The 113,904-nt window shown below is 71.4% G+C and carries 109 protein-coding genes, 2 tRNA genes and 1 pseudogene (2 of these 112 running past the window's edge); 53 read left to right on the top strand and 59 right to left on the bottom strand.

Translation table 11 applies throughout. The features are described 5' to 3' along the window. A protein-coding gene (locus AC3ET3_RS06415) for a hypothetical protein (protein ID WP_435611788.1) crosses the window boundary here: on the top strand, positions 1-127 show its 3' portion. Its footprint begins 653 nt before the window's first position; the window shows 127 of its 780 coding nt (coding positions 654-780); its start codon lies beyond the left edge, outside the window; its stop codon occupies positions 125-127. A 199-nt stretch (positions 128-326) separates the two neighbouring features. On the opposite strand, the gene AC3ET3_RS06410 is transcribed toward AC3ET3_RS06415, so the two are convergent. Together AC3ET3_RS06410 and AC3ET3_RS06405 are read right to left on the bottom strand one after the other, a co-directional pair. Then, positions 327-920, bottom strand: coding sequence for a hypothetical protein (locus AC3ET3_RS06410; protein ID WP_435611787.1), 594 nt, complete (start codon positions 918-920; stop codon positions 327-329). Continuing rightward, complete coding sequence (locus tag AC3ET3_RS06405; protein ID WP_435611786.1) at positions 917-1,309, bottom strand: hypothetical protein; 393 nt, start codon at positions 1,307-1,309, stop codon at positions 917-919. Before AC3ET3_RS06405 ends, AC3ET3_RS06410 begins: the two co-directional genes overlap by 4 nt. Positions 1,310-1,422: 113 nt before the next feature. Here AC3ET3_RS06405 and AC3ET3_RS06400 point away from each other — a divergent pair, with 113 nt between their 5' ends. From AC3ET3_RS06400 to AC3ET3_RS06390, 3 genes are all read left to right on the top strand, one after another. After that, complete coding sequence (locus AC3ET3_RS06400; protein WP_435611821.1) at positions 1,423-2,655, top strand: PBSX family phage terminase large subunit; 1,233 nt, start codon at positions 1,423-1,425, stop codon at positions 2,653-2,655. A gap of 71 nt (positions 2,656-2,726) precedes the next feature. Further along, positions 2,727-3,158 carry an HNH endonuclease signature motif containing protein gene (locus AC3ET3_RS06395; RefSeq protein ID WP_435611785.1) on the top strand — a complete coding sequence of 144 codons (432 nt, stop codon included), beginning with the start codon at positions 2,727-2,729 and terminating at the stop codon, positions 3,156-3,158. Beyond that, positions 3,145-4,626 (top strand): phage portal protein, encoded by a 1,482-nt coding sequence (locus tag AC3ET3_RS06390; protein WP_435611784.1) that lies wholly within the window; start codon positions 3,145-3,147, stop codon positions 4,624-4,626. The genes AC3ET3_RS06395 and AC3ET3_RS06390 overlap by 14 nt, the downstream gene beginning before the upstream one ends. Before the next feature lie 10 nt (positions 4,627-4,636). Here AC3ET3_RS06390 and AC3ET3_RS06385 read toward each other — a convergent pair whose 3' ends face one another. Further along, positions 4,637-5,023 (bottom strand): hypothetical protein, encoded by a 387-nt coding sequence (locus AC3ET3_RS06385; RefSeq protein WP_435611783.1) that lies wholly within the window; start codon positions 5,021-5,023, stop codon positions 4,637-4,639. 17 nt (positions 5,024-5,040) lie between these two features. Then, entirely contained in the window at positions 5,041-5,436 is a 396-nt protein-coding gene (locus tag AC3ET3_RS06380; RefSeq protein ID WP_435611782.1) for a hypothetical protein, read from the bottom strand. 221 nt (positions 5,437-5,657) lie between these two features. Between AC3ET3_RS06380 and AC3ET3_RS06375 the strand changes: the two genes are divergently transcribed. Beyond that, complete coding sequence (locus AC3ET3_RS06375; RefSeq protein ID WP_435611781.1) at positions 5,658-7,922, top strand: phage minor capsid protein; 2,265 nt, start codon at positions 5,658-5,660, stop codon at positions 7,920-7,922. 136 nt (positions 7,923-8,058) lie between these two features. Here the strand turns inward: AC3ET3_RS06375 and AC3ET3_RS06370 are convergent, their stop codons facing one another. Further along, positions 8,059-8,505 (bottom strand): restriction endonuclease, encoded by a 447-nt coding sequence (locus tag AC3ET3_RS06370; protein ID WP_435611780.1) that lies wholly within the window; start codon positions 8,503-8,505, stop codon positions 8,059-8,061. A gap of 47 nt (positions 8,506-8,552) precedes the next feature. On the opposite strand from AC3ET3_RS06370, the gene AC3ET3_RS06365 reads away from it, so the two are divergent. The 18 genes from AC3ET3_RS06365 to AC3ET3_RS06280 all read left to right on the top strand — a co-directional run bounded on the left by AC3ET3_RS06365 (position 8,553) and on the right by AC3ET3_RS06280 (position 22,868). Next, a complete protein-coding gene (locus tag AC3ET3_RS06365; RefSeq protein ID WP_435611779.1) occupies positions 8,553-9,251 on the top strand; it encodes a hypothetical protein in 699 nt (232 codons plus the stop codon). Between the two features lie 18 nt (positions 9,252-9,269). Continuing rightward, on the top strand, positions 9,270-10,280 hold the full coding sequence (locus AC3ET3_RS06360; RefSeq protein WP_435611778.1) for a major capsid protein: 1,011 nt from the start codon (positions 9,270-9,272) through the stop codon (positions 10,278-10,280). Positions 10,281-10,291: 11 nt separating this feature from the next. After that, positions 10,292-10,537, top strand: coding sequence for a hypothetical protein (locus tag AC3ET3_RS06355; RefSeq protein ID WP_360455566.1), 246 nt, complete (start codon positions 10,292-10,294; stop codon positions 10,535-10,537). A gap of 2 nt (positions 10,538-10,539) precedes the next feature. Beyond that, a complete protein-coding gene (locus AC3ET3_RS06350) occupies positions 10,540-10,938 on the top strand; it encodes a head-tail connector protein (RefSeq protein WP_381148980.1) in 399 nt (132 codons plus the stop codon). Next, a complete protein-coding gene (locus tag AC3ET3_RS06345) occupies positions 10,932-11,252 on the top strand; it encodes a hypothetical protein (protein WP_435611777.1) in 321 nt (106 codons plus the stop codon). Before AC3ET3_RS06350 ends, AC3ET3_RS06345 begins: the two co-directional genes overlap by 7 nt. Beyond that, the gene (locus AC3ET3_RS06340) at positions 11,249-11,596 is read left to right on the top strand and encodes a hypothetical protein (RefSeq protein ID WP_380833322.1); all 348 of its coding nucleotides are present in this window, start codon (positions 11,249-11,251) and stop codon (positions 11,594-11,596) included. Before AC3ET3_RS06345 ends, AC3ET3_RS06340 begins: the two co-directional genes overlap by 4 nt. Next, the gene (locus tag AC3ET3_RS06335) at positions 11,593-12,024 is read left to right on the top strand and encodes a minor capsid protein (RefSeq protein WP_380833323.1); all 432 of its coding nucleotides are present in this window, start codon (positions 11,593-11,595) and stop codon (positions 12,022-12,024) included. Before AC3ET3_RS06340 ends, AC3ET3_RS06335 begins: the two co-directional genes overlap by 4 nt. Positions 12,025-12,033: 9 nt before the next feature. Next, the gene (locus AC3ET3_RS06330; protein WP_360455548.1) at positions 12,034-12,567 is read left to right on the top strand and encodes a phage tail tube protein; all 534 of its coding nucleotides are present in this window, start codon (positions 12,034-12,036) and stop codon (positions 12,565-12,567) included. Beyond that, positions 12,567-13,052 carry a DUF7426 family protein gene (locus AC3ET3_RS06325; RefSeq protein WP_380833325.1) on the top strand — a complete coding sequence of 162 codons (486 nt, stop codon included), beginning with the start codon at positions 12,567-12,569 and terminating at the stop codon, positions 13,050-13,052. Before AC3ET3_RS06330 ends, AC3ET3_RS06325 begins: the two co-directional genes overlap by 1 nt. A gap of 224 nt (positions 13,053-13,276) precedes the next feature. Next, complete coding sequence (locus AC3ET3_RS06320) at positions 13,277-15,694, top strand: phage tail tape measure protein (RefSeq protein ID WP_435611776.1); 2,418 nt, start codon at positions 13,277-13,279, stop codon at positions 15,692-15,694. A gap of 4 nt (positions 15,695-15,698) precedes the next feature. After that, on the top strand, positions 15,699-16,604 hold the full coding sequence (locus AC3ET3_RS06315; protein ID WP_435611775.1) for a phage distal tail protein: 906 nt from the start codon (positions 15,699-15,701) through the stop codon (positions 16,602-16,604). 14 nt (positions 16,605-16,618) lie between these two features. Then, complete coding sequence (locus AC3ET3_RS06310) at positions 16,619-17,602, top strand: hypothetical protein (RefSeq protein ID WP_435611774.1); 984 nt, start codon at positions 16,619-16,621, stop codon at positions 17,600-17,602. Between the two features lie 15 nt (positions 17,603-17,617). Next, positions 17,618-18,721, top strand: coding sequence for a hypothetical protein (locus AC3ET3_RS06305; RefSeq protein ID WP_488191821.1), 1,104 nt, complete (start codon positions 17,618-17,620; stop codon positions 18,719-18,721). Further along, positions 18,721-19,575: a hypothetical protein gene (locus tag AC3ET3_RS06300; protein WP_435611772.1), complete on the top strand. Its 855-nt coding sequence runs from the start codon at positions 18,721-18,723 to the stop codon at positions 19,573-19,575. Before AC3ET3_RS06305 ends, AC3ET3_RS06300 begins: the two co-directional genes overlap by 1 nt. Positions 19,576-19,618: 43 nt before the next feature. After that, a complete protein-coding gene (locus AC3ET3_RS06295) occupies positions 19,619-21,319 on the top strand; it encodes a hypothetical protein (RefSeq protein WP_435611771.1) in 1,701 nt (566 codons plus the stop codon). 67 nt (positions 21,320-21,386) lie between these two features. Further along, complete coding sequence (locus tag AC3ET3_RS06290) at positions 21,387-22,277, top strand: peptidoglycan-binding protein (protein ID WP_435611770.1); 891 nt, start codon at positions 21,387-21,389, stop codon at positions 22,275-22,277. Between the two features lie 76 nt (positions 22,278-22,353). Next, on the top strand, positions 22,354-22,617 hold the full coding sequence (locus AC3ET3_RS06285; protein ID WP_435611769.1) for a hypothetical protein: 264 nt from the start codon (positions 22,354-22,356) through the stop codon (positions 22,615-22,617). Further along, positions 22,614-22,868 (top strand): hypothetical protein, encoded by a 255-nt coding sequence (locus AC3ET3_RS06280; protein WP_388517410.1) that lies wholly within the window; start codon positions 22,614-22,616, stop codon positions 22,866-22,868. The genes AC3ET3_RS06285 and AC3ET3_RS06280 overlap by 4 nt, the downstream gene beginning before the upstream one ends. Positions 22,869-22,998: 130 nt before the next feature. On the opposite strand, the gene AC3ET3_RS06275 is transcribed toward AC3ET3_RS06280, so the two are convergent. Together AC3ET3_RS06275 and AC3ET3_RS06270 are read right to left on the bottom strand one after the other, a co-directional pair. Beyond that, the gene (locus tag AC3ET3_RS06275) at positions 22,999-23,322 is read right to left on the bottom strand and encodes a hypothetical protein (protein ID WP_435611768.1); all 324 of its coding nucleotides are present in this window, start codon (positions 23,320-23,322) and stop codon (positions 22,999-23,001) included. Further along, positions 23,319-23,774: an ATP-binding protein gene (locus AC3ET3_RS06270; protein ID WP_435611767.1), complete on the bottom strand. Its 456-nt coding sequence runs from the start codon at positions 23,772-23,774 to the stop codon at positions 23,319-23,321. The genes AC3ET3_RS06275 and AC3ET3_RS06270 overlap by 4 nt, the downstream gene beginning before the upstream one ends. Before the next feature lie 240 nt (positions 23,775-24,014). Between AC3ET3_RS06270 and AC3ET3_RS06265 the strand changes: the two genes are divergently transcribed. The 7 genes from AC3ET3_RS06265 (at position 24,015) to AC3ET3_RS06235 (ending at position 29,224) form a co-directional block, all read left to right on the top strand. Beyond that, positions 24,015-24,869 carry a helix-turn-helix domain-containing protein gene (locus AC3ET3_RS06265; protein WP_435611766.1) on the top strand — a complete coding sequence of 285 codons (855 nt, stop codon included), beginning with the start codon at positions 24,015-24,017 and terminating at the stop codon, positions 24,867-24,869. A gap of 9 nt (positions 24,870-24,878) precedes the next feature. Beyond that, a complete protein-coding gene (locus AC3ET3_RS06260) occupies positions 24,879-25,085 on the top strand; it encodes a DUF397 domain-containing protein (RefSeq protein WP_435611765.1) in 207 nt (68 codons plus the stop codon). 305 nt (positions 25,086-25,390) lie between these two features. Next, complete coding sequence (locus AC3ET3_RS06255) at positions 25,391-25,831, top strand: hypothetical protein (RefSeq protein ID WP_435611764.1); 441 nt, start codon at positions 25,391-25,393, stop codon at positions 25,829-25,831. Between the two features lie 4 nt (positions 25,832-25,835). Continuing rightward, positions 25,836-26,675: a DNA glycosylase family protein gene (locus tag AC3ET3_RS06250; RefSeq protein WP_435611763.1), complete on the top strand. Its 840-nt coding sequence runs from the start codon at positions 25,836-25,838 to the stop codon at positions 26,673-26,675. After that, positions 26,638-28,131, top strand: a complete 1,494-nt coding sequence (locus tag AC3ET3_RS06245; protein WP_435611762.1) for a B12-binding domain-containing radical SAM protein — start codon at positions 26,638-26,640, stop codon at positions 28,129-28,131. The genes AC3ET3_RS06250 and AC3ET3_RS06245 overlap by 38 nt, the downstream gene beginning before the upstream one ends. Further along, positions 28,128-28,784, top strand: a complete 657-nt coding sequence (gene tmk / locus AC3ET3_RS06240) for a dTMP kinase (protein WP_435611761.1) — start codon at positions 28,128-28,130, stop codon at positions 28,782-28,784. The genes AC3ET3_RS06245 and tmk (AC3ET3_RS06240) overlap by 4 nt, the downstream gene beginning before the upstream one ends. After that, positions 28,781-29,224 carry an NUDIX hydrolase gene (locus tag AC3ET3_RS06235; RefSeq protein WP_173264604.1) on the top strand — a complete coding sequence of 148 codons (444 nt, stop codon included), beginning with the start codon at positions 28,781-28,783 and terminating at the stop codon, positions 29,222-29,224. The genes tmk (AC3ET3_RS06240) and AC3ET3_RS06235 overlap by 4 nt, the downstream gene beginning before the upstream one ends. Positions 29,225-29,290: 66 nt before the next feature. On the opposite strand, the gene AC3ET3_RS06230 is transcribed toward AC3ET3_RS06235, so the two are convergent. Continuing rightward, complete coding sequence (locus AC3ET3_RS06230) at positions 29,291-29,530, bottom strand: integrase (RefSeq protein ID WP_435610790.1); 240 nt, start codon at positions 29,528-29,530, stop codon at positions 29,291-29,293. Positions 29,531-29,645: 115 nt separating this feature from the next. Between AC3ET3_RS06230 and AC3ET3_RS06225 the strand changes: the two genes are divergently transcribed. Both AC3ET3_RS06225 and AC3ET3_RS06220 read left to right on the top strand, forming a co-directional pair. Continuing rightward, positions 29,646-30,362: a hypothetical protein gene (locus tag AC3ET3_RS06225; RefSeq protein WP_435611760.1), complete on the top strand. Its 717-nt coding sequence runs from the start codon at positions 29,646-29,648 to the stop codon at positions 30,360-30,362. Further along, complete coding sequence (locus AC3ET3_RS06220; protein WP_435611759.1) at positions 30,363-31,985, top strand: tyrosine-type recombinase/integrase; 1,623 nt, start codon at positions 30,363-30,365, stop codon at positions 31,983-31,985. 40 nt (positions 31,986-32,025) lie between these two features. Here AC3ET3_RS06220 and AC3ET3_RS06215 read toward each other — a convergent pair. From AC3ET3_RS06215 to bldG, 11 genes are all read right to left on the bottom strand, one after another. Then, positions 32,026-32,102, bottom strand: a tRNA-Thr gene (locus tag AC3ET3_RS06215). A gap of 110 nt (positions 32,103-32,212) precedes the next feature. After that, on the bottom strand, positions 32,213-33,838 hold the full coding sequence (locus AC3ET3_RS06210) for an alpha/beta hydrolase (RefSeq protein ID WP_435611758.1): 1,626 nt from the start codon (positions 33,836-33,838) through the stop codon (positions 32,213-32,215). Positions 33,839-33,936: 98 nt separating this feature from the next. Then, a complete protein-coding gene (locus AC3ET3_RS06205) occupies positions 33,937-35,172 on the bottom strand; it encodes a DNA polymerase III subunit delta' (RefSeq protein WP_435611757.1) in 1,236 nt (411 codons plus the stop codon). 379 nt (positions 35,173-35,551) lie between these two features. After that, the gene (tmk, locus tag AC3ET3_RS06200) at positions 35,552-38,899 is read right to left on the bottom strand and encodes a dTMP kinase (protein WP_435611756.1); all 3,348 of its coding nucleotides are present in this window, start codon (positions 38,897-38,899) and stop codon (positions 35,552-35,554) included. 128 nt (positions 38,900-39,027) lie between these two features. Next, on the bottom strand, positions 39,028-41,958 hold the full coding sequence (gene topA / locus AC3ET3_RS06195; protein ID WP_435611755.1) for a type I DNA topoisomerase: 2,931 nt from the start codon (positions 41,956-41,958) through the stop codon (positions 39,028-39,030). 263 nt (positions 41,959-42,221) lie between these two features. Continuing rightward, the gene (locus tag AC3ET3_RS06190) at positions 42,222-42,419 is read right to left on the bottom strand and encodes a hypothetical protein (protein ID WP_432135188.1); all 198 of its coding nucleotides are present in this window, start codon (positions 42,417-42,419) and stop codon (positions 42,222-42,224) included. Between the two features lie 961 nt (positions 42,420-43,380). Next, entirely contained in the window at positions 43,381-44,901 is a 1,521-nt protein-coding gene (locus AC3ET3_RS06185) for a DUF7059 domain-containing protein (protein WP_432135187.1), read from the bottom strand. Positions 44,902-44,965: 64 nt separating this feature from the next. Beyond that, the gene (locus AC3ET3_RS06180; RefSeq protein ID WP_432135186.1) at positions 44,966-45,577 is read right to left on the bottom strand and encodes a small secreted protein; all 612 of its coding nucleotides are present in this window, start codon (positions 45,575-45,577) and stop codon (positions 44,966-44,968) included. A 194-nt stretch (positions 45,578-45,771) separates the two neighbouring features. Further along, a complete protein-coding gene (locus AC3ET3_RS06175; RefSeq protein ID WP_432135185.1) occupies positions 45,772-48,180 on the bottom strand; it encodes a sodium-translocating pyrophosphatase in 2,409 nt (802 codons plus the stop codon). Between the two features lie 288 nt (positions 48,181-48,468). Continuing rightward, a complete protein-coding gene (locus AC3ET3_RS06170) occupies positions 48,469-48,897 on the bottom strand; it encodes an ATP-binding protein (RefSeq protein ID WP_432135184.1) in 429 nt (142 codons plus the stop codon). A 119-nt stretch (positions 48,898-49,016) separates the two neighbouring features. Further along, the gene (gene bldG, locus AC3ET3_RS06165; protein ID WP_009189842.1) at positions 49,017-49,358 is read right to left on the bottom strand and encodes an anti-sigma factor antagonist BldG; all 342 of its coding nucleotides are present in this window, start codon (positions 49,356-49,358) and stop codon (positions 49,017-49,019) included. Between the two features lie 81 nt (positions 49,359-49,439). Here bldG and AC3ET3_RS06160 point away from each other — a divergent pair, with 81 nt between their 5' ends. Further along, positions 49,440-52,091, top strand: coding sequence for a DEAD/DEAH box helicase (locus AC3ET3_RS06160; protein WP_435611754.1), 2,652 nt, complete (start codon positions 49,440-49,442; stop codon positions 52,089-52,091). On the opposite strand, the gene AC3ET3_RS06155 is transcribed toward AC3ET3_RS06160, so the two are convergent. The 7 genes from AC3ET3_RS06155 to ssd all read right to left on the bottom strand — a co-directional run bounded on the left by AC3ET3_RS06155 (position 51,982) and on the right by ssd (position 57,448). Then, positions 51,982-52,356, bottom strand: a complete 375-nt coding sequence (locus tag AC3ET3_RS06155; RefSeq protein WP_432135234.1) for an Rv3654c family TadE-like protein — start codon at positions 52,354-52,356, stop codon at positions 51,982-51,984. The genes AC3ET3_RS06160 and AC3ET3_RS06155 overlap by 110 nt on opposite strands. A 347-nt stretch (positions 52,357-52,703) precedes the next feature. Beyond that, entirely contained in the window at positions 52,704-53,093 is a 390-nt protein-coding gene (locus tag AC3ET3_RS06150) for a TadE family type IV pilus minor pilin (RefSeq protein ID WP_435611753.1), read from the bottom strand. Further along, on the bottom strand, positions 53,080-53,307 hold the full coding sequence (locus AC3ET3_RS06145; RefSeq protein ID WP_432155954.1) for a DUF4244 domain-containing protein: 228 nt from the start codon (positions 53,305-53,307) through the stop codon (positions 53,080-53,082). The genes AC3ET3_RS06150 and AC3ET3_RS06145 overlap by 14 nt, the downstream gene beginning before the upstream one ends. A 116-nt stretch (positions 53,308-53,423) precedes the next feature. Next, positions 53,424-54,218, bottom strand: coding sequence for a type II secretion system F family protein (locus tag AC3ET3_RS06140; RefSeq protein WP_435611752.1), 795 nt, complete (start codon positions 54,216-54,218; stop codon positions 53,424-53,426). A gap of 29 nt (positions 54,219-54,247) precedes the next feature. Beyond that, a complete protein-coding gene (locus tag AC3ET3_RS06135; RefSeq protein WP_432135179.1) occupies positions 54,248-55,120 on the bottom strand; it encodes a type II secretion system F family protein in 873 nt (290 codons plus the stop codon). A gap of 49 nt (positions 55,121-55,169) precedes the next feature. Further along, positions 55,170-56,348: a TadA family conjugal transfer-associated ATPase gene (locus AC3ET3_RS06130; protein WP_432155951.1), complete on the bottom strand. Its 1,179-nt coding sequence runs from the start codon at positions 56,346-56,348 to the stop codon at positions 55,170-55,172. Continuing rightward, complete coding sequence (gene ssd / locus AC3ET3_RS06125) at positions 56,345-57,448, bottom strand: septum site-determining protein Ssd (RefSeq protein ID WP_432135134.1); 1,104 nt, start codon at positions 57,446-57,448, stop codon at positions 56,345-56,347. The genes AC3ET3_RS06130 and ssd overlap by 4 nt, the downstream gene beginning before the upstream one ends. A 591-nt stretch (positions 57,449-58,039) precedes the next feature. Here ssd and AC3ET3_RS06120 point away from each other — a divergent pair. Next, positions 58,040-58,891 carry an HAD family hydrolase gene (locus AC3ET3_RS06120; RefSeq protein ID WP_432135133.1) on the top strand — a complete coding sequence of 284 codons (852 nt, stop codon included), beginning with the start codon at positions 58,040-58,042 and terminating at the stop codon, positions 58,889-58,891. A 357-nt stretch (positions 58,892-59,248) separates the two neighbouring features. On the opposite strand, the gene AC3ET3_RS06115 is transcribed toward AC3ET3_RS06120, so the two are convergent. After that, entirely contained in the window at positions 59,249-60,073 is an 825-nt protein-coding gene (locus tag AC3ET3_RS06115; protein ID WP_432155949.1) for a Fic family protein, read from the bottom strand. Positions 60,074-60,174: 101 nt separating this feature from the next. On the opposite strand from AC3ET3_RS06115, the gene AC3ET3_RS06110 reads away from it, so the two are divergent. Then, entirely contained in the window at positions 60,175-61,155 is a 981-nt protein-coding gene (locus tag AC3ET3_RS06110) for an ATP-binding protein (RefSeq protein ID WP_435611751.1), read from the top strand. A 240-nt stretch (positions 61,156-61,395) separates the two neighbouring features. On the opposite strand, the gene AC3ET3_RS06105 is transcribed toward AC3ET3_RS06110, so the two are convergent. Next, positions 61,396-62,766, bottom strand: coding sequence for a polysaccharide deacetylase family protein (locus AC3ET3_RS06105; protein ID WP_432135130.1), 1,371 nt, complete (start codon positions 62,764-62,766; stop codon positions 61,396-61,398). A gap of 293 nt (positions 62,767-63,059) precedes the next feature. On the opposite strand from AC3ET3_RS06105, the gene AC3ET3_RS06100 reads away from it, so the two are divergent. From AC3ET3_RS06100 to AC3ET3_RS06075, 6 genes are all read left to right on the top strand, one after another. Beyond that, entirely contained in the window at positions 63,060-65,945 is a 2,886-nt protein-coding gene (locus tag AC3ET3_RS06100) for a SulP family inorganic anion transporter (protein WP_435611750.1), read from the top strand. Between the two features lie 337 nt (positions 65,946-66,282). Continuing rightward, entirely contained in the window at positions 66,283-68,238 is a 1,956-nt protein-coding gene (acs, locus tag AC3ET3_RS06095) for an acetate--CoA ligase (protein ID WP_432135128.1), read from the top strand. A 183-nt stretch (positions 68,239-68,421) separates the two neighbouring features. Beyond that, positions 68,422-69,867, top strand: a complete 1,446-nt coding sequence (gene nhaA, locus AC3ET3_RS06090; protein ID WP_435611749.1) for a Na+/H+ antiporter NhaA — start codon at positions 68,422-68,424, stop codon at positions 69,865-69,867. A gap of 98 nt (positions 69,868-69,965) precedes the next feature. After that, entirely contained in the window at positions 69,966-70,454 is a 489-nt protein-coding gene (locus AC3ET3_RS06085) for a phage holin family protein (RefSeq protein ID WP_432135126.1), read from the top strand. Continuing rightward, complete coding sequence (locus tag AC3ET3_RS06080) at positions 70,451-71,404, top strand: alpha/beta fold hydrolase (protein ID WP_432135125.1); 954 nt, start codon at positions 70,451-70,453, stop codon at positions 71,402-71,404. Before AC3ET3_RS06085 ends, AC3ET3_RS06080 begins: the two co-directional genes overlap by 4 nt. Positions 71,405-71,575: 171 nt before the next feature. After that, positions 71,576-71,755: a hypothetical protein gene (locus AC3ET3_RS06075; RefSeq protein WP_432135124.1), complete on the top strand. Its 180-nt coding sequence runs from the start codon at positions 71,576-71,578 to the stop codon at positions 71,753-71,755. An 11-nt stretch (positions 71,756-71,766) separates the two neighbouring features. Here AC3ET3_RS06075 and AC3ET3_RS06070 read toward each other — a convergent pair whose 3' ends face one another. The 3 genes from AC3ET3_RS06070 to nth form a co-directional block, all read right to left on the bottom strand. Beyond that, positions 71,767-72,966: a MarP family serine protease gene (locus AC3ET3_RS06070; protein ID WP_432135123.1), complete on the bottom strand. Its 1,200-nt coding sequence runs from the start codon at positions 72,964-72,966 to the stop codon at positions 71,767-71,769. A gap of 119 nt (positions 72,967-73,085) precedes the next feature. After that, the gene (locus AC3ET3_RS06065) at positions 73,086-73,775 is read right to left on the bottom strand and encodes an NUDIX hydrolase (protein WP_435611748.1); all 690 of its coding nucleotides are present in this window, start codon (positions 73,773-73,775) and stop codon (positions 73,086-73,088) included. 52 nt (positions 73,776-73,827) lie between these two features. Beyond that, a complete protein-coding gene (nth, locus tag AC3ET3_RS06060; protein WP_432135121.1) occupies positions 73,828-74,781 on the bottom strand; it encodes an endonuclease III in 954 nt (317 codons plus the stop codon). 277 nt (positions 74,782-75,058) lie between these two features. Here nth and AC3ET3_RS06055 point away from each other — a divergent pair, with 277 nt between their 5' ends. Next, positions 75,059-75,733, top strand: a complete 675-nt coding sequence (locus AC3ET3_RS06055) for a Crp/Fnr family transcriptional regulator (protein WP_432135120.1) — start codon at positions 75,059-75,061, stop codon at positions 75,731-75,733. A gap of 30 nt (positions 75,734-75,763) precedes the next feature. On the opposite strand, the gene AC3ET3_RS06050 is transcribed toward AC3ET3_RS06055, so the two are convergent. The 5 genes from AC3ET3_RS06050 to sp36 all read right to left on the bottom strand — a co-directional run bounded on the left by AC3ET3_RS06050 (position 75,764) and on the right by sp36 (position 79,282). Then, entirely contained in the window at positions 75,764-76,765 is a 1,002-nt protein-coding gene (locus AC3ET3_RS06050) for a DMT family transporter (protein ID WP_435611747.1), read from the bottom strand. A gap of 66 nt (positions 76,766-76,831) precedes the next feature. Continuing rightward, positions 76,832-77,665: an MBL fold metallo-hydrolase gene (locus AC3ET3_RS06045; RefSeq protein ID WP_435611746.1), complete on the bottom strand. Its 834-nt coding sequence runs from the start codon at positions 77,663-77,665 to the stop codon at positions 76,832-76,834. Further along, positions 77,662-78,603, bottom strand: coding sequence for an NUDIX hydrolase (locus tag AC3ET3_RS06040; RefSeq protein ID WP_432135117.1), 942 nt, complete (start codon positions 78,601-78,603; stop codon positions 77,662-77,664). The genes AC3ET3_RS06045 and AC3ET3_RS06040 overlap by 4 nt, the downstream gene beginning before the upstream one ends. A gap of 56 nt (positions 78,604-78,659) precedes the next feature. Further along, positions 78,660-79,124 (bottom strand): RidA family protein, encoded by a 465-nt coding sequence (locus tag AC3ET3_RS06035; protein WP_432135116.1) that lies wholly within the window; start codon positions 79,122-79,124, stop codon positions 78,660-78,662. After that, positions 79,121-79,282 carry a Sp36 family protein gene (gene sp36 / locus AC3ET3_RS06030; protein WP_003975360.1) on the bottom strand — a complete coding sequence of 54 codons (162 nt, stop codon included), beginning with the start codon at positions 79,280-79,282 and terminating at the stop codon, positions 79,121-79,123. Before sp36 ends, AC3ET3_RS06035 begins: the two co-directional genes overlap by 4 nt. Before the next feature lie 140 nt (positions 79,283-79,422). Here sp36 and bagA point away from each other — a divergent pair, with 140 nt between their 5' ends. Together bagA and bagB are read left to right on the top strand one after the other, a co-directional pair. Next, positions 79,423-80,400, top strand: coding sequence for an ATPase BagA (bagA, locus tag AC3ET3_RS06025; protein WP_432135115.1), 978 nt, complete (start codon positions 79,423-79,425; stop codon positions 80,398-80,400). After that, positions 80,397-81,746 (top strand): ATPase BagB, encoded by a 1,350-nt coding sequence (gene bagB / locus AC3ET3_RS06020; protein ID WP_432135114.1) that lies wholly within the window; start codon positions 80,397-80,399, stop codon positions 81,744-81,746. The genes bagA and bagB overlap by 4 nt, the downstream gene beginning before the upstream one ends. A gap of 310 nt (positions 81,747-82,056) precedes the next feature. On the opposite strand, the gene wblA is transcribed toward bagB, so the two are convergent. Then, positions 82,057-82,395 carry a transcriptional regulator WblA gene (gene wblA, locus AC3ET3_RS06015; RefSeq protein ID WP_067240880.1) on the bottom strand — a complete coding sequence of 113 codons (339 nt, stop codon included), beginning with the start codon at positions 82,393-82,395 and terminating at the stop codon, positions 82,057-82,059. 429 nt (positions 82,396-82,824) lie between these two features. On the opposite strand from wblA, the gene AC3ET3_RS06010 reads away from it, so the two are divergent. Continuing rightward, positions 82,825-85,122, top strand: coding sequence for a transglycosylase domain-containing protein (locus AC3ET3_RS06010; RefSeq protein ID WP_432135113.1), 2,298 nt, complete (start codon positions 82,825-82,827; stop codon positions 85,120-85,122). Between the two features lie 329 nt (positions 85,123-85,451). On the opposite strand, the gene AC3ET3_RS06005 is transcribed toward AC3ET3_RS06010, so the two are convergent. Next, positions 85,452-85,916: a GatB/YqeY domain-containing protein gene (locus tag AC3ET3_RS06005; RefSeq protein ID WP_432135112.1), complete on the bottom strand. Its 465-nt coding sequence runs from the start codon at positions 85,914-85,916 to the stop codon at positions 85,452-85,454. A gap of 277 nt (positions 85,917-86,193) precedes the next feature. Between AC3ET3_RS06005 and AC3ET3_RS06000 the strand changes: the two genes are divergently transcribed. From AC3ET3_RS06000 to AC3ET3_RS05990, 3 genes and pseudogenes are all read left to right on the top strand, one after another. After that, positions 86,194-87,120: a metallophosphoesterase gene (locus AC3ET3_RS06000; protein WP_432135111.1), complete on the top strand. Its 927-nt coding sequence runs from the start codon at positions 86,194-86,196 to the stop codon at positions 87,118-87,120. Between the two features lie 131 nt (positions 87,121-87,251). After that, positions 87,252-88,044 (top strand): annotated as a pseudogene (locus tag AC3ET3_RS05995) (Pr6Pr family membrane protein). Between the two features lie 33 nt (positions 88,045-88,077). Beyond that, positions 88,078-88,151: transfer RNA gene (locus AC3ET3_RS05990), tRNA-Pro, on the top strand. Between the two features lie 77 nt (positions 88,152-88,228). On the opposite strand, the gene AC3ET3_RS05985 is transcribed toward AC3ET3_RS05990, so the two are convergent. From AC3ET3_RS05985 to AC3ET3_RS05960, 6 genes are all read right to left on the bottom strand, one after another. After that, the gene (locus AC3ET3_RS05985) at positions 88,229-88,693 is read right to left on the bottom strand and encodes a hypothetical protein (RefSeq protein ID WP_432135110.1); all 465 of its coding nucleotides are present in this window, start codon (positions 88,691-88,693) and stop codon (positions 88,229-88,231) included. 393 nt (positions 88,694-89,086) lie between these two features. Beyond that, on the bottom strand, positions 89,087-89,386 hold the full coding sequence (locus AC3ET3_RS05980) for an SHOCT domain-containing protein (protein ID WP_432135109.1): 300 nt from the start codon (positions 89,384-89,386) through the stop codon (positions 89,087-89,089). A gap of 93 nt (positions 89,387-89,479) precedes the next feature. Then, the gene (locus AC3ET3_RS05975) at positions 89,480-89,893 is read right to left on the bottom strand and encodes a DUF6325 family protein (RefSeq protein WP_432135233.1); all 414 of its coding nucleotides are present in this window, start codon (positions 89,891-89,893) and stop codon (positions 89,480-89,482) included. 282 nt (positions 89,894-90,175) lie between these two features. After that, entirely contained in the window at positions 90,176-91,177 is a 1,002-nt protein-coding gene (locus AC3ET3_RS05970) for a TIGR00341 family protein (RefSeq protein ID WP_432135108.1), read from the bottom strand. Positions 91,178-91,253: 76 nt separating this feature from the next. Beyond that, on the bottom strand, positions 91,254-91,661 hold the full coding sequence (locus AC3ET3_RS05965) for an SHOCT domain-containing protein (RefSeq protein WP_432135107.1): 408 nt from the start codon (positions 91,659-91,661) through the stop codon (positions 91,254-91,256). Between the two features lie 75 nt (positions 91,662-91,736). Further along, positions 91,737-94,091, bottom strand: coding sequence for a sulfatase-like hydrolase/transferase (locus AC3ET3_RS05960; RefSeq protein WP_435611745.1), 2,355 nt, complete (start codon positions 94,089-94,091; stop codon positions 91,737-91,739). A 497-nt stretch (positions 94,092-94,588) separates the two neighbouring features. Here AC3ET3_RS05960 and AC3ET3_RS05955 point away from each other — a divergent pair, with 497 nt between their 5' ends. From AC3ET3_RS05955 to AC3ET3_RS05945, 3 genes are all read left to right on the top strand, one after another. Continuing rightward, positions 94,589-94,999 (top strand): DUF7144 family membrane protein, encoded by a 411-nt coding sequence (locus AC3ET3_RS05955; RefSeq protein ID WP_432135105.1) that lies wholly within the window; start codon positions 94,589-94,591, stop codon positions 94,997-94,999. A gap of 51 nt (positions 95,000-95,050) precedes the next feature. Continuing rightward, positions 95,051-95,494 (top strand): DUF2550 family protein, encoded by a 444-nt coding sequence (locus AC3ET3_RS05950; RefSeq protein WP_435611744.1) that lies wholly within the window; start codon positions 95,051-95,053, stop codon positions 95,492-95,494. A 141-nt stretch (positions 95,495-95,635) separates the two neighbouring features. After that, positions 95,636-96,997 carry an anaerobic sulfatase maturase gene (locus tag AC3ET3_RS05945; protein ID WP_432135103.1) on the top strand — a complete coding sequence of 454 codons (1,362 nt, stop codon included), beginning with the start codon at positions 95,636-95,638 and terminating at the stop codon, positions 96,995-96,997. A gap of 54 nt (positions 96,998-97,051) precedes the next feature. Here AC3ET3_RS05945 and AC3ET3_RS05940 read toward each other — a convergent pair whose 3' ends face one another. The 4 genes from AC3ET3_RS05940 to AC3ET3_RS05925 form a co-directional block, all read right to left on the bottom strand. Continuing rightward, positions 97,052-97,249 carry a hypothetical protein gene (locus tag AC3ET3_RS05940; RefSeq protein ID WP_432135102.1) on the bottom strand — a complete coding sequence of 66 codons (198 nt, stop codon included), beginning with the start codon at positions 97,247-97,249 and terminating at the stop codon, positions 97,052-97,054. 105 nt (positions 97,250-97,354) lie between these two features. Further along, positions 97,355-98,587: a PP2C family protein-serine/threonine phosphatase gene (locus AC3ET3_RS05935; RefSeq protein WP_432155942.1), complete on the bottom strand. Its 1,233-nt coding sequence runs from the start codon at positions 98,585-98,587 to the stop codon at positions 97,355-97,357. Between the two features lie 175 nt (positions 98,588-98,762). Next, a complete protein-coding gene (locus AC3ET3_RS05930) occupies positions 98,763-100,112 on the bottom strand; it encodes a chloride channel protein (protein WP_432135100.1) in 1,350 nt (449 codons plus the stop codon). A gap of 274 nt (positions 100,113-100,386) precedes the next feature. Continuing rightward, positions 100,387-101,004, bottom strand: coding sequence for a potassium channel family protein (locus AC3ET3_RS05925; RefSeq protein ID WP_435611743.1), 618 nt, complete (start codon positions 101,002-101,004; stop codon positions 100,387-100,389). Between the two features lie 207 nt (positions 101,005-101,211). Between AC3ET3_RS05925 and AC3ET3_RS05920 the strand changes: the two genes are divergently transcribed. Beyond that, a complete protein-coding gene (locus AC3ET3_RS05920) occupies positions 101,212-101,598 on the top strand; it encodes an ArsR/SmtB family transcription factor (RefSeq protein WP_432135098.1) in 387 nt (128 codons plus the stop codon). A gap of 69 nt (positions 101,599-101,667) precedes the next feature. On the opposite strand, the gene AC3ET3_RS05915 is transcribed toward AC3ET3_RS05920, so the two are convergent. From AC3ET3_RS05915 to AC3ET3_RS05905, 3 genes are all read right to left on the bottom strand, one after another. Further along, positions 101,668-102,372 carry a TIGR03943 family putative permease subunit gene (locus AC3ET3_RS05915; RefSeq protein ID WP_432135097.1) on the bottom strand — a complete coding sequence of 235 codons (705 nt, stop codon included), beginning with the start codon at positions 102,370-102,372 and terminating at the stop codon, positions 101,668-101,670. After that, the gene (locus AC3ET3_RS05910) at positions 102,369-103,406 is read right to left on the bottom strand and encodes a permease (protein ID WP_432135096.1); all 1,038 of its coding nucleotides are present in this window, start codon (positions 103,404-103,406) and stop codon (positions 102,369-102,371) included. Before AC3ET3_RS05910 ends, AC3ET3_RS05915 begins: the two co-directional genes overlap by 4 nt. Before the next feature lie 100 nt (positions 103,407-103,506). Next, on the bottom strand, positions 103,507-105,339 hold the full coding sequence (locus tag AC3ET3_RS05905) for a S9 family peptidase (RefSeq protein ID WP_435611742.1): 1,833 nt from the start codon (positions 105,337-105,339) through the stop codon (positions 103,507-103,509). Between the two features lie 129 nt (positions 105,340-105,468). Here AC3ET3_RS05905 and AC3ET3_RS05900 point away from each other — a divergent pair, with 129 nt between their 5' ends. Beyond that, complete coding sequence (locus tag AC3ET3_RS05900; RefSeq protein ID WP_432135094.1) at positions 105,469-106,461, top strand: SURF1 family protein; 993 nt, start codon at positions 105,469-105,471, stop codon at positions 106,459-106,461. Here AC3ET3_RS05900 and AC3ET3_RS05895 read toward each other — a convergent pair. The 8 genes from AC3ET3_RS05895 to AC3ET3_RS05860 all read right to left on the bottom strand — a co-directional run. Further along, positions 106,431-107,507: a hypothetical protein gene (locus tag AC3ET3_RS05895; RefSeq protein ID WP_435611741.1), complete on the bottom strand. Its 1,077-nt coding sequence runs from the start codon at positions 107,505-107,507 to the stop codon at positions 106,431-106,433. The two genes, AC3ET3_RS05900 and AC3ET3_RS05895, sit on opposite strands and share 31 nt — an antisense overlap. Positions 107,508-107,620: 113 nt before the next feature. Next, positions 107,621-108,196 (bottom strand): SigE family RNA polymerase sigma factor, encoded by a 576-nt coding sequence (locus AC3ET3_RS05890; protein WP_432135232.1) that lies wholly within the window; start codon positions 108,194-108,196, stop codon positions 107,621-107,623. Between the two features lie 407 nt (positions 108,197-108,603). Then, positions 108,604-109,653 (bottom strand): aspartate-semialdehyde dehydrogenase, encoded by a 1,050-nt coding sequence (locus AC3ET3_RS05885; protein WP_432135092.1) that lies wholly within the window; start codon positions 109,651-109,653, stop codon positions 108,604-108,606. A 37-nt stretch (positions 109,654-109,690) separates the two neighbouring features. Continuing rightward, positions 109,691-110,968, bottom strand: coding sequence for an aspartate kinase (locus AC3ET3_RS05880; protein WP_432135091.1), 1,278 nt, complete (start codon positions 110,966-110,968; stop codon positions 109,691-109,693). 141 nt (positions 110,969-111,109) lie between these two features. Next, positions 111,110-111,703, bottom strand: coding sequence for a Uma2 family endonuclease (locus tag AC3ET3_RS05875; RefSeq protein WP_435611740.1), 594 nt, complete (start codon positions 111,701-111,703; stop codon positions 111,110-111,112). A gap of 50 nt (positions 111,704-111,753) precedes the next feature. Continuing rightward, a complete protein-coding gene (locus AC3ET3_RS05870) occupies positions 111,754-112,902 on the bottom strand; it encodes a hypothetical protein (protein ID WP_435611739.1) in 1,149 nt (382 codons plus the stop codon). 317 nt (positions 112,903-113,219) lie between these two features. Next, on the bottom strand, positions 113,220-113,405 hold the full coding sequence (locus AC3ET3_RS05865; RefSeq protein ID WP_435611738.1) for a DUF397 domain-containing protein: 186 nt from the start codon (positions 113,403-113,405) through the stop codon (positions 113,220-113,222). Next, positions 113,402-113,904, bottom strand: partial view of a helix-turn-helix domain-containing protein gene (locus AC3ET3_RS05860; RefSeq protein WP_435611820.1) — the 3' portion only. 277 nt of this gene lie beyond the right edge of the window; the window shows 503 of its 780 coding nt (coding positions 278-780); its start codon lies off the right edge, out of view; its stop codon occupies positions 113,402-113,404. Before AC3ET3_RS05860 ends, AC3ET3_RS05865 begins: the two co-directional genes overlap by 4 nt.

The raw sequence follows: 113,904 nt of genomic DNA, 5'->3' as shown, positions 1-113,904 counted from the left end.
CGCGGGCGGGCGAGGCTGCTCGGCGCCCGTCCCGCTCGACGGCAGGGAGCGCGCGCGGGTGTGGGAGTGGGACGACCTCCCCGAACTGATCGCCGCGCTCGGCGTGGACATCCCTCGCGCCGCGTAGCCCCCGGACAGGTTGGGCGTCAGCGGACCCGCCAAAGTCCAGCAGGGGCGCCCCCTCGCCGGGGCGCCCCCTCTTGACAGATTCGATCGATCTCGCCGACGCCAGCGCCGCTACTGGCATTGGCGCTACAGGGTTGCGTCGTTATCGATCCGTGACCTATAGTCGGTGGCGCCTTCGGCGTGCCCGGAAACTCGGACCGCTACGGGGCGAGGCGATCAACCCCGCCGACCGTGCGGAGCAACTCAGTGATGTCCAACTGAAGTTGGTTGTAACGATCCTCGTCGGCCTGATTGTCAACGAAGCCTTGCATACTGCCGCTCATCTCCAGCCCCAGCGCTTCCACTTCGTCGTAGTCAGCCAAGAGCGCTGCCTGCCACACCTCGGTTTCGTTCACGGGGTGGAAGCGCTCATCCTTCATGGGGACCATCGATAGTTCCTCTGCCGCGCGCACATCCAACGCCCCGAAGATGGTCACCAGATGACGGTGGACTCTCACCCTTTGTTTGGGGGACAGGTTCCATGCGTGCGTGACCATGTCACAGAGAATCCGCGCCCTTTCTTGCGGGCGAAGGAAATCACCCGGGTACGACTTCTGAGCCTTGTAGTGATGCCACTGAAACGCCAGGTGAGCCCGCAACTTGACGACTTCACCACGCAACGCCAGCAGGGCCGCAGCCCGATCCTTACCGATCTCTTGCCGATGACTCACATACGGCGCCAAGAAGTAGGCAGCGGCGGCGCCAGCCAGGGCACCGGTTCCGATCTTGATAACAAGATCCCAAAAAGTGCTCACCCGATCAGTATGCCTGCGAAGTTGCGCGCCCGTGAGTACTGCCGAGGAGGTGAGCCGTCCTGCCGGAGCCGATCCGTGACCGCGACCGAGCGGCAGTTCGCCGCCTGCACGCCGAGGGAAAGTCCCGTAACCAGATCGCCCGTGAGCTCGGCCGCGGCGCCGCCACGGTCTCTAAGATCGCCGCCGCCGAGGGGCTCGCGTTCTCCGGCGGGGCGCGGGTCGCCGCCGCGACCGAGGCGCGCACGGCGGACGCCGCCGCCCGCCGCGAGCAGCTCGCCGACGACGCCCTCGACGGCGCCCTCGCGCAGGTCGAGCGGGTCGGCGTCGCCGACTCTGCCCGCGACGCCCGCGACTACGCCACCGCCGCCCGCGCGCTCACCGAAGTGCACGCCAAGGTCGCCGAGCTCGCCCGCAGCACCAAGACCAGCAGCGCCGGCGGAATGCTCGACCGCCTCGCCGACGCCCTGCTCGGCCCGCAGGACGGTGCACCGGACGGGAGGTGATTCCCTCGGCGGGACACCTCTCCGACAAGCAACTGCGCTCGATCCGCGAGGCCACGGCCCGTATCAACTTGTGGCACGGGTCGGTGCGCTCCGGAAAGACGATCTCCAGCCTGTTGCGCTTCCTGCTCGCCGTGCGGCGGGCGCCCGCCTCGGGGCTCATCCTGATCGTGGGACGGTCGCTCGCCACGATCGAGCGGAACGTGATCGAGCCGCTTCAAGACCCCGAGTTGTTCTCGGACACCGCGGCCGAGGTCCACCACACCCGCGGCGCCACAACAGCCGTGATCCTCGGCCGAGTTGTCCACCTGATCGGCGCGAGTGACTCGCGGTCCGAGGGCCGGCTGCGAGGACTGACCGCATCCGTCGCATACGCCGACGAGGTCACGCTGCTGCCGGAAGCGTTCTTCACGCAGCTACTCGCCCGACTGAGCGTCGCCCGCGCGATCCTGATCGGCACCACCAACCCCGACGGCCCGCGGCACTGGCTCAAAGCGAAGTACCTCGACCGGCAGCACGAGCTCGACCTCGCTTCCTGGCACTTCAAACTCGCCGACAATCCCGCCCTGTCACCGGCCTACGTCAAGGCACTGTCCGCGGAGTACACCGGACTGTGGCGGCGCCGGATGATCCTCGGCGAGTGGGTCGTCGCCGAGGGCGCGATCTACGACATGTACGACGAGCAGCGGCACGTCGTCGACGAACTGCCCGAGATCCATCGCTATTGGGTCGGCGTGGACTACGGCACGAGCAACCCGTTCTCGGCGATCCTGCTCGGCCTCGGCACCGACGGCCGGCTGTACGCGGTGAGTGAGTGGCGACACGACGCCCGAGCCACCCGCCGGCAGATGACCGACGCGCAGTACAGCCGCGCCGTCCGCGCGTGGATCGCCGAGCAGGGCGTGCGGCCCGAGTGGACGTTCATCGACCCGAGCGCGGCGAGCTACTCCACGCAGCTATGGGCCGACGGGTACCCGAACGTCGCCCGTGCCAATAACAGCGTGCTCGACGGCATCCGCAGCGTGGCGAACGCCCTCGACGCCGGCGCGCTCCTGGTGCACCGCTCGTGTGAGGGACTGCTCGCCGAGTTCCCCACGTACGTATGGGACGACGCCGCCGCGGCCCGCGGCGAGGACCGCCCCGTAAAGCAGGACGATCACTCGCTCGACGCGCTGCGGTACGCGGTGCACAGCACCGTGCACGAGTGGCGCGGACTGCTGACGACCGCCGCCTGATCACTCCCCCATCACCCCGCCCGGGGCGCCTCGCCGCGCCCCGGGCCCGAGCACACCGAGGGGGTGATCGCGTGCCCCCTTCCCTGACCGACCGGTTCCTCGACAAGGTCGCCCCCGGCCCGCTCGGGTGCTGGGACTGGACGGCTCACGTCAAGCCCAACGGGTACGGGCAGTTCAAGGTCGCCGGCCGCCCGCAGTACGCGCACCGTGTCGCCTATGAGCTCGTGCGGGGGCCGATTCCCCGCGGGCTCGTGATCGACCACCTGTGCCGCCGGCGCCACTGCGTCAACCCTGATCACCTCGAAGTGGTCACCACCCGGACCAACATCCGGCGAGGGATCAGCCCCGCCGCGCGTCGGGCGCGTCAGACGCACTGCGCCCGCGGGCACCGGTTCAACCGCGCGAACACCTACCGCGCCCCGAACGGCACCCGGCACTGCCGGCCGTGCGCGGCGCGGCGGGCCCGAGACCGACGGCGGGGGGTGAGCTGTGCCCCTGCCTGACAACGGCACGCCGTGGCCGCCGCCGGCCCTCGCTCGGCACTACGCCGAGGTGCGGGTCGATGATGCTTGGTACTCCGGCGACCGCGACAAGCTCGCCACCGTCTACCGCGACGCCCCGCGGCGCCGCGACGGCCGGCGCCGCTTGTGGGGACGCGACCGGGCCGAGCAGCCCTGGGCCCCCGATCACCGGCTGCACATCCCCTTGCCCGGCGACATCGCCACCGCGAGCGCCGATCTGCTGTTCAGCGAGCCGCCCGAGTTCACCGTCGAGGACACCGCTACGCAAGACCGGCTCGACGAGCTCGCCGCGGCCGACGGCATCGCGAACACCCTGCTTGAAGCGGCCGAGGTCGCCGCCGCGCTCGGCGGCGTGTACCTGCGCGTCACGTGGGATCGCTCGCTCGCCGGCCGGCCGCTGCTCACGACCGTGCACCCCGACGCCGCCGTGCCCGAATGGCGCTGGGGGCACCTCGCCGCCGTGACGTTCTGGCGCGAGCTCGCCGCAGACTCGGTCACGGTGTGGCGCCACCTCGAACGGCACTCCCCGGGCCGGATCGAGCACGGGCTCTATCAGGGGTCGGCCGAGAGCCTCGGCGTGCGGGTGCCGCTCACCGAGCACCCCGAGGTCGCCGCCCTCGCCGACTCGCTCGGCCCGGACGGCGACGCGATCGAGACCGGTATCGACCTGCTGACTGCCGCCTACTGCCCCAACATCCGGCCCCACCGCAAGCACCGCGGCTCGCCGTTCGGGCGCAGCGACTACAGCGCTCCCCTGTACGACTTGTTCGACGCGCTCGATACGACATGGACGTCATGGATTCGCGACCTGCGGCTCGCCCGCGCACGGCTGCTCGTCCCCGACGGGTACCTGCGCGACCACGGGCCCGGACGCGGCGCGAGCTTTGACGACGACCGGGAAATCTGGACCCTTCTCAACATCCCGCCGACCGAGCAGGGCGGCGCCGGAATCACCCTGAACCAATTCGAGATCCGAGTCGACGAGCACGAGCGCACCTCGACCGCGATCACCCGGCAAGCCGTGATGAGCGCCGGATATTCCGCGGCGACGTTCGGGCTCGGCGACCAGGGCGCCGCGCTCACAGCGACCGAGATCAAGGCGCGCGAGCGAAAGAGCATGATCACCCGGGGGAAGAAAGTCAGGTACTGGTCGCCGCCCGTCGCCGACATGCTGTACGTGCTGCTGCTCCTCGACCGGGCATTGTTCACGCCGCGGATCGTGCCCGAGCGGCCCCGTGTCTCCTTCGGCGACTCGATCACCGAGGACGCATCCTCGCTCGCGCAGACCTTGACGCTCCTCCAGCAGGCGCAAGCGGTCTCGGCCGAAACGCGCGTGCGGATGCTGCACCCCGAATGGGACGCAACCGCAGTGCAGGCCGAGGTCGACCGCATCCTGACCGAGACAGGCGCCGCGGTACCTGACCCCATGCAGGCCGGAGCCATGCCCTAGCTGGACCTCGTCAGTCCGCCTCGCCCAACTGAAATACCTTACGCCAGTCACCTGTACGTTGCTTTTCGTAGAGCTCCTCCCAGTCCATCCTCAACGCCTCATCAGGAACATGATGATCGAGCGTAGCGGAATTTCGGATTACCTCCCTTCGAAATCGCTGTGCCGCTTCCAGGTACATGTCGGACACCGGAGGCTTGAAGGGCCACCAGCACATAACAGAGAGGGCGAACTCAACATCAATGGGGTACATCGCCCGACCCAGAAGGGCCGCCCTCCGGTTCCCTAGATGCACCCCTGCCTCAAGCACCTGAGGGACGAAGCGAGCTTCCATTTCATGGCCCAGCACACCCTCAAATGCCTTGATCGCTTCGACGGGAAGACCACTAGAAATGTCCACGATCCACTTCCTTCACACTAGACAAGCATGGATGTCGTGACGGCCGAAACCCCCCACAGTAGCCGATAACCGGCCACGAGCAGGAAGAACAACTGAGCGCCATAAAGAATCCCGACGTCTTTCCTTCGCGCAACGTCTTCCTTTGGCCCACGAATTGCGGCAGCGAAAAGCACATAGACGCCCGAGAACAGGGATAGAAAAAGCCAAAATGCAGCCATGAAGAAGTCTGCAATGGCGTTATCCGGGAGGGCAAACGCACCACTCCCCGCACTCAACTGGACCGCCAACACCGAGACAGGAAGGAGAATCCCCACAACAGTAAGGCCGCCACCCGCCGCACCACGCAAGGAATCTGCATATTGGGCTAGATCGCGAGTCCTCTTTGGAGATTTGGATTTCACTACCACGTACACCTGAAAACCCAGGAGGATAGCAAGCACAGCGACATCAACCCAAGACCATGGACGGTCGAAGGCAGCCCTCCAAATAGATTCCCCCCCAGGATCATTTCGCGTAAGCAACAGAGTTCACCTCCCGTCCACGCAGGCATCAAATCACTTCAGCCCTGATTGCCTTCCAGGACACGCAGAGGCTCCACCGACTGGGGGATGAATACTTGCCCGCTTCGCCATGGATGGCAGAGGATCTATCGCACCGAATTACCACGCTGTACGCGGACGCCGAGCAGCGACTGCTCGGCGTCGTCGCCCGGCAACTTGCCGACGGGTACGACGCCCCCGGGTGGGCCGTGGCCAAGCTGCGGGACATCCAGCCGCTACGCCGCGCAGCGCAGGGCGTCGTCGACGCGCTCGGTACCTCCCTCGACCTTGAGGTGTTCTCGGCCGTGACCGAGGCGTACGACCTCGGCGCACGGGCCGGCCTCGCCGAGCTCGGCGCCCTGTCGGATGACGACGCCCGGCGGATCGCCGACACCACCCCCAACACCCGGGCCGTTGACCGGCTCGCCGCAGAAACCGTCGAACTCGTCACCGAGACACACCGCGGGATTCTGCGCGGCGTCGAGGACGGTTACCGGCAGATCATCAGCGAAGTGTCGGCGACACCGATCCTCGGCATCGACACCCGCCGGCAGGCCACGCAGCGCGCGCTCGAACGGTTCGCCGACCGGGGCTTGCGGACGTTCGTCGACAAGGGCGGGCGTGCATGGCAGATGACGAGCTATGCCGAGATGGCCGTGCGGACCGCCGTCGGGCGGGCCGCGGTCGAGGCGCACGGCGACAAGCTGCGCGCCGCCGGCGTCGGTCTGGTCATCGTCTCCAACGCCCCGCACGAGTGCCCCCTCTGCGCGCCGTTCGAGGGTGAGGTGCTCAGCCTCGACGGACCGGGCGGCGCCCGGACGATCGAGGCCAAGCACGCCATCGAGGACGGGCGCACCGTGCGGGTGCACGTCGCCGGCTCTCTCGACGAAGCACGTCGGCGGGGGTTGCAGCATCCCAACTGCCGCCACTCGACGAGCGCTTACCTGCCCGGGGTCACCCGGGCCCCGGTCGAGCACTCCGAGGACCCGAACGGGTACGAAGCCTCACAGCGGCAGCGTGCGATCGAGCGCGCTATCAGGAAGTGGAAGAACCGCGCCGCCGTCGCCACCACACCCGAGGCCAAGCGCGCGGCCGAGGCGCGGGTGCGGCAGTGGCAGGGCCGGATGCGCGAGCACCTCGCCGCGCATCCCGAGCTCATCCGTCGCCGCGAGCGCGAGCAGCTCGGCGCGGGCAACCTGCCGCCGACGGGGGGCACCGCCGGCCGCCCGGGGACGCCGAGCGGCCCCGGGTCGGACACGTTCGAGGCCGCGCGGGTACGGGCCGGCGACGAGCGCACCCTGCCCGAGCTCACCGACGAGCAGCTCGGCGCCGCGATACGGCCCGGAGTGCTCGACGAGCGCAACCTCGGCCGTATCGGGGCCGAGGCCGACCGGCGCGACGAGCAGGCCCTGCTCGACCGCATCCGCCCCGGCGGGCGCATGGTCGACAGCCTCGCCGAGTTCAGCGACGACGAGCTCGCTCGCGTCGCGCTGCTGCTCGACGACGACGGGCTGCTGCGCGACATGGCCGAGGCCGACCGGCGCGACATCGACGCCGCCATGCCCGGCGTGCGCGGCGACCTTGTCGGCATGTCCGAGCAGGCCCTCGCCACCCGCGCACGGCACGTGCCCGAGGACCGGCCGGCGATCGGCGCCGAGATCCACCGTCGCCGCCTGCTCGACGCGCTGTTTCCCGGCGGGCGCCTCGCCGGCGACCTGGCCGAGCTCGGCGACGAGCTGCTCGTGTGGGGCATCCGCTACGCGCGCCCCGAGGACGCCGAGCGGATCGCGGCCGAGATCGACCGCCGGCACCCGCCCGCCCCGCCGCCGCCCGCGGCGGGCGCGACGGTCGCCGACACGCTCGCCGCTCGCGAGGCCCTCGACGACGCCATGCACCCGATCCGCCTCGACGACCCGCCGCCGGCCGATCCCGACGACTGGGGGCCCCACGGCGCAGACATCGAGCGCGGCCCGGATGGCACAGAGCACATGTCCGCCACCGAGCGTTGGGTGTTCGAGCGCGAGCTCGAAGCACGGGCCGCGCGCGACGCCTACAGCCGCGACGAGATACGCGAGATGTACGAGGAACACATCTACGTGCAGTGGCTCGCCGCGGAGGACTACAGCAACGGCTATTTGCTCAACCGGAAGGCGCGAGCCGCCGGCGTCGACCCGCGAACGTTGTTCAAGGGCCCGGCACATGTGGCGTACGCCCGCGCGAGCGAGGAACTGATCAGGTTTTGGGAAGAGGTCTCCCCCCGGGTCACCCTTGCCGAGTTCACCGAGCAGGTAACCGGCGTGCGGACCGGGGCCGGCGAGACCGCCCGGAGCGCTCGCGAGAACCAGCGCCGCAAGTTTTAGGGGGTGATCCGTTGGGATTCCGCGAGGCCGCGCTGCGCGCCCGCCGGGACGGCGCCGACGCCGCACGAGCAGGACGGCCGCCGACCGACGCCCCCCGGTACAACGACCCGCGGCTGACTGTCGCTTGGGTCCGCGGCTACGCCGTAGGTTCCCAAAACTCGCCGTCGAGGATCTCTTCGTAGTGCCGCTCCCTCGCCGCAGGGCGAAGGTATCCGTAAGCGTTGATTCTCGGATGGGTGGTGCTCTCCATCCGGCGAACTGCGCCATCGGTGTAGCCGCTGGACGAGAACAACACTCCCTTGTCTGCTGCGACGTCCAGCAACTTGCCGAGGAACGCCTCGACCTCGGCGACCCCGACGGGGCGCCCGTGGTCCTTGCACTCGACCACGATCAGGATTTCCTCGCCGGCGACTTTGCCACGCGCCAAGACATCAATCTGGCGCAGCTTCCCGCTGCGCCCTCGCAACCGTTGGTCATGCTCGACGGTCGCGAGCGGATCGCTCCGGCGGACGACCTCGGCGACGAGCAACTCGAACTCTCGCCATGAGGCTTCTGAACTCCCACGCGCAGCCAACTCAGTCACAAACCCCGACCGTACTTTGCCCCGCTGACACTTTGGAGGGCGTATCCATGCCCGAGCACATCCCCGACACCGCTCTGCCGGTCCACCCGCGCACGGGTGAGGCCGCCCTCGGCTTCCGCCGCGACGGTCGCCCGATCTGGCCCATCAAGGGCGGCTCGGGCGAGGGCGGCGACCCTGCCGGCCTGCCTGCCCCGCCGGTCGGCGACCCGAACCCTGCACCGCCCGCCCCGCCGGCCCCGGACCCCGTCGGCGAGCAGCAGCTCGCCGACGCGACCGCGCGCGCCGAGCAGGCCGCGGCCGAGCGCGACGAGCTGCGCGCCGCACTGGACGCCGTGACGCGCGCGCTCAACCCCAACGGTGGCGAGGCCGAGCAGGACCCCGCCGCCCTGGCCGCCGCGGTCGCCGAGCGCGACCGGCTGCTCTCCGAGAACGGGTCCGCGCTCCGCTCGGCCCGCGTCGAGCTCGCCGTCGCCCGCGTCGCCGCCGACCAGGGCGCCCGCGGCGACCGCCTGCTCAACTCCCGCTCGTTCCTCGCCTCGGTCGCCGAGCTCGACCCCGCCGACAAGGGGTTCGGCGACGCGCTCACCGCGGCGATCACAGCCGCAGTCGAGGCCGACCCCGAGCTCTACCGCGCCACGCCGGCCGGACCACCGCGCGGGGGCGGCGAGTTCAACGGCCCGCCCGTCGGCGACCGCCGCGCTACCTCCCTGCACGACGCCGTCGCCGCCCGGATGAGCGGCGCCTGAACCACCTAGGAGAATCCTTTGCCTACCTCTCTTACCGAGGCACGGAACAACGCGCAGGACGACGTCGACGTGCAGGTGATCGACGAGTTCCGCAAGTCGAGTGACATCCTCGACCGCCTCACGTTCGACAACGTCGTAAGCCCGACCGGCGGCGACACCCTCACCTACGGATACCGCCGGCTGATCACGCAGCGCTCGGCCGACTTCCGCCCGCTGAACACCGAGTACACGCCCGCCGAAGTCAGCACGCAGCGGTACACCGTCGATCTCGTGCCGCTCGGCGGGTCCTTCCAGATCGACCGGGTGATCGCCCGTATCGGCCCCTCGGCCTCGGGCGCCGTCACCCTAAACATGCAGCAGCTCATCAAGGCGAGCCGTGCGAAGTTCGCCGATGCCGTGATCAACGGCGACAAGGCAGTCGAGACGAACGGGTTCGACGGTCTGTCGAAGATCCTCACGGGGTCGAGCACCGAGTATCTGCCGCTGAACAACGGCGTCGCCGAGGGATACGTCGACTGGACGGCGATCAACGACAAGGCGAGCGCGCTCGCCGCGCAGCGCCACGTCGACGACTGGCTCGCCACCATGGATGACGCCCCGGATGTCATCTACGGCAACCGCAAGACCCTGTCTCTGTTCAAGACCATCGCGGCGTGGACCGACCAGCTCGACAAGGGCACGGACGCTTTCGGGCGCCCGGTCAACGCGTACAACGGGATTCAGCTCGTCGACCTCAAGAGCAGGGCCGGCTCGAACACGGACGTGATCGAGCTCGTGACCCGCGACCCGGACGGCGCCGGCGCCGGCGGGAACGTCTCGGGCCTCGGCGACCTGTACGCCGTGCGCTACGGGCTCGACGGGTTCCACGGGGCCTCGGTCGGGGGCGGCTCGCCGCTCGTGAACACGTGGCTTCCCGAGTTCGACCGGTCCGGCGCCGTCAAGGTCGGCGAGGTCGAGATGGGTCCGGTCGCCCCGGTCCTCAAGGCCACCCGCGCGGCTGCTGTGTTCCGCAACATCAAGAGCGCGTGAGGGGGCCGGACATGACCACCATGCGCATTACCGCCCCGGTCGACGACTTCACCGGCGAGGGCCCCGGCGGCGTGCCGTTCGTCGACGGCACGGCCACCACCAGTGACCCGGCAGTGATCGGGTACTGCCAGGGGGCCGGATACGACGTGCAGCCCCTCGACCACGATCCGCCGGACGACGAGCAGCCCACCGGACCGGACGGCCCGCCGAACGACAAGTCGGCGGGCCGTTCTGCTGCCCGAGCCAAGAGGGGGTGATCGTGGCCCGACAGCCGTACACCACACCCGAGCAGCTCGCCGCATGGCTCGGGACCGCGGCACCCCCGGACGCCGAGCGGCTGATCGCGCGGGCCGGCGAGGACATCGACAGTGCGCTACTGACCGCGATCTACCCAGTCGACGACGACGGCGACCCGCTCGACCCCGAGATCGCCGCCGCGCTCGGCTCGGCGACGTGCGCGCAGGTCGAGTATTGGCTCGCCGCCGGCGACGACGGCACGGGCGCCGCGGGCAAGTGGGACTCAGTCTCGATCGGACCCGTCAGCCTGTCCGGTCGCGCCGCCTCGGCCGCGGGCGCGTCCGGCGTCGAGCTCGCTCCCCGCGCGGCTCGCACGCTGCGCCGCGCCGGCCTCGAACCGGGCCGGGTGATGGCATGGTGACCCGCGTCCCGCCCTCCCTGCTCCGCCACCGGATCGGCGTCGAGCCCTACCTCGGCGACGGCGCGTACCGACCGACGTACGGGCCGCCCGCCGAGCACTCCGCACTCGTCGGCGAGGCCGTGCGCATGGTGCGCGCCCCCGACGGCCGCGAGGTCACCAGTACCGCGCAGATCATCGCCGCCCCCGATCTGGACTGTCCGCCGGGGTCGCGCGTGACGCTGCCGCGCGGCCGGATCACGACCGCGATCAGTACGGCAGTGCATACCGCCCCGGGCCTCCCGGTGCCTGCGTCAACGGAGGTGATGTGTGAATGAGCCGCACCCGTCTGCGCTGGAACGGCGACGCCGCCACGGGCGCGATCCGCGAGGCCGCGGCCCGGGGTCTGCTGCTCGGCGCCGAGCACGTGCTCGCCGCGAGCAGGCAGCGCGTGCCGATCAACGAGGGCACCCTCGAACGCTCCGGCGCGACCTCGGTCGACGAGTCAACCATGACGGCCGCCGTCAGCTATGACACGCCGTACGCCCGCCGCGTGCACGAGGACTTGAACGCCCGGCACGCGCCCGGACGGACCGCGAAGTACCTCGAAAGCGTTCTGCCCGAGACCTCGGCCGAGGTGCAGGCCCTGATCGCCGCGCAGATCCGGCGCGCGCTGCGATGACCTACACCGTCGACCTGCTCGACGGTCTCGCCCGCCTGCTGCACGACGCCGGCCTCGGCACCTACCGCACCGACGGCCCGTACGTGGCGGGCGAGACCGCGATCACGGTTTCCGCGCTTCCCCCCGCTCCCGACCGGTGCATCTGCCTGTCCGCATATCCGGTCGCCGACTCCCCGGTGCTGACCGACACGACCACCGGGATTCAGGTGCGCACCCGCGCGGGCGCCGACCCGCGCGAGGTCGACGCCCTCGACGACCAGGTGCACGAGCTGCTGCACGCGTCCGGACCGCACCGGTTCGGTGCCGTCCCCGTGCAGCTCGTCTATCGCGTCTCGGCCGCCCCGATCGGCGCCGACTCCTCGGGCCGCTGGGAGCGGACCGCCAACTACTACGCCCGCGCGCACCGCGCGCACCCCAACCTCGAATAGGAGGCGCCGTTGAGTACGCCGACGCCCCCGGCCGAGACCGTGACCGCGCTCGCCCGCAGGTACCGCCTTGAGCTGGACATGGGCACCGCGCCCGAAACCCCGGTGTGGACGCTGGTCCCCGGGGTCACCGAGTTCACTCCGAAGATCGACCCGACGCAGCAGGAGGTGACCACCTACGACGCCGAGGGGTGGAGCGAGCAGGCCGTGACCATGCTCGCGTGGTCGATCGAGACCACCATCGCGCACCGCGCGCACCCGACGACCGGCGTGTTCAACGCCGCGCAGGAAGCGCTCAGGAAGGCCGCGCGGTCCTTCGGGGCGGCGTCGTACGTGCGGGTCCGCTACTACGACCGGACCGGCGCCGCAGACGCGCAGGAAGGCACGGCACTGGTGACGTGGGAGCCCGACGGGGGCGGCCCGGATGCGGTCGACACGATCAAGGTCACGCTTACCGGGTCCGGCCCGTTGACCGAGATCGCGAATCCGGTCGCCGGCGCCGGCCTGCTCTCCGTCGAGGCCAAGACGCTCGGGGGTGATGCGTAGTGGCGTTCGAGGCCCTCGACGAGCTGCTCGACGAACGGCTCGAACTCCCCATCGGCGGGCGCCTGTACACCGTCGACGCCCCGTCGGCCGAGATCGGTCTGCGCACGCAGGCCCTGATCAACGCCGCCGCCGTCGCGGCCGATGGCGGACGCGCCGACGAGCAGGTGCTCGGCGACGCCGCCGAGCGCGACCTCTACCGCGAGGTGCTCGGCGCTGCCCACGATCAGATGGTCGCCGACGGCGTGAAGTGGCCCGCGCTCAAGCACGCAGCGATCACCGCCATGGTGTGGATCGCGCAGGACAAGACGGCCGCCGAGCGCTATTGGAACGCGGCCGGCGACCCTTCTCGTCTGGCCCCGAACCGGGCGGCCCGCCGGAACCGATCGGGTGCGGCGAGCTCGACCCCGTCTCGGGGCTCTACGAGTGGTACGAGTACCCGCCCGGCGCGGCCCCGAGGAAACAGCAAGGGCCGCAAGCGTCGCTGACGTGGGCGCAGATCCTCGCCGAGTGGCCGCTCGTCGAGGCCGATCTGCACGAGGTCTACGGCATCGACCTAGGCACCCCGGGCCTGCTGCGCGCCCGGTCGTGGCGATGGCTGCGGGTGCGCGTGCTTGCCCTGCTCTCCGCCGAGTCCCGCCTCGCGCGGGTCCTCACTCCTCCGCCTGACCCCTCCCCGTCGGGGGGCCGAACCGCTGGGAGGTGAGGCCCCATGGCGCTCATGGTGGGCGAGCTCGCCGCCACGGTAACGATCGACGACTCGGGCGCCGTATCCGGGATGAACCGCGCCCGCGCTGCGGTGCAGTCGGGCGGCGACCGGATCGCCGCCGACGCCGAACGCAGCGGCGACCGCGCGGGCGAGGGGCTCGGCGACGGTCTCGCCGACGGCGCGGCCGACGGCGCCGACCGGGCGTCGTCCGGCATCGAGACCGCCATGAAGGGGATCGCCGCCGCCGCGATCGGCGCGGCGATCGGCGGCGCGCTCATGGCCGGGATCGACAAGGCCCTCGACCAAAGCAAGATCCCCGGGACGTTGCAGGCGCAGCTCGGCGCGACCGGCCCGGTCGCCAAGACCTACGGCCAGGCCGCGGGCGATCTGTACGCGGGGGCGATCGTCGACTCGGTCGAGGACGGCGCCGAGATCATCAAGGGCATCGCCCGAAACGGTCTGCTGCCGCCCGAGGCGACCCGAGGCCAGGTCAAGACGCTTGCGACGCAAGTCGCGAGCGCTGCCTCGGTTATGGGCGAGGACGTGTCCAAGGTGTCTCGTGCCGTGGGCACGATGATGAAAAACGGGCTCGCCAAGAACGCGCAGGAAGCGCTCGACGTGCTCGTGCGCGGCTCGCAGAACGGCGTCGACGTCGCCGAGGATCTCCTCGACACGTTCGCCGAGTATCCGACGGAATTCCGGCAGCTTGGCCTCGATGCTCAGACGTCCATGGGGCTTTTGCAGCAGGGGCTCAAGGGTGGCGCGCGGGACGCCGACTCGGTCGCCGACAGCTTGAAGGAATTCACCCTTCAAGCGCAGGGGATGAGCGACGCGACGGCGACCGCCTTTACGGACCTCGGATTTTCTGCCGACAAGATGCAGAAGGTTTTTCAAGAGGGCGGGCCGGAAGCGGCAAAGGCTCTCGATCAAGTTCTCGACAAACTGCGCGGTGTCAAGGACCCCGCAAAGCAGAGCGAGATCGCGCTCGGTCTCTTCGGAACCAAGTCCGAGGACATGCAGCGCGCGCTCTACTCGCTCGATCCGTCCAGCGCGGTAAAGGCACTCGGCGACGTCAAGGGCGCCACCGACGCCGCCGGCGACGCCATGCACGACAATGCGGCGACCAAACTCGAAGCGTTCAAGCGCGGCATAGAGCAAAAGCTCGTCGGCGTGCTCGGGACTTATCTCGTTCCGGCGCTTGAGACCGCCGCCGACTGGATCGGCGACGGAGGGCTCGGCGGCGCGCTGCGCGCGTCCGTCGGGTGGATCTCCGAGCACTCGACGGCGCTCTCGATCGCCGCCGGCGTGATCACGGTCCTGATGCTGCCGACGCTCGTCGCGCTCGCCACGACCGCAGCGACGACGACCGTCGCGGTTGTGACCGGATGGGCCACGCAGACCGCCGCCGGCGTCACCGCAGCAGCCCGGTTCGTGCTGCTCAACGCGACGATGCTCGCGGGTTGGGTGGCGCAGGGCGCGGGGGCCGCCGCGGCTGCTGTGCGGGTGGTCGCGTCGTGGGTGCTGATGGGGACGCAGTCCCTGATACAGGGCGCCCGGATGGCTGCGGCATGGCTGCTCGCCATGGGCCCGATCGCGCTCGTGATCGCTGCCGTGGTCGGCATCGTCGCCCTGATCGTGGCCAACTGGGACACGATCGTTTCCGCCACAAAGGCCGCGTGGGATTGGGTCTGGGGAAAGCTGCAATGGGTCGGGCAGAAGATCCTCGACTTCTTCCTCAACTGGACTTTGGTCGGCCTGATCATCAAGCATTGGGACTCGATCAAGTCGGGCACGGTCCGCATTTGGAACGCCACGGTCGATTGGGTCAAGGGCATTCCGGGCCGGATCGTTGACTTCTTCCTCAACTGGACTTTGGTCGGTCTCATCATCAAGCATTGGGACTCGATCAAGTCGGGCACCGTCCGCAAAGCCGGGGAAATGCTTTCGTGGGTGCGCGGGCTCCCGGGGATGATCGCCGGTTACTTCGGCAACTTCGGCTCGATGCTCTACGACAAGGGCCGCGATCTGATCACGGGCCTGTGGAACGGCATCAAGGGCATGGGCTCTTGGCTGCGTTCGACCCTGATGTCATGGGCCAAGAATCTGATTCCGGGCCCGATCGCAAAGGCGCTGGGAATTCATTCCCCGTCGCGTCTCATGCGCGACAAGATCGGCAAGTTCATTCCTGCGGGAATCGTCGAGGGCATCAAGGCGGGCGCACCGGCCGTCGACCGAACGATGCGCAATCTCGTCTCGGTTCCCGCCGCGCCGCAGTTCGCCACGGCCGGGGCACCCGCCAACGGCGGTGCGGCGTCGGGCGGTTGGGGCGCGACCGTGCACATCGAGAACTGGCACGCCGGCGAGGCGACCGCCGATCAAACGGCGGTCGCGCTCGCATGGCACGCCAAGGGCAGGGGGTGACCGGATGGCCCCCGGTGATCTGGTCACCCTCCCCGGGCACGTACAAGTCGGCGAGCTGCTGCTCGGGCCCCGGACCGCCTACGGGTGGCAGTCCCTGACCGGGTGGGAGGACACGCCCGGATACGACTCGGGCACGGTCAACCGGTCCGACGCGCACGGCGCCTACCTCGGCCGGCTGCTCGCGCAGCCGCGCACGATCACTCTCGACGGCGTCGTGATCCGCACCGAGCCCGGTCACATGGGGGGCGCCGTGCGTGCTCTGTCCGCAGCGACCGCGCTACGGGACGACGAGCAGCCGCTCGTGATCCGCCTCGACGACTCCCCGCCGCTGCTGTCTTGGGTCCGGTGCATCCGCCGTGCCGTGCCGGTCGGCACGGGCGGGTACGCGGTCGGCGTCGTCACGGGGGCCGCGATGCAGTTCGAGGCCACCGACCCGCGCCGGTACGGCGTCGTCGAGCAGCAGGCCACCGCGCACCTTCCCGCGCCCGAGGCCGGTCTCGACTGGCACCTCGCCCCCGGGCCCGAACACCTCGCCTACCCGATGATGTTCGGCACCCCGGGCAGCACCGGGGCCCTGCTCGCGCTCAACACGGGCGACGCGCCGAGCCATCCGGTCGTGACGGTCCGGGGGCCGGTCTCCCTGCCGTCCGTGACCAACCTCGCGACCGGCGAGGCGATCGAGTACGACATCGACCTCGCCGCCGACGACGAGCTGCTCGTCGACACCCGCGAGGGCACGGTCACGCTCAACGGCACCGCCTCGCGTCTGTATACGGCCACCGCCCGCAGTGCTCCCGAGCAGCTATTCGCCCTCGCTCCGGGCGCGTCCTCGCTCGTCTTCCGAGCCGCGCCCGGCTCCACCGATCCCCGCGCCTCGGTCTCGCTCCGGTGGCGCTCCGCCTACTGGTAAGGAGGTACCCCGACGTGACCGTGCGCGCCGGATGGCTGCTGCCCAACGGCCAGACCAGAGAAGACACCCGACTCGTGCCGCTCGGCGCCATGGCGCCCGAGTCCGAGACCCTCACGCGCGACGGCGTGATCGCCGGCGGCGACCCGCTCGCCGCGACCGGCACGGGCGCCATGCAGGTACAGATCGGCGTCGGCCGCGCCGTGGTGCAGGGCACTGCCGCGCAGGGTGCGTATCCGGTGGCCGTGGCCTCCCCCGAGACGCTCACGATCGGCGACGGACACGCGCAGTACACCCGCATCGACTCGGTCATTCTCAAGATCCGCGACGGGTTGTACGACACGAGCGAGCAGACCGAGGTCACCGTCGAGGTGCTGCAAGGCGAGGCGACGGCGACGCCGACGGCGCCGACCCTGATCACGCCCGCGCTGCGGCTGTGGGATGTCACCGTTCCGGCGGGTACCTCGGCCGGTACCGGGGGCATCGCATGGCAGAGCGCGCTCGCCGACCGCCGCCGCTACACCTCGGCGTACGGGGGCATCATCCCGCGCGGGTGGGGCCTGTCCTTCCCCGGCGGGTACCCGGGCCAGTACCGCGACAACGGGACCGGCCTCGACCGGTGGGACGGCGCGGCGTGGCAGACCCTCGACCCCGTGATCGGGTGGACGACGCCGGCCCTCGCCTCGGGCTACACCAACGGGGGCAACTATCAGGGCACGATCAGGTACCGCCGGATCATGCTCGGCGGGATTCCCCACATGCAGTGGCGCGGCGGCGTGTCCTGGACGACGAAGGGGGTTCCGCCGAACAGCGGGAAGCCGCTCGCGTCCCCGCTCCCCTCGGCCCTGCGGCCCGCGCTGCACACCTCGGCGTCGATCGCCGCCGGCGGCGTCCCGATCAAGGTCGACTGTCAGACCGACGGAACTCTGCACTTCATCGGCAACTCGGACTTGACCACATGGGCGGCCCTGTCGGGCCTGATCTACCCGCTCGACGCATGAGGGGGTGCCGCACTGATCGCCCCCACGTACCGAGTCATCCTGTGTGACCTGCGCACCGATCAGGTGCTCGACGTCCTGCCGGTGACCGACGTCCAGTTCGACGACTACATCGGCAAGACGGGCTCGGCCTCGGCCACCGTCCCTCTGCCGAACCGAGCCGTCGCCGCCCGTGCGCGCGCCGCCATCGAACCCGGGCGTACGGCCCTGTGGATCGAGCGCGGCCCCGAAATCTGGTGGGGCGGCGTGTTGTGGACCGCGAACCTGACCAGCAACGAACGGGGGTTTCTCGGCCTACAGATACAGGCCGGCGGGTGGGCGTCGTACCTCGATCACCGCGCGATCCTGCACACGCAGGAGGCCGTACAGGTCGACCAGTACGACATCGTGCGGGGACTGCTCGACTACGCCGCGAGCCTGCCCGGCGGCGACATCGGGATCGAGTACGACGCCGAGCAGCTCTCGGGCGTCAAGCGTGACCGCACATACCGCCGCTATGACGTGCCGCGCATCCGCGAGGTAATCGACCAACTCGCCGCCGTCGAGCACGGGTTCGAGTGGAGGATCGCGAGCTTTCGCGATCCGGGCAGCGGCCGGCGCGTCAAGCGGCTGCAACTCGGTTCCCCGGTCATCCGGACCGGGGCGAGCGACGTCGTCCTCGACCACCCGGGCCCCGTCATGTCCTACGCGTGGCCCATCGACGCGACCGTGCGGGCGAACGCGTGGCAAGCCCGGGGCGCGTCCGACAACAAGAACCAGACCAAGGAATCTCTACCCCTGATGTCCGAGCTACTCGACGACGACGAGCAGCTCGGCATCGGATGGCCGCGGCTGGACGGAACCTCGGACTACTCCACCGTGACCGAGCAGGCCACCCTCGACGCGCACGCACGCGCCGACCTGGCCGCCGCGCTGCACCCGCAGACGATCCCCGAGGTAACCGTCGCGCTCGACCGCACGCCCCTGTCGCCCTCGCTGCTCGGCGCCACCATCCGTGTGCGCATCCGTGATCTGTGGTGGGCCGAGGGGCTCGACCGCCGGTACCGGGTGGTCGGCCTCGCGATCTCCCCGCCGCTGCGCGGCCGACCCGAAACAGCGAAACTCAGTCTGGAGGCCGCCTAGTGGCAGCGATCCCGCTCGACATCCTCGACCGCATCCGCGCGCTTGAGCGCGAGGTGCGCACCCTCACGGGCCGCGCGAACATCCGCCCCGCACTCGACGAGATCACCGCCGGCCCGGTCCGGATCGGCGAGGGCGGCTCACTGGAGGTGTCCGCCCCGGACGGCACCGGGATTTTCGGTGTCGGTGCTCTGTGGGATGGCGCCTACGGCGTCAAGATCCAGCGCAGCGACGGAAGCCTCGCGTTCAACGTGGGCGGCTCGGGCGAGGGCTCCAACATGATCCGGCAGTTCTCCCGCGAGGGCGACGTGATCCTGATGGATGACTACTACTGCCGCCGCTTCCTCGGCCGCCCCTGGATGCCCGTTCCCCTGTACCCGACCAAGCAGCAGGGCACCGAGGGAACCACTTTCCAGCCCGGATGGGTGGGAGGTGCCCCCGCTCACAACGCCGTCATGGAACTGCATATGTCCAGCATCGCCAGTGCCGGCGGGGGACAGGTGCGCGTGTCCATGATCCACCCCACCGACGGCACGATCGAGATGACCGCGTACGACGTCCCGGCCAACACATGGACGAGCAAAACCCACACGTGGCCACTGCACGGCGTCGGCCACCTCGACTACGTCGGGTGGATCATCGAGCACCGCGTCAAGGTCAGCGGCGCAGGTATCGAAACGCGCGTGTTCAGCAGTTTCACCCGGAACACGTTCACGGCCGACGAAGCGCCGGACCCGCCGGCGAGCGCCACCGCCGCGGCGACGGCGGATCTCGGCGTACCGCTGCTCTCCGAACCGCCCGCCCCCAAGACCGACCCCGGGGCGCCCGCACCGGGGATGCGCACCATCGACGACTAGGGAGGGCCCCGCACTGCTGCCCCCGTCCATACCCACTGTGACCGTGCGCGGTCGCTTCCTCGCCCCGAACGGCGTCCCGCTGTCCGGGGCGATCGTGTTCCGCGCGCCCGCACAACTCACCTTCCCGCAAGCCGACGTGATCCTCGGCGGCCCCGTGACCGTGCAGCTCGACGCGCAGGGCGCGGTCGAGGTCAACCTGCCGGCCACCGACGCGCCCGACATGGACCCGTCCGGATGGGCGTACGTCGTGACCGAGCAGCTCTCGGGTATCCCCGTGGGCCGCTCGTACAACATCGTGCTACCGGCCGCGTACCCCGACGTCGACCTCGCCGACATCGCCCCGACCGACCCCTCGAAACCGAACTACGTCGGCGTGCCCGGACCGCAGGGCCCCGACGGCACCCCGGGCAGCAGGATCTACAGCGGCACCGCCGCGCCCGACCCCGCCCTCGGCGTCGACGGCGACCTCTACGTGCGGTACGAGTCGGGCGAGTTCCTCGGCGTCACCTCGACGACCGTCTCGACGTGGCAGAAGACCGCCGGCACGTGGACGCAGCTCGGCGGCGACGTGCGCGGCGCCGCTTGGTACGTCAACAACGGCTCGACGTCGAGCGCCAGCACGCGACCGGGCGACATGCTGCTGCGCACCGATACCGGCGACATCTGGCAGCGCGGCCCGTCCGGGTGGGGCGCCTCGATCGGCAATCTCAAGGGCCCCCAGGGTGCCCCGGGCGCCAAGGGCGACCAGGGCGACACCGGCCCCGCCGGGGCGCCCGGTGCCCCGGGCGTCGTCCAGTCCGTCAACGGCAAGAGCGCCGCCGACATTGTGCTCGGCGCCGCCGACGTCGGCGCCCTCGCCACCACGGCCGCCGGCACCGCCGGGGGCGTCGCGCAGCTCGACGCGACCGGCAAGGTTCCGGCCGAGCAGCTTCCCGACACCTCGGGCGCCGGCGCGGTCGAGTCCGTCAACGGGCAGACCGGCATCGTCGTCCTGGCCGCGGCCGACGTCGGCGCCGCGGCGACCAGTCACACGCACACCGCCGCGCAAGTCGGCGCCATCGCGACCAGCGCGCGGGGCGCGGCGTCCGGCGTCGCCTCGCTCGACTCGTCCGGCCGACTCCCGGTCGAACAGCTCCCGTCCACCACCACGCGGAACGTATGGACGCCGAACGCGCTCGGGTTTCAGGCATGGTCGGGCGACCCCGCGCACGTCACAAACCCCACCACGACCAAGGCCGCCGTACTCAAGCGGATCTATCTGAGCGGCATCTACATTTCCGAGCCGACCCCGGTCAACGCCGTCGCGATCTTCGCGCGCGGGTGGGCGGGCAGCAGCGCGGTACCGGCCGCGCGGTTCTATGCCGGGATCTACAACGAGTCGGGGGCGCGGGTGGCGACCTCGGGGCAGGTGTCGAGCCTGCCCTCGGCCGGACAGATCACCGGCACCGCCCCGGGCGCCAAGAACAACCACATCGGCGCCGTGCCCGTGCCCCTGTCCGGCACGGTCACCCTGCAACCGGGCCGCTACTGGAGCGCGTTCCTGCTCTCCGCCGGCAGCGCGACCGACTTCTATTACATGCACATACAGAACGAGTCGCCGTCCGCACCGGCCAACTTCTTCTTGGGCAGCGCGTTTCAGCGCGCATGGTGCCTCGACGCGCAGACGTCGCTACCGAGCACCGTCAACCAGAGCTCGGGCGAGGTAGGACTCGATCCCGCGATCATGGCGCTCGCTCTCGTCTGACCAACCCACCGACCGCACGCCCCGGCACCCCGCCGAGGGCGTTTTTTCATGTCTGGAGACACCCACCATGGCAACCCCGTTCACGCCCGATCGGCTCGTCGCGATCCTGCGCGCCGAGGGCGTACGCGTCGTCGAGGTCGACTCGTGGCGCACCCACAACCGCAACCACAAGGGCTCGTTTGGGCCGATCAACGGTGTGATGATCCACCACACCGTGAGCGAGGGCACCGAGCACTCTGTGCGGCTCTGCTACGACGGATACGCCTCGCTCCCGGGGCCGCTGTGCCATGGCGTGATCGCGAAGGATGGCACGGTCTACCTGATCAGCGCGGGACGTGCGAACCACGCCGGGGGCGGCGACCCGGGCGTGCTCGCCGCAGTGGTCGCCGAGCGGTCGCTGCCGGCGACGCACCGACACGAGGGCTCGGCCGGCGCGGCCGACGGAAACGCGCACTTCTACGGGTTCGAGTGCGTCAACCTCGGCGACGGCCGCGACCCGTGGCCCGACGAGCAGCTCGACGCGATCGAGCGCGTCTCGGCCGCGATCTGCCGCGCCTACGGCTGGACCGGCGCGAGCGTCATCGGGCACAAGGAGTGGAGCGACTGGAAGTCGGACCCGCGCGGGTTCTCCATGACCACCATGCGCGAGCGCATCGACCGCCGCCTCGCCACCAAGCCCGAGCAGCCCAAGCCCAAGCCGCCGACGCAAAGGTTCGAGCCGTACCCGGGCGTCGCGTTCTTCAAGCGGCACCCGCACTCGCCGATCATCACCGCCATGGGCCGGCGGCTCGTCGCCGAGGGCTGCTCGGCCTACCGCCGAGGCCCGGGGCCGCAGTGGACCGAGGTCGACCGCCAGAGCTACGCACGGTGGCAGCGACACCTCGGCTACCGAGGCGACGACGCCGACGGGTGGCCCGGCCGCGCGTCCTGGGACGCGCTCAAGGTCCCCAAGGTCTGACCCGCCCCGCACCACACGGGCCGCCCGCACCACGGCGGGCGGCCCGTTCCCCCATCACGAACAGAGAGGTACACCCATGACCGACGCCTCGCGTCGCACCCTCCGCACCATCGTGCAGACCGCCCTCGCCCTGGCCGCAGGTCTGCCCCTGATCATCGACGCCGCCGGCATCCCGCAGACCGCCGCCGGCGTCGGCCTGGCCCTCGCCATCGCGGGTGCCATCACGCGCGTGATGGCACTCCCGGTCGTCGACAACCTGCTGCCGCAGTGGCTGCGCGCCGCCCCGCACCCCGACGACGAGCTGCTCGCCCTCGACCGCGACCACGGCGGGCGCCAGTGACCGACCCGACCCCGGGCGACGTCGCGCTCGAACTTGAGCGGCTGCGCGGCGTCGTCGAGGCAGGGTTCGCCCGCACCGACGGCTCGCTCGCCCTGCTCGTGCAGCGCAGCGACCAGACCGACAACCGCCTCGCCGACCACGAACAGCGACTCGACGCCCTCGAAAAGACCCGGTGGCCCCTCCCGAGCGTCCTCGCTCTGGTCGCCGTCATCGGCCTCGCTCTCACCCTGTGGCAGACCGCCACTCACTGAACGCTCACGCCCCCCGCACCCGGGTCTGTCCGGTTGCGGGGGGCGCCTTTGTCGTTGTGAGGGCAGGCGAATGGGCCCTCGACGGTGCACTCGTCGAGGGCCCACTGCTCGGGGTCACCGTGCGCGCGACCTATCCGGTCGCGGGCACGGGAGGTGCGCCCCTTCCACCGCCGCCCGCTCCCGCGTGGGAGACATGGGTTTTCGAGCGGGCGGCGTGGCGTGCGTGCCTCGCGCGGGCAGGCGCTCGGCCCTTGCTGGGTCCGACCACGACCCGCACGGGGATCGGGTCGCGCCAGCAGTAGCAGGTGTAGGTCTGTCCCTCGGTGTCGGGCGGCGGCGTCTCGGCGTGGAGGGGGCCGGGAATCGAGGCGTAGATCGCCACGAGTACGAGCACACCGAGGCTCGCGAAGATGATCACTAGGCCGAGCAAGGCTCGGTCGGCATAGGTGGTCACGCTGCACACCTCGCCGTCGAGTCGTCACTGAGCAGAAACCACACGGTCTTTGATGACTCGTCGGACACCGCCGACCACATGTCGGCGTAGGCGGATACGAGCCCGAGGCCGCGCCCGGTCGGCGAGAGCGAGCTCGGGTCTGCCCACGTGGGCCGTACCTGCGGTTTACGTCCCGGGGCGCCGTCGTGCACGCAGACGGTTACGCCCTCGGTCGAGAGTGACACCTCTACCGTCATCAGGGGCGAGGCAGTGTGCAGGTACGCGTTCGTGGCCACCTCGGACGTGCAGAGTTCGGCACGCTCGGCGAGGTGCCCGCGCCCGCCGAAACGCAGCAGGTCGGCGACCCAGTGCCGGGCGAGAGCGGGCGTGCTCGGCAATCGGGGCGCGGTGAACCTGTAGCTCGCGTTCTGCTCGGGCGGTTGTGCGGGAGGTGCTAAGGCTGCGGTCGTCATTTCGTCGTCTCCCAACGCTGTCTGAGCTCGCGCTCGCCATGCGTGGCTTGGCCGTCCCCGGGGCGCGCAAAAGCGTGCGCAACGGCTGCACTTCGGGCTTACTGGCGTGGCACGGTGCTGCCAGGACTGTAGGGGGCATACATGCCCCGGGGCAAGGGTGCCCCCCACTCCCGGTGACGAGAGGTGGACCCAAGGCACGGTTACGCGGCAGACTCAGGTCAACGACAGGGGAAGGAACCAATGCCACCGAGGGACAACCCGACCGCGCGGCAGCAACGACTCGGCGTCGAGCTGCGGAAGCTGCGCGAACGAGCGGGGAGAACGGCGCGTGAGGCTGCCGGCCTTCTGTCGACCGATCAGGCAAAGATGAGCCACATCGAGGCGGGCCGGATCGGGGTGAGCGTCGAACGCATTCGACGCTTGGCCACGTTCTACCAATGCGACAACGAACCCCTTATCGAGGCTCTTTGCGCAATAGCCCTCGAACACAGGGGGCAATATTGGTTCGACGATTTCCGGGGCAAGCTAGACCCCGCGTGGCTGAATATTGCAGAGCTGGAACACCACGCCGATTCAATGCGGTCGATGCAGAGCATCACGTTCCCCGGACCATTCCAGACGGAGAACTACGCCCGCGCGCTGTTCTCGGGCGTCACGCCGCGACTCCCCGGGGATGAGGTAGAGGCGCGCGTCGAGCACCGCTTGAAGCGCTTCACCATCTTCGAGCGAGAGGTTCCACCCCAGTACACAGCCATCATCCATGAGGCTGCGCTACGGATGAGGTTCGGTGGCCGTAAGGTTGTTCGCGAACAACTCGAATACCTCATCGAGATTTCCAAGCTTCCCACCGTGTCCATTCGCGTGATCCCCTTCACGAGCGAGGACTTTATCGAGGTGACGCAACCGGTCCTGTATGCAAGCGGCCCGGTACCCGAATTGGACACCGTGCAGATCGACAGTGCTTTCGGCGGGCGTTTCTTGGACGCCGAGGCCGAATTGAAGAAATATCGGACGCTGCTCGACATCGCCGAGCACGCTTCACTCGACCCCGAGGGGTCGAGGCAGCTAATCCACCACATCGCAAGGGAACTGTGAGAAAAGGGAATGAGCGCATCACCCATTAAGTGGCAGAAGTCGTCTTTCTCGGGGGGCGGCGGCGAGAACTGCGTCGAGCTCGCGGTCGCCGAGGGCGGCGTGATCAAGGTGCGCGAGAGTGACGATCCGAGCGTCGTCGTCACCACAAGCCGCGACAAGCTCGCCGCCTTCATCGCCGGCGTCAAGGCGGGCGAGTTCGACCACATGCTCAGCTAGCGCTCGGCGTCCGCGTAGCAACGGTGCCCCCCGTTCCATCTGGGACGGGGGGCACCGGCATATGCCAATCCCCAGCCGTGACAAGTATGCCCCGTTGCACACTTGCCGCTCTCTCTTCCGTGGCAGTACGGTCACTCTGCGACGCAGCGATGCCCCAATCGCAGCAACGCCGCACCCATACATGCCGAAAGCTCCCTATTCGCACGCCTGTTAGGGAGAACCCCCGAGGGTCCACCCTGGCCGGCGCACTTACGCCTCACTGCCGGACAGGGGCAACCATGTAACCGCGTCCGGAGGGTGAGGGAATGAGCGCGCCAGCCGGTGTGATCACCGTCAACGGGGCAAGGTTGTCCAGCCATCCCCAGCAGGCCGAGGCACTCGTCGAACACGGGTTTCTGTTCGAGGTGCTGCGGTACGACTCGCCGTACGCGTGCAGGGCCTCGCCACTCGATCAGCCGCGCGTGTTTCCGACGCCGCGTGCCGCCATACGCGCGTTGCGCGTTCAGGTGCGCACGGCTCACATGCTCGGGATGACGCCGCGCGAGGTCGAACGGGCGGTCGAGTGGGCCGAGTCGGGATGGCTGCACGCCCTCGCTCTGCTCAACTCGGGCACGCGCTGCGGGTTCACCGTGGTAGTGGGAAGTGGGGCGGTCGTCGAGTGGACGATTACCCCCGTGCGCTTCCTCGAACTGCGCACGCACGCCGTCATCGCGCCCCCTAACCCGCGCCCCCTCGACCGGAATTGAGCCCATGAGCACGAAGATCATCACTGAACACCCCGCATGGCAGACGACCGCCAAGGAGGAACGCGCCCGTCTCGTCGAGCACGGGGGCGCCGCATGGCTCGCCGTCTGGAACCACCGGAGCGAACACCTCGCCCTGTGGCCCGTTACTGGCGACCCCGCCGCCGAGCAGCCGCCCGTCGCCTACACATCACCGATCGAGCTACCCGCCGCCCCCGAGCAAGCCGCGCCACTGCTCGACGCGTTGGTACGCCTCGGCACGGTCGCTCGTCTCACCAACACGTCGTTGTGGGATGCGATCGTGACCGCCGTTCTCCGCCAGGTCGTGACTGCAAAGCAGGCCGCGCGCAAGCACCGGGCCTTCTACACCGCCTACGGGCGCACCTTCAACACGGTGGCCGGCGAGTTCGCGACCGTGCCCACTCCCGAGACCGTGCTCGGGATCGACGACGACGGATTCGCCGCCGTCGGGGCGAAGTTCAACCGCAACGCGCTGCGCGCCGCCGCCGAGGCGTACCTCGACCGGGGCGAGCACTGGGCCACTCTCGACCCCGAAAGCCTGATCAAAGAGCTCGTCGAGGTGCGCCGAATCGGGCCATGGACCGCAGCAGCCGCCGCGGCCGACTTCACCGGCGACTTTTCGATCTACCCGCACGGCGACCTCGCCGTGCGCACGTGGGCCCGCAAAGCGGCCCCCGCACTCGATTTCCCGAGCTCTGACAGTGAGTTCGAGGCCCTGTGGCGCCGATGGGCGCCCGCACGCACGCAACTGCACGCCCTGACCCTTTTCACTCTCACGTGGGGGAGCAATGACCTTAACGGCCACGGAGGACCGAGCAGCCTCTGACCTGATCGCCGGCGCCGACCCGAACCGGGTGCTCGACGCCTTGTTCGTGAATGCGCCGCTCCGCGACTACGCCCTGCGGCCCCGAACGAACGACTACACCCTGCCCGTGCTCGGGATGGCGTACATCGCCACCTACGCGCAGCAGGCCGGTTTCAACGTGGGTGTGCTGGACGCCGAGGCGCAGGGGCTCGGCGTCGACGAAACCGCGCACCTGATCAACGGCGTCCGGCCCCGTTGGGTGGGGATGAACCTGCTCGCCCCCACGTACGAGATGTCGGCCCGGATCGCCGCCGGGCTCGACCCCGGTATCTCGCTCATGGTCGGTGGGCACCACGCCCGCGCGATGCCCGCCCGCATCCTCGACGATCCGCGTATGGGCAACCTGCGCGCCCTGGTGATCGGCGAGGGCGAGCCACGAGTCGCCGCGCTACTGGCAGACGAGCGCCGCCGCGCCGAGTTGCCCGGGGTGATGTGGCGCGACCGGCTGCTCGGCACGCACGCCGCCGGCATCGCCCGCGACAGGGCCGCCGACTGGCTGAGCCCGGACATCGACGCGCTACCGCTCGTGAACCGCGCGTTCCTGCCGCAAGATCCGTACATCGCCGACGACGGCCGGACCGAGGCGAACATCGTCGGATCGCGCGGGTGCCCGTACGACTGCGGGTTCTGCGGTGCCGCTGTATCGGCGAACCCCGACGTCAAGATCCGCCCCCGGTCGCCCGAGGGCATCGTCGACGAGCTCGACCACCTGCACGAGACCTACGGCACCACCGCGTACCGGTTCGTCGACGATCTGTTCCTCGGTGCGAAGCGGGTGATCGTGCCGCAGATGGAAGCGTTCACCCGACACCGGATCGGCGACCGGTACGTGTGGGACGCCACCGGACGGATCAACGTGTTCGACCGCCTCGACGACGCCATGCTCGACACACTCAAGGCGAACGGACTACGCGAGGTCGCCCTCGGCATCGAGTCGGGCAGCGACCGCGTGCTCGCCGGCATGGACAAGCGGATTACCGCCAAGATGACCGAGCAGGTCGCCGCCCGGCTGCTCGCGCGCGGCATCGGCGTGAAGGGCTATTTCATCCTCGGGTACCCCGGGGAGCAGCAGGAAGACCTCGACGCCACGGTGCGCCACATCCACAACCTGTGGGCCATCGCCGACCGGTACGGAGCGGGCCGCTTTCGGGCGAGCGTGTTCGAGTTCCGGCCCTACCCCGGTACGCCGATCTGGAAGACGCTCACCGACGCCGGACACGAGCCCGACACACTGCTCGCGTACTCCGACGTCGACCTGACCGCCGACGGTGCCGACGAGTCGATGCGCGCCCGCGACGAGTTCAATTTTTCGGTCGGCGTCCAGTTCGGGACCGTCCCTCTCCCGAAGCTCCGCGCGACGCTCGCCGAGCTCACCCGCGAGCAGCACGACCGCAACCGTCTGGGGGTCGCCGCGTGACCGTCCACCCCGGCGTGTTCGTCACGGTCGACGGCCCGAGCGCGGTCGGGAAGTCGACCACGGTCGCCGAGCTCGGCCGCCTGCTCGTCGACCGCAGAAGACGTGTCCACACGACGACGGAGCCCTCGACGAGCGAGCTCGGCGAGTTCACCCGGGCCAAGGCGAACCACATTCACGGCCGCGCCCTCGCCTGTCTCGTCGCCGCGAACCGGTATGAGCACATCGAGGTCGAGCTCGATCCGCTGCTCAAGGCCGGCGAGACCGTGATCTGTGACCGCTACCTCGCGTCGAGTCTCGTTCTCCAGCAGCTCGACGGCGTACCCGAGCCGTTCGTGCTCGCCTTGAACCGGCACATCCTGCTGCCCGACCTGGCCGTGATCCTCACTGCGGACCCGGCAAGCATCGCGGCCCGTCTCGCTGAGCGCGGGAAGCGCCACCGCTTCCATGACGACCCCGACGGGCCCGCCCGCGAGGTCGCGCTCTACCGCGAGGCCGCACAGACTTTGATGACCCTCGGCGTCGAGGTGCTCGTGCTCGACTCGACCGACGCCACCCCTACGGATGTAGCGAAGCGAATCGCCGACGCGCTGCCCCCATCCGGGGGTAGCGTCGACAACCCCACCGACCCCGACGACCGCACGGTGAACTCATGAACGCAGCACTCGCAACCCCCGTGATCGACACGCACGTGATTCTGCGTGATGGCGACAAGGTGCTGTTGTCGCAGCGCGGGGGGCCGTACGGCTACGGCCGGTGGCACGCCCCCTCGGGCAAGCTCGACGCCGGCGAGCCGCTCACCTCGGGTGCCGCGCGCGAACTGCTCGAAGAGACCGGCGTCGAGGTCGACCCCGAGCACCTGCGGCTCGTGCACGTCGTGCACCACAAGCAGGACGCCGACACCGAGCGAATCGGTCTGTTCTTCCTGGCCACCACGTGGACGGGCGAGCCGGTGAACCGAGAGCCCGAAAAGTGCCTCGACCTGCGATGGTGGTCCGTGCACGAGCTGCCCGAGGACATCATCGAGTACCCCGCCGCCGGGCTGCTCGGCTATCTCAAGGACGCCGAGCCGCTCACCGAGCACGGTTGGTCGTAGACCACGGTCAACCCCATGTCTCCGCCCGTCGCGCCCTCAAGGCCCGGCGGGCGGGGGCTTTCCTGCCTAGGCTCCCCCGTCGGCCGGTGCGTCCGCCTCGACGCCGAGGTGCCGGTGCAGGTCATAGCGCGACACCTTGTACGCCCGCCCATGGCGCAGGACCCGCACGGGGTACCGGCCGGTCCGGGCGAGGTGATACCCGGTCGTGCGGCCGAGGTGCAGCGCACGGTTTGCCGTCTCCAGCGGGACGGCGACGGGTAGGTGCATCAGCTCGTCGTGTGTCATCCCCTGCTCTGTAGTCGTCATGGTCTACCCCCTGTGACATCGGTGTGCACTGCGGACCGATGGTGTCGAGCAGTGCCAGACCAGAAACGTACGATTCCGACTGGACCTTTGCAAGCAACATAGCTAGCTTTGCAATATGCACAGTCACCAGACAGCGGGCGACATCGTCGCCGCACAGATCCGCCGGCACCGCGAACGCCTCGGCATGAACCGAAACGACCTCGCCGCCGAGTGCGCCCGCCTCGGGCGCCCCGACATCACGTACGCCGTGATCGTCAGCATCGAGACCGGCCGATCAGGCGCCGAGGGCAAGAAACGCCGTCCGGTGACCGTCGACGACCTGCTCGTGCTCGGCCTCGCCCTCGCCACTCCCCCTCTGCTCTTGCTGCTCCCCCTCGGGAGCGAAGAGACCGTGCCCACCGTCCCGGCCGCCGATCCGCGCGACCCCTACACGGTGTGGCAGTGGATGACCGGCGAGACGACACCGACACTCGACGGACCCCTCGACGGGCGGTACGTCACCGACTCCCGGCGGATCGCCGGAACGGGCCAGACATGGGCCGCAGCGTGGGCTACAGCGGCGTATCCGGCCTCGCTGTACCCCGAGTTCGAGCGACGCCTCGCGATCGTCCGCAGGGCCTATCTCCGCACCGAGGCCAACCAAGCGAGGGGAGGTGATCCCGACGCCGAGACCGACTTTGTGCACCGCCTCGAAGAACTCGCACGCCACATCGACGACATGGTGCGCGCAGGGCTCAAGGTCCCCGCCCTACCGCACCACCTGATCGAGGACATGCGGGGGCTCGACATGCTCGACGCCCCCAACTCAGTCACACCCGAGGAGAACGACTAGATGAACGGAACGATCACCAAGCGCTGCGGATGCCGCGACCCGCAGACCGACAAGCAGCTCGGCGCAGCGTGCAAGAAGCTGACCCAGCGAACACACGGCGTGTGGAGCCTGGTTCAGGAACTGCCGCCCCGCGAGGACGGCACCCGGCGCCGCTTCCGGCGCAGCGGGTACAAGACCAAGACGGACGCGCAGACCGACATCACCGCGCTTGCCGCGCTGCTCGACATCGCCGACAAGAAGTCGGACCCCGACGGCCGCCGCCGCCTCGCCGACCTGCTCGAAACCGTGTCCGCGAGCGGCGAGGACATCCCCGATTACGACGAGACGAAGCGCCGTTTCGCGACCGGGCAGTCTCTGACTCAGCACATGACGGTCGCCGAGTGGCTCGACGTGTGGCTCGCCGGAAAGAAGGCACTCCGCAAGAGCGGAGAAACCCGGTACGAGGTCGACATCAGGTGCCACCTGAAACCCCGGATCGGGCACATCCGCCTCGACCGCCTCACGGTGCAGCACCTCGACGAGATGTTCGCCGGCATCGCCGAGACCAACGCCGACATTCACGAAGCGAACGTGCAGCGCCGCGCCGCGCTCGACGAGCTGAAAACGATCCCGTGGAAGGGGATCGAGAACCGAGGCCGAAGGAAGTTCCTCAAGGACGCCATAGACGCGATGCCGCCGTTCCGCCGCATCACCGGACCGTCGACTCAGAAGCACGTCCGCGACACGCTGCGGGCCGCGCTGAACACCGCCATCGCGCGCGGGGCGATCACCTTCAACCCCGCCTCATACGTCGAGCTCACTCCGGCCAAGCGGCCCAAAGCGATGGTCTGGACGCCCGAGCGGGTCGAGGCATGGGTGCGGACCGGCGAGCGGCCCTCGGCGGTCATGGTGTGGACCCCGGAGCAGGCCGGGCAGTTCCTCGACTACCTCGCCGAGACGAAACACCGACTGCTGCCGCTGTTCCACCTGATCACGTTCCGGGGTCTGCGCCGCGGCGAGGCGTGCGGCGTCCGGTGGGCCGACTACTCGGCACCGAGTCGCACGATGACGGTTGCCACTCAACTCGTACAGGATGGATGGGAGGTCATAGAGAGCCTGCCCAAGACCGACAGCGGCGAGCGCGTGTTCTCGATCGACGAGTACACCGCCGAGGTGCTCGACGCGCACCGGACCAAGCAGGCCGCCGAGCGTTGCCAGTGGGGGCGCGCGTGGATCGAGTCGGGCCGGATGTTCACCCAAGAGGACGGCGACCGGATTCACCCCGGGTGGCTGACCGATCAGTTCGAGCGGCTCGTCGACCTCTCCGGACTGCCGCCGATCCGGCTGCACGACCTGCGGCACGTCGCCGCCTCGCTCATGCTCGCCGCCGGCGTCGACGTCAAGATCGTGTCCGAGACCCTCGGTCACAGTGACAGCCGGATCACGCGAGACATCTATCAGTCGGTCATGCCCAAGGCCGCCGCCGAGGCCGCCGAGGCAACCGCCGCCATGGTCCCGCGCGGTAGCGCTCGCCTGCCCCAGCAGCGGGCGGTCGAGCAGGCGAACGAGCAGGATGGCCTCACGTCGGCCTCACATGAGGGCGCGAAGATCATCGCGTTCCGACCCCGCGCGGCCAGTGCATAAGAAAAAGCCCTGGTCACGGGCTAGGTGACCAGGACTTCTCTGGAGCCGCCTTCGGGATTCGAACCCGAGACCTACGCATTACGAGTGCGTTGCTCTGGCCATCTGAGCTAAGGCGGCGCGCCGTGCGCACCATGGTGCGATCAGCAACGTCGGTAAGTCTACACAGTTTCCCGGAGTGGTCCGACCACCCCCGGACGGAGGACTTCCGGGGGGCGGCCGGGCCCGGGTCAGCGGCAGCGTTTGCCGTCGGCCGGGGGCGTGCCGCGCAGCAGGTAGGTGTTGATCGCGGTGTCGATGCAGGCGCTGCCCCGGCCGTAGGCAGTGTGGCCGTCGCCCTCGTAGGTGAGGAGGCGGCCGGAGGAGAGCTGGCCGGCCAGGGACTGGGCCCAGCGGTACGGGGTCGCCGGGTCGCGGGTGGTGCCGACCACCAGGATGGGGGCTGCGCCCTTCGCCTCGATGCGGTGCGGCTCACCGGTCGCGGCGACCGGCCAGTACGCGCAGTTCAGGGCGGACCAGGCCAGGCCGCCGCCGAAGACCGGGGACGCCTTGGTGAAGGCCGGTAGGGCTCGGCGCACCTCGTCCGGGGTCTCGAAGGCCGGGGGGAGGTCGAGGCAGTTCACGGCCGCGTTGGCGGACATCAGGTTGGCGTAGTCGCCGCCGGCGTCCCGCTCGTAGTAGCTGTCCGAGAGCATCAGCAGGCCGGCGCCGTCGTTCTCGTCCATCGCCGACGTCAGCGCCTCGCGCAGCTGCTCCCACGCGCTCTCGTCGTACATCGCCGCGATCACACCGGTCGTCGCCAGGGACTCGCCGAGGGTGCGGCCGTCGGGGTCGCCGGTGGGAATGGGCCGGGCGTCCAGGCGGTCGAAGAAGGCGCGCAGGTTCCGGCCGACCTGGTCTGGTGTCGTGCCCTGGCCGCCGAGCGGGCAGTCGGGCTGTCGTACGCAGTCCCGCGCGAACGACCGGAACGCCGTCTCGAAGCCCTGCGTCTGGTCGAGGTTCAGCCGGCGCGCGGGCAGCGACGGGTCCATCGCGCCGTCCAGCACCAGGCGGCCCACGCGGTCCGGGAACAGACCGGCGTACGTCGCCCCGAGGAACGTCCCGTACGACGCGCCCACGTAGTGCAGCTTCTCGTCGCCCAGCACCGCCCGCAGGAGGTCCATGTCGCGGGCCGCCTCCACCGTGGACACATGGCGCAGCAGCTTCGGCGCGTCGGCGCCGCAGCCCTCCGCGAACTCCTTGTACGCCTCGACCAGCCGCGTCGTCTCCCGGTCGTCGTCGGGCGTGACGTCGGTCTGCGTGTACGTGTCCATCTCACGCCCGTCCAGGCACTCCACGGGCTCGCTGCGGGCCACGCCCCGTGGGTCCACTGCGACCATGTCGTAGCGGGCGCGGACCTCGGCCGGGTAGCCGATGCCGGCGTACTGCTGGAGGTACCCGATGGCGGAGCCGCCGGGCCCGCCGGGGTTGACGAGCAGGGAGCCGATGCGCCTGCCCGGGCCGGTCGCCTTCCTGCGGGCCACGGCGAGCCGTACGTCGCCCGCGCCCGGCTTCTTGTAGTCCAGCGGCGCCTTCAGCGTGGCGCACTCGAAGCCGGGCACTCCGCAGCCGCGCCAGCCGAGCCGCTGGGTGTAGTACGGCGAGAGGGCCGAGGGGGTGGCCTCCGGCAGGGGAGCCAGCGCGGCGTGGGCCGCCTGCGCCGCGGTGGACGCGTCGGACGGCCCCGAGCCGGCCGAGCCGCCCGCCGAGCCGGCGGAACAGGCGGAGGCGAGCAGGGCGGCCACGGCCAGGAAGGTGAGGCCTGGGCGGGGAAGGCCGACGAGGGCTTTGCGGTGGGGGGAACGCCTGGCATGCATCGAACGAGCGTAACGCTGTGCGGTCAGGTGGATGCGGTGCGTGCGGTAACCGCCACGGACGAGTGAACGCCGGGGCGGTCAGCCCGGACCGGCCGCTCTCAGCCGGATCTCAGTGCCATCGTCATCGCCTCCACGGCCAGCAGCGGTGCCACATTGCGGTCGAGGGCCCCGCGGCACGCGGCGACCGCCTCGATGCGGCGCAGAGTGGCCTCGGGGGTGCCCTCGCGGGCCAGCCGCTGCAGGGCGTCCTCGGCGTCCTCGTTGGCCAGGGCGATCCGCGAGCCGAGCTGGAGGGCGAGGACATCGCGGTAGAAGGCGGTGAGGTCGGTGAGCGCGAGGTCGAGGCTGTCGCGCTGGGTGCGGGTACGGCGCCGCTTCTGCTTGTCCTCCAGGTCCTTCATCACGCCAGCCGTGCCGCGCGGCATCCGTCCGCCCTGCGCCGCGCCCAGCGCCGCCTTCAGCTCCTCGGTCTCCTTGGCGTCGACCTCCTCTGCGAGCACCTTGGCGTCCTCGGCGGCTGCGTCGACTAGTTCCTGCGCCGCCCTCAGCGCGCCGCCGATGTCCGACACCCGTAGCGGCAGCTTCAGTACGGCGGCCCGGCGCTCTCGCGCGGCCGGGTCGGTGGCCAGGCGGCGGGCGCGGTCGACATGGCCCTGCGTGGCCCGGGCGGCGGCCGAGGCGACGTCCGGTTCGACGCCCTCGCGCCGGACCAGCATGTCGGCGACGGCGGCGACGGACGGCGTGCGCAGGTTCAGGTGGCGGCAGCGGGAGCGGATGGTGGGCAGGACGTCCTCCAGGGACGGTGCGCACAGCAGCCAGACCGTCCGGGGGGCGGGCTCCTCGACCGCCTTGAGGACCGCGTTGGCCGACTTCTCGTTCAGCCGCTCGGCGTCCTCGACGAGGATGATCTGCCAGCGGCCGTTCGCCGGTGAGGTGTAGGACTTGCGGACGGTGTCGCGCATGTCCTCGGCGAGGATCTGGGTGCCGACGGCGGCGACGGTGGTGACGTCGGCGTGGGTGCCGACGAGGGCCGTGTGGCAGCCGTCGCAGAAGCCGCAGCCCGGGGCTCCGCCGAGCGCGCGGTCGGGGCTGACGCACTGCAGGGCGGCTGCGAAGGCCCGTGCGGCCTGGGTGCGGCCGGCGCCCGGGGGGCCGGTGAACAGCCATGCGTGGGTCATCTTCGACGCCGAAGCGGCCGGCTCCGGAGCGGCCGTCCTCGGAGCGGGGGTGTCGGGTGAGGCGGCCGCGGTGACGAGCGTGTCGGCGTCGCGGGCGGCCGCGGCCAGTTGCTCGGACAGCTTCTCCTGTCCGACGAGGTCGTCCCACACGGTCATGGGTCAGGCCGCCCTTTCGTCACGTTTCGTGTTGCCGGTTCCATTGTGCGGGTCGGCACTGACAGCGGGGCGTGACGGACGTCCGCCGGCCCCGGGCGACATCCGCCGGCCCCAGCGGCATCCGCCGGCCCCAGCGGCATCCGCCGGCCCCAGGCGACGTCCGTCCTGGGGCGTCCGCCGAGGCCGGGCGACACCCGGCACCGGGGCACATCCGCCGCCGGGCGCGAGTACGGCACCGGTGCGCCTCCTGACCCGTCGCCCGCGCAGCTCCCCGCACCCCTGCCGCGCCCGCGCAGCCTCGGCGGGTGCGGCGGCGGGCGCCGCATCGGCAGCGGAGGGGACCTTCAGCGGCGAGGGGAGACCCCAACGGCAGCGGCCGTCAGCGGCGACGGCCCCAACCCCGGTCGTCGCCTCCGTCGCCGTTCCCGTGGTCGTGGCCGTTGCCGTAACCGTCGTCCTCGCCGCGTGGGCCGAGCAGTTCGTCCGCCAGGGAGGGCAGGTCGTCGAGGGGAGTCTCCTCGGCCCAGTCCGGGCGGGCGCGCCGGCGGGGTGTGCCGTCCTCGTCGAGCTGGGGCAGCTCACGGGTGCGGTCGTCGGTGCCGGAGGCGGCCTCCTCGCGGAAGAAGCCCGAGGGGACCCGGTCCGCGGGTGAGTCGCCGCGCACCGGCGGCAGGACGGCCGTCTCGTCGGCGTCGCGGACGGGAGGCAGCACCGCCGTCTCGTCGGCGTCACGGACCGGCGGAAGCACCGCCGTCTCGTCGGCGGCCCCCGTCGGCGGCGACGGCGGCTGCGGCAGTTCGGCGGTCACCTCGGCGTCGGCATCGGACGCCGACCGCGACGGGGTCGACGACCGCGACCCGCGCGTCGACGCCCCTTCCGCCTCCGAGCCCACCGAATCCGTGCCGGCACCGTCCTCGTCCAGGCGATCCTTGTCCTGGCGATCCCTGTCCAAGCGGTCCTGGCCCGAGGGCTCCTGGTCCGCCGGATCCTTGTCCATCCGCACCTTGGGCAGGGTGACGGTCTCCTCCGCGGGCCGCTCCGGCTTGACCACGGGCGTCGGCACGGTCGCCGCGTCCGGCCGGACCGCCGGACCGGTCGGGACCTTCGGGCCCGCCTGGGCGGCCGCGGCCGCCGCTTCGGCCGCCCGCCGGGCCTCCTCGGCCCGCAGCAGCGCCTCCTCGGCCTTGCGCTGCTTCTCCAGCCGCAGCGCCTCGGCCTCGGCGCGCAGCCGGGCCTCCTCCTCGGCCTGCCTGCGCCGCCGTTCCTCCTCCGCCTTGCGGCGGGCCTCCTCCTCGGCGCGGGCCTTCTCCTCGGCAAGGAGCCGGGCGCGCTCCTCCTCGGCGCGACGGCGTGCCTCCTCGGCGCGCTGACGGGCCTCCTCGGCCTGACGCTCCGCCTCGCGCCGCTGTGCCTCCTCCAGCTCGCGCCGCTTGCGCTCCTCCTCCTCGGCGCGCAGCTTGGCGAGCTGCTCCTGGCGCTCACGCTCCAGGCGCTCCTCCTCGGCCTTGCGCCGGGCCTCTTCCTCGGCCTTGCGGCGTGCTTCCTCCTCGGCCTTGCGGCGAGCCTCCTCGCGGGCTTTCACCTCGGCCTCGGAGAGCGGCAGCATGCGGTCCAGCCGGTGCCGGATCACGGTCGTCACCGCCTCCGGCTCCTGACCGGCGTCCACCACCAGGTAGCGGCCGGGGTCGCCGGCGGCCAGCGTCAGGAACCCGGACCGCACGCGCGCGTGGAACTCCGCGGGCTCCGACTCCAGCCGGTCAGGCGCCTCGGTGAACCGCTCGCGGGCGGTCTCGGGGGCCACGTCCAGCAGCACCGTCAGGTGCGGCACCAGCCCGTCGGTCGCCCAGCGGGAGATCCGTGCGATCTCGACCGGTGAGAGATCGCGTCCCGCTCCCTGGTACGCCACCGAGGAGTCGATGTACCGGTCGGAGATCACCACGGCACCGCGCTCCAGGGCGGGCCGTACGACGGTGTCGACGTGCTCGGCGCGGTCCGCCGCGTACAGCAGGGCCTCGGCCCGGTGGGACAGCCCGGCCGACGACACGTCGAGAAGGATCGAGCGCAGCCGCTTGCCGACGGGCGTGGCCCCCGGCTCGCGGGTGAGGACGACCTCGTGGCCCTTGGCCCGGATCCACTCGGCGAGCGCCTCGGCCTGGGTGGACTTGCCTGCGCCGTCACCGCCTTCCAGGGCGATGAAGAAGCCGCTCGTCGCGGGCGCCTGCGCGGGGTCGTCACCGCGGAGCACCGCGTCCCGCAGATCCTTGCCCAGCGGCACCCCGGAGCGGTCGTCGATCTTGGCGAGCACCAGTACGGCCACCGGCAGCAGCAGCGCGCCGACCAGCATCAGGGTGAACGCGGCACCGCCGTGGGCGAAGACGAACTTGCCGTTCTCCAGCCGGTGCGGCCCGATCAGCGCGGCCACCAGCGGGGCGATCACCGCGCCGAGCGCCACCACGACCCGGACGACGGCGTGCAGGTGCTCGGTGGTGCGCGCCCGGCGGTGGTCCTCGATCTCCTGGTCGAGCAGGGCGTGCCCGGTGTTGGCGGAGACCCCCGCGCCGACACCCGCCAGGGCGACGATCAGCAGCACGGTGGCGACGTCCGGGACCAGCCCGGCGGCGAGCAGCGCGACTCCGGTGAAGGCGATCGCCAGGGCGAGCAGGCGGCGCCGGGACAGGGCGGGCAGCAGGGCGGGGGCCGTGCGGATGCCGACGACGACGCCGCCGGTCAGGCCGAGCACCAGCAGCCCGTAGAGCACGGGGCCGCCACCGAGGTCGGCGGCGTGCAGCACGGCCACACCGACGGCGGCGGAGATCGCCCCGGCGACGGCGGCGCAGGCGAGCACCAGCAGCGGGACGGCGCCGGTGCGGCCGCGGTCGACGCCCGCGGCGGTCCGTGGCCTGCGCAGGCCCTCCAGCGGGGACCGAGCGCGCGGGGTGCGCGCGTCGGGCAGTTCCAGCAGGACCACGACGGACAGGGAGGCGGCGAACAGTCCGGCCGCCACGTACGAGGAGAGCGCCGCCTGGTGCTGGGCGAACCAGTCGATGCCCGCGCCCAGCAGGTTGTTGAGCAGCCCGGCGGTGACCAGTGCGGCGGCGCCGAGCGGGATCGCCAGGAAGGTGGTGCGCAACGCCAGGCGGCGCAGGGCGTCCAGGTGGTCGGGCAGCGGTCGTACGGCCGCGCCCTCGGGCGGCGGACCGGGCAGCAGGGCGGGGGCGGCGCTCTCCCGCGCTATCGTCCACAGCCGTTCGGCGAACCCGGTCACGAACACGGTGACCAGGAGCAGCAGCAGGGCGTTGTCCGGCGTCCAGTCGATCCACAGGGGGGCGACGATCAGCAGGGCGGCCCGCACTCCGTCGGCGCCGACCATGGTCCAGCGCCGGTCGAGGGGACCGTCCTTGGCGGTGAGCGTGGTCAGCGGTCCGAGGAGGACCGCGCCGAAGAGCAGGGTGGCCAGGACGCGCACCGCGAAGACGATCGCCACTGCGAACGCCACGCCCCGATAGCCGCCCCCGAGGGAGCCTTCGGCGACGGCCGCCTGGAGGGCGAGCAGGACGAACACCAGCAGTGCGAGGGTGTCGCCCACACCTCCCACCAGTTGGGCGCTCCACAGCCGTTTCAACTGCGGCTGGCGCAGCAGCGCGCGGACGGCACGCTCGCGTGAGTCGGCGACCAGGGTCTCGTCCGGTACCGGAGTAGGGGCCGTTGGCTGCTCGGCTGGGGTCATGCGTTCAGCCTATCGGCAGCGACTGACACGCCGCCGCGTCCGTCCCGGACACAGGGGCGCCCCGGCACCGGTGCGGCGCCGGGGCGTTCGCTGTGCGAACCGGCGGGCCGAGTGGACCCGCCGTGTACTCACTCCACCGACGAACCCGACGAACTCGATGAACCTGACGAACCCGACGGCGTCGCGGACGCCGCCGACTTCGCGGCCGTCTTCTTGGCCACGGTCGTCTTGGTGGCGGTCTTCTTCGCCGCGGTCGTCTTCTTCGCGGTCGTCGTCTTGGCGGCGGTCTTCTTCGCGGCCGTCTTCTTGGCCGGGGCGGCCTTCTTGGCGGTCGTCTTCTTCGCGGCGGTCTTCTTCGCCGTCTTCTTGGCCGGTCCCTTGGCCCGCTTCTCGGCGAGCAGCTCGAACCCGCGCTCCGGGGTGATCTCCTCGACGCTGTCGCCGGAGCGCAGGGTCGCGTTGGTCTCCCCGTCGGTGACGTACGGGCCGAACCGGCCGTCCTTGACGACGACCGGCTTCCCGCTGACCGGGTCCTCGCCGAGTTCCTTCAGCGGCGGCTTGGCGGCCGCGCGGCCACGCTGCTTGGGCTGGGCGTAGATCGCCTGCGCCTCCTCCAGCGTGATCGTGAAGATCTGGTCCTCGGCCTGCAGGGACCGGGAGTCGGTGCCCTTCTTCAGATACGGCCCGTAGCGGCCGTTCTGCGCGGTGATCTCCTGGCCGTCCGCGTCGGTGCCGACGACGCGGGGCAGCGACATCAGGCGCAGCGCGTCGTCGAGGGTCACCGTGTCCAGGGACATCGACTTGAACAGGGAGGCGGTGCGCGGCTTGACGGCGTTCTTGCCGGTCTTCGGGGTGCCTTCGGGGAGCACCTCGGTGACGTACGGCCCGTAGCGGCCGGCCTTGGCGACGATCTGGTGGCCGGTCGCCGGGTCGGTGCCCAGCTCGAAGTCGCCGCTGGGCTTGGCCAGCAGCTCCTCCGCCAGCTCGACGGACAGCTCGTCGGGGGCGAGGTCCTCGGGGATGTCGGCGCGCTGGTGGTTCTCCGCGTCCTTCTCACCGCGCTCGATGTAGGGGCCATAGCGGCCGACGCGGAGCACGATGTCGTTGCCGACCGGGAACGTGGACACCTCTCGGGCGTCGATCGCGCCCAGGTCGGTGACCAGTTCCTTGAGGCCGCCGAGGTGGTCCCCGTCGCCGTTGCCGGCGTCGGCCGCGCCACCGTTGCCGGTGCCCTCCCCGAAGTAGAAACGCTTCAGCCACGGCACGGCCTTGGCCTCGCCGCGCGCGATGGCGTCGAGGTCGTCCTCCATCTTGGCGGTGAAGTCGTAGTCGACGAGCCGCCCGAAGTGCTTCTCCAGGAGGTTCACGACGGCGAAGGACAGGAAGGAGGGCACCAGGGCCGTGCCCTTCTTGAAGACGTAGCCGCGGTCGAGGATCGTGCCGATGATCGACGCGTACGTCGACGGGCGGCCGATCTCGCGCTCCTCCAGCTCCTTGACCAGCGATGCCTCGGTGTACCGGGCGGGCGGCTTGGTCGCGTGGCCGTCGGCGGTGATCTCCTCGGCGGTCAGCGCGTCGCCCTCGGCGACCTGCGGCAGCCGGCGCTCACGGTCGTCCAGTTCGGCGTTCGGGTCGTCGGCACCCTCGACGTAGGCCTTGAGGAAGCCGTGGAAGGTGATCGTCTTTCCGGACGCGCTGAACTCGGCGTCCCGGCCGTCCGCCGCGCTGCCGCCGATCTTCACCGTCACGCTATTGCCGGTCGCGTCCTTCATCTGGGAGGCGACGGTCCGCTTCCAGATGAGCTCGTAGAGCCGGAACTGGTCGCCGGTCAGGCCGGTCTCGGCGGGCGTGCGGAAACGGTCGCCCGAGGGGCGGATCGCCTCGTGCGCCTCCTGGGCGTTCTTGACCTTCCCGGCGTAGGTGCGCGGCTGCGCCGGCAGGTAGTCGGCCCCGTACAGCTGCGTGACCTGGGCGCGGGCGGCGGCCACGGCCGTCTCGCTCAGGGTGGTGGAGTCCGTACGCATGTACGTGATGTAGCCGTTCTCGTACAGCTTCTGGGCGATCTGCATCGTCGCCTTCGCGCCGAAGCCGAGCTTGCGGCTGGCCTCCTGCTGCAGCGTCGTCGTACGGAACGGGGCGTAGGGCGAGCGGCGGTAGGGCTTGGACTCGACGGACCGCACGGAGAAGCGGGTGTTCTCCAGGGCGGCGACCAGGGCGCGGGCGGTCGCCTCGTCGAGGTGGAGGGTGTTCGCGCTCTTGAGTTGTCCGCGGGAGTCGAAGTCGCGGCCCTGCGCGATCCGCCTGCCGTCGACGGTCTGCAGGCGGGCGACCAGCGACGACGGGTCCGACGAGTCACCGGCGCGGCCGGATGGGGGTCCCCCCGCCGGAGCGAAGTCGGAGGTGGAAAAGGTGCCCGTCAGGTCCCAGTACTCGGCAGAACGAAAAGCGATGCGCTCGCGTTCCCGCTCCACGACGAGCCGGGTGGCGACGGACTGCACGCGGCCGGCGGACAGCCGGGGCATGACCTTCTTCCACAGGACCGGCGAGACCTCGTAGCCGTAGAGGCGGTCGAGGATGCGGCGGGTCTCCTGGGCGTCGACCAGCTTCTGGTTGAGCTGGCGCGGGTTGGCCACGGCGGCCTGGATCGCGGACTTGGTGATCTCGTGGAAGACCATCCGCTTGACCGGAACCTTGGGCTTGAGCACCTCCTGGAGGTGCCAGGCGATGGCCTCGCCCTCCCGGTCCTCATCGGTGGCGAGGTAGAGCTCGTCGGACTCCTTCAGCAGGTCCTTGAGCTTCTTGACCTGGGCCTTCTTGTCGGCGTTGACGACATAGATCGGCTCGAAGTCGTGTTCGACGTCCACGCCGAGGCGGCGGACCTCGCCGGTGTACTTCTCGGGCACCTCCGCGGCGCCGTTGGGGAGGTCGCGGATGTGCCCGACGCTCGCCTCGACGACGTATCCGGGGCCGAGATAGCCCTTGATCGTCTTCGCCTTGGCAGGCGACTCGACGATGACGAGTCGGCGGCCGCCCTTCGCGGTCTCGCTGGTCGGGGACAACTTCGCTCTTCTCTCCGGTCGACGCGGGGGTCTCTCTCCCCAGGCGGGGGTGGCTCGTGGTGACGCTGCGGAGTGTGACGGTACATCCCGCCCCCGTGTCAAACGGGAAAAGCCCGCAACGGCCACTCGAACGGTAACCCGACTACCGCCATTCCTGCCGCCCGGAGTACCGACCGACGCTTTTCCGCCCGACCGGAGTGCACCCTCTCAATTGTCCGCGCCGACACCCGCGCGGGGCACCGCCGAGCGGCCCGGGCTGATCCTCAGAGCCCGGAAAGGCACCATGCGCCGACCGCCAGCGCGCTGAGCGCGGCCAACGCCGCGCAGGCCGACGAGACCGCCGGGGACACGCCGTGGGCCACGGGTTCCCGCCGCCGGACGCGCACTGCCGTCCACACCAGCAAGGCGCCCCCGAACAGGGAGAACACCCCTCCCGCGAAGATCGCCGGTCCGCTCTCCATGGCCGTGTCCGCCCCCTGTTCCCGCGTCGCCGCACATGCTCAGCCCCGGGGAGACTGACACGCGCGGACGGCCTCCGGGCGAACCCCGGGTGAACGCCGGGCCACCGCCGCCGCACAGCGCGCGCCCGGCGCCTGGTGACCGGATTCACGGCGGTGATTTCCCGGCCGTGCCCGCGCGCCGGCCGGCGCCGAGACCGGCCGGAATGCGTCGCCGTTCGATACCGGCGCGTCCGGGGCGATCTTCAGGCGGTCGTCCGCATCGGAAATCCGAGCGAATTCGATCATTCGCCAGGTGTCCGGTCTCACATCCGGGCGGCGACCGCGCCCCGTACGTCCCCGCCTGCTCACCTCGAGCTTCGCCCGGCGCCGGCTGCCGTGGTCGCACCCGGTCAGCAGCACGGCGGGCACCAGGCAGCCGGTGCCGGCACGCCGCGGCCGATCCGGTGGCGGGTGACGCCCCTCGCCACGCTCCCCGCCTCAGCGAACACGGAATCCTCGGCGAACCGCCGAGCCGCCGCATGACCGGCCACGGGGCGGTGCGGGGCGTGCGCCCCCAGTAGGCGGCGCAGGTGGCCGCGAGCGCCGCACGGACGGCCTGCGGACCCGTCGGGTGCGGCCGCGTGAGCGGGTCGTCGGCCGTCCCGGGGCAGTACTCGGCGACCCGATCGGTTCGGGAAGCATGAAGTCGGGGAAGCCGTGCCGCGAGCTGTTCGGGAGGGCTCGCAGCGGGGCGGTCCCGTCGTCCCCGTCGATCACCTCGCGCGCGTGGTCCACCCGCTACTGGTACGGCCAGGAGGGACCGCGGCGCGGCCGGGCGAGGCGCAGGCTGCGGAAGGCGTCCCACAGCGGGCCGGCGGCGCCGGGCACCGCCCCCGGGAACGCCTAGGGCCCGTTGCGAAAGTCGCGTCGTCCGCCCGAAGGGCGGGACTTTCGCAAAAGGCCCTAGTCCCGGTCGACGCGGTCACGCCGGATCCAGGAAGCCCTGCTCCACCAGGAGGCGGATCTGGGCCGGCGTACGATCCCGCAGCAGCACCGGGTCCTCGTCCATCAGCTGGGCGATGGCGTCCAGGATGCGGCCGGCGCTGAGCGTGCCGTCGCACACGCCCGCGAACCCGGCGCCGACGGTGTCGACTCTGGTGGCCCGGCGCATCCCGCGGTGCTGGCGCAGCACCACGTGCTCCGGGTCCTCGGCGCCGGGCAGCCCGACCTGTTCCTGCACGACCTCGCCGGCCAGCCGGAAGTGCCCTTCGAGCAGGGCGGCGTCGTCGTGCGCCCGCAGATAGTCGAGCCGCTCGAAGTGCGCCCGCACGGTGTCGCCGAGCGGCTGCTCGACCGAGTGCGGCCACTCCTCGACGGTGATCACGGGCTCGGCCGACGTACGGCGCAGCGTGATCCAGCCGAAGCCGACCGCCTTCACCTTGCGCGCCTCGAACTCGTCCAGCCAGGCGTCGTAGCGCGCCTGGTACTCGGCCCGGTCCCGCAGGTGGTCCCCGGCGTCCCTGAGCCACAGTTCGGCGTACTGCGTGATGTCCTGCACCTCGCGCTGCACGATCCACGCGTCGCAGCCGCTCGGCACCCATGATCTGAGCCGGTCCTGCCAGTCCTCCCCTTCGACGTGCTGCCAGTTGGCGAGGAACTGCGCGAACCCGCCCTCGTTCAGCCGCTCCCCCGCTCCCTGAACGAGCGAGCGGCACAGATCGTCCCCGCCCATCCCGCCGTCCCGGTACGTCAGCCGCGCGCCCGGCGAGATCACGAAGGGCGGGTTGGAGACGATCAGGTCGTAGGTCTCGCCGTTCTTGAGCGGTTCGAACAGCGAGCCCTCGCGCAGGTCCGCGGCCGGCGCGCCCGACAGGGCGAGGGTGAGCGCGGCGATGTGCAGCGCGCGCGGGTTGAGGTCGGTCGCCGTCACGCGCGTGGCGTGCCGGGACGCGTGCAGGGCCTGGATCCCGGATCCGGTGCCCAGGTCGAGCGCGGAGTCGACGGGCGTACGGACGGTGATCCCGGCGAGCGTGGTGGAGGCGCCGCCGACGCCCAGCACCACGGCTGTGCCTGCCTGTCGGCCGCCGATGCCACCGGCGCCGCCGACCGCGCAGCCCAGGTCCGACACGATGAACCAGTCCTCGCCGTCGAGTCCGCCGTACGGCCGTACGTCGACCGTGGCGGCCACTTCGTCGGCGCCGACGGGCACCAGCCAGCCGCTGTCCAGGCACGCGGCGAGGGGCAGCACGTCCGCCACGCGCGCGCGTGGCGCGGGCTGCTGGAGCAGGAACAGCCGGACGAGCGTCTCCAGCGGTGTGTCCCCGCGGGTCGCCCGCAGCGCGGGAACGGTCTCGCTGCGCGCCAGCGCCGCGTACGCGGGCGCGCCGAGCAGGTCGAGCAGTCCGTCGGCGGTGAAGGAGGCGGCGAGCAGGGCCTCGCGCAGTCGCGCGGCGGCCTCGGGGTGTTCGGTCGAGGGCAGGGGGGACGGGGTGGTGTCACTCACGCGCCCATTCTCTCCCGTGGCGGCCCCGCTCCGCCGCAGCGCGGGACGAGAAGGACCGGCCGGGTCAGCTCCGCGTCGACCCGGCGGTCGGCGAAGCCGTGCGGGACGCCTTCTGGCAGCTGTCCTGACGGGCGACGGCCGCCTTCACGTCACCCTCCTCCAGGTTGCGCAGGGCGGCGTTGCCGGACTTGCTGAGGTTGCCGAGCCGGGTGCCGAGCTTCTTCAGCTCGCCGGCGAAGGTCCCCTGGTTCTTGGTGTCGAAGGAGTCGATCTCCTTCTTCAGACCGGCGTAGGAGGTGGACAGGTCGGTGAGCGCCTTGACGGCGTCCTCCTGCTTCTTCTTGCCGTCCTCGACACCGGGGGGCGGCCCGGCCCGGCGTACGGCGTCGGCGAGCGCCTTGTAGGCGTCGGACATGTCCTGGAAGGCCTGGGAGTCGGTCTTCTGGACCTCGGCGGGCGCGCTGTCCTGGTCGGCGACCTTGGTGATCGCCGCGCTCGCCGAGGTGACCTTCGCCTTCTGCGCGGGCAGGACGTCGCAGATCTGCTTGGCCCAGGCGTCCAGTTCCTTGTCGTTGCCGTCGTCGCCGCTGGTGCATCCCGACAGCGCCAGTACCAGTACCGCACCGCCGGACAGCGCGGCCGCGAGCTTCTTGTTCACCGGTTTGGTCCCTTCCATGGCTCTCGGCCCCGGAACATACACGGCGAACGGGTGACAACTCGAAGACGAACGACCGATATGCGTCGCATAAGAACCATTTGCACCATGCGAGAGAAGGCTCACGGCCGAGTCCGCGGGCACGCCGAGGCGGGCGGGTGACGCGGGAACTCGCGTCACCCGCCCGCCTTTTGACCGGCCTGGCGCGGACAGACCTACGAAACCACGGCGTGCCCCGCCGACTTGGCGGACCCCGCGGTGTCCTCGCCCTCGTCCCCCATGGCGATGCCGCGCCGCTTGGAGACGTACACCGCCCCGACGATCACCAGGAGCGCGAGGACCGCGATCATCACCCGTACGCCGATGCTCTTGTCCTCGCCGTAGGAGAACTTGATGACCGCGGGCGCGATCAGCAGCGACACCAGGTTCATGACCTTCAGCAGCGGGTTAATGGCGGGACCGGCGGTGTCCTTGAAGGGGTCGCCCACCGTGTCGCCGATGACCGTGGCCGCGTGTGCCTCGCTGCCCTTGCCGCCGTGGTGGCCGTCCTCGACGAGCTTCTTGGCGTTGTCCCAGGCGCCACCGGAGTTGGCCAGGAACACCGCCATCAGGGTGCCCGCGCCGATCGCGCCCGCCAGGTACGCGCCGAGCGCGCCCACACCGAGGGTGAAGCCGACGAAGATCGGCGCCATCACGGCGAGCAGCCCGGGCGTGGCGAGCTCGCGCAGGGCGTCCCTGGTGCAGATGTCGACGACTTTGCCGTACTCCGGCTGCTCGCTGTAGTCCATGATCCCGGGACGCTCCCGGAACTGCCGGCGCACCTCGAACACCACCGAGCCCGCCGACCGCGACACCGCGTTGATCGCCAGCCCCGAGAAGAGGAAGACGACCGCCGCGCCCGCGATCAGGCCGACCAGGTTGTTGGGCTGCGAGATGTCCATCATCAGGCTCATGGGCGCGCCGTCCCCGCTGAGCTGCTCGCCGACGTCCCGGGCGCCGGTGGTGATGGCGTCGCGGTACGAGCCGAAGAGCGCCGACGCCGCGAGGACGGCCGTGGCGATGGCGATGCCCTTGGTGATGGCCTTGGTGGTGTTGCCGACGGCGTCCAGGTTGGTGAGCACCTGAGCGCCCGCGCCCTGGACGTCCCCGGACATCTCGGCGATGCCCTGGGCGTTGTCGGAGACCGGCCCGAAGGTGTCCATCGCGACGATCACGCCGACCGTGGTGAGCAGGCCGGTGCCGGCCAGCGCCACCGCGAACAGCGCCAGCATGATCGACGTACCGCCGAGCAGGAAGGCGCCGTAGACGCCGAGGCCGATCAGCAGGGCGGTGTAGACGGCCGATTCCAGGCCGACCGAGATGCCGGCCAGGACGACGGTGGCGGGGCCGGTCAGCGACGTCTTGCCGATGTCCCGCACCGGCCGGCGGTTGGTCTCGGTGAAGTACCCGGTCAGCTGCTGGATGACGGCTGCCAGCAGGATGCCGATCGCGACCGCGACCAGCGCCAGGACGCGCGGGTCGCCGCTCTTGCCGCTGATCGCCGTGTCGGTGACGCCGTCCAGGTCGGAGTACTTGCCCGGCAGGTAGACGAACACCGCGACGGCCACCAGGGCCAGTGAGATCACCGCCGAGACGAAGAAGCCGCGGTTGATCGCCGACATGCCGCTGCGGTCGGCGTGTCGCGGGGCGACGGCGAAGATGCCGATCATCGCGGTGATCACTCCGATGGCGGGCACCAGCAGCGGGAAGGCGAGTCCTGCGTCGCCGAAGGCCGCTTTTCCGAGGATCAGTGCGGCCACCAGGGTGACGGCGTACGACTCGAACAGGTCGGCCGCCATACCCGCGCAGTCGCCGACGTTGTCGCCCACGTTGTCGGCGATGGTCGCGGCATTGCGCGGATCGTCCTCCGGAATGCCCTGCTCGACCTTGCCGACCAGGTCGGCGCCGACGTCGGCGGCCTTGGTGAAGATGCCGCCGCCGACCCGCATGAACATCGCGATCAGCGCGGCCCCGAGGCCGAATCCCTCCAGCACCTTGGGCGCGTCGGCCGCGTAGACGAGCACCACGCAGGTGGCGCCCAGCAGACCGAGCCCGACCGTGAACATCCCGACGACGCCACCCGTGCGAAAAGCGATCTTCATCGCTTTGTGCGACACGGCGGTGAGATCCTTTTCCGGCTCACCCGGCGCGGGAGTGGCTTCCCGGGCCGCCGCGGCGACCCGCACATTACTGCGGACCGCGAGCCACATGCCGATATAGCCGGTGGCGGCGGAGAACGCGGCGCCGATCAAGAAGAACACCGACCGGCCGATCCGCTGATTCCAGTCGTCCGCGGGAAGCAGCATGAGCAGGAAGAACACCACCACGGCGAATACGCCGAGCGTCCGCAGTTGCCGGGCGAGATAGGCGTTGGCGCCTTCCTGGACGGCGGCCGCGATCTTCTTCATGCTGTCGGTGCCCTCGCCGGCCGCGAGCACCTGCCGCAGCAGCACCCCGGCGACCACCAGCGCGGCCAGGGCCACGAGCCCGATGACCATCACGAGGATGCGGTTGTCGTCGGTGAGCACCGCGGCTGCGAACGTAGTGGAGTGGTCCAACCGATGAGGGGTAGAAAGCCCCGCCATTCGTCCTCCTTGACGCTTGGGCTGAGCTCAAGATGTGGACGGATTGTAGGTACCGGAACCTGATCAAAACAGTGCGCGGCAAACGGAATTCGCCTTCGCATTGATTTTCGCGCCGGGTAATGCTCCAAAGGCGTTGATCGTGAATTCCTTCACGAAATTCCAGACCAAGATTCAGTTCGTCCATGATTCACTGACGGAACCACTGTAAGCACGATCGCCCAGGTGCGCACACGCCAAAGGGCCCCACGAGTGGGGCCCTTCAGGTCCGGATGCCGGCTCGGGAACCGGTCAGGAAAGCGTCACCGGGCTCGGAGCGGTCGGCCACGTCATGCGGATGAGGCCGCCGTGCTCCCCGGTGGTGACGTGCACGTCGTCGACGAGGCCGCTGATGACCGCGAGGCCCATCTCGTCCTCCTCGACCTCCGTGTCGGGGTCGGGACCGCCGGAGGCCCGGCCGGGCACCGCGTGCGGCGCCTCGTCGCCCACCTCGATGGAGAACTGCTTCTCGTCCTCTATCAGCGCCACCTTCACGGGCGCGGTGACCCCGCTGCTCTGGTGCAGGCCCACGGCGCGCGAGCAGGCCTCGCCCACGGCGAGTCTGACCTCGTCCAGGACGGCCTCGTCCACCCCGGCCCTGCGCGCCACCGCCGCCGCCACCAGACGGGCGGTCCTGACGTGCTCGGGCAGCGCGCTGAAGCGGAGCTCAACGGTGGCCATGCATCCCCCTCGCGACTACGGGCGTGCTGTCGGAGGGCCGGGCCGCCCAGGGCGCGGCCCCCCGGTCGTTCAACTGTGCCGTCCAGGGCGCGCAGGATTCACGCGCCCGGGACGGCGGGTCAGTCGGTGGCCGCCACCGCTTCGTCGACCGAGGTGTGGATCGGGAACACCTTGGTCAGACCGGTGATACGGAAGATCTTCAGAATGCGCTCCTGGTTGCAGACCAGGCGCAGCGAGCCCTCATGGGCACGCACCCGCTTCAGGCCGCCGACCAGCACGCCGAGCCCGGTGGAGTCGAGGAAGTCCACGCCCTCCATATCGACGACGAGGTGAAAATTCCCGTCGTTCACCAGCTCGACCAGCTGCTCGCGCAGCTTGGGCGCGGTATATACGTCGATTTCGCCACCGACCTCGACGACCGTACGATCGCCGACGGTACGGGTCGACAGGGACAGGTCCACGGATCCTCCAGCACCTTGCTATCGAGCGGTCGCCCCTCGGGACACCTGGGCTTGCAGCCCCCGGACGGTTCGCCAGCCGCGATGGCATTCAATCACTTACCGGCAGGCGTGCACGACGCCTTGACCCCATTGTCCGTCACGCCAGTGACACACTCGATGCCAATGGCCAAGAATCACCGACCCGATCGACCCTCGGCGGACCTCGCGCACCACCCGTCTCCGGGCACTGTCCTGGGCCGGCTCGCCTCCGGGCCGAGTCGGGCGTCGCGCATCACTCATACGGAGCACCTGCCCCCGCGAGCGGGCCGCCATGCCGTCTGGCCTGACCGGATTCGCTCGGAAGTGATCGCGGCGGTCCGGACGGCCGGTATCGAGCACCCGTGGGCACATCAGGCCCTGGCCGCCGAGCACGCCCTGGACGGTGACTCGGTGGTCGTCGCCACCGGCACGGCCTCCGGCAAGTCGCTGGCCTACCTGGTCCCGGTACTGTCCCGGCTCCTGGACGGCGCCGAGGCCCCGAACGGCCGCGGCGCCACCGCCCTCTACCTGGCCCCCACCAAGGCGCTCGCCGCCGACCAGCACCGCTCGGTGCGGGACCTCGCCCATCCCCTGGGCACTGCGGTACGCCCGGCCGTGTACGACGGCGATACTCCGTTCGAGGAACGGGAGTGGATCCGTCAGTACGCGAACTACGTCCTGACCAACCCGGACATGCTGCACCGGGGGATCCTGCCGTCCCACCCCCGCTGGTCCTCCTTCCTCAAGGCGCTGAAGTACGTCGTGATCGACGAGTGCCACACCTACCGGGGCGTCTTCGGCTCGCACGTCGCCCAGGTGCTGCGCCGACTGCGCCGCCTGTGCGCGCGCTACGGCGCGTCGCCGGTGTTCCTGCTGGCCTCGGCGACGGCCGCCGAGCCCGCGGTCGCCGCCCGTCGGCTGACCGGTGTGCCGGTCGTGGAGGTCGCCGATGACGCCTCCCCACGCGGCGAACTGGTGTTCGCCCTCTGGGAGCCCCCGCTCACCGAGATGCAGGGCGAGAAGGGCGCCCCCGTCCGCCGCACCGCCACCGCCGAGACCGCCGACCTGCTCACCGACCTCGCCGTGCAGGGCGTGCGCACCGTCGCCTTCGTACGGTCCCGGCGCGGTGCCGAGCTGATCTCGGTGATCGCCCAGGAACGGCTGACCGAGGTCGACCGCTCCCTGGCCCGGCGTGTCGCGGCTTACCGGGGCGGCTACCTTCCCGAGGAACGTCGCGCTCTCGAACAGGCGCTCCAGTCCGGCGAGCTGCTCGGCCTCGCCGCGACCACGGCGCTGGAACTCGGCATCGACGTCTCCGGTCTGGACGCCGTCCTGATCGCCGGCTACCCGGGCACCCGGGCGTCCCTGTGGCAGCAGGCCGGCCGCGCGGGACGCTCCGGCCAGGGCGCGCTGGCGGTACTCGTCGCCCGCGACGATCCGCTGGACACTTTCCTCGTCCACCACCCGGAGGCACTGTTCGACCAGCCGGTGGAGTCGACGGTCCTCGACCCCGACAATCCGTACGTCCTCGCCCCGCACCTGTGTGCCGCGGCGGCGGAACTCCCCCTCACCGAGGACGACTTCCCACTCTTCGGCCCCACGGTCGAGGAACTGCTCCCCCAGCTGGAGGTGGCCAGGCTGCTGCGCCGCCGTACCAAGGCCTGGCACTGGACGCGCCGCGAACGGGCCGCCGACCTCACCGACATCCGGGGCGAGGGCGGCCGGCCGGTTCAGATCGTCGAGACCGGCACCGGCCGGCTCCTCGGCACGGTCGACGCGGGCGCCGCCCACACGACGGTCCACGAGGGCGCCGTCCACCTCCACCAGGGCCGCACCTATCTGGTGCGCTCCCTGGACCTCGACGACTCGGTCGCCCTCGTGGAGGAGGCCGCCCCGCCGTACTCGACGGTAGCCCGCGACACCACCTCCATCTCCGTCCTGGAGACGGACGTCGAAGTTCCGTGGGGCCGGGGCCGCCTGTGTTACGGCTCGGTCGAAGTCACCAACCAGGTCGTCTCCTTCCTGCGTCGCCGGCTCATCACGGGCGAGGTCCTCGGTGAGTCGAAGCTCGACCTCCCTCCTCGTACGCTGCGCACCCGCGCGGTGTGGTGGACGGTCACCGAGGACCAGCTCGACGCGGCCCGCGTCAATCCGGAAATCCTCGGCGGCGCCCTGCATGCCGCCGAACACGCGTCGATCGGCATGCTGCCCCTCTTCGCGACCTGCGACCGCTGGGACATCGGCGGCGTGTCCGTGCCGCTGCATCCCGACACGCTCCTGCCCACCGTCTTCGTCTACGACGGCCACCCCGGTGGTGCGGGCTTCGCGGAACGCGCCTTCCACACCGCCCGCGCCTGGCTCACGGCCACCCGACAGGCCATCGCCTCCTGCGAGTGCGACGCCGGCTGTCCCTCCTGCATCCAGTCACCCAAGTGCGGCAACGGCAACGACCCGCTGCACAAGAGAGGCGCGGTACGGCTGCTCACGGAACTGCTGCGGGGGGCACCCGCTGAGGGAGCGGACGACGCGGGAGGTCGTCGGGCTGGGGGAGTCCCGGACGCAGGTGAGGAGGCGTCCGAGGCTCGGGAGCCTGAGCCTTCTGCGGCTACAGAGGCTGTGGAGGCTGAGGAGACCCGCCGAGGTCTACGAGGCCATGAGGCTGAACCCGAGGCCCTGCGGCCGGTAGGTGAGCCGGAGGGCCCGCCCGCGCCCTGACCTCCGCCGTGAAGAGGCCCCTGCCCGACACCGCCGTCACATCCGACACCTCACCGGCGACCGAGCACCGCACGAGCCGCGCCCTTTGCGCCCGGGCCGCCTCTTCCGCGCGGGCGCAGGCCACCGCCTCGCCTTCCGCCCAGTGGTCCGCCGCGGCCAGCGCCGCCAGATCCGCTCCGCCGGCGGCCCGATGCCGGACCACCACGGCCTGCCCCAGGGCGAGGACCACCCCGAACACCACGCAGAGCACCCCGATCACGGCCAGGCTCCAGACGGTGGCCGAGCCCCCGTCCCCGGCCGCGCGTGCGCCGACCGGGCGGGCGGGGAGCGTGCGCGCCGCACCCGTGCTCGTCCCAGCGCCGCGGTCTCGCGCCCCAGCGCACCGGGCAGCACGCGCGCCCACCCCGGACGAACAGACGTCGGCTGCCGCGCCCGCACGCCCTGCGGTCGGCCTGCGCCTCGCCCCCCGTTCCGGCCCCCACCTTGTTCCCCCCGCCCCCACGAGAGGGGCTCTCCGGTTGAGCCCGGCCCCGGCCCGGGGCGGATCGTGCCGGGGTTCGGCCCCGCCCCAGGACGCCCCGTGCCTGGGATCGCCCCCCGCACACTCCCCCGTCACGGCCCCACCTCCGACCCCTCGACCACCACCACGGCCTCCTCCCTGACCTCGAACGGCAACACCCCCAGCGAGGTGGGCTTGGCCACGACCACCACGCGCACCCGATCTCCCTCACGTCGGACCGTCACCCGCGCGCCCCGGGGCGCGGCTTCACGAGCGAGCCGGACCACCGCGTCGGGCGGATCCTGTCGGGCCGCCGACCGGGCGCCGGTCCTGGCGGCATCCACGCACTGGATCTGGGCGGCGACCATGAGCAGTCCCCACACCAGGGCCAGGGCGAACGCCACCAGCACCGGCAGCACCACCGCCGACTCCGCCGTCACGAACCCCTGGTCCGAGCCGCCCCGCCGCCGCGGCCGACCGCGCCCCAGCTCACGTGCCCGCACTGAGCGCTCGCTTCACCGTCTCCTGCAGCAGTTCGGCGATCGCCGGGCTGGTCACCACCTTGTAGAGCAGCACCGCGAACGCCACCGCGGCGACGATCCCCATCGCGTACTCGGAGGTGACCATCCCCGCGTCCCTCCGTGCCCCCGGCCGTCCCCACACCGCGCGCACCAGGGCACGCATCCGCGCCCGCACCCCGCATACCGTCTTGTACATCGCAACCTCCTCAGGTTTTCGCTCTTGCCGATTCCACTGGTCCGTACCGCTGTTACGCCTGCTGTCATGTGCGCGGTCACGTCTGCTGGAGCCCTGACCGTCACCGCATCACCGCATCACCGCCCGCCCCCTCCCAGCGCCCCGCCCGCCAGCCCGATCACCACCGGCGCCACCCCGACCGCGATGAACGCGGGCAGGAAGCACAGCCCCACCGGTGCGGTGACCAGGGCGGCCGCCCGCCGGGCGCGTGCCGTCGCCGTGCGCACCCAGCTCGCCCGGACGTCGGCCGCGAGCCGGGCCGCCGGTCCGGCCGCGGGCAACCCGGACACATCGGCCCGTGCCAGCAGCCGGGCCAACGCCTCGGCCCCCGGCACCGACGCCAAACCCCGCCAGGCGTCGTCCGGTTCACCGCCGAGCCGCACCTCGGTCGCACCCCGGGCCAGCAGTTCCCCGACGGGACCGCCCAGCGCCTCCCCCACGGCCCGCGCGGCCGCGACCGGCGCCGCACCCGCCGCGACGCAGGCGGCCAGCAGGTCTGCGGCGAGCGGGAGTTGTCGGGCGGCGGCAGTCCGGTCCTCGGCCGCCGCGGCCTGGACGGCGTCGCTCGCCTCCCGCCTCCGGCGCCACCGCCACAGTCCGGCGGCGACGAGCACGCCGACCACGACCCCGGCGACGCCCCCGACGAGCGCCCACCCCACCGTCACGACACCCGCCTCGGGCAGCCACCGCCGCACAGCGCCCCGGACCTCGCGGCGGGCCACCCGCACGTCCGCGTGCCGCCCCAGCAAACGCGCCGCCCGCTGCCGTCCCCGCCGCCGCCTGCGCCCGGCCCACACCCACCAGGACGGCAGGCCCACTGCGGAGGCGATCCCCACCGTCACCCCCAGCCTGTGGACGAACTCCCCGCTCATCGCACCCTCCCGTTCCGTACCTCGTGCCCTCACGCGGTCTCCGCGCCCCGCACGATCCGAAGTGCCCACCACATCCCCACCCCCTCCAGCGCCGACCCGACGGCCAGGCAGGCCAGCCCGGGCCCGGTGTGCAGCAGCACCCGCAGCGGGTCGGCCCCCAACGCCGCACCGAGCAGCAGTCCCAGAACCGGAAGGCCGGCCAGCATCACCGCCGTGGCGCGCGGTCCCGCCAACTGGGCGCGCAAGTCCGCCCGCTGGTCCCGCTCGGCGCGCAACGCCCCTTCCAGACGATCGAGTCCGTCCGCGAGCCCCGCGCCCTGGTCCACCGCCACCCGCCAGCACGCCGCGAGTCCCGACAGGCCCTCGGCCCCCGGTTCCCGCGCCGCGGCCACGAGCGCGCCGGGCACGTCCCCGCCGAACCGTGCCGCCGCCAGGACGGCGGCCTGGGCGCGGCCCAGTCCGCCGGAGTCCCGGACGGCCCGCAGCAGCGCCTCGCCGGGCTGCCGCCCCGACCGCACTTCCCCCGCGAGCGCCGCGCACAGCGCGATCACCGCCTCGCCACGCTCTTCCCTGGCCCGCCGCGCCGCCCGGGTCCGCCGCACCCGCCGCAGCAACGGCACCCCGGCCACTCCCACGACGACCGGCAGCACCGAGGCGCCCAGCACCGCCAGGACCAGTCCGGCCACCAACGCCCAGCCCTCAGACCGCCATCGCCGCCGGACCCGCGTCGACCACTCCCGCCAGACCGGCGGCCCCACGCCCAGTTCCGCTCCCCCGGCCAGCAGCGCCCGGGCGCGACGCGCACCGGCCTCCCGCTCTCCCAGCAGCCACACGGCGGCTCCGGCACACGCCACCGCCGCGCCCATCGACATCGGCGTCACCACCTCTGGTGCCCCGCTCATCCTCAGTTCCCTTCACGTCCGCCCTCGCGTCACCCGCCCCGCGGCACCCTCAGCCGCGACAGTCCAGCCCCAGAACCCCGCTCAGCCGCCCCCACCCGGCTTCCTCCGCGAAGGCCCGCTCCCCCCACCGCAGTGCCGGCACCGTCCGCACCAGTCCGGCGGCGTCCCGCTCCAGCACCCGCACCTCGGCGATGCGCCGCCGCCCCGCCCGGTCCCGGACCAGGTGCAGCACCACCGACAGCGCCGCCGCCAACTGGCTGTGCAGCGCGGCCCGGTCGAGCCCGGCCGCCGTTCCGAGCGCCTCCAGCCGGGCCGGCACATCGGCCGCCGCGTTGGCGTGGACGGTGCCGCAGCCGCCCTCGTGGCCGGTGTTGAGCGCGGCCAGCAGATGGACCACCTCGGGCCCGCGCACCTCGCCCACGACCAGCCGGTCGGGCCGCATCCGCAGCGCCTGGCGCACCAGGTCCTCCAACGTCACCAGGCCCGCGCCCTCCTGGTTGGCGGGCCGGGTCTCCAGCCGCACCACGTGGGGGTGATCGGGGCGCAGCTCCGCCGAGTCCTCCGCGAGCACGATGCGTTCCCCGGGCCCGGCCAGCCCCAGCAACGCGCTCAGCAGCGTTGTCTTCCCGGTCCCGGTACCGCCGCTGACCAGGAAGGACACCCGGGCTTCCAGCAGGGCCCGCAGGATCCGGTCCCCGCCGGGCGGTACCGTCCCGGCGGCGACGAGTTCGTCGAGGGTGAACGCACGCGGACGTACGACCCGCAGGGACAGACAGGTGCATCCGACGGCGACCGGAGGCAGGACGGCGTGCAGCCGCGTGCCGTCGGGCAGTCGTGCGTCCGCCCAGGGGCGCGCGTCGTCCAGTCGCCGTCCGGCCACGGCGGCCAGGCGCTGCGCGAGGCGTCGTACGGCCGCCGCGTCCGGGAAGGAGACGTCGGTGGCCTCCAGGCCGCCGCCCCGGTCGACCCAGACCCGGTCGGGGGCCGACACCAGCACGTCGGTCACCGATGGGTCGGCGAGCAGCGGCTCCAGCGGCCCGCTGCCGACCAGTTCGGACCTCAGCCGCTCGGCGGCGCCGAGGACCTCCGCGTCGCCGAGGACCCGGCCCTGTTCCCGGAGCGCCTGTGCCACCCGCGCGGGGGTCGGCTCGGCCCCGCTCTGAGCCAGCCGCTGACGTACCCCGTCCAGCAGTGCCCGGCCGGCGACGCCGTCGATCAGCGCGTTCATACGCCGCCCGCCTCGACCAGTGCGCGCTCCCAGAAACCCCGGCAGAAGCGGGCCAGCGGGCCCCGCGCCACCGCGCCCGGCGGGGCCTTGCCGTCGTCGGGCCGCGCCAGGCCGGGCTCCACCGGCACCTCACCGGCCAGAGGCAGGGCGAGCAGTCGCGCCACCTCACGGTCGTCGAGCCCGGGTGCGTACGGTCCCCGAACCGCCACCCGCAGGTCCCGTACGACCATGCTCACCGCGGCGGCGATCCGTCCGGCCGCCGCCACGGCCCGCAGCTCGGCGGGGACCACCAGCAGGGCGAGGTCGAGCTGACCGAGCACCTCGGTGACCCCGGCGTCGAGGCCGCGCGGCAGATCGACGACGACCGTGCCGCCGCGCCGGCGGGCCGCGGCGAGGACGGCGCGAACGGCCTGCGGCGGTACGGCGACGCAGTCGCCGCGGTCCCAGCTGAGCACCCGCAGCGAGTGCAGTTCGGGCAGCGACTCCTCCAGCGCGCCGCCGCCGACCCGGCCGCGGGAGGCGGCGAACGCGGGCCAGCGCAGGCCCTCGGCGGTCTCTCCGCCGAGGAGTACGTCGAGTCCGCCGCCGAGCGGATCGGCATCGACCAGCAAGGTGCGCAGCCCCTCCCGCGCGGAGGTGACGGCGAGGGCACACGCGAGCGTGGAGGCGCCGGCGCCGCCGCGGCCGCCGATGACGCCGACGGTGAGTGCGGGCCGGCCGGCGCCCTCGGCGACGTCGGCGAGGCGGTCGACGAGCCACTGCTCGCCGTCGGGCAGCACCAGGACGTGGTCGGCACCGATCTCGACGGCTCGGCGCCACACCCCGGAGTCGTCCTGGTCGCGCCCCACCAGGACCACTCCGCGGCGGCGCGCGGTCCCGCGCACCCGCCGCGCGGCGTCGTCGCCGACCAGGACCAGCGGGGCGGTGTCCCAGCCCTCGCGGCCGTCCGGCGGGCTGGGGCGTACCTCCGGGGTGGCGCCCGCGGCGGCGCACAGCCGGAGCAGGTCGTCGAGGAGTTCGGTGTCCTCGGTGATGATCAGCGGCCTGCCCTGGCGCTGCTGACCGGCGGGCGGCGGGTCGTGTGTGACGGTTCCGGACACGGGTTTCATCCCCCTTCGCTGTGGGGCGCGCGGTCTCCGCCGCCTCGCGATTCCCAAACGTGTGGAGAACCGACAAGCGGCCTCCATATGAACGGCCGACATGAGCGGTCGTCAGGAACGGCCGGCGGAAACCGGCCGGGCGCATCCGGCAAACGGAACGGGTCATGAACTCGGCCCGAGCGGGAGGCGCTGGAATCACCGTGCAGCGAAGCCGAAAATCTTGTGGATCTTGGTCGAAATCTGTGGACGAGTCAGGGCTTGTGAATATCTCCGTCACCCATACCGGTGAGTCATGCACCACCTCTGTGCGACTTCCGCAGAGCAGTCCGACGGTTACTCAAAGTTACAGTCGAGGGGTGTGCGGAAGGGGCGACCTCAGCCGCCCGACGCGGGGGCACAGTCGTGGACAGAAGGGAAAAACCCACCCGGACATGCGACGACCCCCGCCGGGGGGGAGAGCGGGGGTCGTCTCCACGGCCGACTCGGGGGGGGAGGAGTCGGACCGGGTTAGCACGGTCGCGAACGATCCGTGACTTCCATGGTGTACCCGAGAGCCCTCTCAGGCAAACCCACGCGCCCACCTTACGCCGAATGGGCTGCCCCTATGCTCAAGGCGTGGAAAACCACTCTCTGCCCCGCACAGCCGCCTTCTTCGACCTGGACAAGACGGTCATTGCGAAGTCGAGCACGCTCACCTTCAGCAAGTCCTTCTACCAAGGCGGTCTGATCAACCGCAGGGCCGCCTTGCGCACCGCGTACGCCCAGTTCGTGTTCCTGCTCGGCGGCATGGACCACGACCAGATGGAGCGTACCCGCGAGTACCTCTCCGGGATGGTGCGCGGCTGGAACGTCCAGCAGGTGAAGGAAATCGTCGCCGAGACCCTTCACGACCTGATCGACCCGATCATCTACGACGAGGCCGCCTCCCTCATCGAGGAGCACCACATCGCCGGCCGGGACGTCGTGATCGTGTCGACCTCGGGCGCCGAGGTGGTGGAGCCGATCGGCACACTGCTCGGCGCCGACCGGGTCGTGGCCACCCGGATGGTCGTCGGTGACGACGGCTGCTACACCGGCGAGGTGGAGTACTACGCCTACGGTCCGACCAAGGCGGAGGCGATCCGGCAGCTGGCGGAGTCCGAGGGCTACGAGCTCGCCCGCTGCTACGCGTACAGCGACTCCGCGACCGACATCCCCATGCTGGAGTCGGTGGGGCATCCGCACGCGGTGAACCCGGACCGCGCACTGCGCCGCGAGGCCGTCGCGCGCGGGTGGCCGATTCTCGACTTCCACCGGCCCGTACGGCTCAAGCAGCGCGTCCCCGACTTCTCCGTACCGCCCCGCCCGGCCCTGGTCGCGGCCGCCGCCATAGGAGCGGCGGCGGCCACCGCGGGCATCGTCTGGTACACCACCCGTCGCCGCGCCCGATGGGCCCCCGCGTGAGCGGGAGAGCAAAAGAACCGCAGGCTGGACTTTCGCTCACCCCTGGCCTGGAGTACAAAGGACCTAACGGCCCGCGAGACCGAAGGACATCCGAGAGGATCACCTTTAGCGCATTCTGGCCCCACGGACCGCGCGTGACCACCGGGCACCCACGCGACGTCGACCCGTCGATTACGGGCCAGCCGCACCAGGTGACGGGCAAAGACCCCGACCTGATGGGCATCATCGAGGACGCTTGGTAACCGGGTGGTCATGCCAGCGGCGGTACGAGCACTCGTACCGCCGCATTTCACGCCTCCCTCCTTCCGGGAGGCGTTTTTCATGATCCGAGGTGTACGCCAGGACGCGCCGGTCACGCTAGGCGGCGCCGCGCTGCAGCGCCTCGCACACGGCCGTCGACTCGCGGGCCCCCAGCTCGACCGCCTTGCCGCAGTGGGAGATCCAGGCCCCCATACCTTCCGGGGTGCCGGAGACATAGCCGTCCAGGGCCGCCAGATAGGCCGCGCGGCCCAGTTCGGCGTGACCCACCTCGGCCGGGCAGACGGCCTTGGGATCCAGTCCGCTGCCGATCAGCACGATCCGCTCGGCCGCGCGCGCGACCAGGCCGTTGTGCGAGGTGAAGGGGCGCAGAGCCAGCAGTTCGCCGTGCACCACGGCGGCGGTCACCAGGGCGGGCGCCGAACTGCCCGCGACGATCAGGTCGGCCAGGCCCTCCAGCCGCCCGGCCACCTCGGCCGCTCCGGGCAGGGGCAGCTCGATCAGCGGCTCGTCCGCGCTCTCGCCCGCCTGCCGGGGGCGCCCCACCTCGTCGCCGCCCTCGGCGGCGGCCACCAGGTGGAGCCGGGCCAGCACCCGCAGGGGCGACTGGCGCCAGATGGACAGCAGCTGACCGGCCTCGGCGCCCAGCCGCAGGGCGGCACCCAGCACCCGCGCCTCGTCGTCGCCGCCGAAGTCGCTGCGCCGCCGTACCTCCTCCAGGGCCCAGTCGGCGCCGGAGAGCGCCGCCGAACCGCGGGCGCCGCGCAGCGCAGCCTCGGCGGTGATCTCGGTACTGCGGCGCCGCATGATGCGGTGGCCGTAGACCCGGTCCACGGCCTTGCGGACGGACTCCACGGAGTCGGCCACTCCGGGCAGCGAGCCCAGGGCCGCGAGCGGATCGGCGGTCGAGCCTGTCGTACTCATGGGTACGACAGTACGCACCCGGGGGCCGCGCCCCACGATCGAGTGGTCTTCTTCACGCGCGTGCGCGACGTGGAGCGATCGGTTCACTACTCTTGGTGAACATGAAAATTGCTTTCGTCGGGAAGGGCGGCAGCGGCAAGACCACGCTCTCCTCCCTGTTCATCCGCCACCTCGCGGCCACCGGCGCTCCCGTGATCGCGGTCGACGCCGACATCAACCAGCACCTGGGGGTCGCGCTCGGCCTCGACGAGGCGGAGGCCGCCGACCTGCCCGCGATGGGCGACCGGCTGCCCTTGATCAAGGACTACCTGCGCGGCTCCAACCCGCGCATCGCCTCGGCCGGGACGATGATCAAGACGACGCCGCCCGGCGAGGGCTCCCGGCTGCTGCACGTCAGGGAGAACAATCCGGTCTACGACGCCTGCGCCCGGCCGGTGGAACTCGACGGCGGCGCCGTGCGTTTGATGGTCACCGGCCCCTTCACCGACGCCGACCTGGGGGTCTCCTGCTACCACTCCAAGACCGGAGCGGTGGAGCTGTGCCTGAACCACCTGGTGGACGGGCGCGACGAGTACATCGTGGTCGACATGACGGCGGGCTCGGACTCCTTCGCCTCGGGCATGTTCACCCGCTTCGACATGACGTTCCTCGTCGCCGAGCCGACCCGGAAGGGGGTCTCCGTCTATCGCCAGTACAAGGAGTACGCCCGGGACTACGGCGTGGAGCTGAAGGTCGTCGGTAACAAGGTCCAGGGGGCGGACGACCTCGACTTCCTGCGCGCCGAGGTCGGCGACGACCTGCTCGTGACCGTCGGGCACTCGGACTGGGTGCGCGCCGTGGAGAAGGGCCGCCCGCCCCGGTTCCAGCTGCTGGAGGAGACCAACCACGCGGCTCTGCGCCGGCTGCACTCGGCCGTCGAGGCGTCCTACGAGCGGCGAGACTGGGGGCGTTACACCCGCCAGATGGTCCACTTCCACCTCAAGAACGCCCACGCCTGGGGCAACGAGCGCACCGGAGCCGACCTGGCCGCGCAGGTCGACCCGGCGTTCGTACTGTGCGAAGGCGTCGCGGCCCCCGCCTGACGGTCACCCGCCGCAGCGCGGCGGCCGCTGACGCGTCAGTTCGGCGGCTAACGCAGCACGGTGTCGGTTGACGCATCAGTTCGGCGGCCGACGTGGCACGGTGTCCGCCGACGCGGCACGGTGTCGGCCCATGTGTGGCGGCGGTGGTGCGGCATCGTGCAGCCGGGGCACACCCGGGGGCGCGGCGCCGCGGTGGCTACGACCACGGCACGACCGCCCTCCACGGCCCCGAGTCGGCCCTCATGCCCGGGACTTGCCTCCCGGCGCCCCGGGCACACCCTTGGGGGCGGGGGCGGGCTGCGCCGCCAGGAAGGCCTCCCAGCCCTCCTTCGGAGCCTCACCGACCTTGAGGGTGCGCAGCTTGGCGAGCACCTTCGGGTCCTGGGCGTCCAACCAGTCGGCCAGCTGCCGGAACGACACACAGCGCACGTCGGGCTTGTTGCAGACCGTCCGGACGACCTCCTCGACGGCGCGCATGTAAGTGCCGCCGTTCCAGGACTCGAAGTGGTTGCCCATGATCAGCGGGGCACGGTTGCCGTCGTAGGCCCGGTGGAAGCCGGCCAGCAGGCCGTCGCGCATCTGGTTGCCCCAGAACTGGCGCTTGGCGGGGTCGCCCTGCGTGGTGGTGCCGGACTGGTTGACCATGAAGTTGTAGTCCATGGCGAGCTGCTCGTAGGAGTGGCCGGGGAAGGGCACCAGCTGCATGGACAGGTCCCACAGGCCCTCTTTGCGGTCGGGCCAGACCTGGTTGTTGACGCCGCTGGTGTCGTAGCGGAAGCCCAGCTCGCGGGCGGCCTTCCGGAAGTTCTTCTGGCCCTCCAGGCAGGGAGTGCGGGCGCCGATCAGCTCCTTCTCGTAGTCGAAGGGCAGTGGGGCGGCCTTCGTCATCCCGGTGTTGGTCTTCCAGGTCTTGACGAACTTCTTGGCCTGGTCGATCTCGTCCTTCCACTCCTCGACCGTCCACTCGCCGACACCGCCGCCCTTGCCGCAGAAGTGCCCGTTGAAGTGGGTGCCGATCTCATTGCCCTCCAGCCAGGCCAGGCGCAGCTGCTTGACGGTGTCGGCGATGCCCTGGGGGTCGTTGAAGCCGATGTCGGAGCGGCCGGGTGAGTGCTGCGGCGGCTTGTAGAGGTCGCGCTTCTCCTCGGGCAGGAGATAGACGCCGCTGAGGAAGTACGTCATGGTCGCGTTGTTCGCCTTGGCGACCTCGCGGAAGTGGGAGAACAACTGCTGGCTGTCCTCACCGGCGCCGTCCCAGGAGAAGATCACGAACTGCGGAGGCTTCTGCCCGGGCTTCATCCTTTCCGCGCGCGGCAGGTGCGGCTGGGCCCCGGTGTAGGCGGTGGAGCCGTCACCGATCAGGCGGACCACGCTCTTGGGTGCCGGGGCGGCGGGCTTCTCCTTCTGCGCGCCCGGGATGCCCTTGCCGACGGCCTGTTCCCCCGTCCCGCAACCGGCGAGTGACGCGGCACAGACAGCGGCGAGCGCGGTGCCCGCGGCGATCCTTCGGGTGGCGGCCGCACGGGGAGGGATCCTGCGGGTGGCGGCCTCGCGAAGAGCGATCCTGCGGGTGGCGAGCCTGCGAGTGGCGACCTTCCGGGTGGCGGCCATGTCCGCCCCACCTTCTTCCTTCTCTCGGGTGCCGACAGCGCCGCCAAGGTCGCATGAGGACGACAAGGAACTAGTACGACAAGCCGATCGAAAGTGCACGTCACCCACCCGGGTGATTAATTGCCCCATTTGCGCCGAAAATCCATGTCTCCCCTTTACTCTGCATTACGATCCATTTACCGAGCGTTGATTCATCCCGCCGCTTGACGCCGTGACCCACGGCCGCGACCGCCCCCGCCATCGACGGGGGACCCCCATTCCGCGACCGCGCTGCCCCGGAGGAGACGGGAAACATGTCCGCCTGCGCACCCACTCGTGAATCCGACCCGTTCGACCCGTCCGGTTCCTCCGGCTCACCTGGGTCGTCCAGGTCGTCCGGAACCGAGCACGTCCACCCGCCCCACAGCCCGCCTCCCGCCCCGCGCCGCTTCCGGCTCGCGGGCGCCGACGTGTCCGCCTCGATCGCGGTCTTCCTGATCGCCCTCCCGCTGTCCCTGGGCATCGCCCTCGCCACCGGCGCCCCTCTGCAGGCCGGGCTGGTGGCCGCTGCCGTGGGGGGCCTCGTCGCCGGGCGGCTCGGCGGCTCCCCACTTCAGGTCAGCGGTCCGGCCGCCGGACTCACCGTCGTCACCGCCGACCTCATCCAGCGCTACGGCTGGCGGACCACCTGCGCCATCACCGTCCTCGCCGGGCTCGCCCAACTCGGCCTCGGCTGTCTGCGCGTGGCCCGCACGGCGCTCGCCGTCAGCCCCGCCATCGTGCACGGCATGCTCGCCGGCATCGGCATCACCATCGCCGTCGCGCAGCTGCACATCGTCCTCGGCGGCAACCCGCAGAGCTCCGTCCTCGACAACGTGCGGGCCCTGCCCGCCCAACTAGCCGGTCTGCACCCCGCCGCCGTGGCGGTGAGCGCCCTCACCTTGGCGCTGCTGCTGCTCTGGCCCCGGCTGCCCGGCCGGGCCGGTCGCCTGCTGCGCACGGTGCCGGCCGCGCTCGTCGCCGTCAGCGGCGCCACCATGGCCGCGGCGCTCGCCGGTCTCGTCCTGCCCAAGGTGGAGCTGCCGTCCTGGCGCAGCCACGCCCTGGCCGGGCTGCCCGAGGGCCCCGTGCTGGGGCTGGCGGCAGCGGTACTCACCACCACCCTGGTGTGCAGCGTGCAGTCGCTGCTCGGCGCCGTCGCGGTCGACAAGCTGACCGCCGCCCGCGCCGCCAGGGCCACGGCCGTTCACACCGGCACCGACGGCCGGACCGGCACCGGTGGCCGGCCGCCCGCGGCCGGCCGCGTCATCCGCTCCGACCTGAACCGGGAACTGCTCGGTCAGGGCGCCGCCAACATCGCCTCCGGCGCGCTGGGCGGACTGCCCGTCGCCGGCGTGGCGGTGCGCAGCACCGCGAATGTCCACGCGGGTGCCGTGAGCCGGAACTCCACGATGCTGCACGGCGTTCTCGTAGTGATCGCCGCACTGCTGCTGGTCCCCGTCCTGGAGCTCATCCCGCTCGCCGCGCTCGCCTCCCTGGTGATGGCCGTCGGCATCCAGATGGTGTCCCTGCACCACATCCGCACGGTGACCCGCCACCGTGAGGTGCTGGTGTACGCCGTCACCACCCTCGGCGTGGTGTCCCTCGGCGTCCTGCAGGGTGTCCTGCTCGGCGTCCTCGTGGCCGTCGCCACCGCCCTGCACCGCCTCACCCGCACCCGCATCACCCATGACGAACGGGAAGGAGTTCACCACATCCATGTGCGAGGCCAGTTGACGTTCCTCGCGGTTCCGCGCCTGAGCCGCGCCCTGCACCTCGTGCCCCAGGACGCCCGTGTCGTCGTGGAGTTGAACGGTTCGTTCATGGACCACGCGGCGTACGAGACGCTGCAGGACTGGCAGAAGACGCACACCGCGCACGGCGGCACCGTCGAACTCACCGGCCGTCGGGGCGGAGTCCGGATCGCCGGCGACCCCCTCGACGCCACCACCGACGCCTCGGCCGACCTCGGCGGCCACCCCGGCACCGGCGCCGGCTGCCACTGCGGCCCCTGGACGCCGTGGCGCAACCACCAGTGCGCCCCGCTGCTCACGGCACCGGCGCCCGAGCCGGCCTCGGTACACCCGGCCGCGGCGAACTCGAACGCGGCCCGCCCGAACGCGGCACCCCCAGCCGCACCCCTCCCGAGCGCGGCGCGCCCGAACACCGACGGCGCCGAGTGCACGACCACCGTGGACAGCGGGCGGACGGACGTCCACCCGACGGACATCGCCACCGTCGCCCCCCACGCTGGCCACACCGCGGACGGCCACCCCACGGACCGCCACACAGCGAACTCCCACGCCCCAGACCGCCACACCCCGGACGCCCACCGCCTTGGCGCCCACGCCCCGACGGCAGGGAACGGCAGCACCTCCGGCACCCCGGCGAACCCGGTCCCCGACCCCGCGGGCCCTGCCGAGCCCGGCCAGGAACCACCCGCCGCCACCCCCGCTCACCCTCACGCCCCCACCCCTGGAAGTCACCAACTGGTGCGCGGCATCAGCACCTTCCAGCGTCACACCGCCCCCCTGGTCCGGGGCGAACTCGCGCGGCTCGCGCGGGAGGGGCAGCAGCCGGCGCAGCTCTTCCTCACCTGTGCCGACTCCCGTGTCGTCACCTCGATGATCACGTCCAGCGGACCGGGTGACCTGTTCGTGGTGCGCAACGTGGGCAACCTCGTGCCCCTGCCCGGCGAGGAGAGCGGGGACGACTCGGTGGCGGCGGCGATCGAGTACGCGGTGGACGTCCTGCGGGTGCGCTCCATCACGGTGTGCGGGCACTCCGGGTGCGGCGCCATGCAGGCGCTGCTCGATGCGGAGCCCGGCAGGAAGCAGACGCCGCTGAAGCGGTGGCTGCGTCACGGGGCGCCGAGCCTGGAGCGGATGGCCGACGAGGGCCGGCCCTGGGCGCGGCTGGCCGGGCGGGCCCCTGCGGACGCGGTCGAGCAGCTGTGCCTGACCAACGTGGTGCAGCAGCTGGAGCACCTGCGCGCCCACGAGTCGGTGGCCCGCGCGCTGCGCGGCGGTGCGCTGGAGCTGCACGGTATGTACTTCCACGTGGGAGAGGCACAGGCCTATCTGCTCACCGAGGCCCGCGAGGACGAGGCGCGCCCGGGCGGCGTCTTCCACCACGTCCACGCGGCGGACCTCTCCGCCTGACCCACCCGGCAGCCCCGCCCCTTTTCCGCACCTCCCTTCCAGTCCGGACCTCCAGTCCGGCCCTCCCCTCCGGCGGGCGTCCTTCCCCCGCCGTCCTCCCGCCCCTCCGGCGTCCTCACCGGCGCGGCTCGCTCCCTCCGCGAGCCGCGCCCCGCCCATCACGGGGCCCTGGTGAACTTCACCCGGGCGTCATCCGTGGGTACGGATGACGCATGACCAGCCGATCCACAGAACTCACAGGTCTAAACCAATCGGCCGACGACCCTTGTCAGCGGCCCCTCGGGTCTGATGAGCTGTGGCCGGGGACACAACGGACACCCTGGGAAAGGGAGATGTCGTGAGCAACGAAAGCCTGGCCAACCTCCTGAAAGAGGAGCGACGCTTCGCGCCGCCCGCTGACCTGGCAGCGAACGCCAACGTCACGGCAGAGGCGTACGAACAGGCCAAGGCTGACAGGCTCGGCTTCTGGGCCGCTCAGGCCCGTCGGCTGACCTGGGCCAAGGAGCCGACCGAGACCCTGGACTGGTCGAACCCGCCGTTCGCCAAGTGGTTCCAGGACGGCGAGCTCAACGTCGCGTACAACTGCGTCGACCGCCATGTCGAGGCCGGGCACGGCGACCGGGTCGCCATCCACTTCGAGGGCGAGCCGGGCGACAGCCGCGCGATCACCTACGCCCAGCTCAAGGACGAGGTCTCCCAGGCCGCCAACGCCCTGCTGGAGCTGGGCGTACGCAAGGGCGACCGGGTCGCCGTCTACATGCCGATGATCCCCGAGACGGCCGTCGCCATGCTCGCCTGCGCCCGGATCGGCGCCGCCCACTCGGTGGTCTTCGGCGGTTTCTCGGCGGACGCGCTCGCGACGCGGATCCAGGACGCCGACGCCAAGGTCGTCATCACCGCCGACGGCGGCTACCGGCGCGGCAAGCCGTCCGCACTGAAGCCGGCCGTCGACGAGGCGGTGGCCAAGGCCGGCAACGTCGAGCATGTGCTGGTGGTCCGCCGTACCGGCCAGGACGTCGCCTGGAACGACCAGCGGGACGTGTGGTGGCACGAGGCCGTCGAGCGGCAGTCGGCCGAGCACACCCCGGAGGCGTTCGGGGCCGAGCATCCCCTGTTCATCCTCTACACCTCGGGCACCACGGGGAAGCCCAAGGGCATCCTGCACACCTCCGGCGGCTACCTCACCCAGACGGCCTACACCCACCACGCGGTCTTCGACCTCAAGCCGGAGACCGACGTCTACTGGTGCACCGCCGACGTCGGCTGGGTCACCGGCCACTCGTACATCGTGTACGGGCCGCTCGCCAACGGCGCCACCCAGGTCATGTACGAGGGCACGCCGGACACCCCGCACCAGGGCCGCTTCTGGGAGATCGTGCAGAAGTACGGGGTGACCATCCTGTACACGGCTCCCACGGCGATCCGTACGTTCATGAAGTGGGGCGACGACATCCCCGCGAAGTTCGACCTCGGCAGCCTGCGGGTGCTCGGCTCGGTGGGCGAGCCGATCAACCCCGAGGCTTGGATCTGGTACCGCAAGCACATCGGCGCCGACCGCACGCCCATCGTGGACACCTGGTGGCAGACCGAGACCGGCGCGATGATGATCTCCCCGCTGCCGGGCGTGACGGAGACCAAGCCGGGCTCCGCGCAGCGCCCGCTGCCGGGCATCGCCGCCACCGTCGTCGACGACGAGGCGATCGAGGTGCCGAACGGCGGCGGTGGCTATCTGGTGCTGACCGAGCCGTGGCCGTCCATGCTGCGCACCATCTGGGGCGACGACCAGCGCTTCATCGACACCTACTGGTCCCGCTTCGAGGGCAAGTACTTCGCCGGGGACGGCGCGAAGAAGGACGACGACGGGGACATCTGGCTGCTCGGCCGGGTCGACGACGTCATGCTGGTCTCCGGCCACAACATCTCCACCACCGAGGTGGAGTCCGCGCTGGTGTCGCACCCGTCGGTCGCGGAGGCGGCCGTGGTCGGTGCCGCGGACGAGACGACCGGCCAGGCGATCGTCGCCTTCGTGATCCTGCGCGGTACGGCGTCCGAGGACGAGGGCCTGATCAACGAGCTGCGCACCCACGTCGGCGCCACCCTCGGCCCGATCGCCAAGCCCAAGCGGATTCTTCCGGTCGGCGAACTGCCCAAGACCCGCTCCGGCAAGATCATGCGGCGTCTGCTGCGGGACGTCGCCGAGAACCGCCAGCTCGGCGACGTGACCACGCTGACGGACTCCACGGTCATGGACCTCATCCAGGCGAAGCTCCCGGCGGCGCCCGGCGAGGACTGACCCGCCGCGTCCAGGGCACCCGGCACCCCTCGGAGTGCCGGGTGGCTTCGCTGTGCCTAGCGTGAGAACCACCGGATGCCTCCCGGCCCCCTTTTAGGTAAACTAAGCAAAAAATCGCTAGCAAGGCGCGCCGGGAAGTCTGGTCGGCATGTGCTCAGTCCTGCCCACCGACCGGAGGTTCCCGTGCCCGCGCCCCGACCTGCCCGCGAAACCACCCCCCACAAGGTCTTCGGACGCCTGTCCCTGCCCGAGCGGACCTTCGTCGTGGACGCCCTGCGGACCGAGACCGTCGGCGGCGTCCTGCTGCTGATCGCCGCCGTGGCCGCGCTGCTGTGGGCCAACATCCCGGCCATCAGCGACGGCTACGACACCGTCAGCGACTACCACCTCGGCCCCGCGGCCCTCGGCCTGGACCTGTCCGTCGCCCACTGGGCGGCCGACGGACTGCTCGCCGTGTTCTTCTTCGTCGCCGGGATCGAGCTCAAGCGCGAGCTCGTCGCCGGTGACCTGCGCGATCCCAAGGCGGCCGTCCTGCCGGTGGTCGCGGCGCTGTGCGGCATGGCAGTACCAGCCCTGGTCTACGTCCTCACCAGCGCCGCCGGAGGCGGCTCGGCGGCCGGCTGGGCGGTGCCCACCGCCACCGACATCGCCTTCGCGCTCGCGGTGCTCGCCGTCATCGGCACCTCGCTGCCCAGCGCCCTGCGCGCCTTCCTGCTCACGCTCGCCGTCGTCGACGACCTGTTCGCGATCCTCATCATCGCCGTGTTCTTCACCGACTCGATCGACTTCGCCGCGCTGGGCGGTGCGGTGGCCGGGCTCGCCGTGTTCTGGCTGCTGCTGCGCGTGGGCGTCCGCGGATGGTACGTGTACGTGCCGCTGGCGCTGGTGATCTGGGCACTGATGTACAACAGCGGCGTCCACGCCACCATCGCCGGCGTCGCCATGGGCCTGATGCTCCGCTGCACCACCCGCGAAGGCGAGGAGCACTCCCCCGGCGAGCACATCGAGCACCTGGTGCGCCCCCTGTCGGCGGGCCTCGCGGTCCCGCTGTTCGCGCTGTTCAGCGCCGGGGTGGCGATCTCCCACCACTCCGTCGGGGACGTGTTCACCAGGCCGGAGACCCTCGGCGTGGTGCTCGGCCTGGTCGTCGGCAAGACGGTCGGCATCTTCGGCGGCACCTGGCTGACCGCGCGGTTCACCCACGCCACCCTCAGCGACGACCTCGCCTGGGCCGACGTCTTCGCCATCGCCTCCCTGGCCGGCATCGGCTTCACCGTCTCCCTGCTGATCGGTGAACTCGCCTTCGAGGGCGACGCGGTGCTGACCGACGAGATCAAGGCGTCCGTGCTCATCGGATCGCTGCTGGCGGCGGTGATCGCGACCGTGCTGCTGAAGATGCGCAACACCAAGTACCGCCAGATGTGGGAGGCCGAGGAGCGCGACGATGACCGCGACGGCATCCCCGACATCTACGCCGAGGACGAGCCGGCGTACCACCTGCGGATGGCGGCGATCCATGAGGCCAAGGCCGCCGAGCACCGCCGGATCGCCGAGGAGAAGGCCGCCGCGCGCCACGCCCTCGCCGAAGTGCCGGGCGGGACGGGCGAGGAACACGGCCGTCCGGCATGATCTGACGGGACGGTACAAAAGAAGACGGGACCGTACGCGATCCGGCACGACTCGGCCGGCCGCGCACACCCGCCCGTAGACGGACGAGGGAGAGAGCGATGAGCGCACCCGACGGCAGCCCGGTCGGCGCCGAACGCAGCATCGGCCAGCTGTTCGCCTCGGCGACGACCGAGATGTCCGCGCTGGTGCACGACGAGATCGCGCTGGCGAAGGCGCAGTTGAGGCAGGACGTCAAGCGCGGCGCGACGAGCGGCGGGGCATTCTCGCTGGCCGGTGCCGTACTGCTGTTCTCCCTGCCGATGCTCAGCTTCGCGCTGGCGTACGGCATCCGCACCTGGAGCCACTGGAACCTGGCGGTCTGCTTCCTGCTGTCCTTCGCGGCGAACGTGCTGGTCGCGGCCTTCCTCGCGCTGATCGGCGTGGTGTTCGCCAAGAAGGCGAAGAAGAGCCAGGGCCCGCAGAAGGTCGCCGCGTCGATGAAGGAGACGGCGGGCGTGCTGCAGAAGGCCAAGCCGCACCCGCGGCCCGAGCTGGAGCAGGACCGTGGCCCGAAGGCCATCGAGGCTGTGGCACGCTCATCCTCATGACGGACCCGGCCTCGACGCCTTCGGCACACCCCGCTTCGGTCGTACGGCCCGAGATGCCCGGCGGGAGAGAGGTGACCCACCGGGACGTCGCGGCCAACGGCGCCCGCTTCCACATCGCGGAGCTGGGCGACGGACCGCTGGTGCTGCTGGTGCACGGCTTCCCGCAGTTCTGGTGGACCTGGCGGCACCAGCTGACCGCGCTCGCCGACGCCGGTTTCCGGGCCGTGGCGATGGACCTGCGCGGCGTCGGCGGCAGCGACCGCACCCCCCGGGGCTACGACCCGGCCAATCTCGCCCTCGACATCACCGGTGTGATCCGCTCGCTGGGCGAGCCGGACGCCGCGCTGGTCGGACACGATCTCGGCGGCTATCTGGCGTGGACGGCGGCCGTGATGCGGCCCAAGCTGGTGCGCCGCCTCGCGGTCGCCTCCATGCCGCACCCCCGGCGCTGGCGCTCGGCGATGCTCGCCGACGCCCGGCCGGGCGCGGCCGCCTCCCACATCTGGGGTTTCCAGCGGCCGTGGATCCCCGAGCGCCGGCTCACCGCGGACGACGGTGCCCTGGTCGGCGAGCTGATCCGGCAGTGGTCGGGCCCGCGCCTGCCGGACGACGAGACGCTGTGGACGTACCGGCGGGCGATGTGCGTCCCGTCCACCGCTCACTGCTCGATCGAGCCGTACCGCTGGCTGGTGCGCTCGCTGGCCCGCCCCGACGGCCTCCAGTTCTACCGCCGGATGAAGCGGCCACTGCGGGTGCCGACGCTGCATCTGCACGGTTCCCTCGATCCGGTGACCCGGGTCAAGGGCGCGGCGGGGTCCGGGCAGTACGTGGAAGCGCCGTACCGCTGGCGCCTGTTCGACGGACTCGGGCACTTCCCGCACGAGGAGGACCCGGTCGCCTTCTCCACGGAACTGGTCAACTGGCTGAAGGATCCGGAACCGGACCGGTGAGCCCGGTGGCCGTCGGGGGCGCCGGGACGAGCGCGGTCGGTGACCGTGCCACCGCGTCCGGTGCCCGGAAGCGGAACGACTGCCCTACGAACGGCCACATGCCTCGCGCATAGGCCAATTGGCCGCCTCCGGGGCGGTTATCGACCTTGGGGCAGGGGCAGACGTCGGGGTATGGGCTGGACGCACGACTACAGTGACGCAGCACGCAACCGCCGCTCGGCCGCCGGGCTGAGCCCCCACCAGCGAGGGGTGGCCCCGCAGTCGGGCAGTGACCCCCGGGTGGGCATTCCGCGCATCCTGCGCCGCCGGGCCCGTTGGGTCTCGGTGCGGCTGCGTCACCCGCGAGGCTGACGCGCCGCGCGCTACAGCGCGCAGCTGTCGCTGTCCACCTGCTGGTTCGCGGTGCGCCCCGCGGTGATGTCCGGTCGGATCTCGTCCGCGGTGAGCGCGTAACCGGTGTCGGCGTCGTCGAGCGACTTCGCGAACACCACGCCGTAGACCTTGCCGTCGGGCGTCAGCAGCGGACCGCCGGAGTTGCCCTGGCGGACGGTCGCGTACAGCGAGTACACATCACGGCGCACGGTGCCGCGGTGGTAGATGTCGGGGCCGTTGGCCGTGATGCGGCCGCGCACGCGTGCCGCCCGCACGTCGTACGAGCCGTTCTCCGGGAAGCCGGCGACGATGGCGCCGTCGCCGCTGCTCGCGTCGTCGGAGGTGAACTCCAGGACGGGCGCGTCCAGACGGGGCACGTCCAGGACCGCGATGTCGCGCTTCCAGTCGTAGAGGACGACCGTCGCGTCGTACTTGCGGCCCACCCCGCCTATCTGGACGGTGGGCTCGTCGACGCCGCCCACGACGTGCGCGTTGGTCATGACGCGCCGCTCGCCGAAGACGAAGCCGGTGCCCTCCAGGACCTTGCCGCAACTGTCGGCGGTGCCCGTCACCTTCACGATGGAGCGCTGGGCGCGCACGGCGACCGGGCTGCCCGCGAGGGCCGGGTCGGGCGGCTGGACATCGGTGATCGGCTCGTTGGCGAACGGGCTGAAGACCTGCGGAAAGCCGTTCTGCGCGAGGACGGAGGAGAAGTCGGCGAACCAGGTGTCGGCCTGGGCGGGCAGAGCCTGCGACACCCCGAGCAGAACCTTGGAGTTGCGGACCTCCTTGCCGAGCGTCGGCAGGGTCGTGCCCGCGAGGGCGGAGCCGATCAGCCAGGCCACCAGCAGCATCGCCACCACGTTGACCAGCGCCCCGCCGGTGGCGTCGAGGGCGCGGGCCGGCGTCCAGGTGATGTACCGGCGCAGATTGCTGCCCAGGTGGGTCGTCAGGGCCTGCCCGACGGACGCGCACACGATCACGATGACGACCGCGACGACGGCGGCGGTCGTGCTCACCTCGGTGTTGTCGGTCAGCGCGTCCCACAGGACCGGCAGCAGATAGACGGCGACGAGACCGCCGCCGAGGAAGCCGATCACCGACAGGATGCCGACGACGAAGCCCTGGCGGTAGCCGACGACGGCGAACCACACGGCCGCGGCCAGCAACAGGATGTCCAGCACGTTCAAGGGGTCGCGCCTCGCCTCGTCATTCTGCGGTCACTCCAGGTCGGCCGAGGGTTCGGCCCGCCGCGCGGCGGCAGGCCGGCACTTCGTCCCTCGGGATGTGCGGAACGTAGGACACCCTGTCATGACCGCCAGTCGAGCGGGACCTGCCGGTCGAGGTCCCAGGGCCGCTCCCAGCCCGCGTAATGCAGCAGCCGGTCGATCAGACCGGCCGTGAAACCCCAGACGAGGGCCGATTCGACCAGGAATGCCGGGCCGCGGTGGCCGCTGGGGTGGACGGCGGTGGCGCGGTTGGCCGGATCCGTGAGATCCGCCACGGGCACGGTGAAGACCCGCGCCGTCTCGGCCGGGTCCACCACCCCGACCGGGCTGGGCCGCCGCCACCAGCCCAGCACGGGGGTCACCACGAAGGAGCTGACCGGGATGTACAGCTTGGGCAGCACCCCGAACAGCTGCACCCCCGACGGGTCGAGACCGGTCTCCTCCTCGGCCTCGCGCAGCGCGGCCCGCAGCGGGCCGTCGCCGTGCGGGTCGCCGTCCTCCGGGTCGAGGGCGCCGCCCGGGAAGGACGGCTGCCCGGCGTGCGAGCGCAGCGAGCCGGCCCGCTCCATCAGCAGCAGCTCGGGCCCGCGCTCGCCCTCGCCGAACAGCACCAGCACCGCCGACTGCCGGCCCCGGCCGTCCGCCGGGGGCAGGAAACGGCTCAACTGGATCGGCTCCACGGTCCGCACCGCGGCCACCACCGGGTCCAGCCAGTCGGGCAGCCCTTCACCGCTGAGCGCCACGTCCTCGATGTCACTCGCCCGTTTCATCCCGCACCCCCGTCCGACCTGCCCAACGAGCGAACCGACCGAGATCGTTCCGTCATCCGGCCCCCAACGGCGCCGCCGCCTTGCCGCCCGCGTCCAGATAGGCCTGCGGCGGGTTCAGCCGCTGACCTGGGTACCCGCCCTTCTCGTACTTCAGCAGCTTCTTCGCCTTCTCCGGATCCGTCTCGCCCTCGCCGAACGCGGGGCAGAGCGGGGCGATGGGGCAGGCGCCGCAGGCGGGCTTGCGGGCGTGGCAGATCCGGCGGCCGTGCCAGATCACATGGTGGGAGAGGTCGGTCCAGTCACTCTTCGGGAAAAGCGCGCCGACCGCGGCCTCGATCCTGTCGGGGTCGGTCTCCTCGGTCCACTTCCAGCGCCGCACCAGGCGCTGGAAGTGCGTGTCCACGGTGATGCCGGGCCGCCCGAAGGCGTTGCCGAGCACCACGAAGGCGGTCTTGCGGCCGACACCGGGCAGTTTGACGAGGTCCTCCAGGCGGCCCGGGACCTCTCCGCCGAAATCCTCCACGAGCGCCTTGGACAATCCCATGACCGACCTGGTCTTGGCCCGGAAGAAACCGCAGGGGCGCAGGATCTCCTCGACGTCCTCGGGATCGGCGGCGGCCAGCGCCTCGGGGGTGGGGTACTTGGCGAAGAGGGTGGGGGTCGTCTGGTTGACGCGCAGGTCCGTGGTCTGCGCGGACAGCACGGTGGCGACGACCAGCTGGAAGGGGTTGCCGAAGTCCAGCTCCGGGTGGGCGTACGGATAGACCTCGGCGAGTTCGCGGTTGATCCGGCGGGCTCGGCGGACCAGGGCGGTACGGGACTCGCCGCTCGGCGGTCGCACCTCCACGGTCTTCGCGGGCGGGGCCTCGCGCACCCCGGCGGCGGCCTTCTTCGGAGCGCCCTTCTTCGCGGCGGCGCTCACCTTCCTGGCGGCCGCCTTCTTGACCGGGGCGGCCTTGGCCGACTTCGCGGCTTTCGCCGCTTTGGCCGAACCCTGTTCGCCCACAGCGGAATCGCGCCCTGCAACCACCCGTCCAGCCCCCTTGCCCTGTGCTCTCACCGGCGTTTTGGACACTCGGCCAGCCTAGAGCCCGACACCGACATCCGCCCCGGACCCGGAAGATCAGCCCCCGATCGGGCCCCCTGCCGCTTACCCCGGGACACCTGTACGGCATCCTTGTGACAGATCACACTGTTTGGGCCGTCCGGCAGAATGGGGAGCACGGTCCCCTGGTACCAAGGGGGAGCAAGATCCCCTGAGCAGGTCGACAAGGAGAGAACTCGTGGACGACGTTCTGCGGCGCAACCCGCTCTTCGCGGCACTCGACGACGAGCAGTCCGCGGAGCTGCGTGCCTCCATGAGTGAGGTGACCCTCGCACGCGGCGACTCCCTCTTCCACGAGGGCGACCCCGGCGACCGGCTCTACGTCGTCACCGAGGGCAAGGTCAAGCTCCACCGCACGTCCCCCGACGGGCGCGAGAACATGCTGGCCGTGGTCGGCCCCGGTGAGCTGATCGGCGAGCTTTCGCTGTTCGACCCGGGCCCGCGCACGGCAACCGCCACCGCGCTGACCGAGGTCAAGCTCCTCGGCCTCGGCCACGGCGACCTGCAGCCCTGGCTGAACGTGCGGCCCGAGGTGGCCGCCGCGCTGCTGCGCGCCGTCGCCCGGCGCCTGCGGAAGACCAACGACGCGATGTCCGACCTCGTCTTCTCGGACGTCCCGGGCCGTGTCGCCCGCGCCCTGCTGGACCTCTCCCGCCGCTTCGGCGTGCAGTCGGAGGAGGGCATCCACGTGGTGCACGACCTGACGCAGGAGGAGCTGGCCCAACTGGTCGGCGCCTCCCGCGAGACGGTCAACAAGGCACTCGCCGACTTCGCCCAGCGCGGCTGGCTGCGCCTGGAGGCGCGGGCGGTCATCCTGCTGGACGTCGAGCGGCTGGCCAAGCGCTCGCGCTGACGCCCGGTTCCGCCGGGCCGGTACGGTCGTTCAGGGGCCCGCGCCGCGAGACGCGGGCCCCTGTCCGTGCCGGCGGCGGCCGTCCACGGGGGCCGCGCCCCCGGACCCGCCGTCCGGCTCCGAGCGGGCCTCGTCCCCGATCGCCGCACGGGCGTGCGCAGGCAGGTCGGCGCGTTTCCTCAACGCGCCCCCGTACACCCCGGCCAGCACCAGCGGCACTCCGAGCAGCAGGCCCGCCGACAGGGGCTCGTCGTCGAGCCAGGCGGACAGCAGGATCGTCACCAAGGGGATGACGACGAAGACGTACGCCGCGCGCGAGGCGCCCCAGCGCTCGATCACCAGCAGGTAGAACACGAAGGTGAGCACCGAACCGGCCACCACGAGGTAGGCCAGGGCCCACCAGGTCGCCGCCCGCTCGGGCAGGGCCCAGTGGTCGCCGGCCAGCCGTGACCCGGCGAGGAGCAGCACGGTGGCACCTGTCATGCCGACGGCGTTCATGGTGACCGGGTGCACCTTGGGCAGCCGGTGGACGAGCACCGCGGCCTCCGCGAGGCACAGCACACTGCCCAGCATCGCCAGCAGCGCCCGCCACGGCACGGTGCCCCGCAGCCCCTGGGTCATCACCGCGACCCCGGCCGCCGCGACCAGCGCTCCCGCGAGGGCGAGCGAGCGGAACCGTTCCTGCCCCTGGCCCACCGCAAGCAGCAGCGCGGCCAGCGGCACCAGCGACAGCACGGTCTGCCCGAAGCCGGCGTGGACGTACTGCAGGGCGTAGTACGCGAGGGCGAAGGTGGCGGCGAAGTTGAGCGCGCCGAACCCGAGCGCGCCGGCCAGCGCGGGCCCCTTGGGCGGCGCGAGGCGCCGTACGGCCATGACGGCGAGCAGCAGCGCGGAGGCGGCAGCGAAGCGCAGGGCGGCGCCCCACAGGGGATCGAGTTCACGGTTGCTGAACCGGATCCCGACCGCGTTGCCCCCGGCGAGGACGGCGGTCGCGCCGAAGCAGACGAGAGCCGTCCGGTCTGTCGGCCCCACGGCACCAGCGTAGGCCCGCAGGACGCAGCGGGGCGACGGCTGCGCGGCGGGCCGCCGATCAAGGGATCAGGGGATCAGACCGTGTTCCCGCAGGTAGTCGAGTTGCGCCCGGACCGAGAGCTCCGCCGCCGGCCACAGCGAGGGGTCGACGTCGGCGTAGACGTGGGCGACGACCTCGGCGGGGGTGCGGTGGCCGTCCTCGACAGCCGTCTCGACCTGGGCGAGGCGGTGCGCGCGGTGGGCGAGGTAGAACTCGACGGCGCCCTGCGCGTCCTCCAGCACCGGCCCGTGCCCCGGCAGCACCGTGTGGACGCCGTCGTCGACCGTCAGCGACCTCAGCCGGCGCAGGGAGTCCAGATAGTCGCCGAGACGGCCGTCGGGGTGCGCCACGACCGTCGTACCGCGCCCGAGGACGGTGTCACCGGTCAGGACGGCCCGGTCGGCGGGGATGTGGAAGCTCAGGGAGTCGGCGGTGTGACCGGGCGTGGGCACCACCCGCAGCACCAGGCCGCCCACCTCGATCACGCTGCCGGCCGTCAGACCCTCCTCGCCCAGCCGCAGCGCAGGGTCCAGGGCACGCACCTCGGTCCCGGTCAGCTCGGCGAACCGGGTGGCGCCCTCGGCGTGGTCCGGGTGGCCGTGCGTCAGCAGGGTCAGGGCGATCCGCTTCCCGGCCCGCTCGGCGGTGTCGATCACCGCGCGCAGGTGGCCCTCGTGCAGCGGCCCCGGGTCGACCACGACGGCCTGCTCGGCGTCCGGCTCGGCGAGTATCCAGGTGTTGGTGCCGTCGAGGGTCATCGGGGAGGCGTTGGGCGCCAGGACGTTGACCGCGCGGGCGGTGGCGGGTCCGGAGACCACCTCGCCGCGGGGTCGGCCGGGCAGCGTGCTGGCGTCCGTCATGCGGGGGCTCCACCGGTCGGGATGTGCTTCGTGAACTCGTCGTGGCCCGGCCAGGACAGCACGATCTCGCCGTCCGCCAGGCGGGCGCGTGCCAGCACGGGAGTGAGATCCCGGCCGGGCGCCGCGGCCAGCGCCTGCTCGGCGCTCGCGTACGGCGTGAGCTGGCGCAGCGTGGCAATGGTGGGCGGCATCATCAGCAGCTCGCCCCTGTCGTAGGCGGCGGCGGCCTCCGCCGGGCGGATCCACACCGTGCGGTCGGCCTCCGTGGAGACGTTCCGGGTGCGCTGCCCGCGCGGGAGAGCGGCGACGAAGAACCAGGTGTCGTACCGGCGGGCCTCGAACTCGGGGGTGATCCAGCGCGTCCAGGCGCCCAGCAGGTCCGACCTGAGGACGAGGCCCCGGCGCTCCAGGAACTCCGCGAAGGACAGCTCACGGGCCACAAGGGCCGCGCGGTCGGCCTCCCACTCGTCGCCCGTGGTGTCGCCGACCACCGAGTCGGCGGTCGGCCCGGCCAGCAGGACCCCGGCCTCCTCGAAGGTCTCCCGTACGGCGGCGCACACGATCGCCTGCGCGCCCGCCTCGTCGACACCGAGCCGCTTCGCCCACCACGCGCGCGTGGGGCCCGCCCAGCCGACGTGACGGTCGTCGTCACGCGGGTCCACGCCGCCGCCGGGATACGCGTACGCGCCTCCGGCGAAGGCCATGGAGGCGCGTCTGCGCAGCATGTGGACGAGCGGACCGCCGAGCGCGTCCGGCCCGTCCCCGGAGCACCGCGCCTGCGGCGTCTGCGGGGAGTCCTGCGCGCCCTGCGCAGCCCCGGCGTCCCTGAGCAGCATGACGGTGGCCGCCCGCTTGGGGACGACCGGCTCCAGGGTGCCGTCCGCGAGCGCCCGGATGCGCTCCGGCCAGTCCGGGGGAAACCACTGCCCATTCGCCATGGGCGGAGGCTATCCCGTGACGCGTGAATGTTCGAGAGGCGCCCGAGGTCAGCGCCCTACTGGGCCAGCTCCACCTGGATCTCGACCTCCACCGGCGCGTCCAGCGGCAGCACCGCCACGCCGACCGCGCTGCGCGCGTGCACGCCCTTGTCGCCGAGGACCGCGCCCAGCAGTTCGCTCGCCCCGTTGATGACGGCCGGCTGCCCCGTGAAGTCCGACGCGGAGGCGACGAACCCGACGACCTTCACCACGCGCGCGACGCGGTCCAGGTCACCCGCGACCGACTTCACGGCCGCCAGCGCGTTCAGGGCGCAGGTGCGGGCCAGGTCCTTGGCCTCCTCCGCCGTGACCTCGGCACCCACCTTGCCGGTCACCGGCAGCTTGCCGTCGACCATGGGCAGCTGGCCCGAGGTGTACACGTAGAGGCCCGTCCGCACGGCCGGCTGGTAGGCGGCGAGCGGCGGCACGACCTCCGGCAGCGTCAGACCGAGTTCGGCGAGCTTCGCCTCGACGGCGCTCACGCCTGCTTCTCCCGCTTCAGGTAGGCCACGAGCTGCTCGGGGTTGTTGGGCCCGGGCACGACCTGGACGAGCTCCCAGCCGTCCTCGCCCCAGGTGTCCAGAATCTGCTTCGTGGCATGGACGAGCAGCGGCACGGTTGCGTATTCCCACTTGGTCATGGGGCCGACTGTAGCCGCTGCCACCGGGCCCGCCCGCGCCCCGGTCGCCCTCCTCCGGGAGGGGTCGTTCGTAGTACCGGGGTGCCGGTTGTCCACAGCCTGCTGATTGGTGCGCGCGCGGAGTGGTTACGCTCGAAGACGTGAGCAGGCTCCAGGTCGTCAGCGGCAAGGGCGGGACCGGAAAGACGACGGTCGCCGCGGCCCTCGCGCTGGCCCTCGCCAAGGAGGGGAAGCGGACGCTTCTCGTCGAGGTGGAGGGTCGGCAAGGCATCGCGCAGCTCTTCGAGACGGAGGCGCTGCCCTACGAGGAGCGGAAGATCGCCGTCGCTCCGGGCGGCGGGGAGGTGTACGCCCTGGCGATCGACCCCGAACTGGCCCTTCTGGACTATCTCCAGATGTTCTACAAACTGGGCGGGGCCGGACGCGCGCTGAAGAAGCTCGGCGCCATCGACTTCGCGACCACCATCGCGCCCGGCCTGCGGGACGTCCTGCTGACCGGAAAGGCCTGCGAGGCGGTCCGCCGCAAGGACAAGCAGGGCCGCTTCGTCTACGACCACGTCGTGATGGACGCCCCGCCGACCGGCCGCGTCACCCGCTTCCTCAATGTGAACGACGAGGTCGCGGGCCTGGCCAAGATCGGCCCGATACACAATCAGGCCCAGGCGGTGATGAGGGTGCTGAAGTCCGCGGAGACGGCCGTGCACCTGGTGGCGCTGCTGGAGGAGATGCCGGTCCAGGAGACCGCCGACGGCATCGCCGAACTGCGCGCGGCCCGGCTGCCGGTGGGGCGGGTCATCGTCAACATGGTGCGCCCGGAGGTTTTGGACGGCACGCAGCTGGAACTCGCCCGGGACCTCCCGCGTACGGCCCTCGCGCGCTCCCTGTCCGCCGCCGGGCTCGGCGGTGCCCGGCGCGGCGGCCACGCGGAGAAGCTGGTGGACCCGCTGCTCGAGCAGGCCGAGGAGTACGCCGAGCGGTACGCGCTGGAGCACGAGCAGCGGGCCGTCCTCGCCGAACTGGACCTGCCGCTGCACGAACTGCCGCTGCTCGCCGAGGGCGTGGACCTGGCGGGTCTGTACGAACTGGCCACCGAGCTGCGGAAGCAGGGAATCTCATGAGTCCGGAACCGGCACCCCGGCCGGAGGGCCATCACCTCTCCCCCACGCGCGTGCTCGACGTCGACCCGCTGCTCGACGACCCGACGACCCGCATCGTGGTCTGCTGCGGCTCGGGTGGCGTCGGCAAGACCACCACGGCCGCCGCGCTCGGACTGCGCGCCGCCGAGCGCGGCCGCAAGGTGGTCGTGCTCACCATCGACCCCGCGCGCCGGCTCGCGCAGTCCATGGGTATCGACTCGCTGGACAACACACCGCGCCGGGTGAAGGGCATCGACGACGCGGCGGGCGGCGAACTGCACGCGATGATGCTCGACATGAAGCGCACCTTCGACGAGATCGTCGAGGCGCACGCTGATCCCGACCGGGCGGCCGCGATCCTCGGCAACCCCTTCTACCAGTCGCTCTCGGCGGGCTTCGCGGGCACGCAGGAGTACATGGCGATGGAGAAGCTGGGGCAGCTGCGCGCGCGGGACGAGTGGGACCTGATCGTCGTCGACACGCCGCCGTCCCGGTCCGCGCTGGACTTCCTGGACGCGCCGAAACGGCTCGGGTCCTTCCTCGACGGCAGGCTGATCCGGCTGCTGACCGCGCCGGCGAAGCTGGGCGGCCGGGCCGGCATGAAGTTCCTGAACGTCGGCATGTCGATGATGACCGGGACGCTCGGCAAGCTGCTGGGCGGGCAGTTGCTGAAGGACGTGCAGACGTTCGTCGCCGCGATGGACACCACCTTCGGCGGCTTCCGCACCCGCGCGGACGCCACGTACAAGCTGCTGCAGGCGCCCGGGACGGCGTTCCTGGTCGTGGCGGCCCCCGAGCGGGACGCGCTGCGGGAGGCCGCGTACTTCGTGGAGCGGCTGGCCGCCGAGGAGATGCCGCTGGCCGGTCTGGTCCTCAACCGGGTCCACGGCAGCGGAGCCGCCCAGCTGTCCGCCGAGCGGGCACTCGCCGCCGCGGAAAATCTTGAAGAGAGCCGCATTGTCGATCAGGAGGGCGGGAAAGCTGGACTTCGTAACTCTCCCGACACGTACGGAAGTTCAGACTCTCCCGCGTCCACGGCACCGACCCCCGGCGGCGACTCCCCCAACGACCCGGCCGAGGGACAAGGTGTCGATCGGCTCACCGCGGGCCTGCTGCGGTTGCACGCCGACCGCATGCACCTGCTCCTGCGCGAGCAGCGCACGCGCGACCGCTTCACCGCGCTCCACCCCGAGGTGGCGGTGACGGAGGTCGCCGCGCTGCCCGGCGACGTCCACGACCTCGCGGGCCTGCGCGACATCGGCGTCCGCCTGGCGGCCGACCACCCCGAGCTGCCTGAGACGGACGCGGCGGGCGCAGCACCCGGCTGAGGCAGGCCCGGGTCAGCTCCTCGGGGGCTACCGGGCCGGGAACGCCCGGGGCACGGCAGGACCCAGCAGATCCGGCGCCAGGAGGCGCCGCTCTCGACAGGCCTCGCTCCCAGGCACCGCACGCCGACACGCCCCGGGCGCCGCCCTGCTGCAGAACAGCGGACCGCACGGCGACGCGTTCCCGAACGCCACGTCACGCCGTCCAACCGCGTCACGCCATCCAGCCGTTCCAGCCGTTCACGCCCTCGACGCCGGCGTCAGCCGTGCACGCCACGCAGTCGACCCACCCGGGGCGGAACCCCCGAACGGCTCAGCTCACCGCCGCGTAGTTCTCGTACACCTGGTCGTCGTCGAGCGGGACGATGCCCACGCCGCGCTCGTACTCCGTACGCGCGGTCTCCAGCAGCCGGCGCCACGAGGTGACGGTCGGCCGTCGCCGCAGCAGGGCGCGGCGCTCGCGCTCCGTCATGCCTCCCCACACGCCGAACTCGACGCGGTTGTCGAGCGCGTCGGCCAGACATTCGGTGCGTACCGGGCATCCCGTGCACACCGCCTTGGCCCTGTTCTGCGCTGCTCCCTGAACGAACAGTTCATCCGGATCGGTAGTGCGACAGGCAGCCTGCGCACTCCAGTCGGTAACCCAGCCCATACCGGCGCCGTCCTCTCCCGAATCGAGGCTCCCCCACGGCGGCAAGCGGCATATTCACCGCCGCCAGTTGAGGACGTTACGGAAGGTGGGCACAGCGCAACACCCCCTTCGGGCCCAATCTTGAATGGCCCGAACGGACTATGGGTAAGCGGCAGATCACCCGGGGGAGTGAGCCCGCGACATACACGACTGTCCTGGCGAACCAGGACATTTCCTCTGCCACTCCACTCCGCCACAACGGACGCCGAATAACACATCAGGCGGATTGGGACACGCGTCCACCAAGAAACGAGGGGAAGCCTCCGCGACTCCGGAACGATTCGGATTCGCCGGACGTACTGATACGTAGCCGCGCTGCTGTGACAGTTGGCAGCAGCTTAGGCCAAGGCATATACACGTGTCCGGCGAATGAGAACGTAGGCTGCCCTCATGGCAAAGAAGCGCTCGGGCGGTGGTCTGTCGGCGACGCAGCAGGCCGCCAAGTTCCTCGGTGTCAGTGTGCTCGCGGGAGGGCTGCTGGCCGGCCTCGCCCTGCCCGCCGTCGGCGCACTGGGCCTGGCCGCCAAGGGTTCAGTGGAGTCGTTCGACGAACTCCCCGCCAACCTCAAGACCCCGCCGCTGAGCCAGCGCACCGCCATCCTCGACGCCGAGGGCAACCAGATCGCCTCCGTCTTCTCCCGCAACCGCACGGTGGTCGACCTCAAGGACATCTCGCCGTACATGCAGAAGGCGATCGTCGCGATCGAGGACTCACGCTTCTACGAGCACGGCGCAGTGGACCTCAAGGGCATCCTGCGCGCGCTCAACAAGAACGCGCAGAGCGGCGGCGTCAGTGAGGGCGCCTCGACGCTCACCCAGCAGTACGTGAAGAACGTCTTCATCGAGGAGGCCGGCGACGACCCCACCAAGGTCGCCGAGGCCACCCAGCAGACCATCGGCCGCAAGATCCGCGAACTGAAGTACGCGATCCAGGTCGAGGAGGAGCTGGGCAAGAAGAAGATCCTGGAGAACTACCTCAACATCACCTTCTTCGGCGAGCAGTCCTACGGCGTCGAGGCGGCCGCCCAGCGCTACTTCTCCAAGCACGCCAAGGACCTGAAGCTGCAGGAGGCCGCGCTCCTCGCGGGCATCGTGCAGTCCCCCAGCGTCTACGACCCGATCAACGACCCCAAGCAGGCCACGCTGCGCCGCAATGTGGTCCTGCAGCGCATGGCCGAGGTCGGCGACGTCTCGCAGGCGGAGGCCGACGCCGCGAAGAAGACCCCGCTCGGTCTGAAGGTCACCCAGCCGAAGAACGGCTGCATCACCGCCGTGAACGGCGCCAGTTTCTTCTGCAAGTACGTCGAGAAGGTGTTCCTCAGCGACCCGGTCTTCGGCAAGACCAAGGAGGAGCGGGCCAAGATCTGGAACCAGGGCGGCCTGACGATCCGCACCACCCTCCAGCCGCAGGCCCAGGAGTCCGTCGAGCAGTCGATAAAGGACAACGTCTACAAGTCTGACAAGGTCGCCGCCGCCGTCACCCTGGTCGAGCCCGGCACCGGCAAGATCCTCGGCATGGGCCAGTCCAAGCCGTACGGCTACGGCAAGAACGAGACCGAGATCAACTACTCGGTCGGCCGGGCGATGGGCGGCTCGAACTTCGGCTTCCCGACGGGTTCGACGTTCAAGCCGTACCTGGCCGCGGCGGCACTGGAAGAGGGGCGCCCGGCGACCCAGATGTACCCCTCGCCGTACTCGATGCCGTACCCGGACACCGTCCAGATGTGTGACGGCAAGGTCTGGCGCAACGTCAAGGGCAACGAGCTGGAGAACGAGAGCAGGTCCGAGGTCGGCCCGTACGACCTTCAGGAAGCCATGGCCAAGTCGGTCAACACGTACTTCGTGCAGATGCTCGAAGACATCGGCATGTGTCCCGTGGTCAACATGACCGGCAAGCTGGACGTCGTCCAGGGCAACGGCAAGCGGCTCCCGGTGTCCCCGTCGGCGCTGACCCTCGGCTCGCAGGGCATCGCCCCCCTCACCATGGCCAGCGCCTACGCCGCCTTCGCCAACCGGGGCATGTACTGCACCCCGGTCGCCATCGAGTCCATCACCCAGACGGTGGACGGCAAGCAGAAGTCGCTGGAGGTGCCCAAGTCGACCTGCTCGCGCGCGATGAGCGAGAAGACCGCGGACACCATAAACACACTGCTCAGCGGCGTGATCGACTCCGGCACCGGCCGGGCGGCCGGCCTGAGCGACCGCGACAACGCGGGCAAGACCGGCACCACCGACTCCCGCAAGAACGCCTGGTTCGTCGGCTACACCCCGAACCTCTCCGGCGCGGTGTGGGTCGGCAGTGCCACCCAGAAGGTCGAGATGACCGACATCTACATCGGCGGCCGGTACCACGGGGAGGTCTACGGCGGCGACACCCCGGGCCCGATCTGGAAGGCCGCCATGACCGGCGCCCTCGACGGCAAGGACGCGCCCCGGTTCAACAAGGTGGACATCCCCAAGCCGCCCAGGGAGCGCGAGGAGGACCCGGGCCGGGGCCGGGGCCGCGGCCATGACGACGGCAACAACGGCGACGGCTTCCTCGGCGGCCTCCTCACCGGCGGCGGCGCCACGACGAACGGCGCCACCACCGGCGGCGACACCGGCTTCCCCAGCCCCGACATCGGCCTCCCCGACGGCTGGCTCCAGGGCCAGGGGAACGGGAGGAACGGCACCGGTGGGCGCAACTGACTGAGCCCTGGCCCGGGGAACGGGGTGGGGGCTCGGGCGGGGGCCCGGGGACCGGGGGTGCGGGGCTCTGCGGTTTGTGCGTGTCGGCGGTACCTGCTGCATCGGGGTATCCGCTGTATCGGGGTATCCGCTGTATCGGCGGTACCTGCTGTGCATGACGAATGGCCCCGCCTCTTCCGGCTGGAGGAGGCGGGGCCATTCGTACGGGTGCAGGCGCGCGTGCGCCGCGCAGGGGACGACGTGTCGGCGGCGTCGGCGTACTGCGTCGGCGTACTGAGGACGCCAGGAGGGCAGCCCCGGCGAATGCGGTCCGCCGACGACGCTCCCGGTCAGCCCGCCAGAAGCTTCTTCACCGTGGCGGCGACGCGGCCACCCTCCGCCTGCCCGGCCACCTTGGGGTTCACGATCTTCATGACGGCGCCCATGGCCCGCGGTCCCTCAGCACCGGCGGCCTTCGCCTCCGCCACGGCCTGGGCGACGATCTCCTGGAGCTCGTCGTCGGACAGCTGCTTGGGCAGGTACGCGGAGAGCACCTCGCCCTCCGCCTTCTCCCGCTCCGCCTGCTCGGTGCGCCCGCCCTGCGCGAAGGCCTCCGCCGCCTCACGGCGCTTCTTCGCCTCGCGGGTGATCACCTTCTGCACCTCGTCGTCGGAGAGCTCGCGCTTCTCCTTGCCCGCGACCTCCTCCTTGGTGATCGCGGCGAGCGTCAGCCGGAGCGTCGAGGAGCGCAGCTCGTCGCGCTCCTTGATCGCGGCGTTGAGGTCTTCCTGCAGCTTCGACTTGAGCGTGGTCATGAGGTTGATTGTCGCAGGTACGAGAGTGCGACCGCCCACCGATTTACGGCGCACGCCGGTTCACGGCCCTCGCCCGTTCACGGCGCCCCTACCCGCGGTGACGGCGCTCACCGTCCCGACGGGCGCCCCCGCCGCACGACCATCCCCTCCACGTTCCCCTCTCGGCACTCGGTGCTCGGTGCTCCCCGCTCACCACTCGGCGCTCGGCGCTCTCGGCGTCACCCAGCAGGACCCGGGCCCGAAGCGGTGGCCCGCCCCGGTCTGACACGATGGGAGCATGCGCGCGCGATACAAAGTTCCCCTCGGAATCACGGCGGTTGGTGCCGCCGGTCTGCTGTACGCGGCGGGCTTGGAACCCCGCTCCTTCCGGCTGCGGAGAGTCACGGTCCCCGCGCTCCCTTCCGGAATGCGCCCGCTGCGCGTCCTGCAGGTCTCCGACATCCACATGGTCAGCGGCCAGCGCAAGAAGCAGCGCTGGCTGCGCTCCCTGGCCGGCCTGCGCCCCGACTTCGTGATCAACACGGGGGACAACCTGTCCGACCCGGAGGGCGTCCCGGAGACCCTGGACGCGCTCGGTCCGCTGATGGAGTTCCCGGGGGCGTACGTCTTCGGCTCCAACGACTACTACGGCCCCAAGCTGCGCAACCCCGCCCGCTATCTCCTGGAGAAGGCCAGCGGCCGGCACGGCCTCAACGGCAACCCGCCGGCCGTCGGAGTGGTCCACAACCCCTGGGAGGACCTGCGGGACGCGTTCGACGCGGCCGGCTGGCTGAACCTGACGAACACCCGGGGTGTGCTGAAGGTGGAGGACGTGTCGGTCGAGCTGACCGGCCTGGACGACCCGCACATCAAGCGGGACCGGTACGAGGAGGTGTCCGGCGGCCCCTCGGCGTCGGCGGACTTCTCGATGGGCGTGGTGCACGCCCCGTACCTGCGCACCCTGGACGCGTACACGGCCGACGGCTACCCCCTGATCCTCGCCGGGCACACCCACGGCGGCCAGATCTGCGTCCCCTTCTACGGCGCCCTGGTCACCAACTGCGACCTCGACACCGACCGCGTGAAGGGCCTGTCCACCCATACGGCCGAGGGCCGGACGTCCTACCTCCACGTCTCGGCGGGCTGCGGCGCCAGCCGTTACACACCGGTGCGGTTCGCCTGCCCGCCGGAGGCCACGTTGCTGACGCTGGTGGCGCGGGACTGAGCGGCGGCTGAGCGGCGGCTGAGCGGCGGACGACGCTGCGCCGCTCAGCGATAGGCGGGCCGTACGGGCAACGATCACCCGTGCGGACCGCCCACATCGCCCACTGTGCCCCTTATGCCTAGCTTGGGTGCATGACCGCCCCTATACCGAGGGACATCCCGGACCTCCCGCCGATCCCGCGCACCCACGCGCTCCTGCCCTCCGCCGTCCCCGCGTCCGCGGTGGTGCCCCCCGTACGCCGCACCCTGGCCACGGTTCTACGCCTGCTGATCGCGGCTCTGGCCGCCTCCGGCGTCACCCTGGCCCTCCTGCTGGGCAGCCCCCTACGGGTCCTGAGCCACTTCTCGGTGCAGAGCGCGATCCTCCTCACCCTGGTGACGGCGGCGTCGGCACGCCGGGCCTGGACCGCCCGCAAGCCCCTCCCACCGGCCCTGACCGGCGCGGCGCTCCTCTACGCGCTGGTCTCCGCCCTGGCGTACCACCTGCTCCTGGCGGACACGACACCCCCGTTCTCGCTCACGAACCCGGGGACCGCACCCACGGCGTCGGCCTGGGACAACCTGGCGAACGTCCTCCTCCACACCGCCATCCCGGCCGCCGCCGTACTCGACTGGCTCTTCCTGACCCCGCCCGGCCGCCTACGTCTGCGCCAGGCCGCACCGTGCCTCCTCTACCCCCTGGCCTACCTCGCCTTCACCTTCACCCGAGCGGCACTCCTCCCCCCGGACCACCCCGCCCGCTACCTCTACCCCTTCCTCGACGCCGACACCGACGGCTACAAACACACCCTCGCCAACGCCCTCATCCTCGGCCTCTCCTGCTACACCCTCGCCCTCCTCCTGGTCGCCCTCGACCACACGCGCCCGAACCCCGTCCGCCACCACTGGAGAAACCGGATTTCGTCTCAAGCCGCCAGTGGGCTAAAGTAAACGACGTCGCCGCGACGAGCAGCGACATCGGGGTGTAGCGCAGCTTGGCAGCGCGCTTCGTTCGGGACGAAGAGGTCGTGGGTTCAAATCCCGCCACCCCGACAGTGAAGTTCCAGGTCAGGGGCCTGATCCGCTTAGCGGGTCGGGCCCCTGAGTTGTTCCGGGGGCCAGTCTGGGAGTTATCGGGGAGCCGAGTTCGGGATCCGGTTCCCAGCCGATCCAGCCCCTCGCCTTGAGCGTCCTGATGGGTCCTGTGGACGGGGCAAGGAAGTGCCACGTCGAGTCGACGAGATTGGACGGCACTGGAGGGAGGACTCCCCGCCTTCCGCTTGCGCCCGGCCCTTGAACGGCTCTTCGATGAGCATGCGATCAGCGAAGCGTTCGTCGCGGACGGGCGCGGTGAGGACGAATTCGAGGCCGTGGCCGTCGGCCTCGACCGTGGACCAGCAGCCGGCGGTGATGCAGGCCCAGCTGTCGGCACGCGGTCCCGGGCTGACGGTGACGATCCGCAGACTGGGAACCGCTTCCCTTCGCCCAGGTCCCAGGTCGTAATCGCTGACCGCGATCGCATGGCCGGTGAAGAAGTCGCGAACGTGGGCCTCGACGCCTGCTGTCGCCCGCTGGTTGCGCTCGCTCTCGAACATGATGGAGAGGATTTCACGGCTGGCCCAGGTGTCCTGGCTGTGAGTCCGCCGCCTCCGGCGCGGCGGACCCGGATGGTCAGCCGGCCTTGACCGGCTCCGCGGCTCGGGATCGGGTGCACAGCCGCCCGGTCTCGAACGGCTCCTGAGGCAACGACATCAGCAGCGGCCGTTCGAGCGCGAAGTCCTCGGCGATGGTCCGGACCTGGAGCCGATCCGCCGGGCGTCGTCCTGCCGGGCCCCCTGCTCGACCATCTCGTTCAGCTCTCGCAGGTAGGTGGGCTCGTCCACAACGGGGATGCCCTCGGCTGTGGCGCGGCGCAGTTTGGTCGACGACGCTTTGCCGCGGCGGAGTCCAGGACGCGGGGTCGGCCCGGCGGGCCCCGCGGGGGTCGGTCAGGAGCCGAGGATCGCTTGCTTCTGTTGCTCGAACTCGGCCTCCGTGAGCAGGCCTTGCTTTTTGAGTTCGCCTAGCTCCTTCAGCTGGTCGATCTTGCTGGTCATGTCGGGGGCGGCCGCCGGAGCGGCGGGGCGCTCGGCCGGGTAGGACTGGTAGGCCTGCTGCGGTGCGGGTGCCGCCGGTGCCTGCTGTGCCGCCCACCGTCCCTGCTGACGGCGTGAGACACGGTTCGACACGGCGGTCGCCGTTCCGGCGACGACGGCGGTGCGTGCGACCCCACGAATGAGACCTGGCATGGCTGTGTCCCTTCTGTGCTGGAGAACTCCCCTGAGCACGCTGCCCTGAGGGGGCGCGCTGTCCCGGCGTGCTCCGTGCGGGAGCGCTCCGTCCTACTGGGCGGCTTCGGTCGCGTCGAGGGCGGCGAGGAGGGCGGGCACGGGGATCCGCCCGGAGGCGACCATGCGGGCGCCGCCGCGGCGCAGGGCCGCGGCGAAGGGGGCCGCCCAGAGGTTCTCGTAGACGAGGATGCCCGCGGAGCTGCCGGGTTCCAGCGCGGTGGCCGCCTCCTCGATGTCGTCCTGGCCCAGGAGGCCGGACGAGGCGCCCTCGAAGACGGCCAGGTCGAGTTCGCCGTCGCCGGTGAGGTCGGCGATCTCCATGCCGCTGACGGAGCCGTCCTCCTCCTTCCTGACGAACATCAGGTCCAGGATGCGGATGAGGCCGCGGTCCACGAGGTCGACCAGGATGGGGAAGCCCTCGCCGGTCATCCGGTTGCCGGGGAACTCCACGACCAGGTAGTCGATGGGGCCGGGTTCTGCGGCTTCCGCCGCTTCTCCGGTTCCGCCCGCCTTTCGTGCCTCTCCCGCTTCTCCTGCTTCTCCCGTTGCTGCGAAGTCGTCGCTCACGGCGTCTCCTCTGGTACTCGTGGCGTCCGCCTGTGTCCCCTCCACCCCTCCGCCCCTCCAATTGCATCATCGGGCCCCGCTCGTCGCACTTCGGTGCGACGAGCGTCCCGAGCGCGTTCGCCCAGGTCGCGCGCAGTGCTCCGGACAGATCCGCTGGTGGGTGCGACGGGGAGGCGGCGCTCAGTCGCCGACCTTCCCGGCGTCGATGCGCCGGCCGCGGGAGGCGTCCACCACGACGGGGATGCCGTCCGGGATCTGTCCCTCAAGGCGGTCGAGCAGGGACTGCACCGGCGGGAGGTCTCCGGGTACCCGGACGTGTACGTACATCGTCCGGGACGTCGCGTCGACGCTGGTGACGCTCGCGCCGGGCTCGTCCGCGAGCCACTGTTCCGCCGCGTCCTTGGTCCGGCCGGTCCACACGTTCAGCAGCAGCGTGGTCGCGGTGTTGGCCGCCAGTGGGAGGAACACGACGACGAACAGAAGGATCATCGCGCCGTAGGCCCGGCGGGCGGGGCGTCCGGCCGCCCTGTCGGCCTCCGCGGCGTAGCCGAGCGAGGCGAAGACCATCATGCCCGCGAAGACCAGGGCGAAGAGGTTCGAGACGAACAGGGCCAGTGCGCCCAGCGCCAGCCATCCGGAGAGCTTCTCCAGGCACACTCCCGCCACCACCAGCGGCGGGACGAGGGAGATGGCGATCGCGACTCCGGGCAGCACGGCGGCGACGTCCCTGCGGGCCAGGGCCACCGCGCCGGCGAAACCCGTCGCCAGGGCGGCGATCAGGTCCATCAGGCCCGGCGACGTCCGTGAGGAGATCTGGCTGTTGGACAGCAGGTCGTAGTCGCCGGGCAGAGCCACCGCCATGAGCATCCCGATCGCGATCACCAGCAGGCAGGCGAAGAGCACGACGGCGGCCGACCCGGTGCGGTGGCGCTTCACCGAGCCCAGGGCGATGCCCATGATCGGTGTGGACAGCGGCGCGATGATCATGGCGCCGATCACGGTCGCCGTCGAGTCCGTGATCACTCCGCCTGCCGCGATGACCGACGACAGCGTCAGCATCGTCCAGAAGGCCGAGCGCTTGGACGTGGTGTCCCCGGACGACAGGACCAGTTCCTCGGTCAGTTCGTCCAGCGAGCGGCGCTGGGCGGCCGGCAGGACCCGGGCGCGAACACTGCTGATCATGCTTCCAAACAACCACGATCAGCTCGCTTTCCCAGGGCAGGACACGGGGAGCGGAGCCTCGCTTCCAGCCCGCGGCTCAGTGGAGGATCTTCTCCTTGGCCCGCTGGAACTCGGCTTCGGTGATGTCTCCCCTGGACCGGATCTCGGAGAGCTTGGCGAGTTGGTCCGCCTCGCTGGTGGGCCCCGCGCCGCCGGCGGCGGTCTCGCGGACGTAGTCGTCGAACGCCTGCTGCCGGGCCTGGGCGTGTCGTATCTCGCGGTCACCCATGCCCTGGCCGCGGGCCAGGATGTAGACGAACACGCCGAGGAAGGGGAGCAGGATGACGAAGACGAGCCATCCCGTCTTGGCCCCTCCGCCGAGGCTGTCGTCCCGGAAGATGTCGGCGATGATCCGGAAGAGCAGGACGATCCACAGGACCCACAAGAAGATCCACATGGCGGTCCAGAACGCTCCGAGAACCGGGTAGTCGTAGGCGAGGTTCATGTCACCACTCCTTGTTTCTCGTCTCCCGCGGGAGAGCACTCACGGTCAGTCCGTCAACCGTCAGTCGGTCAACCGTCAGTCCGTCATGAACCAGCCCCGCACCTGCGCCTCGTGATCGACGTAGCGTTCGCCGGAGACGTCGACGACGACCTTGTCGATCGTGCCGCCGGTGAACGGGAACGGGCCTCGGTAGTCGGGCGTGACCGGCGAGGCGTCGTCGCGGCCCACGCAGATCCCGTCGCCGACCACGCAGAAGGAACCGGGCTGCGTGACGATGTCCTCGTGGCCCACCTCCCGGTCGTCCACGTAGAGGGTGAGCGTGCCCTCGGCGCCGGGCATCTCCGGGTCGGTGCTGCGGCCGCTCGCCGCGAACTCGGCCGTGAGGACGTGCTTGCCGGGCGGGATGTCCCCTTCGGCGTCCACCACCTGGAGGTGGCTGCCGACCCAGTTGAACGCGTAGTGCAGGCGGTGGTCCTTGACGTAGAGGCTGTGGCCGCCCGTCACCCCGCCGTGGGCGTACAGAACGCCCTCGGCGTCGGCCGAGTCGACATCGACCCCGGCGGCGATGGTGTACGACCGGCCGCTGATCACGACGCCGGACTGCTCGGGCACCGCCGAGGTGCCGGGGTAGTACACGTAGCGGTCGCGCTCGGGGTTCCCGTGCGGCCGGTCGGCCAGCACCTGTTCCAGGGCGGTACGGTCGTCCAGCGGCAGCCCGTTGTAGACGCCCGCGTAGTAGTACCAGAGGCTCTTGAGGGTCTCCAGCCGGGCCGGTTCCCGCGCGGCCAGGTCCGTCGACTGCGCGCGGTCGGTGTCCAGGTCGTACAGCTCCCACACGTCGTGGGCGAAGTCGCCCCAGCCGCTCAGCGGGGGATGGACGGTGCAGGCCAGCCAGCCTTCGTGGTAGATGGAGCGCTGCCCCAGCATCGTGTAGAACTGCGTCCGGCGTCCCGGCGCGTCGGGGTCGGTGAGCGACGCCTTGAAGCTCTCGCCCTCGATCGGGCTCTGCGGGTAGCCCTTGATCACGTCGGGCGGTTCGATGCCGAGCAGGTCGTAGAGCGTGGGCACGACGTCCACCGCGTGGACGTACTGCTGCCGCACCTCTCCCCTGGCCTCGATCCCCGCGGGCCAGGCGACCATGCACATGTCGGCCACGCCGCCCTCGTAACCGGCCCAGCGCTTCCAGTACGGGAACGGTGTGTCGAACGCCCACGCCCACCCGGTGTTGTAGTGGTTGTACGACGTCGGGCCGCCCAGCTCGTCGATGTGTTCCAGGGACAGCTCGGCCGGCGTGGGCAGGTTGTTGAAGAAGCGCCACTCGTTGAACGTGCCGTCCGGTCCGCCCTCACCGCTCGCCCCGTTGTCGGAGACGGCCACGATGATCGTGTTGTCGAGTTCGCCGGAGGACTCCAGGAAGTCGAGCACCCGGCCGAGCTGGTCGTCGCTGTAGGAGACGTATCCGGCGAAGACCTCGGCCATCCGGGTGAACAGCCGCCGCTCGTCGTCGCTGAGCTCGTCCCAGGGCCGCACGGTGTCGAGCAGCGGCCAGGGCTGGCCGTCCGGCCCGGTCACCGAGGGTTCGCCGTGGGGGTTGATCGGGGAGAGCTCGGTGTTCTCCGGCAGCAGGCCCATCTCCTTCTGACGCCGCAGGATGTCCGGTCGGATGGCCTCGTAGCCCTGGTCGAAGACGCCCCGGTACCGGTCGGCCCACTCCTTGAAGACGTGGTGCGGCGCGTGGGCCGCGTCGAGGGAGAGGTACATGAAGAAGGGTTTGCCGGGGTCGACCACCTTGGCGTCCCGGATGAACCCGATGGCCTTGTCGGAGAAGTCCTTGGCGATGTGGTAGCCCTCTTCGGGCGTGGCCGGCGCGGCGACCGGGTGGTTGTCGTGGATCAGGTCCGGGTACCAGCAGCTCGACTCGCCGCCGAGGAAACCGTAGAACCGCTCGAAGCCGCGCCCCAGGGGCCAGCGCCCCTTGTACGCGGCCATGTTGATCTCGTCGCCGGGGGTGAGGTGCCACTTGCCGACGCAGTACGTGTTGTAGCCGTGTTCGCCCAGGACCTCGGAGAGGAAGCCGTTCTCGAACGGGATGCGGGTGGAGATGCCGGGGAACCCGGCGCTGAACTCGGCGACGGTCGCCATTCCGTTGGACGTGGCGTTCCGGCCGGTCATCAGCGAGGACCGGGTCGGGGAGCACAGCGCCGTGGTGTGGAAGTTGGCGTAGCGCACGCCCATGTCGGCGATCCGTGACATCGCCCGCGTTCTCACCGGGCCGCCGAAGCAGTCCATCGTCCCGTAGCCGACGTCGTCCCACGCGATCACCAGCACGTTCGGGGCGCCCTCGGACGCCCTCGGCGCGAGGTACGGAGCCCAGTCGGGCTGGGAGTCGCGGATGTCGAGGGCTATCTTCCCTTTGAAGGGCTTGGCCATGACGGATCTCCTCGTCGCTCCGGGTCCTGACCGGCTGCATCCCCACCATGGCCCCCGGCCGCCTCCGCCGCCTCACCCCTCACGGGTGACACCGCCACCGCCACCGCCACGGCACACCGGCCCTCGGCACTCGGCACTCGGCCCGAGCCGGTCTGCCCGACCGGGTGGCGGCCCTCCGGTCGCCGGCGGCGTGGACGGCCTCGTCGCCGCAGTCGTGGGCGGCCTCGTCGCCACTGTCGTGGACGGCCTCGCCCCCGCAGTCGTGGCAGCCCCGGCGCCACTGTCGCGGACGGCCTCGCCCCCGCAGTCGTGGCAGCCCCGGCGCCGCTGTCGTGGGCGGCCCCGGCGCCGGAGGGCTCGGCGGCTCCCTCCTCGCCCACCAGCGGTGATCTTCCGCGATCTCACCCGTCACGGGTGATCACGCCGCCCGCGGCGGCCCGCATGCTCGAAGGCGCAGCGTTGGCGCTGCGTCTCGCCCACGAAGTGAGGTACCGCCCATGACCACGATGACGACCCGTCGCCACTCGGACACCAGCGAGGCCTTCGCCGGCGGACTGACGATGTTCGCCGCCGTCCTGCTGTTCATCGCCGGCATCCTGGACCTCTTCCGGGGCATCATGGCGATCGCCAACGACGACGTCTACGTGTCCACCCCCAACTACATCTTCAAGTTCGACCTGACCAGCTGGGGCTGGATCCAGCTGGTCCTCGGCGTGATCGCCATCAGCGTGAGCCTGGGCCTCTTCTCTCGTGCCACGTGGGCCCGCGTCGTCGGGGTCGGCATCGCGGGGCTCCTGATCATCGCCAACTTCCTGTCGATCCCGTACTACCCGGTGTGGTCGCTCGTCCTGATCGCGATGTACGCCTTCGTCATCTGGGCGCTGTGCGTCGTACGGCCGGAGTCCTGACCCTGACGGCGGCCGACGACCCGGCCGTCGCCGGTGCGGGGAAGGAACGTCATGCCCGCCGCCCTGCTCGCCGTGCTCGGCGTGACCCTCCTGGTCGTCGCGGCGCTCCTGGCAGCCGTCTTCTGGCGTCGCCGGTGGCTCCTCCGCAGGCCGGGCGCGTTCCACTGCGCCGCGCGGGTCGTGGCGGGCGAGGAGAGGGGGCTGCGCAGGGGGTGGCGGCCCGGATACGGGCGGTGGGTCCAGGACGTCTTCGTCTGGACCCCCGCCCCGCTGCTGCTGCGGACCGTGCTGGTGCCCGTGGACGCCGTGAGTGCCGCCCGCCCTCTCGGGCCCGGGGAGGTACGCCGCCCGCAGCACCTGGCCGCGGCGACCACGCTGACCGGCCCGCGCGCCATGCTGGAGGTGGCGGTGTGCGAGCGGGACGAGGCCCTGGCCTGCCGGCGGCCCGCCGCGGACCCGACCGGGCTGACGCGCTCGCCGCGCTCCCACCTCTGACGGCGTACGGCGAACCGCGCCCGGGCACCCCGGGCGCCCCGTAGGCCGAGCACCCCGCGCGCCCGGCGTACGGGCGAACCACGCCCGGGTCACCCCCGCCGGGTGATCCTCCGGGCGGCGCGGGCGGCCCATGCTGGGCCGATGAGCACCGTAGAGCTGCCTGACCCGACCGTGCGGCGTCGGCCCTTCCACCTGCTGGCCAAGCCCACCGGGGCGATCTGCAACCTGGACTGCACCTACTGCTTCTTCCTCTCCAAGGAACTGCTGTACGAGGGCAGCAGATTCCGTATGGCGGACGAACTGCTGGACACCTACATCCGGCAGCTGATCGAGGCGCACGGCCCGGCGCCCGAGGTCACGGTGGCCTGGCAGGGCGGTGAGCCGACGCTGATGGGCCTCGACTTCTTCCGCCGGTCCGTGATGTACGAACGGCGGTACGCCCGTCCCGGCCAGCGGATCGTCAACACCGTCCAGACCAACGGCACGCTCATCGACGCCGAGTGGGCCCGCTTCTTCCGGGACCACGACTTCCTCGTCGGTCTCTCCGTCGACGGGCCCCGCCGGCTGCACGACGCCTACCGGGTCGACAAGGGCGGCAAGCCCACCTTCGACCGCGTCATGCGCGGGCTGGGCCACCTGCGCGAACACGGCGTGCGGTGGAACGCGCTGACGACCCTGCACGACGCCAACGCGGGGCACGGCCGCGACGTCTACGCGTTCCTGCGCGACGACTGCGGCGCCGAGCACATGCAGTTCATCCCTATCGTGGAACGCACCACCGCGCCCGGGCTGCCGATGGCCGACGCCGGCTGGGGCGCCCGCGCCGAGGGCCGCCCCCTCTACCGGCAGGAGGGCGACCACGTCACCGAACGGTCGGTGACCGGGCCGCAGTACGGGCGGTTCCTCATCGACGTCTTCGAGGACTGGGTACGCCACGACGTCGGCCGGGTCTACGTCCAGATGTTCGACGTGGCCCTGGCCAACTGGTACGGGGAGCCGCCCTCGCTGTGCGTGCACTCCAGGACCTGCGGCAGCGCCCTCGCCCTGGAACACAACGGCGACCTGTACTCCTGCGACCACTTCGTCGAGCCGGACCACCTGCTCGGCAACATCGGCGACCGGCATCTGCTGGAGCTGGTCGACTCACCGAGGCAGCGGAGGTTCGGCCAGGACAAGTACGACACCCTGCCCCGGCACTGCCACGCCTGCGACGTCCGCTTCGCCTGCCACGGTGGCTGCCCCAAGGACCGCTTCGACACCACGCCGGACGGCGAGCCGGGCCTCAACCACCTGTGCGCCGGCTTCAAGGCGTTCTTCCACCACGTCGACCGCCCGATGCGCACGATGACCGAGCTGCTGCGGCAGGGTCGGGCGCCCGCCCTGATCATGCGGCAGTACGCCGACGCCGACGCGCGCCGCCCGCACAACGCGCCCTGCACCTGCGGGGGCGGACGCAAGTGGGCCCGCTGCCACGGCAGGCCCGCCGTGTCGGGGCAGCGCTAGCGCCCGACGGCTGGGGCAGCCGTAGCGGTGGGCCGCCGGGCGGCCCGTGGTGGGTCAGGTCGCGATTCTGCGCATCTCCACGACGCGCAGGCCAAGAGACCGGAACCGGGCCAGCAGCCCGTAGAGCTGGGCCTCGTCGGTGACCTGGCCGAACAGCACGGTCTGCCCGGACATGACGCAGCTCTCCAGCTCCGGGAACGCGCCGGTCATCGTCCTCGACATCTCTCCCTCGACGCGGATCTCGTACTGCATGAGCGCGCATCCCTCGCAGCTGGTGCCCCTCCGGGTCTCATGCTGTTCCGGCCCGCGGACCGGCGCATCACCCGGGCCGGGTGACCTCCCCGGCAGGCCGTGCGGTCACAGACGGATGATGACGAGGGCCGTGTCGTCGGTGTTTCCGGTCGGTGGGAGGAGGTCGGCCAGGAGGGCGTCGGCCAGTTCCTCGGGAGCGGCCCGGCCGTTGCGCACGAGGGAGTCGGCGAGACGGCCCAGGCCGACGTCGATGTCCTCGTTACGGCGTTCGATCAGACCGTCGGTGTAGAGGACGAGGGTGGCGCCCTCGGCGAAGTCCGTACGGGCCTGCGGCCGGGGAACGTGTTCGGGTCGGGCGCCGAGCGGCGGGTCGGTCGCCCGGTCGAGGAACGTCACGTCGCCGTCGGTGCCGAGCAGGGCGGGAGGCGGGTGACCCGCGCTGCTGTACGTGAGTGTGTGGGTCTCCCAGTCGATGAAGACCTTCACCACCGTGGTCGACTCGGCACCGGCGACATGCCGGGCGTACAGCCCGAGGGCCTCCAGGGCCCGGGCCGGACCGTCGGCGACCCGGGCGGCCGCGCTCAGCCCGCTGCGCAGCTGCCCCATGACGCCCGCCGCCTTGAGGCCGTGACCGACGACGTCACCGACGGCGACGGCGATGCGGTCGCCGGGCAGGTCGACCAGGTCGTACCAGTCGCCGCACACGTTCAGGGTGCCGACGGCGGGCCGGTAGCGGACGGCCGCCCGGTGGTGCCCGATCGGGGTGGGGGCGGGCAGCATCGCCGCCTGCAGGGCGAGGGCGACCTCGCGGTCGCGCGCCTGGGCCAGGCGCAGGCGCTCGTTGATCTCCTGCAGTTCGCGGGCGCGGGTGTAGAGCTCGGCCTCCAGTACGCGGGCCCGGCTGCTGTCGCTCCCGGTGCCGCCCCGGGCGCGGATGAGTTCGGTGACCTCCTCCACCCGGTGCACGATCAGTACCACCTGGCCGTCCGGTCCCAGCACGGGTGCGTTGACCGGGCTCCAGAAGTGCTGCACCCAGTGGCCGGGGCGCTCGGGGTCCTCGATGTCGTAGCGCAGCAGAGCCATGGTGTCGCGTTCGCCGGTGGCCAGCACGCGCCGCATCGACGCCTGGGTCTCCCGCATCCCGGCCGCCGCCGGGTCGTTCGGGTTCTCGGGGAAGACGTCGAAGATGTAGCGGCCCAGCAGTTGCGCGCGCGTGCGCCCGGCCAGCCGGAGGAAGTCCTCGTTGGCGTCGGCGTACATCAGATCGGGGGTGAGCAGGGCGACCATTCCGGGCAGGGCGTGGAAGACCGCCGTGTAGTCGATCCGGGGTTCCTTCATGTGCTGCCCGCCTCGGCGCCGACCGTCACTGTGCGGCTCCACGATAGGAGCGAAGGTGTCCGAAGCCGGGCCAATCGTTCCCGCGCGGTCCCGGCAGTCACCTGTGCGGCCCGCCCGTCGGGCACGCGCGGCCGGCCACCCGGCCTCGGCGAGTCGAGCGCCGGGAAGGGCGTCGTCAGGAGGAAGGACGTTCCGATGGCGGGGCCGCCGGTCGGTCGGGAACCGGCGTGAGCCGCGCCGTCGCGACGTACGAGACGACGACCGCGACGATCACCAGCGGCATGACGGTGAGTCCCGAGGCGCCGAGCAGCAGCGTGGCGAGCAGGACGGAGACCAGCGGCAGCCGCAGCACCGCGGCGCTCATCGCCCCGATGCCCATGGCGAACCCGGCGACCAGGGTCAGCCCCGGCAGGTGGGAGAACAGGATGCCGCCGGCCGCTCCCAGGAACATCGCCGGAAAGATCGGGCCGCCCCGGAAACCGCTGAGGGACGCGCAGTAGGCCAGCCCCTTGCACAGCACCAGCAGCAGCAGTGCACCCACCGAGTAGGCGGCGCTGTGCCTGAGCAGAGGATCCAGCGCCGTCTGCCCCGAATACAGCACGTCGGTCGCCGACTTGCCGGTGCCTTCCGCGTAGCCGATCGCCAGGCCCGCGACGGCCAGGCCCATGAGGACCGTGGCCGGCACCCGCCGCTTGGCGACCTGGGTCCTGAGCCGTAGGGCGAGCCGGTGGATCCCGGTCCCCGCCAGTGCCGCCGACAGCCCGATGACCAGGGCCCAGCCGAATTCCGCCGCCGCCGGGTGCGAGGCCTCGGGGACGTCGTGAAGGACCAGCGAGTACGTGCCCAGCCCGGTCCAGTCGCCCAGTCCGACGAAGATGAGGTCGCCGACGCCCGCGGCCAGCAGGCCGGGCACCAGCACGAGTGTCATCATCGGCCCTCCCAGCCCGGAGGCCTCCATCAGGAGGAACGCTCCCAGCAGGGGTGAGCCGAGCAGCGAGCTGATGGCGGCGAAGCTGCCCGCCGCGCCCAGCACCGCGGTCATCCGCTCCGGAGGGTTGCGTCTGACCGCCCGTACGGCGCCGGCGGCGAGCCCGCCGCCGAGTGCCAGGAGAGGGGCCTCGGGCCCGAGGACGGCGGCGAAGCAGAGCGTGGCCAGGGCGGCGAGGAAGATGCCGGGCAGCTCGACGGGTGACGGCGGGCCGCCCGTCCCGAACCCGGCCGTCGGTTCGTGACCGCCGTTTCCCGGCAGGTACCGGATCGTCAGTCCCACCAGCAGTCCCCCCACGGCGAGCAGCGGCAGCGGCCACCACGACGGCGTCCCGTCGAACCCCAGCGACTCGGGAAGATCCGTGTAGATCAGGGGCTGAACCTCGCCGACCAGCGCGAGGAAGCCGAAAGCGGCGGCGGACACCGGCGCGCCGATCAGCGCGGACATCACCAGCAGCACCACGTACGCGCGGCTCCGCAGGAACGTCGACGGATCGGGGGACGACGCCGCCGCGGGTCCACTCGTGGCGACCGGCATGCGCATTGCCTCCTCGCGGTCCGCATGTGGCTCCGCATGTGGCGGGGTCCCGCCCGGCGCGTTCGGCAGTCCCGTGCCGGCACCCGGCCACCCTGCCACCCGGCCACCCGGCCACTCGTGGGGAGCGGCGCCGCTACGAGCGTGGCACGCCGCCGCCGTACGGGCATGCCGATGTCCTCCATGCGGGGCGTTCCTGCGGGGCTCCACGTGCGGCGTCCCCTGTGGGGCATCCGTGTGTGGGTCCCTGCGCGGCACCCCGGCGCCCCACCGGTGGTCAGCCGGAGTCCTCCGTGCCCGGCCGCGTGCCGGGTGACGAGCCGGGGGGCGTGCCGTGGGACGTGCCCGATGGTCCGGCGGAGTCCGTCGACCGGGCGTCCTCCGCCTTCTGGATTGCACCGACGAGGAACCGTGCGACGATGCCGACCAGAATCACGTCGGCCAGCATCTGCACCGTGGTCAGGACGCGTGCGGTCTCCGTCACCGGGGCGATGTCCCCGAAGCCGACCGTGGCGAACACGGTGACGGCGAAGTACATGGCGTCCGTGCGCTCCAGCGTCTCCGTGAACGAATCCGTCCGGTTCTGGGACACGACCTCGTACGCCGCCGCGAAGATGAGCAGGAAGACCGGCCCGACGGTGGCCATGGTCTCGAGGGCGCGCAGCCGGGGGTAGTCGGACGTCACGACTTTCCGCACCTGCCTGACGGCCACTCCCGCCAGGAGCGTGAGACTCCCGGCCAGCGTGATCGCCGTCCTGGTGTCGAGGCCGTGGTCCAGCGGCAGCAGGTAGTAGACGACCACCGACAGGAGCACGGTCACCGAGGACCGCGCCACCGAGATCAGCACTCGACGGCGCGGCACCTGGAAGCTCGCGGTCTGCCGGGGTCTGTTCATGACGTCACCGCCTCCCACTATTCACCGCGGGAGGCTCCGAAGGGGCCCGGGACGCCGCCCGGCGAGCCTGCTGCAACCCTTTTGGCTGCGTCTCCCGGACAGCCTTGACGGCGACGGCCGGGCCCGCTCCACCCGGCGGCTGCCTATGTCCGCCGAGGACTGATCCGGCCCTGGCCCCACTGGTTCGACACGTGTCAACATAGACGCATGTCGAACGCCGAGGTGCCGCCCCTGCTGGAGTCCCAGGGCCCCGAGGCCGCCCGGGGCCCGGAGGCCGCCGCACCGTGCTGTCCGCCGCTGACCGAGCGTCCCTTCACCGGTGAGGAGGCGGAGCGCACCGCCCGGATGTTCAAGGCGCTCGGGGACCCGGTCCGGCTGCGGCTGTTCTCCTCGGTGGCCTCGGCCCCGGACGGCGAGGCCTGCGTGTGCGACATCTCCGATGTCGGGGTCTCGCAGCCGACCGTCTCCCACCACCTGAAGAAGCTGCGGGAGGCCGGGCTGCTCACCTCCGAGCGGCGCGGCACCTGGGTGTACTACCGGGTGGAGCCGTCGGTGGTCGCCGCGATGGGGCGCATCCTCGGCGCGACCGGCTGACCCGCCCGCTCAGGACCCGCCCGCTCAGGACCCGCCCCTTCGGGGCCCGCCCACCCACGACCCGCCCGCTCAGGTGTTCCAGTCCTCGTCGTACGGATCGTGCGGCACCGGCACCGGCGTCGCCGCCGTCACCTCGAACGAGGGGATCGGGCCGCCGTTCACGGGGTCCTTGGTCACCCGGGGCGAGTAGCCGCCGCTGACGCGCAGCCAGGTGTCCGGTTGCAGCACCGGGGGGACCTCCCCGGTCAGCGCGATCTTGATCGGCTGGGCGTCGGCGGCACAGCAGCTCAGCGCCATCCGCACCAGGTACGGGGCGCCCGCGCCGTCCACCGCCAGGAAACCGGTGATCTCGATCCGCCGCCCGGCCAGACCCCGTCCGTCGGCGTAGACCGCCCGGCCCGCGTAGTCCGCCACGCCCAGCCGCAGCGGATCCCCGGAGGGCAGCGCCGGGTAGGCGACCGGCTCCTGCAACGCCGTGCCCGCCCGGGTGGCGCTGTACGAGCCCAGCGCCGGCGGGGCCACCAGGACCAGGGCGAGGACGGGCAGCACGAGCAGCCAGGAGACCCGTGGTCCGGGGTGCCGGTCCTCGGGCCGACCCGCCTTCCTGGCGTACCAGACCGAGGCCAGCGCCGCCGCGACGAGCACCGCGCCCGCCGTCAGCAGCAGCGGCCGCAGGCCCCCCTTCACATAGCGCAGATAGAGGTCCGTCGTCCCGGCATGCAGCAGGGACGCCCCCAGCAGGAACAGGACCGCCGTCTGGGACTGCCGGTTCACAGCAGCACCGCCCCCACGCCCACCGACACCACGATGGCCGTGACGAACGACAGCGGCGCGAACCGCACCGCGAACGCCCGCCCGAACGTGCCCGTCTGCATGGCGAACAGCTTCAGGTCGATCACCGGCCCCACCACCAGGAACGTCAGCCTCGCCGTCAGCGAGAACTGGGTCAGGGAGGCGGCGACGAACGCATCCGCCTCCGAGCAGATCGACAGCACCACGGCGAGCGCCGCCAGGGCCAGCACGGAGAGCACCGGGTGGCCGGCCGTCGCGCGCAGCCAGCTGTCCGGGGCCAGCGCCTTCAGGGTCGCCGCCGCCGTCGCGCCCACCACCAGGAAGCCGCCCGCGTGCATCACGTCGTGCCGCACCGAGTCCCAGAACGCCTCGCCCCTGGTACGTCCCTCCGCCGCGCCGTGCCCCCGCGGGCGCAGCAGGTCGGTGCGGCCCGAGCGGTGCCACAACCAGCCCATGGCGCACGCCGTCAGCAGACCGGCCGCGAGCCGGGCCACGACCATCAGCGGGTCGCGGGGGAAGGCCACCGCCGTCGCCGTGAGCACCACCGGGTTGATCGCCGGGGCCGACAGCAGGAAGGCCAGCGCCGCCGCCGGGGTCACCCCGCGCCGCACCAGCGCGCCCGCCACCGGCACCGACGCGCACTCGCAGCCGGGCAGCACCGCGCCCACCGCCCCGGCCACCGGCACCGCCAGGGCGGGCCGGGACGGCAGGGCACGCGCGAAGAACGACGCCGGTACGTACACCGCGATCGCCGCCGACAGCAGCACGCCCAGCACCAGGAACGGCAGCGCCTGGACCACGACCGCCACGAACACCGTCGTCCAGCTCTGCATCACCGGAGCGGACAGCGCCCCGCGGATCGGGCTCTGCGCCAGGAACAGCGCCATCAGCAGCAGCGTCAGGAGCAGCGGCGAACCGGCCCCGCCCCGCCATCCGCCCTGGCTCCCCTCGCCGTCGGGCGCGGGGCCGCGCCGCGGCGCCGGCTCGCCCCGCGGGGCCGGCTTGGTGATCGCCACGGTCCGGGCACCTCCGGGTCGCCTGTACTGCCTCCTGTTCCCTACGGCTCACCCGACCCGCGCGTTCAACCACACCGCCCGGCCGCCGCCGCGCCCGCGCTCAGCGGCGGCTGACGGCGGCCAGGTGCCGGGCCGCGAAGTCCAGCTCCAGCCCGACCTGCTTGATCCGCTCGTCGACCACCAGCGAGCCGTGCCCGGCGTCGTACCGGTACACCTCGTGCACCGCCCCGCGCGCCCGCAGCCGCTCCACGTAGTTGTCGACCTGCCGGATCGGGCAGCGTGGGTCGTTCACGCCCGCCGAGATGTACACCGGGGCCTTCACCTGGTCGACGTACGTCAGCGGGGACGACGCCGCGAAGCGCTCCGGGACCTCCTCCGGGGTGCCGCCCAGCAGCGTGCGGTCCATCGCCTTCAGGGCCTCCATCTCGTCGTGGTACGCGGTGACGTAGTCCGCGACCGGCACCGCGGCGATGCCCAGCGTCCACGCGTCCGGCTGGGTGCCCAGGCCCAGCAGCGTCAGGTAGCCGCCCCAGGAGCCGCCGGTGAGGATCAGCCGGGCGGGGTCGGCGAGCCCGGTGGTGACGGCCCACTCGCGCACCGCCGCGATGTCCTCCAGCTCGATCAGGCCCACCCGGTGCTTCAGGGCGTCCGTCCACGCCCGGCCGTACCCGGTCGAGCCGCGGTAGTTGACCCGGATCACCGCGTACCCGTGGTCCACCCAGGCGGCCGGGCCCGCCGCGAAGGAGTCGCTGTCGTGCCAGGTCGGCCCGCCGTGAATGTCGAACACGGTCGGCAGCGGACCGCTCGCCCCGGCCGGTCGCTGCAACAGGGCGTGGATCCGGCCGCCCGGACCGTCCACCCACACGTCCTCCACCGGCACCGACCCCGGCGACTTCATGCCCGGCGGATCGAGCACCACCCGGCCCGCCGTGGACCGGACGGCCGACGGTTCGGCGGCCGACGACCACAGGAACTCCACGCTGCCGTCGGGGCGGGCCGTCGCCCCCGACACGGTGCCGCGCGGGGTGGGCACGCGCTCCAGGGCGCCGCTCGCCAGGTCGTACCGGAACAGCTCGCTGCGGGCCTCGAAGCTGTGCGCGATCAGCAGTCCGCTGCCGTCCGCGTACCACTCGGCGCTCACGTCACCCGGCAGGTCCAGCGCCAGGTCGGTCTGCTCGCCGCTGCTCACGTCCCACACCAGCGGCTCCCACCGGCCGCGCCGCTGGTGCCCGACGAGCAGCCGGGTGTCCCCGTCGACCGGCGCGAAGCCCAGCACCTCCAGCCCCAGCTCCTCGGTGCCGCCCCGCGTGTCGTCCAACTCGGCGACCGTCGTGCCGTCGAGGCGCATCACGCGCAGCGCCGAGTGCATCGCGTCGCCGTGCTCGGTGTGCTCGATCACCAGCAGCGAGCCGTCGTGGGAGAGATCGCCCACACCGGCCGACTCGCGGTGCCGGTAGATCTCCGCCGGCGTCTCGCCGGCACGCGCCAGGTGAATGGTCGTGCCGTCCTCGTCGGTCGACCGCCCGACCACCGCCGTGCACCCGTCGCGTCCCAGTGCCAGGCCCGCCGGGTAGGACGGGTCCAGTCCCGGCACCGCCAGCTCGTCCTCACCGCCCGTGAAGGGCTGGCGCCGCCACACGCCGAACTCGTCGCCGTCCTTGTCGTCGAACCACCAGATCCACGCGCCGTCCGGCGAGAGCACGCCGTCCGTCGTGCCGTTCGCCCGGTTCGTCACCTGGCGCTGCTCGCCCGTGGTCCGGTCCCAGGCGTACAGCTCGTACGTCCCCGTCGCGTTGGACACGAACAGGGAGTGGTCCGGCGCGTCCTCCGCCCAGTCCGGCAGTGACACCCTCGGCGCCCGGAAGCGCTTCTCCCAGTCCGCCATCCGATCGTCCCTACGCTCAGGCGCACCCGCCCCGTAGCTCTCAGTCATGTCCCCATACTGCCCGCTGGAGAGGCCGATCAGCGCCGCCCCCTCCCAGCCTGTGGACAACCCGCCCCTTGTGGACAAACGCGCCCCCCACTCCGGGCCCGTCCCGCCGCTGCCCGTACCGTGGAACCCGTGTACCGGTTCCTCCTCACCCCCCGCTGGTGGGGCATCAACGTCTTCGTCCTGGTGGCCATACCGTTCTGCGTCTTCATGGGCTCCTGGCAGCTGAGCCGCTTCGAGGCGCGCGTGGACGACCACCGCACCGCCGAGACCCGGGCCACCGAGAGCGGGAACGAACCCGTCCGCCCCCTCACCGCCCTCCTGCCCGTGGACAAGGCGACCGTCGGCCGTCCGGTCACCGCGACCGGCACCTACGCCGACCAACTGCTCGTCCCGGACCGCACGCTGGACGGGAGGACCGGCTTCTACGTGCTGACGTTCCTGCGCACCGACACCGGCAAGGCGGTCCCCGTGGTGCGCGGCTGGCTGCCCGGCACCGCCGACGCGGCCAGGGCCCCCGCCCCGCCCGCCGGCGAGGTCACCGTCACCGGCGTGCTCCAGGCGTCCGAGAACCCCGGTGAGAACGGCGTCCGCGCGCGCGGCGGCCTGCCGCCGGGCCAGACCGCGGCGATCAGCACGGCCTCGCTGGTCAACCTGGTCCCGTACGACCTCCACGACGCCTGGATCACCCTGCGCACCGCCGACCCGGGGATGACGGCGGTGCCCGCGACCGCGCCGAGCGGCACCGGGCTGGACCTGAAGGCGTTCCAGAACCTCGGCTACACCGGCGAGTGGTTCGTCTTCGCCGGCTTCGTGGTGTTCATGTGGTTCCGGCTGCTGCGCCGCGAGGTGGAGTTCGCCAAGGACGCGGCGCTCGGCCTCACCCCGCCCGACGGCGAGGACCGGGGCGCCGGGCAGCATCCGGCCGACGGCGAGGAAACGGCCGCCGCCAAGTCACCGGCGGACGGCGGAGAAGCGACTGCCGCCGGATCACCGGCCGACGGCGAGGAGGAACCGGACGCAGACGCGCAGTCGGCCCCGTCCCCGGCCGCCGGAGAACCCCGGCCCCGGCCCGCCGGCGAAGAGCCCCCGTCCTACGACGAGACCAGCACCCCGGTGCGGTAGACCGTCCCGGCGCACGCGTCGGGCACCACCGCCGACACCGCCGGTCCGCCCTCGGCCGGGGTGTACGTCACCTTGACGCTGCCGTCGGCCGTGCCGTCCTCCCTGATCAGCTGGGGTGACGTACCGGTCGGACCGGAGTCGCCGGCGCCGTCGGCGGTGCTGGTCTGGCCGGTCGGGCTCGGGCTGGGCGAGGCGCCGCCGCCCATGGTGTCGCCGGACCCGGAGCCGGTGTCGCCACCGCTTCCGCCACCGCTTCCGCCGCCGCTGTCGGCGGGGCAGGTTCCGGAGGGCACCCAGCCGAACTTCACCTCGTAGGCGGAGCCGGGCGCCAGGACGAGCCGGGGCACGTACAGCGACGGGTCGGGCAGGGCGGCCGCCGGACCGCCGGAGACATGCTCGGCCACGGTGATCTTCGCGGGGTCGGCGGCCCCCTGGGCGGTGGGCGTCAGGGTGACCTCGCCGCCGACGGCACAGCCGGCGGCGGAGACGTTCAGCACGCGGAACGTGCCGTAGACCGTGCCGGCCGCGTCGGGCACGGCCACGGTCGAGGTCGCGGAGCCGAGCTGCTCCGCCGTGCACAGCGGAGCGCCGACCGGTGACGCGGACGGGCCGGCGTCGGTGCCGCTCGTCGCGGCTTCGGAGTCCTTGTCGTCGCCGCTTCCGGTGCCGCTGCCCTTGCCCTGGTCGGCGCTCTGCCCGGCGCCGCCGGCGGTGCCGGTGGCGTTGCCGCCCGTGCCGTCGGGGTCGCCGACGGTGCCCTCGGTCTGGGAGGCCTGCCCGGCGATGGACGGGTGGGCGTCGGAGCCGCCGGAGTTGGACACGTGCACCAGCGCGGGCACGGCGGTGCACACGAACAGGGCGGCCGCCGCCATGCCCACGGCGGCCTGTCGCTTGCGGGCCCGGCGGGCGGGGACGGCCCGGTGGAGGTGATCCAGGGTGCCGTCGCGCGGCTCCATCTCCCCCACCGCCCGGTGCAGCATCCGGCGCAGGGCCAGCTCGTCCGAGTCGAGCCCGTCGGGACTCTGGTCGTCGAGGTGGTCGTTCACGGTTCCGTTCCCAGGGTGCGATCGCTTCCAGTCTTGCTCGTGCGGTGGCCCGTCGGGGCCGTCGTACCGCCCCGGCCGGCCGTCGTGCCGCCCGGTGCCGTCGTGCCGCCCGCTCACGTCGTCGCCCCCATCGACCTGCGCAGGGCGGCGATACCGCGCGAGCCGTAGGCCTTGACCGAGCCGAGCGAGATGCCGAGGGTCTCGGCGACCTGGGCCTCGGTCATGTCGGCGAAGTAGCGCAGGACGAGCACCTCGCGCTGGCGGCGCTGCAGGCCCTTCATCGCCTTGATGAGGGAGTCGCGCTCCAGCTGGTCGTAGGCGCCTTCCTCGGCGCTCGCCATGTCCGGCATCGGCTTGGACAGCAGCTTCAGGCCGAGGATGCGGCGGCGCAGCGCGGAGCGGGAGAGGTTGACGACGGTCTGCCGCAGGTAGGCGAGGGTCTTCTCGGGGTCGCGGACGCGTTTGCGCGCGGAGTGCACCCGGATGAAGGCCTCCTGGACGACGTCCTCGCAGGAGGCGGTGTCGTCGAGCAGGAGAGCGGCGAGACCGAGGAGCGAGCGGTAGTGCGCACGGTAGGTCTCGGTGAGGTGGTCGACGGTGGTGCCCGCCGCCACGGTCTCCTCGGCGCCGTCGCGCGGACTGGGAATGCGGGCGGGCCGCGCTGCGGGCATGGGCGCGATCACCGGCATGCCGCCGGACGCACCCGCCGAGCGGGGGCGGACGATGCTCCGGGGCGGCCGCACAGCGGTGCCGCGGGTCGCCGCAAGGAAGTCGAGTACCTCAGCCACGCCAGTTGGACACGCGTGACCCCGTGGGGGTTGTACGCGGGTTGCGTTCTTTCCTGTGGATCTCCGTGCCCCCGTCCGTTCCGGCGCAGCACAACAGACGGCGTCCCGCTTCTCCTCATACGCCCCGCTTCTTCCCCTGTGTACCGGCGACCGGACGTCCCCACGTCCGGCCCACGGCGCCCCCTACGCACCGCAAAGACGCTCCCCGCCTCCACGCGGTTGCGGGAAAACGGGGAGCAAGCCTGTGTGCGAATCTTACAAAGGCGTTATCAGCCCTGGCCAGGCCCGATGGCGGATCACCGCCGGCCCTACCGCTCCACCGCCACCAGTTCCGCGATCTGCACGGCGTTCAGGGCCGCGCCCTTGCGCAGGTTGTCCCCGCAGACGAACAGCTCCAGCGCCGTCGGGTCGTCCAGCGCCCGGCGCACCCGGCCCACCCAGGTCGGGTCGGTGCCGACCACGTCCGCGGGCGTCGGGAACTCACCGGCCTCCGGGTTGTCGAAGAGCACCACACCGGGCGCGGTCGCGATGATCTCGCGGGCCCGGTCGACGGTGACCTCGTCCTGGAAACGGGCGTGCACGGTCAGGGAGTGCACGGTGACCACGGGCACCCGGACGCAGGTCACGGCGACCGGCAGCTTCGGCAGCCCGAGGATCTTGCGGGACTCGTCCCGCACCTTCATCTCCTCCGACGACCAGCCGTCCGCCCGCGCCGACCCGGCCCACGGCACCACGTTCAGCGCGACCGGCTCCGGGAACGGCCCGGTGTCGTCGCCCACGGCCCGGCGCACGTCACCCGGGCTGGTCCCCAGTTCGGTACCGGCCACCAGGGACATCTGCCGGCGCAGGGCTTCCACCCCGGCCCGGCCCGCCCCGCTGACCGCCTGGTACGACGACACCACCAGCTCGCGCAGCCCGAACTCGGCGTGCAGCGCGCCCAGGGCGACGATCATCGTCAGGGTCGTGCAGTTGGGGTTGGCGACCATGCCGCGCGGCCGGATCCGCAGTGCGTGCGGGTTGACCTCGGGCACCACCAGCGGCACGTCGGGGTCCATCCGGAAGGCGCCGGAGGTGTCCACGACCACCGCGCCCTTGGCCGCCGCGACCGGCGCCCACTGGGCGGCCACCTCGTCGGGCACGTCGAACAGGGCGATGTCCACCCCGTCCAGCGCCTCCTCCGAGAGCGCCGCCACCTCGACCTCCTCGCCGCGCACGGCCAGCTTGCGGCCGACCGAGCGCGGCGAGGCGATCAGACGGATCTCGCCCCAGACGTCCGCCCGGTGGGACAGCATCTGGAGCATCACCGTGCCGACGGCCCCGGTCGCTCCCACGACCGCGAGCGTCGGACGGTCCCTCATCGTCGTACGCCTCCGTACGATCCGGTGCGGCGGGCGGTCACCGCCCGGTGCCTCCGTAGACGACGGCCTCGTCGCTGTCGGAGTCGAGCCCGAAGGCGGTGTGCACGGCGCGCACGGCCTCGTTGACGTCGTCGGCGCGGGTGACGACCGAGATGCGGATCTCGGAGGTCGAGATCAGCTCGATGTTCACACCGGCGTCGGACAGGGCGGTGAAGAAGTCGGCGGTGACGCCGGGGTTCGTCTTCATGCCCGCGCCGACCAGCGAGATCTTGCCGATCTGGTCGTCGTAGCGCAGCGAGTCGAAGCCGATGCCGGTCTTCGCCTTCTCCAGGGCGTCGATGGCCTTGCGGCCCTCGGTCTTGGGGAGGGTGAAGGAGATGTCCGTCAGGCCGGTGGAGGCGGCGGACACGTTCTGCACGATCATGTCGATGTTGATCTCGGCGTCCGAGATCGCCCGGAAGATCGTGGCGGCCTCGCCCGGCTTGTCCGGCACGCCGACGACCGTGATCTTGGCCTCGGAGGTGTCGTGCGCGACACCGGAGATGATGGCCTGCTCCACCTTCTTGTCCCCTTGCTCAATCGGCTCACTGCTGACCCACGTGCCCTGCAGTCCGCTGAAGCTGGACCGGACGTGGATCGGGATGTTGTATCGGCGGGCGTACTCCACGCACCGGTGAAGCAGCACCTTGGAGCCGGACGCGGCGAGCTCCAGCATGTCCTCGAAGGAGATCCAGTCGATCTTCTTCGCCTTCTTCACCACGCGCGGGTCGGCGGTGAACACGCCGTCCACGTCGGTGTAGATCTCGCAGACCTCGGCGTCCAGCGCGGCGGCGAGCGCCACGGCCGTGGTGTCGGACCCGCCACGCCCGAGGGTGGTGATGTCCTTCTTGTCCTGGCTGACGCCCTGGAACCCGGCGACGATGGCGATGTTGCCCTGGTCGATGGACTGCCGGATACGGCCCGGCGTGACATCGATGATCCGGGCTTTGTTGTGGACCGAGTCGGTGATGACACCTGCCTGGCTGCCGGTGAAGGACTGGGCCTCGTGGCCCAGGTTCTTGATCGCCATGGCCAGCAGGGCCATCGAGATCCGCTCCCCGGCGGTCAGCAGCATGTCGAACTCACGCCCGACAGGCATCGGAGACACCTGCTCGGCGAGATCGATCAGCTCGTCCGTCGTGTCGCCCATCGCGGAAACGACGACGACCACCTGGTGGCCGTTCTTCTTCGCTTCCACGATCCGCTTGGCGACGCGCTTGATGCCCTCGGCATCGGCTACGGAGGAGCCTCCGTACTTCTGCACGACAAGGCCCACGTGCGCTCCTCGCTCAGTTTGTCGATTGCCCGATCAGTCTAACGAGCGTCCGAAATCCCCCTCTGGGATACCGCATGGTGAGACCCGCGGTCGACGCTCGGGGAGGACCCTGCCCAGTGTCACGCGAATGATGGCTGTGCGCTAAGTCTCAGGTCCGCATTCGGCGAGTTCCGCGAGCGGAGCGGTGTCCAGGGTGATGTCCACGGGGGCGGGGAGTGCGACCGTGGCACCGAAGGGCAGCTTCTCCTGGTGCCGGTAGCAGCCGCCCTCCGGGGCGTCGAAGACGACGACGGAACGGTCGTCCCGGTCGACGAGGAGGTACACGGGGATGCCGGCGGCGGCGTAACCGTCGGGCTTCTCGATCCGGTCGCGCCGGTCGGTGTCGGAGTCGTGCGACGTGACCTCGACGACCATGAGCACACCGGCCGCATCCGACCAGTCACCGTGCCCCTTCGCGAACCCGAACGGCGCGAGGACCCCGTCCGGACGTGCCCTGCCCTTCCGGTACTTCTCGACCCTGAGGCCCCGGTCCCCGTAGAGCCACAGCTCGGGGCGGTGCTGCATGCACAGTCGCTGCAACCAGGCGACGATCTGGTCGTGATTGCCGTCGGTCACCGGCTTGACCTGGACCCTTCCGTGGACGAACTCCAGCCGCACGTGCTCCGGGGCATGGCGTTCCAGTTCCTCGAACTCCTCGACGGACATCTGCGGCCGGTGCTCGGTCCTGGGGGTCATGGCGTCGCCTCCTCGGCACCATGGTGCCCCGACCGGCACCTCCCGCACGCTCATCGCGCCCTCTCCGCCCGGGGCCGCAGTCCGCCCGCCGCCCGCACCTCGGCCGCGCGGCGGGCGACGTCCACGACCTCGTACACGGAGTCGAACGCCGGGTCGGGGTCGGCCAGGAACGTGCTCGGGACGTATCCCGCGTCCAGCTCACCGGCCGCCTCCGCCGCCAGGTCCGCCTCGTACTCGGCACGGCACTCCGGGCACATCCCGCCCTCGATGCGCACCGTCCGCTCGTCCGCGTCGCAGGTCACGCAGCACATGATCACGCGGTCCACCCGGGCGCGGCGGGGTGCCGCCTTCTGCCGGATCCTGGCCTTCTTCGGGGGCATCTTGTCCTCCAGTCGTCTGCGGGCGAGTCCGCCCGGGTTGGTCACGTCGGACGGCAGCCCGTCCGTCAGGGCGCGGGTGAGGTCTTCGGGTGTCGAACCGCGCGCGAGCCACTCCGCGGCGAGGCCTTCGAGCGCCCGGCACTCGGATTCGGACAGCGGCATCCGGGCGTCGGTGTCCCGTAGCTCGGCGAGGGCTCGGTAGGCGGGCGTGGTGGCAGCCGGACCGGCCTGCGGTTCGGGGACGGTCGCGTGCGGTTCGGGGGCGGTGGCCTGCGGTTCGGGGGCGGTGGCCTGCGGTTCGGGGGCGGTGGCCTGCGGTTCGGGGGCGGTGGCCTGCGGTTCGGGGGCGGTGGCCTGCGGTTCGGGGGCGGTCTGCGGTTCATCGGCCGGCGGTGCCTGCTCCGGCGGTGCCTGTTCCGGCGACGCCTGTTCCGGCGCGGCCCCTGCGGGCGGCTCCTCGATGCGCGCCAGCCCCGGGCGGTGGTCCTCGTACACGACCCGCCCCTTGCGCATCCGCGCGAAGTCCGCCCACCACTCGGCCGACCTGCGCGTCCGCGACCAGTACGTCCGCGTGACCCACCACATCGAGTTGTCCTCGATCACGAGGTGCTCGCGGATGTGGCACAGGTGCCCGGCGTCGGTGAGGCGCTGCATCGACGTACGGACGGCCTGCTGGCCGTAGCGGGGGTGCACGGCGGCGAGGGCCTTGTAGCCCATCGCGTGGCCCTCGTCGAGGTGGTCGATGAAGACGGCGATCTCACGGTCGCGGGGGCGCAGGTGTGCGAAGTCCGCGTCGGCGTGCGGGTCTTCGTCACCCACGGGGCGTTTGCCGTAACCCGTTTTGGCCATGGGGTGGGACGGGGACGGCAGGGCGGGACTAAGGTGAGCGCAAGCCACGATCGAAGGCTCGATTCGATTCGTCGGTCCAGGCCCCGGAGCCGGTGTTGGCGCACCGACCGGGGCCGTTTCTGTTGCCGCGAACCTAGAGCCGCGTCACGCTCCGCCGCAAGCCGATCACCGAACGTCACCCATTCGGGCTAGGCGTCGTCAACTTCCGTTCAAGATGGGTTGGTTGGGTTGAATTTCAACCAACCCAGAACCCGGAAAAGAGCTTGGAAGGGCTCGAAGCCCGAGGCTCAAGCCCCGGGCCGAAGTGCGGCGAGGAACGCCGACCAGGCGGGAGCGGTGAGACGGACGTGAGGGGTGGTGGGGGTCTTCGAGTCGCGGATCTGGACGGCGGCGGAGGCTATGCGGACTTCGACGCAGGCGCCGCCCTCATCGTCGCTGTAGCTGGACCTGTGCCACTGCCGATGCTCGCTCACTGCTTCTTCACCACTTCCTCGATGAATCCGGCTGACTCAGCGGGGCTGAGTGCCAGGGCGCGGATCATGCTCATCCGCTCGGTCACATTACTGACCGTCTCCGGGTCAGCAGAGAGTTCGCTCGCGAACTGCCCCTCGGTGAAGGCGAACCGCTCGTGGTCCCGAGTCTCCAGCAGAACCATGGGCCCCATTAGCGCCGCCGGGAACGTGGCCCTCTCGAACGGCAGCACCTGGATATGGACGTTCGACAGGCGAGAATCCGTCAGCAGACGCTCCAGTTGCTCGGCGGTCGCGAACGGGCTGCGCAGAACCGCCTCGTAGAGAACGAAGCACAGGCCGACCGGCGGCTTACGCATGGCCAGGCTGGCCTGACGCTCCATGCGTCCCTCGATCCGCTGCTCGATCGTCTCTTCTTCGAGCGGCGGGTATCGGTGCTGGATCAGCCGACGCGCGTACCCCTCGGTCTGCAGAAGGCCCGGCACCAGGCTGGTCTCATACC

It is taken from the genome of Streptomyces sp. bgisy159 (assembly GCF_057707805.1).
The sequence above is the reverse complement of the archived record's forward strand: the minus strand, read 5'-3'. Positions and strand labels throughout refer to the sequence as shown.

Coding starts and splice junctions, on each gene's coding strand:
- AC3ET3_RS06335 (WP_380833323.1), top strand. CDS start 11,593: ATGACCTACACCGTCGACCTGCTCGACGGTCTCGCCCGCCTGCTGCAC.
- AC3ET3_RS05925 (WP_435611743.1), bottom strand. CDS start 101,004: ATGAACAGACCCCGGCAGACCGCGAGCTTCCAGGTGCCGCGCCGTCGA.
- AC3ET3_RS05920 (WP_432135098.1), top strand. CDS start 101,212: ATGTCGAACGCCGAGGTGCCGCCCCTGCTGGAGTCCCAGGGCCCCGAG.
- AC3ET3_RS06140 (WP_435611752.1), bottom strand. CDS start 54,218: ATGAGCGGGGAGTTCGTCCACAGGCTGGGGGTGACGGTGGGGATCGCC.
- AC3ET3_RS06145 (WP_432155954.1), bottom strand. CDS start 53,307: ATGTACAAGACGGTATGCGGGGTGCGGGCGCGGATGCGTGCCCTGGTG.
- AC3ET3_RS06265 (WP_435611766.1), top strand. CDS start 24,015: ATGCCACCGAGGGACAACCCGACCGCGCGGCAGCAACGACTCGGCGTC.
- AC3ET3_RS05950 (WP_435611744.1), top strand. CDS start 95,051: ATGCCCGCCGCCCTGCTCGCCGTGCTCGGCGTGACCCTCCTGGTCGTC.
- AC3ET3_RS06005 (WP_432135112.1), bottom strand. CDS start 85,916: ATGACCACGCTCAAGTCGAAGCTGCAGGAAGACCTCAACGCCGCGATC.
- AC3ET3_RS06225 (WP_435611760.1), top strand. CDS start 29,646: ATGCACAGTCACCAGACAGCGGGCGACATCGTCGCCGCACAGATCCGC.
- AC3ET3_RS06355 (WP_360455566.1), top strand. CDS start 10,292: ATGACCACCATGCGCATTACCGCCCCGGTCGACGACTTCACCGGCGAG.
- AC3ET3_RS06065 (WP_435611748.1), bottom strand. CDS start 73,775: ATGAAACGGGCGAGTGACATCGAGGACGTGGCGCTCAGCGGTGAAGGG.
- AC3ET3_RS06170 (WP_432135184.1), bottom strand. CDS start 48,897: ATGGCCACCGTTGAGCTCCGCTTCAGCGCGCTGCCCGAGCACGTCAGG.
- sp36 (WP_003975360.1), bottom strand. CDS start 79,282: ATGACCAAGTGGGAATACGCAACCGTGCCGCTGCTCGTCCATGCCACG.
- wblA (WP_067240880.1), bottom strand. CDS start 82,395: ATGGGCTGGGTTACCGACTGGAGTGCGCAGGCTGCCTGTCGCACTACC.
- AC3ET3_RS05935 (WP_432155942.1), bottom strand. CDS start 98,587: ATGAAGGAACCCCGGATCGACTACACGGCGGTCTTCCACGCCCTGCCC.
- AC3ET3_RS05930 (WP_432135100.1), bottom strand. CDS start 100,112: ATGCCGGTCGCCACGAGTGGACCCGCGGCGGCGTCGTCCCCCGATCCG.
- AC3ET3_RS06220 (WP_435611759.1), top strand. CDS start 30,363: ATGAACGGAACGATCACCAAGCGCTGCGGATGCCGCGACCCGCAGACC.
- AC3ET3_RS06340 (WP_380833322.1), top strand. CDS start 11,249: ATGAGCCGCACCCGTCTGCGCTGGAACGGCGACGCCGCCACGGGCGCG.
- tmk (WP_435611756.1), bottom strand. CDS start 38,899: ATGACCCCAGCCGAGCAGCCAACGGCCCCTACTCCGGTACCGGACGAG.
- AC3ET3_RS05970 (WP_432135108.1), bottom strand. CDS start 91,177: ATGATCAGCAGTGTTCGCGCCCGGGTCCTGCCGGCCGCCCAGCGCCGC.
- bagB (WP_432135114.1), top strand. CDS start 80,397: ATGAGTCCGGAACCGGCACCCCGGCCGGAGGGCCATCACCTCTCCCCC.
- AC3ET3_RS06085 (WP_432135126.1), top strand. CDS start 69,966: ATGAGCGCACCCGACGGCAGCCCGGTCGGCGCCGAACGCAGCATCGGC.
- AC3ET3_RS06190 (WP_432135188.1), bottom strand. CDS start 42,419: ATGGAGAGCGGACCGGCGATCTTCGCGGGAGGGGTGTTCTCCCTGTTC.
- AC3ET3_RS06105 (WP_432135130.1), bottom strand. CDS start 62,766: ATGGCCGCCACCCGGAAGGTCGCCACTCGCAGGCTCGCCACCCGCAGG.
- AC3ET3_RS06365 (WP_435611779.1), top strand. CDS start 8,553: ATGCCCGAGCACATCCCCGACACCGCTCTGCCGGTCCACCCGCGCACG.
- AC3ET3_RS06315 (WP_435611775.1), top strand. CDS start 15,699: ATGGCCCCCGGTGATCTGGTCACCCTCCCCGGGCACGTACAAGTCGGC.
- AC3ET3_RS05965 (WP_432135107.1), bottom strand. CDS start 91,661: ATGAACCTCGCCTACGACTACCCGGTTCTCGGAGCGTTCTGGACCGCC.
- AC3ET3_RS06120 (WP_432135133.1), top strand. CDS start 58,040: ATGGGCTGCCCCTATGCTCAAGGCGTGGAAAACCACTCTCTGCCCCGC.
- AC3ET3_RS06270 (WP_435611767.1), bottom strand. CDS start 23,774: ATGACGACCGCAGCCTTAGCACCTCCCGCACAACCGCCCGAGCAGAAC.
- AC3ET3_RS06290 (WP_435611770.1), top strand. CDS start 21,387: ATGGCAACCCCGTTCACGCCCGATCGGCTCGTCGCGATCCTGCGCGCC.
- AC3ET3_RS06080 (WP_432135125.1), top strand. CDS start 70,451: ATGACGGACCCGGCCTCGACGCCTTCGGCACACCCCGCTTCGGTCGTA.
- AC3ET3_RS06245 (WP_435611762.1), top strand. CDS start 26,638: ATGACCTTAACGGCCACGGAGGACCGAGCAGCCTCTGACCTGATCGCC.
- AC3ET3_RS06000 (WP_432135111.1), top strand. CDS start 86,194: ATGCGCGCGCGATACAAAGTTCCCCTCGGAATCACGGCGGTTGGTGCC.
- AC3ET3_RS06075 (WP_432135124.1), top strand. CDS start 71,576: ATGGGCTGGACGCACGACTACAGTGACGCAGCACGCAACCGCCGCTCG.
- AC3ET3_RS06205 (WP_435611757.1), bottom strand. CDS start 35,172: ATGACCGTGTGGGACGACCTCGTCGGACAGGAGAAGCTGTCCGAGCAA.
- AC3ET3_RS06135 (WP_432135179.1), bottom strand. CDS start 55,120: ATGAGCGGGGCACCAGAGGTGGTGACGCCGATGTCGATGGGCGCGGCG.
- AC3ET3_RS06040 (WP_432135117.1), bottom strand. CDS start 78,603: ATGGCGAATGGGCAGTGGTTTCCCCCGGACTGGCCGGAGCGCATCCGG.
- AC3ET3_RS06250 (WP_435611763.1), top strand. CDS start 25,836: ATGAGCACGAAGATCATCACTGAACACCCCGCATGGCAGACGACCGCC.
- AC3ET3_RS06230 (WP_435610790.1), bottom strand. CDS start 29,530: ATGACGACTACAGAGCAGGGGATGACACACGACGAGCTGATGCACCTA.
- AC3ET3_RS06010 (WP_432135113.1), top strand. CDS start 82,825: ATGGCAAAGAAGCGCTCGGGCGGTGGTCTGTCGGCGACGCAGCAGGCC.
- AC3ET3_RS05875 (WP_435611740.1), bottom strand. CDS start 111,703: ATGACCCCCAGGACCGAGCACCGGCCGCAGATGTCCGTCGAGGAGTTC.
- AC3ET3_RS05890 (WP_432135232.1), bottom strand. CDS start 108,196: ATGCCGGTGATCGCGCCCATGCCCGCAGCGCGGCCCGCCCGCATTCCC.
- AC3ET3_RS06045 (WP_435611746.1), bottom strand. CDS start 77,665: ATGACGGACGCCAGCACGCTGCCCGGCCGACCCCGCGGCGAGGTGGTC.
- AC3ET3_RS06255 (WP_435611764.1), top strand. CDS start 25,391: ATGAGCGCGCCAGCCGGTGTGATCACCGTCAACGGGGCAAGGTTGTCC.
- AC3ET3_RS06160 (WP_435611754.1), top strand. CDS start 49,440: ATGGCATTCAATCACTTACCGGCAGGCGTGCACGACGCCTTGACCCCA.
- AC3ET3_RS06260 (WP_435611765.1), top strand. CDS start 24,879: ATGAGCGCATCACCCATTAAGTGGCAGAAGTCGTCTTTCTCGGGGGGC.
- AC3ET3_RS05980 (WP_432135109.1), bottom strand. CDS start 89,386: ATGCCAGGTCTCATTCGTGGGGTCGCACGCACCGCCGTCGTCGCCGGA.
- AC3ET3_RS06210 (WP_435611758.1), bottom strand. CDS start 33,838: ATGCATGCCAGGCGTTCCCCCCACCGCAAAGCCCTCGTCGGCCTTCCC.
- AC3ET3_RS06115 (WP_432155949.1), bottom strand. CDS start 60,073: ATGAGTACGACAGGCTCGACCGCCGATCCGCTCGCGGCCCTGGGCTCG.
- AC3ET3_RS06110 (WP_435611751.1), top strand. CDS start 60,175: ATGAAAATTGCTTTCGTCGGGAAGGGCGGCAGCGGCAAGACCACGCTC.
- AC3ET3_RS05960 (WP_435611745.1), bottom strand. CDS start 94,091: ATGGCCAAGCCCTTCAAAGGGAAGATAGCCCTCGACATCCGCGACTCC.
- AC3ET3_RS06285 (WP_435611769.1), top strand. CDS start 22,354: ATGACCGACGCCTCGCGTCGCACCCTCCGCACCATCGTGCAGACCGCC.
- AC3ET3_RS06180 (WP_432135186.1), bottom strand. CDS start 45,577: ATGGAAGGGACCAAACCGGTGAACAAGAAGCTCGCGGCCGCGCTGTCC.
- AC3ET3_RS06100 (WP_435611750.1), top strand. CDS start 63,060: ATGTCCGCCTGCGCACCCACTCGTGAATCCGACCCGTTCGACCCGTCC.
- AC3ET3_RS05985 (WP_432135110.1), bottom strand. CDS start 88,693: ATGTTCGAGAGCGAGCGCAACCAGCGGGCGACAGCAGGCGTCGAGGCC.
- AC3ET3_RS06375 (WP_435611781.1), top strand. CDS start 5,658: ATGGCAGAGGATCTATCGCACCGAATTACCACGCTGTACGCGGACGCC.
- AC3ET3_RS05885 (WP_432135092.1), bottom strand. CDS start 109,653: ATGAGGGACCGTCCGACGCTCGCGGTCGTGGGAGCGACCGGGGCCGTC.
- AC3ET3_RS06320 (WP_435611776.1), top strand. CDS start 13,277: ATGGCGCTCATGGTGGGCGAGCTCGCCGCCACGGTAACGATCGACGAC.
- AC3ET3_RS06130 (WP_432155951.1), bottom strand. CDS start 56,348: ATGAACGCGCTGATCGACGGCGTCGCCGGCCGGGCACTGCTGGACGGG.
- AC3ET3_RS06175 (WP_432135185.1), bottom strand. CDS start 48,180: ATGGCGGGGCTTTCTACCCCTCATCGGTTGGACCACTCCACTACGTTC.
- AC3ET3_RS06345 (WP_435611777.1), top strand. CDS start 10,932: ATGGTGACCCGCGTCCCGCCCTCCCTGCTCCGCCACCGGATCGGCGTC.
- AC3ET3_RS05945 (WP_432135103.1), top strand. CDS start 95,636: ATGAGCACCGTAGAGCTGCCTGACCCGACCGTGCGGCGTCGGCCCTTC.
- AC3ET3_RS05955 (WP_432135105.1), top strand. CDS start 94,589: ATGACCACGATGACGACCCGTCGCCACTCGGACACCAGCGAGGCCTTC.
- AC3ET3_RS06235 (WP_173264604.1), top strand. CDS start 28,781: ATGAACGCAGCACTCGCAACCCCCGTGATCGACACGCACGTGATTCTG.
- AC3ET3_RS05940 (WP_432135102.1), bottom strand. CDS start 97,249: ATGCAGTACGAGATCCGCGTCGAGGGAGAGATGTCGAGGACGATGACC.
- AC3ET3_RS05905 (WP_435611742.1), bottom strand. CDS start 105,339: ATGACTGAGAGCTACGGGGCGGGTGCGCCTGAGCGTAGGGACGATCGG.